We start from the raw sequence: 99,661 nt of genomic DNA, 5'->3' as shown, positions 1-99,661 counted from the left end.
ATTCAATTATAAACTAAATCTCGTTTTCCAGTGTCCACTTTTAAGACTAACCTCAATATTTATGAAATAAAAGGAAATTTTCCGTCTATTTATTAGTCTGGATTCTAAAACATAAAAAAGCAAGCGAATTATATGCTAATTCGCTTGCTTCTGTTTATTTTTCTATTTCTAAAACGGTAAGTTCCGTCTAATCTGATGCAATCATCTATTTAGTATTTGGGTTTTTGAATCGATCAGGTAAGTCCTCCATGTCCCGTTGATATTGTGGGTTTATTCCATTTTCATCTTCACCATTTGCATCCTCTATATCATTTACTTTTTTACCTTGAGGAGATTTTAACATCCTTTGAATGGTTGAAGTAATGATTTGATCAACATTTCGATTGGTCGTTTTAAGTGGCGCAAACCGCTCAATCTCCTTTATCATCGCTGGATCATCTGAGACATATACATGGTAAAATCTTGGGACAACGGACATCGCAGATAATTTTACCTGTTCCGCAGTTTGGAACCGATCTTCTGAATCAGTCTGATACGCAATAAGTACTTCCTCATCAGTTACTAAAGTTGCCGCATCATGAACATTAGGCATTTGGGTACTTATTTTGCTAATTAGATCAGCAACCTTTTCTCTATCAAGTGTGGGCATTGTATCATATACTTTCGTATCACCAGCAATTGGACTTTTCTGATGGCGTACATAACCAAAATCAGCATTTTGGTTTTTATGATTTTTTCCATCATTGTAGAGGTCAGTCCGATCTGCAATATTTATTGTATTTCCGCTTTTCTCATATATACTTGATTTTGATTTTTCTCCTGTATTTGCACAACCAGATAATGCTGTTAATACACAAAGACCTGTAATAATCATATATTTTTTCAAGTCTTACACCCCCTCAATCTTAGAGTGACCCATTCTTCTAAAATTTCCTCTAGTAATTGATGGAGGATTGACAATATTTTGTGGTACAGTATAACTAGTAGTTGATACGATTGTGAATATGAGGTGAAATAATGATTTGTATTAATAATTGCTGCTATGAAGTTGTAGAAGAAGGAAAGAGCGGCTTTAATGAAGAAGCCTTTAAATCAAGATATAGTGATATTTTAACAAAATATGATTACATAGTGGGTGATTGGGGTTATGAGCAGTTAAGGCTCAAAGGTTTCTTTGATGATCATAATCCAAAGGCAGCATTCGATACAAAAATTAGCACTCTTTCAGAATATTTATTTGAATACTGTAATTTTGGCTGTGCATATTTCGTGGTAAAAAAGGTAAACAAAAAAGGTGCAGGCATTTAATAATGCCCTCACCTTTTTCTGCATCTAGCTCTAGCGCTAAACCCTTCGAAGTCAAATTACGTGTGGCAAGAAAAGTCAAAGAGTAACTTTTTTTCGTCAGAACATTTGCTTGTTGGAGCTATCAAGGAGCTAGCGCAATTGTTTCTTAATATTGTGGTTCAGTATCTACATCTGGATCATCATGGGTTGGATGTGCATCAGGATATTGGCGTGGTATATTTTCATGAAGTGATTTATTCTCATAGTTGAACGCACTATAATATCGCTGTCCTTCTTCCCATGGTGAGCTTTTATTTTCGACTGGCTCATTTTTTCCTCTAGGTGCCCCATAAGGTCCTTCGGGTAATTCCTCGCCAGTTAAATATTCATGCATGATCTCGACGTTTGAAAAGTCAGAATACTGTTTTTCCCTTTTCTTATTGTTAGCCATTTCGAAAACACCTCTACTTATTTCTAGCTATAAAGATAGTGTTTCCGAGTATTAAAGTGAATATGTTACATAATTTCATACAAAAATGAGCGTAACTCTTCTGCATCCTCTTCAGATAATTGATAAGCATGCTCAATGTAGCCAGGTTCATCTAAATCATCTTTTCCAATGATTGCATATCGATTTCCTAATAAATTTATGACAATTAGTTTTCCATAATACCGATCAGAGCGAATGATTGCCAAATCAAATCGCTGGTGCTCACCCATAAAACTAATGAATCGTGTGCTAGTATCAATCGTATCATCATATAAAAAGAAACGTTCACTCATGTTAAAAATCCCCTTTTGAATAATAAATAATATTCTATGCTACACCTATCATAGCATAATAAGAAAATGTCATTTGTATTTATGATAAAATAAATAGGGTACAATTAACAATATAAACGAAAAGGTGATACCGTGTATTTTGTCGATCGGGAAAAAATAGAAAGAACACTAAAATTTATAGAAGAGCATCTTTTATTATTTAACAACCATTCGGTATGGACAAGCATCATTGAAAAAAAAGCACTAGAACGTATTTCACAGCTTTTAATTGATGCAGTTTTAGATGTTGGAAATTCGATGATTGATGGTTTTATCATGCGTGACCCAGGAAGCTATGATGACATTATAGATATTTTAGAAGATGAAAAAGTTATCACCTCCGCTCATGCGAATCAATTTAAAGATATTATCCGACTACGGAAAATACTAGTTCAGGATTATTTAGAGGTAAACCATGATGAACTGATCCTAACGATAAGAGAGAATCTTACATGTGTTCAGTCATTTCCGCAAGCAATAAGAACGTATCTTGAAAATGAACTTGGCCCAGTTTCGGCTTTTTCAAATTAACGAAGTGGTGATAAAAAATGAAAACATATAAAGGTTATTTAATTGATTTAGATGGCACGATGTATCGTGGTAAAGAAAGAATTGAGGAAGCAAGTGATTTTGTAAAGGCTCTGAATGAAAGAGGGGTTCCCTATTTATTTGTAACAAATAATTCATCAAGGATGCCTGAGCAGGTTGCCGAGAAGTTAAGAAAGTTTGATATTCCAGCAACAACAGAACAGGTATTTACAACGAGTCAAGCTACAGCTAATTATATCTATGAAAAAAAACAAGAAGCAACAGTTTATGTAATTGGTGAGGAAGGAATACGTAATGCCGTATTGGATAAGGGATTTACGATCCAAACTGAAAATCCTGATTTCGTTGTTGTAGGTATCGACAGAGCCATTACATATGAAAAATTAGCTTATGCATGTTTGGCTGTAAGAAATGGGGCAACATTTATCTCAACAAATGGGGATATTGCAATTCCAACTGAACGAGGTCTTTTACCAGGAAATGGGTCATTAACCTCTGTCATTACGGTCTCGACTACCGTTCAACCAATCTTTATTGGAAAACCAGAGAAAATAATTATGGAGCAAGCTCAACAGAAGCTAGGTATTCCCTTAGAAGATACACTCATGATTGGAGATAACTATGCTACCGATATCATGGCAGGGATGAATGCTGGAGTGGATACGTTACTTGTTCATACTGGCGTTACCACAAAGGAAATATTAAAAGGCTATGATAAGCAACCAACATATGCAATTAACAGTCTAGATGAATGGATAGAAAGAATATAGGAAAAGGGGACAGAAAATTAATTCTGCCCCTTCTTTTTCGTATTAATTTGTATGCTCTGCTCGGTGTGCTAAGCGACTTGATGCGGAAGCGGCAATTGCCCCTACAATATCGTCTAAAAATGTATGACATTCTCCAGTAGACTTATCATTAAGTCGTTCTAAGATTCCAGGCTTTAGCTTGTCAATGTATCCGTAATTTGTAAATCCAATTGATCCATATACGTTTACAATTGAAAATGCAAGAATTTCATCAACTCCATATAGTCCTTCATCTGCTTTAATTGTAGAAAGTAGGGGTTCCTCTAATAATCCTTTCTCAGCAAGAATATCTAATTGAATCCCCGTTAATATAGCATTTTGAATCTCACGTTTTGTTAATACGCGATCAACATTATGAAGGCATTCCTCCATCTTAAGATTTGGATGATATTTTTTTTGTAGAAAAAAAACTAGTTCGGCAATATCTTGAAGGGTTACCCCTCTTTCTTCCAACGATAATCGTGCTTTACGTTCAATTTCACTCATTTTTTGTTCTTCAGCCATGGTCATCACCTAATTTCTTATTATTATAGTTAAAATATTAATTATTCTGTTTTTTCTAGTTTATCACAAGTAAATGGATTATGTGTCATATAGATGTTTTAAACATATGTTTACATATTATGTGCAGGGAGGGACTGAATATGAAAGAAGCCCTATATGAAAATTATAACCTAAGGATTGATAAGACAATTAATTTCTTTGGTTTTGAAGGGTTCTTCTACCGTAATATACTATATTGTATTGTGCCGAACTCAAATTTGGAACTGGAAGAAATTTTTGAACTAAAACAAATGAGTGATTATTTGATTCAAAATGGGGATATCCGTGTTGCATCGATTCTTCCAACAACTAGTGGACAATTAATTAGTACGATTAATGAACAAAATAGTATAGTTGTCAGATGTCCGGTACACGATAGAAGAACCAGTGAGTCAATTGGGAAGGAATTAGCGAGATTTCATAAGAAAGGAAGGAGCTTTCCATACAGGGTAACAAGATTAAGTCGAATTGGACAGTGGAAATATCTTTGGGAAAAGAGACTTGATCAAATGGAAATGTTTTGGAAGGAGAAAGTGAGACAGCATCCTGAAAATTCGTTTGAAAGATTATTTGTTGAAGCATTCCCATATTATATTGGATTAACAGAGAATGCCATACAATATCTTGTTGATACTGAGCTTGATGAGTACCCTGCTCCAATTGATTCCGCCACAATTTGTCACCATCGTTTTACTGAAATGACATGGGATAAAAATTATTTTTTTAAATTGCCGACAGATTGGGTGTATGACCATTATACGAGGGATATTGCTGAATATATTCGTGATCAACATTCTATCGGAGAAACGAAAATAAATAATCAAATTTATCATTTTATGAATGATTACGAGCGGGTTAGCCCATTATCACCATTTTCTTGGAGATTACTCTATGCTAGATTACTTTTCCCTTTACACTTTTTTGAATGTATTGAAGGATATTATCTTGTTTCATCAGAGGAAAAGATGAAGCGTGAAGAACAAAGACTTACAACCATCATAAATGACTCAAGTGACCATGAACGATTTTTATCGAACTTTTTCAATCAAGTAGGTGTTCAAAAAAGGAAGCTAAATCTTCCTGATGTAAGTTGGCTTGCTCGATAAGATTCCACCGATTAAAATATGCTAAAATATAAATATCTACTATTATATTTTGCTTAGAGGTGCTAACTTATGACAAAACCATACGTATTTATTACAAGGAAACTTTCGGATGACGTAATTGTCGCGTTGCAAGATGTTGCAGAAGTTAAAATGTGGCCTAAAGAGGAAATTGCTGTTCCTCGAGAGGTTTTATTAGAAGAGGCAAAAAAGGCAGCTGCAATTATAACGATGCTTTCTGATAAAATTGATGCAGAACTCATCGATGCAGCACCAAATTTAAAGGTAATTGCTAATCTTGCAGTTGGCTTCGATAATATTGATGTTTCATATGCAAATAGTAAAGGAATTATTGTTTGTAATACCCCAGAGGTATTAACAGATACAACAGCTGATTTAACATTTGCTTTGTTAATGGCAACTTCTAGACGAGTTGTTGAAGCTGCACAGTTTGTTAAAGATGGAAAATGGAAGAGCTGGAGCCCACTCTTACTAGCGGGTCATGATATACATCATAAGACAATTGGAATTGTAGGAATGGGGAAAATTGGTGAAGCTGTTGCCAAGCGTGCTACAGGCTTTGATATGGACATTTTATATCATAATCGTTCAAGAAATCTTGCAGCAGAGAAAAGTCTTGGTGCAAAGTATGTATCCTTTGATGAGCTGATTGAAACAGCAGATTTTATCGTTTGTCTTACTCCACTAACGAATGAAACAAGAAACCTCTTTAATGAAAATAGCTTCAAAAAGATGAAAAAATCAGCTATTTTTATTAATGTTTCTCGAGGTCCTGTCGCTGATGAGGATGCTCTGTATCAGGCATTAGTAAGTGGTGAAATTGCTGCAGCAGGGTTAGATGTATTTGATAAGGAACCAATTGATGCAACCCATCCTTTATTAACACTTACTAATGTTATTGCATTACCGCATATCGGTAGTTCGAGTACGGAAACAAGAGAAATCATGATGGCCTTATGCTGTGATAATGTCATTGCTGTTCTACAAAATGGGAAACCGAAGACACCCGTACGTATTTAATAATAAATGCTAAAATGAGCTCTTTTAATAGGGCTCTTTTTTTAAAGAAAAATAATTTTATAAATGAATAATTGTACATACAGCAGATGATTAAGCGTTTTCAGTCGAGAATATACAGAAAATATGCTCTTGTAAAACAATTGAATTATTATTATAATGTCCTTTATATAAATACAAATGTATTTCTGGGATACACACACTAGAGAGGTGGCTGGAGAAATGGAAAGTATTTCGGTTGGATTATTGGGATTAGGAACTGTGGGGAGTGGTGTTGTTACAATTCTACACAATCATCAGGATAAATTAATGCATCAGGTAGGATGCCCAATTAAGGTAAAACGAGTATTAGTACAAGATTTGCATAAGGATCGGAATGTACATGTGGACCCGACACTTTTAACAACTGATGTAAATGAAGTTATTAATGATCCTGAAATAGATGTGGTAATTGAGGTTATGGGTGGCGTGGAGGAAACGAGACAGCACGTATTGTCATCCCTGCGTAATAAGAAACATGTGGTAACAGCCAACAAGGATCTTATGGCATTATATGGTCCAGAACTCTTAGGTGTTGCTAGTGAAAACGGCTGTGATTTATTTTATGAAGCAAGCGTTGCAGGAGGAATTCCAATTCTAAGAGGTCTTGTAGATGGGTTAGCTTCAGATCGAATTACGAAATTAATGGGAATCGTGAACGGAACAACAAATTTTATTTTAACAAAAATGAGTAAAAATGGTAGTCCATATGAGGACGTTTTAAAAGAAGCCCAAGAATTAGGATATGCTGAATCAGATCCTACTGCAGATGTTGAGGGATTAGATGCTGCTCGGAAAATGGCAATTCTAGCAACACTAGGGTTTTCAATGAATATTGATTTACAGGATGTTCGTGTTCAAGGTATTTCTGCAGTTACTGATGATGATATTGATTACAGCAAAAGGCTAGGCTATACATTAAAGTTAATTGGCATGGCCCATCGAGAAGGAGAAAAGGTGGAAGTGAGTGTCGAACCAACACTATTACCTGATACACATCCACTAGCAACCGTAAATAATGAATATAATGCAGTATACGTTTACGGGGAAGCAGTAGGTGAGACGATGTTTTATGGACCTGGAGCCGGTAGTCTTCCAACGGCAACAGCTATCGTATCTGACCTAGTCGGTGTTATGAAAAATTTAAGACTAGGTGTTAATGGTAGAAGTGCAGTTTCCCCACAGTATGATAAAAAGCTAAAATCTGATTCTGAAATGTTCTCAAAGTACTTCTTGAGAATTCATGTTGAGGACCAGGTAGGTGCATTTGCTAAAATTACTGCAATCTTTTCAGAACGAGGTGTAAGCTTCGAGAAAATCTTGCAACTTCCTTTAAATGATAAAGAAGTGGCTGAGATTGTACTTGTCACGCATAAAACGTCACGTAAGGATTATGAGGAAATTTTACAGCAACTTCGAGATCTCCATATTGTAAAAGAAATAAAGAGTTCATATCGGGTTGAAGGGGATGGATTACAATGAGATGGCAAGGATTAATCCAGCAATATAGAGAGTATCTACCAGTTACAAATGAAACACCTAGATTATCGCTTAATGAAGGAAATACACCACTCCTTCCATTGCACACCCTTTCAGAACAACTTGGAATTGAAATGTATGTGAAGATTGAGGGCGCTAATCCAACTGGATCATTTAAGGATCGTGGAATGGTAATGGCAGTTGCAAAAGCGGTAGAAGAAGGAAGCAAAACTGTCATATGTGCTTCAACTGGAAATACATCAGCAGCGGCTGCAGCATATGCAGCTCGTGCTGGCATTAGATGTATCATCGTTATTCCAGAAGGTAAAATCGCAATGGGTAAGCTGGCACAAGCAGTTATGTATGGTGCTGAAATAATTTCGATTGAAGGAAATTTTGATCAAGCCTTAAAAATTGTTAGAGCGTTGAGTGAATCGTCCCCTATTACTCTCGTTAATTCTGTTAATCCATATCGGATTGAAGGTCAAAAGACAGCTGCTTTTGAAATTTGTGTTCAATTAGGGGGAACTGCCCCTGATGTATTAGCAATACCTGTAGGAAACGCAGGGAATATTACTGCATATTGGAAGGGATTCAAGGAATACAACGAGCGACACAAGACAGGATTACCAGAAATGCATGGATTTGAAGCAGAAGGCTCAGCAGCAATTGTTCGAAATCAAATTATTGAGAATCCAGAGACGGTTGCAACAGCAATTAGAATTGGAAATCCGGCAAGCTGGATTAGTGCGGTAAAGGCAGCGGAAGAATCGAATGGAAAAATAGACGAAGTATCTGATTCTGAAATCCTTGAAGCATACAAATTATTAGCAAGAAATGAAGGTGTTTTTGCTGAACCAGGCTCTTGTGCATCGATTGCTGGTATTATCAAACAGGTCAAATCTGGTGAAATCAAAAAAGGTAGCAAAGTAGTTGCTGTTTTAACTGGAAATGGCTTGAAGGATCCAAATATTGCAATAGAAGCATCATCGATTAAACCAGTCTTACTTCCTTGTGATGAGAAGGTTATCTATGAACATATTAGAGGGGCCGTTCTTCATGAAGTCTAAAAGATCACTGCAAATTACTGTACCTGGAAGTACAGCAAATCTAGGTCCTGGCTTTGATTCTTTGGGATTAGCTGTTAGTCGTTATTTAACATTACATGTAGAGCCCAGTGACAAATGGGAGTTCATACCGATATCTCCTATATTAAATGATATCCCTACAGGTCAAGAGAACTTGGTGTATGTAGTTGCTTCACAGATTGCAAGAGCTTTTAGTAAAGATCTACCACCGATGCGAGTTAATGTATCAAGTGATATTCCGTTAGCAAGAGGCTTAGGGAGTAGTGCAGCAGCGATTGTTGCGGCAATTGAGCTAACAAATGAAATCTGTGATTTACAATTAACAGATGATGAGAAGCTTCAACTAGCATGTCAATATGAGGGGCATCCAGATAATGTAGGTGCATCATTATTTGGTGGCTTAGTAATTGGTTCCCATCGTGGAAGCGAGAATACAGATCTCATTCGAGTGAACACGAATAGCTTCGAGATGGTTGTTCTTATTCCATCGTATGAATTGAAGACAACCGATGCCCGAAAAGTATTACCAGAACAGCTTTCTCATCAGGATGCAGTTAAAGCGAGTGCAATTAGCAATGTGTTGGTGGCAGCACTTTTAACGAATAATATTAAAATGATTGGGAAAATGATGGACCTTGACTTACTTCATCAACCTTATCGTACCTCGTTAATACGGGAGTTCGAAAAAATACGTGAAGCGGCAAAGCGACAAGGAGCATTCGGGGTTGCGATAAGTGGTGCAGGACCTACGGTTATATGCTTTGTTGAGAATGGCAAAGGAAAGGAAGTAAAAGCATCACTTATGAGTGAATTTGAGGATTTTTTAGTTGAGGAAATATCAATTGAAACAAAGGGTAGTACGATTTCTCGATTTGATTTACAGGATTAAAAAAGCGAAACCAAATTGGTTTCGCTTTTACTTGCTTTCATTCAAATGCGCCTTGGCGTATTTGTGCCCAGATTTTTTCGAGCTTGCTCGAAAAGCTTCCTTTAAAAATCTGAGGCATCCGCCGGAGGCTTTAAATTTATTCAGTCGGGGTTAGCCCCCACTGAATTGGAAACTGAGTTACATCCATCTCACCACTTATAGAAGTGGGAGACTTCTACTGAATAAATTTAAAATACTTGTTCAACCTCAACAACACCTGGAACTTCTTCTAATAAAGCACGCTCAATACCTGCTTTTAGAGTGATTGTCGAACTTGGGCAGCTGCCACAAGCACCTAGTAAACGTAATTTTACGATTCCGTCATCCACGTCAACTAATTCACAGTCTCCTCCATCACGCAATAAAAATGGACGAAGTTTATCTAATACTTCCTGAACTTGTTCTTTCATCTCATCAACCATTTTAATTCACTCCTTTCCTTATACCTATTATAATCAGTTTGAATCGAAAAATCTATTATTCAAATTGTGGCATTATATCTATGATGATTATAGTATTTATTTTATCATATTTTCTGTACAATGAAGATAAGAAAGACGTTTGAAAAGGGGAATCCTACATGATTAATAAACAAGTAGAAATTTGTGTTTATGGTGCGGAAGTGCTTTGTCCAAGCTGTGTGAATCTACCATCATCAAAAGAAACTTATGAGTGGCTTGAAGCAGCACTTAGTCGAAAGTTTCCGAATCAGCCATTCTCAATATCCCATGTTGATATTTATAACCCACCCACTGATGAAGCAAAAAAGGAATTCGCGAAAAGGGTAATTGAAGAGGATATGTTCTATCCAGTCGTAGTTCTTGAAGGTGAAGTTGTTGGAGAAGGAAATCCTAAGTTAAAAATTATTTATGCAGAAATGGAGAAATACGGATATAAGGAAAGTGAATAATGTGGATATGCCATTAGATGATTGATCTAATGGTCTTTTTTATGAAGGATTTTCTTAAGCGTTTAAAAAGATTAATCTAGTTGAATATTACCGAATATGAGAGGTGATGTGAATGGGTTGGAATCACCTCATAGAGAGTAAAAAACAGGAAACTGGTGATGTGCAAAGGTCGGAATCACCTCATGGAGAGTACACTGGCCGAACTATAAGAGTAAAAGTTGATTAAAACGGAAAAAAGCAGTGGGATTTTAATTAGATCCACTGCATTTTTCATATTACCCGTTGTGATACTTATACATCCATAATACCCCTGATTTTAATAAACGTGGAACTCGACCTGTTATTGCACGATCTGCAACTAGTCCAAAGCCATGTTTTTTGCCAAGCGAGCCAAGAATACCTTTTAATTTTATTGGTGGGAATTCTGATGGTGGCTCTTCGTTATTCCAACGTTTAACAAGAACTTGTACGATTTGTTCGGCCTGACCTTCAGCAAGCTGAGCGCTTGGCGCATGGGGAAGGCTTGCACAATCTCCAACAACATAAACATGTTCATCATTAGGTAAATTATGTTGTTTTGTAAGTACTACACGGCCACCAGCGTCTTTTTCAACGTCCAATTGTTGAACAATCTTACTAGGTTGGATACCAGCTGTCCAGACAATGACATCACATTCAACAGGTTCATCATTATTAAATAGCACTTTTTCTTCAACACTCGTGATGTTTGCATTGTTGATAATTTCAACTCCGCGAAAATCAAACCAATTTTCTACATATTCACTTAATCTTTCTGGGAATGCGGATAGAATATGGTTACCTCGATCTAATAATTTTATACGTAAGTCTGGTCTACTCTCGTGTAATTCGCTTGCAAGTTCAACCCCACTAAGTCCTGCTCCGACAATTGCAACAGTAGAACCGGGTGCTAGATTATTAACCTTTTGGTATGTCAAGCGGGAGCTATCGATTGTTTGAATACTACAAGAATGTTCTTTTGCTCCTGGAACATTATGAAATTTGTCTTCACAGCCCAAACCGATAACTAAGTCATCATATGATAATGGCTCTTGGTTATCAAAATGGATCAGCTTTGCATCTAAATCGATATTGGTAATTTCTCCGTATTTAATTTGCAAACGTGGGTGTTCAGGAAAGGCTACCCTTACATGTTGATCAGAAATAGCACCTGCAGCTAGTGCATAGTATTCAGTCTTCAGACAATGATATGGAACCCTGTCAACTAATGTAATCTGAAAGCCCTCAGGAAGTTGATTAGGCAATAGGCGTTGTAAAATTCGCATTCCACCGTATCCGCCACCAAGTATAACAAGATTTTTCATGCTGATGTCCCCTTCTTGTTCCTCTCATTAACATATGATTTCAGCTTTTAAAAACATATAAAAGTATGTTATTTAGGAAGATATTGTATAGATGTATATTAAAATTAGAAAACCTTTTCAAAATGACACTAAAAGTATAGCGAAAATGTGACGAAATAACAATATCATTTCTAAAATTAAAAGATTTCCAAGAGTTTCAGCTTTGACGAAATGGAGAAAAAGGGGTACGATAAATAGTTAGTAGTGAGGTGAAACCAGTGAAACCTATAATTGAATTTTGTATAAGTAATTTAGCTAGTGGATCACAAAAAGCGAGAGAAATTCTTGAAAAGGATCCTAATTTAGATATTATAGAATACGGTTGTTTAGGGTATTGTGGTAAATGTTATGAGTCATTATATGCACTCGTCAACGGGGATATCGTAACTGGTGAAACCCCAGAAGAATTAGTCACCAACATTTATGAATACCTTGAAGAGAATCCAATGTTTTGATTGATCATTTCGAGGTAGTTAATAGAATAAAAGCAGTGGGTTCAATCGAAATCCCACTGCTTTTTATTTTTACATTATCATGACTATCCAATTTTATTTTTTTCTTCACGAATCTCTTGCCATCGTTCCTTTGCCATTTCTACGATATTCTTTTCTTGAGTATTATCTTTTTGTTTCTCAATCACTTTTGAAAAATATTTGGTCGCTTGATCAGTATTTCCTGTTCGCCAGCTAACCTCGCCAATTAAATAAAAAAGACGTGTTACAGACATTTGTGTATTGAGAAAATCTGAATTTAAATAAGATTGAATATACTCTTCTAACGCAAGACTCATGAATCTATTTTCTTGTTCATCATTATGAATCGTTCTGTAAATCCAGGATAATCGCATATACAATCCAGCAATTGTTATATGTTTTTCTTCTTTTAGTGTTGCAGAATAGATAGCGAGCTTGTATGTGCTAATTGCTTTCTGAATCGATCGTTCTTCGCAATAATTTGAACCTGACCATTTTGCACAAATATTATTTTTGATTGCTTCAATTGTATTTGGTGGAAAGGATGTAGTGAATTCTTCCGATACGGAAAATCCACAATGAGGACAAACACTCACATAGTAGAGTAAAGGATTTAATGCTTCATTTTCATAATAGGAGCAAAAATCACTGTCATGTTTTATAGCTTTTACAAAGCCTGAACGTAATCTCTTAGTTTTATATCCCTTATTACAGATGCTGCATGTCTTTGATTTATCATAAAGCGGTTCTAATTCCATTGTTTTCCCTCTTTTGGCCAGTTGATATATAACCTATTATATAGATTCGATTGTTGAAATAAAAATATTTTGATTTTATGTGATATCGAGTAAATAAAAAAACTCCTCAAAAACTGAATGAGAAGTTTTACAATAAAAACGGGGGATACATTCAGTTTCGACAAAATGTAATGATTTATACAGAAAAAAGGAGAAATTGTATAGTTCGATTATTTGTAACTATTTCATTTTAACATTATACTTATAGTAATAACCCCGAAAAAATAAAGGAGGTTCTTTTAAATGAGTGAAAAGATTGTAACTGTTACAGAAGCGGCTGCTTTTCAAATAAAAGATATGATGAAGGAAAATGAAGAAGAGGGCTCTTTCTTACGAGTGGCTGTGAAAGGCGGAGGCTGTAGTGGACTTTCTTACGGAATGGGTTTTGAACAGGAAGTAAATGGTGATGACCTTCAAGATGAGCAGCACGGAATTGGCATATTAATTAAAAAAGAAGATGCTCCAATCTTAAATGGAGTAAAAATTGATTTCAAGCAATCCCTCATGGGTGGAGGCTTCACCATCGATAATCCGAATGCGATTGCTTCATGTGGGTGTGGAAGTAGCTTTAGAACTGCTACTGCAGTAGGTACACCAGAGGAATGCTAAGCAAAAAGAAGTTGGGCAAATGTCCAACTTCTTTTCTTTCCAATGTCTAGATCCAGCTTGTTTCAAAGGCGCTTGCGCTTTTCCTATTGTCTAGCTCCAGCGCCTAGGCCCTCGAGGTCAAATAACCTGATGCAAGAAAAGTCAAAGAGCGACTTTCTTGCATCAGAACATTTGCTTGTCGGGCCTAGCAAGGCGTTTGCGCTTTTCCTAATTAAAACATGCTTGAGCTGTGCAGTGGTTGTACTTTTGCTTTTGGATCGATGTAGGATTTTGCATTGTTAACTGCGGTAGGTGCTTCACCAAAACCACTCGCAATTAACTTTACTTTTCCAACATACGTACAAATGTCGCCAGCAGAATAAATTCCTGGAATATTCGTTTCCATTTTAGAATTTACAACGATTGAATTCTTCTCAATTGTTAAGCCCCATTCTTTAATTGGGCCTAATGATGAAACAAATCCGTAGTTAACAATTAGGGCATCGATATCGATTGCTTCTTTTTTATCACCTTTAACTTCCTCAAGAACCACTTGAGTAATCTTATCATCACCAATGATTTCAACTGGAACAAATGGTGTTTTAACCTCGACTTTTGAATTCATTAGGTTTTCAACGCTATGCTCATGAGCACGGAATTTATCACGACGGTGTACAAGCATTACCTTTTCAGCAATTGGCTCAAGCATAAGAGCCCAATCGACAGCAGAATCCCCACCGCCTAAAACCATTACCTTTTTGCCTGCAAAATGATTCAAATCATCGATAAAATAGTGTAGATTTTTTCCTTCGAATTGCTTTGCATTCTCAAGTTCAATCCTACGTGGTTGGAACGCACCATTTCCAGCAGTAATGATTACTGTTTTTGTATAATGAATTTCATTATTAGTTGTGAGCTTAAAATTGCCGTCTTCTTGTTTTTCAACTGTATCAACTGATTGCTCTAGGCAGACAGTAGGGCTAAATTTAGCCATTTGTTCCTTTAAATTATTAATCAATTCTTGTGCACGGATCTTTGGGAAACCAGCAACATCATATATGTATTTTTCAGGATAAAGGGCAGATAATTGTCCACCTAATTGTGGAAGACTTTCGATAATTTTTACACTAGCTTGTCTCATCCCTCCATAAAATGCAGTGAATAAACCTACTGGACCGCCACCAATAATTGTAATGTCATATACTTTTTGATCTTCCTTCATTTAAATCCCCCCAAGTATGTAAAGATAACAATGTAATGTTTTTATTGAAGTGTGACAACGCTTCAATACCCCTTCTTATAGTAACATAAATTGATAATAATATCTCAATCATATCGATGAAATCGTGGTAAATATGGCAATTTTAAGGACAATTATAGAATACGAATTGAAAGTTCTGTTACAAATCTCAAAACACTCTTGTTTTTTAAATATTCTTAAGTTTTAAATAGTGGCTTTTAGGCTTGAAAAACCAATATAAAAGGAATAATATGATATGTAGCGTTATAAAGTAATTTTCTATGTCTAAAAAAGTACATTTTTATGTACAGCTGTGATGTCTTAAGTGAAAGATATCACAAACTTTTGCGATAAACTTGTTAAACAGCAAAATATGAAAATTGACCCAATTGAGCCAATAATCAACAAAGAATTTAACAGGGCAATTGCAATAAAAATAGAGGCTGCGGTGGATGATAAATATAATATGGAAGGTCAAAGAAGAGAACTAAGATCTTTTTTGATTATCTTCACAGAGAGAATTGTCTTCCAACGTAAAAAAAACAGAAGGTGGATGTGATAGGGTTGAGAAAGCCGAAGATCGTAATTTTGGGGGCAGGATATGGTGGTCTTATGACCGCGACACGTTTACAAAAATCCTTGGGTGTGAATGAAGCTGATATTACACTCGTAAATAAAAATGATTACCATTATGAAACAACATGGTTACATGAGGCTTCTGCTGGAACATTACATCATGATAGAGTACGTTACCCAGTAGAAAATGTAATTGATCGCAGTAAGGTCAATTTTGTGAAAGGTACTGTTGCAAGTATTGATCGAGAAGGTAAAAAAGTAGTTCTTGAAGAAGGCGAATATCCATATGACTATTTAGTTGTTGCATTAGGTGGAGAATCTGAAACATTTGGAATTAAAGGTCTTAAAGAATATGCATACTCCATTACAAATGTGAATTCAGCTCGCCAAATTCGTGAACATATTGAATACCAATTTGCTACGTATAATACAGAAGAAGAAAAGCATGAAGACCGCTTAACAATTGTTGTAGGTGGCGCGGGCTTTACTGGAATTGAATTTTTAGGAGAGCTTGCTAATCGTATTCCTGAGCTTTGCAAAGAGTACGATATCGATCAAAACAAAGTACAAGTTCTTTGTGTCGAGGCAGCACCTTCAGCATTACCTGGATTCGATCCGGAACTTGTTGAATATGCAGTTAGCCTTCTTGAACGTAAAGGTGTAGAATTCAGAATTGGTACAGCTATTAAAGAATGTACCCCTGAAGGAATTATCGTTGGAAAAGATGATCAAGAAGAAGAAATTAAAGCAGGTACAGTTGTTTGGGCTGCTGGTGTACGTGGAAATAGTATTATTGAAGCTTCAGGCTTTGAAGCAATGCGTGGTAGAGTGAAGGTTGATCAGTTCTTACGAGCACCAGGACATGACGATGTCTTCATTATCGGAGACAGTTCTCTAGTAATTAACGAAGAAATCAATCGTCCATATCCTCCAACTGCACAAATTGCAATGCAACAAGGGGAAAATGTAGCGAAGAACATTTCGGTTCTTGTACGTGGCCAAGGTGAAATGCAAGATTTTTCTTTTGATAACAAAGGTTCTGTATGTTCACTTGGTGAAGACGATGCAATTGGTGTTGTTTTCGGTAAAAAAGTAGTGGGAACAAAAGCTTCATTCATGAAGAAAATGGTTGATAACCGTGCATTATTCATGATTGGTGGCCCATCATTAGTCATGAAAAAAGGTAAGTTTAAACTGTTATAATAAATCAAAATGGAGTAGTCATTGTGAAATCACATTTGACTACTCCTTTTTTCATTATTTTAAATATCGTTCCATAATAATTTATTTGTTGTTTCAATCTTACTAAAGATAAGGATACTATTTAATCAAAAGTACAAAATAAGAAGGTATAAGTAGAAAAATACATATGTATTCGCTTACACGATTATTTTTTAACTTATATAGTACTTTTCAATTCTCTAACAAAATGTTATATTATCTGAAAATTAGGATTTTTCAATCATGTAAAAAGGAGAGATTAATTCATGAAAAGTCAGCAAAGTGAAAGTAAAGAATGCGTGTATTGTTCAGGTAAAGGATATTTTCAATTAATTTTAGGTGGTTCAGAAACATGTACTTCCTGTGAAGGTAGTGGAAAAAAGTAAGATTTATGCAATGAATTTCGTTGACTGACCATTCACTCCTTTAGTACACTAAGTATGATTTGTACTGGAGGTGAAAGTCATGGAAATGAGTGTACCTGTCCTACTTATATCCATTGTATTATTTATTGTTTTATTTTTTGGAATTGGTTTTCTTTTAAATATGCTCTTACGTATGTCATGGATTATGGCTATAATCTATCCAATCGTTGCAATTGCAATTGTTCAGGATGTTAGTTTCTTCGATTATTTTAAAACACCAGGAACTGCCTTCAGCGCATTAATTGATAAATTCGGAGCACTTGCCGCAGCCGATATTATTATTTTATTAAGTGGTTTATTTGGAGCGGTATTATCTGGAATTGTGATTAAATCACTTCGTTCAAGAGGATATCAAATGTTTTAGAACCAACCTGACTAAAGCTAATCAAAACGTATGAAAGCATTAAAATTGCTTCATACGTTTTTTATATGCTTAAAGGCAAATTAGGATAATTTTCCACTCTTAATGAATATTTTTCTGACGATTAGGAAAGAAATAGATTCGTGAGAGGAGTGGAAAAATGAACAAACTAAATACAATAACGAGAAGAAGTGTATTGTCAGTTTTATTTGTTTTAGCGCTGTTTACAACATTTCAATCTTTTTCTGGTGTTGAAGCAAAGGATTTATCGGATTGGTTTGAGGATAACAGAGAGAGAGCTCAAGCTGTTGAAGAGAATTCAACAAGAAATATAGGGCTGTTTGCTAAGTTTCTGCAATTTGCTGGGGTTGAAAAGACATTAATTTCATCAAGTGAAGAGGTTGAAAGCTCATTAACACTTGAGGAAGCCATTGATTTTTCAAAATATCCATCAAGGACTGTTGTTGCAACTGGATATACGGCAGGGGTGGAATCGACTGGTAAAGATTCAAGCCATCCCCAATATGGAATCACATATTCTGGTGTAAAGGTAAAGCGTGATTTATATTCTACTATTGCAGCTGATTTGAATGTGTTTCCGCTAGGAACAGTTCTGTTCATTCCTGATTACGGATATGGAGTGGTGGCAGACAAAGGTGGGGCGATAAAAGGGAATAAAATTGACCTCTATTATGACACAGTTGCAGATGTGTATGAAAAATGGGGCAAGCGGACTGTAGAAGTATATGTTATTGAAATGGGTAATGGAAAATTAACGGAAGAAGTGCTTGCAATGAAGAATGAAGATGAATCCATGCAAGTATTCCGCCAACAATATATTGGAAAAAAGAGCTAAATGAACCGGCGAATCAAAGGAATTAGAAACTTTGATTCGCCGTTTTTACACTTGGTATAGATAGCAAAGTGGTAATGTGTTTGTTGTGCTACTTTAAGTAAGATAAAAAATAACAATCGTAAGTAGTATTCCAGATAATCCCCCAAAGAAAACTTCAATTGGTTGATGTCCTAGTAATTCCTTCAAATCACTTCGTTTCTTATCTTCATCAGATTTAGGCCACATTTTTGCTTCTTCTGCAAATCGCTGAAAGTCAGCTACAAGCTGATTTAATACTGTTGCTTGTTCCCCAGCATGGCGTCTTACACCTGAGGCATCGAACATTACAATGATCGCAAATACCGTAGCAACCGCGAATATTGGGGAATCGAGTCCCTGTTCGAGTGCGATTCCTGTCGTTAATGCTGTTACTGCAGCAGAATGAGAGCTCGGCATACCACCAGTACTAGTGACGAGCGACCAATCAATTTTTTTTGAAAGAAAAAAATGAATTGGCACTTTAATAAATTGTGCAAAGCCAATCGCTGCAAGTGCTGCCCAAAGGGGAAAGTTTTCAAATAGTTGCATCAAATACGCCCTTTCAAATAAAAATCATTATTTTCTGATAAGATGATATTTATAGTATAAAAGAAAACTGGGGGCGAGTGCAAAATGAATAATTACCCGATGGAATATTATGAGTTTTTTATTAAGTTTAATGAAGGGGATTATTATACTTGCCATGACTTACTTGAGGATATATGGATGACTGATAAGAATAATCTTTTTTTAAAAGGTTTGCTTCAGATGACAGTTGCCATCTATCACTATGAGTATGGAAATGTGAAGGGTGCTCGTCTTATGATGGATGCGGGATTTCGATATATTCAAAAGTATAGACCGTTTTATTGGGGGATTGACTTAGAAGAAGTGAATGAATTTATTGTAAAGTGTATTTCAATTTTACCCCTGGATATTGATCGAGTTCCTTTTGAAGAGGTTAATATGCTACCGAAACTTCCGTCATTAATATTATATTTGCAAGAAGACATTTAGATACTCGAAGTATCGTCCTTTTTCAATTATAATGAATATGACAGAAATTTGGAGGTGTGAGGATATGTTTACGGTTAAAAATGAAGTTGATGTAAAACAAGCACATGAGGCTTTGATTGTTGGGTTATTTTCAAAAACACAAAAGGTAACTGGTTTTACTAGTGAGCTGGACTCTTTACTTGATGGACAAGTTACTGAGCTATTAAAGGATGGAGATATATCTGCAAAGTATAAGTCCATTTCAAAAGTACATACATTAGGCAAATCAGCGACTAAACGCATTTTTTTCATTGGTCTTGGGAAAGAAGAGGAATTAACATTTGAATCCCTTCGAGAAGCACTTGGTAAAGCTGTAAAAACAGCATCAAATGGAAAGGTTGAAAGTTTGGCAATAACTCTTGATTCATTTATAACGGATGACCTTGATGCTGGAGATGTGGCACATGCTTTTGGTGAGGCATTTGCGTTAGCTACCTATAAATTTGCAGATTATAAGCAAAAGCCAAATACACCTGAAAAGAACATTGATGAAGTCATTGTCTATAGTGTGTCAGATTTAGATGAAGTTGAAGCAAGTGTAACCGTTGGATATGCCTATGGAAAAGGGACGAATTCAGCACGTTCGTTAGTGAATTTACCAGGAAATATGTTAACTGCTACTGATATGGCGAATTATGCAGTTGACTTAGCGAAAAAGTATGAGTTTGAGGTTGAAATTTTAGAAAAAGAGGACATGGAAAAGTTAGGCATGGGTGCATTATTAGCTGTTAATAAAGGCTCTGTCGAACCACCAAAAATGATTGTTCTCAAATACCAAGGAAAAGATGAATGGACCGATGTGATTGGCCTCATAGGAAAAGGTATTACCTTTGATACAGGTGGTTACTCAATTAAACCTAAGGATGGCATTGTTGGGATGAAATCTGATATGGGTGGAGCTGCTGCTGTATTAGGTGCGATGGAAGTAATTGGTGAATTACGGCCAGAGCAAAATGTCGTTGCGGTTATCCCTTCTACTGATAACATGATTAGTGGGGAAGCATTCAAACCAGATGATGTAGTTACTGCAATGAGTGGTAAAACGATTGAAATTTTGAATACTGATGCTGAAGGACGACTTGCTTTGGCAGATGGTGTTACATATGCGAAGCATCACGGTGCTACCTACTTAGTTGATGTGGCTACGCTAACCGGTGGTGTCATTGTTGCATTAGGAAATGATATTACTGGTGCAATGACCAATAATGAGGCGTTATTTGAAGAGGTACTTGTTGCTTCAGTAGAAGCGGGCGAACCAATATGGAGATTGCCAATTACAGAGAACCATAAAAAACGAGTTCGTAAAAGTAATGTAGCAGATCTTAATAATTCACCTGGACGTGATGGCCATGCAATCTTTGCGGGTACATTTATTGGTGAATTTGCGGAGGAAACGCCATGGGTTCACCTGGATATTGCTGGAACTGCAACTACAGGAAGTGCTCACGACTTAGGCCCAGCAGGAGCGACCGGTGTTATGGTACGTACGCTTGCAACTCTTGTACAACGCTTTGGTGAGGAATAATTATTTGAAATCCTATTTGGGTAATCCAGATAGGATTTTTTTGTATCGTGCAAATATTAGGTTAAACGAGCATATCTGGTGCTTATCGTGCAAATCTGGATCATACCGCGTATATTTTTAGGAATATCATACATATCTGGATCGTAACGCGTAAATCCAAAAAATCATACCGATATATTCCATTGACATAATTTTAAATATCAGGTATTTTTAATTTACTATTTTAGTTCTCTACCAATTTACCAAACTAAAGCACGCGGAGGAGTTTACATCATGAATGCAGTCGTATTAGCAGTTTTAGTCATGCTTATTTTAAGCTTATTACGAATAAATGTCGTTATCGCACTAGTAATCGGTGCTTTCATTGGAGGAGTATTTGGCGGTCTTGATATTGGAACGACCATACAAACATTTACTGATGGCTTGGGTGGAAATGCACCTGTGGCATTAAGCTATGCATTATTGGGGGGATTTGCTGTTGCACTTTCAAGAACGGGTCTTCCAGATGCAATCGTGAATATAGCCTTAAAAATGACTGGTAAACAGGGTGATTCAAAAAGAAAAGCACTATCAAAAGCTTTAATCCTATTAATCATTCTTGCAATCTCAATTTGTTCACAAAATGTAATTCCTGTTCATATCGCTTTTATTCCAATCTTAATTCCACCTTTGTTAAAAATATTTAATGAGCTACAAATTGACCGTAGACTAATCGCAACAGTGATCGCCTTTGGTTTAACAGCACCATATATTTTACTTCCGGTTGGATTTGGAAAGATCTTTCAAGGAATCCTTCAAACGAATATGGCAGAGAGTGGTTTAACAGTTAGTGTCAATGATATTCCATCTGCTCTTCTCATTCCGGTTATAGGAATGGTTGTTGGATTACTATTTGCGATTTTTGTTTCTTATCGAAAGCCAAGAACCTATCAGATAATTGATATGAATGAAAATCAAGAGCAAAAAATAACATACACAAAAAAGAGTATATCAATTGCTGTTTTAGCTGTCCTTGTTTCATTAGTCACTCAAATCTATCTATCAAAAATATTTGAAGTTGATGGTATGATTTTTGGAGCTCTTGCTGGAATCACAGTTATTTATGTGAGTGGAATAATGAAGATGAACCAGGCAGATGAAATTTTAACAGAGGGTATGAAAATGATGGCCTTTATTGGGTTTGTCATGATTACTGCTTCAGGATTTGCAAGTGTCATGCGCGAAACGGGTGACGTTGAAAGCCTTGTTGAAAAATCTGCTGCTATCATTAATGGCAATCAATCATTGGCGGCATTAATTATGCTATTTGTAGGATTATTAATAACGATGGGAATCGGCTCTTCCTTTTCAACAATACCTATCATAACAACAATTTTTGTTCCACTATGTTTGGAACTAGGATTTAGTCCAATGGCGACCATTGCAATTGTGGGAACCGCAGCTGCCCTTGGAGATGCAGGCTCACCAGCTTCTGATAGTACGCTTGGACCAACTTCAGGGCTAAATGTTGATGGACAGCATAATCACATTTGGGATACATGTGTGCCAACATTTTTACATTACAATATACCGCTCATCCTTTTTGGTTGGTTAGCTGCAATTATATTATAAAGCCATGGAGATTTTTCCATGGCTTCTCTTATTATGATACTTTTCTAGGTTCTGAACTTTGGCTTCTTTGATTCCGATTAATTGCATAATAAATCCTTGGAGTTACTAAGGCAGCAAAAATTGTGAAGGCGAGATCTTTGACGATAAACCATCCCATCACCTTCCAAGCGGTGACATACCCCATCCCAATTTCTAACCAATAATTTAATGCAAAATACATATAATTAGTTCCAATAAAATAATTTAAAAATAACCCTACAAATGAAGCAATTAAAAATGTTGATAGGCTAGGAACTGATTTTGAACTTTCAACGATTTTTCCTGCAAAATAGGCAACCGCTATAAATGATAGAACAAATCCACCAGTATTTCCAATAATGACACTAAATCCTGCCTCAAAGCCTGCAAATACTGGAGCCCCTGCAATACCGATTAGCATATAAACAAGCATCGATAATGCTCCAAGTCGACTTCCAATTAATAAGCCAGCTAAAATAGCAAAAAAAGTTTGCATCGATAATGGGACACCTGCAACCTGTAAAAAGGGTGCCCATGAGGTAATGTTTGCTCCAATTGCCATTAAGGCAGCAAACATACCGATAAGTGTTATGTCCAGAGCTCGAAATTTTGGTTTTGTAGTTGTCGTCATTTTAAATGTTAACCCCCTGTTTTATGTAGTTAACAAAAATAGTAATTGAAGGTAAATTAATTGTCAACCTAATTTTATTGTAGGTTTACATAAGAGAGAAGATTATTATTTTTAAAAAACAATTCATAATAAAATGTATCAAAAAGGATGTCCTCTAAATATAATGCCCATATCCGAGTACGGTTGGGAGTGTGTCGGAATGAGTTTAGGTATTTTGTTAATGGGCCTTTTTGTAGGTTTTTTGGTTGGTCTTACGGGTGTTGGTGGTGCGGCATTATTAACTCCGTTTCTAATATTAATTGGAATTAATCCACTATTAGCTGTAGGTACTGATTTTTTCTATAATTCTATTACAAAATTCTTTGGTTCAGTTCAGCATTTTAGGCAAAAGACGATAAATTTTACATTGGTTAAATATTTAGCAATAGGAAGTGTTCCAAGTGCAATTGTAGCTTTAATGATGCTGCAAATGATTGGTGATACAGAATATTTACAAGAGGTAATCATCAAACATGCATTAGGGTATGTATTAATTATTGTTGCAGTAGCAACGATTATTAAAACATTGTTTGGTTCAACATTTAAAACGAGTGAATACAGCTTGAAGCCCATTAAAAATAAAAGGACAGAAACAATCATTTTAGGAGCAGTCCTAGGATTTATTGTGGGGTTAACATCTGTTGGTTCTGGTTCTTTATTTGCACTTGCAATGATTCTTTTCTATCGATTAAAAACATCGGAATTAGTAGGAACGGATATAGCTCATGCCTTTATTTTAGTTACAGTGAGTAGCTTTTTCCATATTGGATTAGGGAATGTTGATTTCCTTTTAGTTGCTAATTTACTCTGTGGATCCATTCCTGGAGTTCTTATAGGCAGTACATTATCTGCTAAAGTTCCAGTTAAGCCATTGCAAACAATGATCGGTGTGATTATATTAGTAAGTGGTTTGAAGTTAATTAATTAAATTGATAACCTACCTTATGTTGTGTAAAATTACACTAGAAACCAATAAGGTTAGGTGTTGTTGAGTGGATAAGGATTATATTTCAAAATTGCTTTCTGAAAAGCTCAAACTAATTCGAATTGAAAAAGGATATACACAGGATCGGATGTCGGAGATTTTAGGACTTTCTAAAAAAACACTCGTTCAAATAGAGAAGGGAAGAAACCAAATAGGCTGGACGAGTGCAGTTGCTCTTTGCGCATTGTTTAGGGATAGTGAGATTTTACAATCCATCTTAGGCGGAGATCCAATTGATGTTATTGAAATTGTTGGCCGGAATGGGATTAATCGAGCAAAGGAAAGAACGATGGGTGGAAGGATTTGGTGGAAAGATATTGAAATAAAAGGTCATTTTCGTCTCCAGCAAAATATAATTAGTCAGCATTACCGTATTTTAGATGAAGAAGATTATCGGTGGTATAGTTCATTTGAACGAGAAGAAGCTGGGCAGCGCTTGAATGAATTATCAGGAACAGATTTAAATCATTAGAGGGAGGTATTAGCGCCTCCCTTTCACTCTCATCTTTTTCCATTATGACCTCCGCTCTAACTTCTAGTGATCATTGGTATATTCATCTATGCGTTCATTAAAAAATTTATTTTCGCCAGTGGCAAAATTAATATTACGAAGATCTAGCTCAGGATCTAACTGGCTAACATGCTGAACCTCTTTGCTTTTTGCATGATTCAAATCTTCTTTTTCTCTATTGTAATCCATCATATAAACCTCCTCGATAATTATCATTGCCTTATCTACAATCTTTTCATTCGTGGAAATAAAAAAACGTAGGTTAAAATTTACCTACGCTACCTCAATCAAAACTTACCTATACGTTCAACAATGGTGGCACCACTAAAGCCAGCGAAGGGCAATCGTTAATTGACAGCATTCAGTTTCGCCGATATTAGATGAGAGTTTTAAATTAATACCATCAGGATTAAATGATGTGTGTACTTTTGAGTGAATACCTGTTGATTTAATAAGTCGATCAACTTCTTTTAAATCTGAAATTTGTGCAGCAGACATTACTTTTTTTGCAAAAGGTTTGGAATCTGCTAAAGCTTTTAGGACAATACTTGCGTCTTTTAAAAGGGCTTGCATCGAAATTGCCGATTCGTTAAAAAGACTCGGATCAACCTCTGGGAGTTTTCGATGGATGTTGTCAAAATAAGATGTATAACAAGCTGGATATTCTGTTTCACGGTAATTCATAATAGGCTGATTTGTAATATTTGAATAATAACCGGGGTACATAACGGTAATCGGTTGTCCTAGGTTGTTAAAGACATATGGATGATGGTACAACAAAGTTACCTCCTTTTTTAAAAGTCCAATACAATATATGTGAACGAATCTATAAGGGTGCAATGAAGGAGTTTTCAGCATGAAACTAGTTGTTATCTTTTTATTTTAGTATAATAAAGCCGTATATCGTTCGTTCGTTTAAAATATGGTATAGTATGAAAGTATGTTTAACGACAAGCGTATTTGCAAATGCTACAGACATCAAGGAGGAAATATCATGAAACTAGGGTTAATAGGTCTAGGGAAGATGGGATACAATCTTGCCTTAAATATGAAGGATAAGGGACACGAAGTTGTTGCGAATGATGTGAATGAAGAAGCAGTCGCAAGAATTTCAAAAGAAGGGATAGCTACTGCATTATCTGTAAAAGATCTTGTCGAACAATTACCTTCTCCAAAGGTTATTTGGTTAATGGTACCAGCTGGTGAAATTACTGAGCAGGTTCTCGAAAATGTGTCAGGGTATTTAACCGAGGGTGATATCATAATTGATGGCGGAAATTCCAATTACAAGGACACACTTAGACGTGGGAAAATGTTAAAAGAAAAAGGAATTTATTATGTAGATTGTGGAACAAGTGGTGGTGTGGAAGGCGCACGTCACGGAGTATGTATAATGATTGGTGGAGAGAAGCAAGCTTTTGATCATGTTGAACAGCTATTTAAAGATATTTCTGTTGAAAATGGCTATCTATATACAGGAAATCCAGGGAGTGGTCATTTTCTGAAAATGGTACATAATGGAATAGAATACGGTATGATGCAAGCAATTGCTGAAGGCTATGAAATCTTAGACAAGAGTGAATTTGACTATGATTATAAGGAAGTATCTAGAGTATTCAATAATGGTTCAGTTGTTCGTTCTTGGCTTACTGAACTGCTGGAAAACGCATTTTCTAAGGATCCGAAGCTTGATGCTATTCGCGGGGTAATGAATTCATCTGGGGAAGGAAAATGGACAGTTGAAACTGCACTTGAATTACAAGCATCTGCACCAGTTATCGCGATGTCATTATTCATGCGTTTCCGTTCACAGGAAAATGATACTTTCCACGGAAAGGTAGTTGCAGCACTTCGAAATGAATTCGGTGGACATGCAGTAGTGAAAAGTGAATAGTGATTTGTGGGAGCTACTTGAATGGTAGCTCCTTTTTTTTGTTTACCAGGAAATTATAAGATTTAAACATGTGGATATCTATCTTATAATAAAGTTTATCTACGTTCAGCTCCAGCGCCTAGGCCCTCGAGGTCAAATAACCTGATGCAAGAAAAGTCAAAGAGCGACTTTTTTGCATCAGAACATTTGCTTGTCAGGCCTGGATACGGCGCTTGCGCTTTTGTTTCCGAAAACTTGGCTATAATGATAGACAAAGAAAGGAAGTGGTAAAATGTTAAAAATAATGAAGGGAATTGTAATCTTATTTTTTCTAGTGGGATGTACAGTATATAATGACAAGCAAGAGAACGATGACATACCAGTAGAAAATGTAAGTAAATCACTAATTGCTGACACAAAAGTAATTGCAACTAATCTAGATATCCCATGGAATATTACAAAAACTGGGCAGACCTTTTTTCTAACACAGCGAGTTGGAAAAATTGTTGAGATTGATGAAGCAACAGGAGAAAAAAAGCAACAAAACTTACAAGTTGAAGAATCAATTTTACATGAAGGTGAAGGTGGCTTATTAGGCTTTGTATTAGCCCAAGACTTTGAAACATCACGGGAAGCTTATGCCTACCATACATACAGCCAAGATGGGGAAATTCAAAACAGAATCATTAAAGTTAAACAGCATGATGAGGAATGGATAGAAGAAGCAGTTATCCTTGATGGGATTCCAGGCGGCGCAATCCATAATGGTGGCCGGATGCGAATTGGACCTGATGGAAAATTATATGTAACAACAGGTGATGCAGGGGAGCGTGATCTTTCACAAGATATCCAATCAGTAGCGGGAAAAATCCTTCGAATGAATTTGGACGGTTCCATCCCAAGTGATAACCCATTTGAAAATTCATTTGTATATTCCTATGGTCATCGAAATCCACAGGGGTTAGCATGGGATGAGCGGGGTCAATTATTCAGTACAGAGCATGGACAAAGTGCACATGATGAAATAAACATAATCAAACCAGGTAAAAATTACGGTTGGCCAATTATTCAAGGGGATGAACAGGCAGCTGATATGGAGACACCAATCTATCATACTGGTGAATATACATGGGCACCTTCTGGAATTGAATATCATAATGGGAAGCTTTATATTGCAACACTGCGTGATTCAAAAATAAGAAGCTTTGAAATTAATACAGATAAAGTAGATGTTATTTTAGACATAGAAAGTCGGATGCGTGATGTCTTAATCGATAATGGAAACCTCTATACAATTACAAATAATCGAGATGGAAGAGGAACACCACAACAAGGTGATGACAAGTTAATTCAACTAGTCTTTGAAAAAAATTAGAAAATTCCTAAATTCTCCTGTACAATAAAGAAAAAGGCTTGGGGGAGAAGTGGATGGATCTAAAACAAACGATGATTGATACTCTCGGTATAAAGATTGAAGAATTAACAGAAGAACGAGTTGTCGCAACAATGCCAGTTGATGAGCGAACTAGACAGCCATTTGGGCTTCTACATGGTGGTGCTTCAGTTGCCCTAGCAGAAACGGTAGCAAGTATTGGTACATATAATTTGGTAGACCAGGAAACAGAAGGATGTGCAGGCTTAGAAATTAATGCAAATCATATCCGTTCAAAAAAGGATGGGATCGTTACAGCGATTGCCACTCCACTTCATAAAGGGAAAACGACAATGGTATGGGATATCAAAATCGTAGATGAAGAAGATAGACTAATTTGCGTTTCTAGATGCACAATGGCAGTCCTTAAGCTTAGATAGAAAAAAGCGAGATGATTCACTCATCTCGCTTTCGCTTTCTCATCCTGATTCTTCATTTTCAAATCATCTTGGACACTTTTATCCCAAAGTGGAACCTTTGAATTGTACGCTGCTCTACTAATCAAATGACCAGCAACAGGCGAGGTCAAAAAGACGAACACTATCCCAAGTAGCAAGCGAGCATTCATATACCCTTCCTCAACCCAAAAGTATAAAAAGGCACCAAGTAAGATTGAAAGAACACCGAGTGTTGCGCTTTTAGATGCAGCATGGTTCCTCGTATATACATCTGGTAGTCGTAGAACCCCAATCGCACTTAGGACACTCAGGAGCGCACCGAAAAGAATAATGACTCCAAAGACAATCTCAAGAATCTCGTTCACGTTCAATCACGACTCCCTTCTCAAGAAACTTCGAAAAGGCAACGGTTCCGATAAATGCAAGAATCCCTAATAATAAAATAATCTCAAGAAACGAATTTGAACGAAGAATAATTGAAATAATAGCCGTAATTCCAATTAGATTTATCCCAATTGCATCTAAGGCAATCACTCTATCAGGAGTAGAAGGTCCTTTTACAACACGGTAAATGTATGCAAGTGTTGATAGAGATAATAATAGTAGCGAAATATTAAGTAAGAGATCAAACATTATCGGCTCACCTCCATAATTGCCTTTTCGAACGAATTTTTAATTGAATCGATTGCTTCGTCCACATCACTTATATCCATCGCGTGAATATAAAGTATTTTCCGATCATCCGAAATATCCACAACTAATGTTCCAGGAGTAAGTGTGATTAGATTCGCTAATACAGTAATTTCCCAGTCCTTTTTTAACTCAGTGGGTAATGCAAAAATTCCTGGTTTAATATCAAGCTTCGGTTTGATAATTACTTTGAAAATCGCATAATTTGATAAAACTAACTCCCGTATAAAAATTAGCATTAACTTGATTACAGCCCACACATTGAGGATATAAAATCTAGTAGAAAAATACCGTCTTAATGTGAAAATTAACAGGAGTCCAATCAGATACCCACCAAAGAACGAACCAAAGTCGTATGAATTTCCAAGGAACATCCATGTAAATGCAATAAAGACATTAAGTAGTAATTGCAATGCCATCTTATCTACTCCTTTAAAACTGCTTGGATATAGATAGTAGGATCCGCTAATCCTTTAGCAGCTTGATCAATATACGGATAAAACCATTCAGCACCAATACCAAGTGTGACCGAAATGGCTACTAGAAGAGTAATCGGAAATAATAAACCATTTGTCGTTCCTTTTTCTTCTTCCTTCTTAAGCTTTGCTTCACCCCAAAAGCCATTAATAAAAATTCTCATGACTGAGTATAGAACGAGTAGACTAGAGAGTAAAATTGCACCAACAAGGACGTAATGTTCGGCTTGTAGTCCACCTTGAACAATTAATAGCTTGCCAATAAAACCACTAAATGGAGGAATACCTGCTAGTGAAATCGCAGCAATAAAGAACATCCACCCAAGATAAGGATGGTGAGTAATTAAACCACCCATTTTCCTTAAATTACTCGTCCCAGTAATGACAACCATTGCGCCAACTAATAAAAACAATGCTGCCTTGATCATCATATCGTGTACCAAATAATAAATTGATCCTGCAAGAGATGTTGGCGTAAGGGTAGCAACCCCTATTAAAATGACACCCACTGCGGTGAGAATATTATAGATAATAATTTTTTTAACATCCCAATGTGCAACTGCACCAATAACACCTACTAAAATAGTGAATCCAGCAAGAATCCCTATTAATGTATGGGTAAACCCTGTATCATGGTAGAAAATGATTGTAAAGGTCCGAATAATTGCATACACACCAACCTTTGTTAATAATGCACCGAACAGGGCAGTTATCGGTATTGGTGGTGCATGATAGGAGCCCGGCAACCAGAAAAATAATGGGAAGATTGCTCCTTTTAAGCCAAATACAATTAAAAATAAAATCGAAATGACCGTTGTAATACCCGGCTGGCCTATTTCACTAATCTTAGCTGAAAGGTCAGCGATATTTACCGTTCCAGTCACTGCATACAGATATGCCACTGCAATAACGAAAAGAGCAGAAGAAATGACGTTTACTAAAATATATTTAATTGATTCACGTAATTGAATCTTCGTCCCGCCGATAACAATTAACACATAGGAAGACATTAACATGACCTCAAAGAATACAAAGAGGTTAAAAATATCACCTGTTAAAAATGCACCAAGAACCCCGACAGTTAAAAATTGTACTGCTGCATAGTAATAGTAAGATTCACGTGCCTTACCAATATTTCTGAAGGAATATATGAGACAAGTAAAAACAATGATGCTTGCTGTAAGAACAAGTATCGCTGCAAGCATATCTGCAACTAGAACGATACCAAATGGTGCCTTCCAGCTACCAAGCTGCAATGTTTGAATCCCGTCAGTGAATACAGTTTGTACGAGATAACCAGCTACTAGTACAGTTATCAATGTTGAACAAAAGCTAATCCATCTTTGAACCTTAATATATTTATTGAAAAAGATAAGGATAATCCCAGTTAGTAATGGGATTAGGATCGGAAGGATAACAACATTATTCATCATTATCACTTCCTTTCAATAAATCCATATTATCTGTTCCAAGCTCCTGATATGCTCGATAAGCAAGAACTAGAAAAAAGGCAGTAACCCCAAAGCTTATCACGATTGCAGTTAAAATAAGTGCTTGAGGAAGTGGATCAACATACTGCTCTGTCCCTTTCACAAGTACAGGTGCACTACCTTGCTTTAATCCGCCCATTGTTAAAATCAATAAATGAGCACCATGGCTCAGTAAGCCTGTACCAATAATAATTCGAATCAAACTTTTTGATAGCATTAAATAAGTTGCTGCTGCAAAAAGGATTCCGATTACAATTGAAATTAAAACTTCCATTAATCATCATCCTCTCCGATTGTTTGAATAATGGTCATCGTTACACCGACAACGACTAAGTACACACCCGTATCAAATAATACAGCAGTCGCTAGCTCGGTTTCACCGAAGATGGGGAGATCGAAATGACCAAAGGAATGTGTTAAAAATGGTACTCCGAATAGAAAGGAGCCAATTCCAGTTCCAGCTGCAAATAATAGACCAAGAGCAGCGACCTTCTTAAAATCAAATGGCAGAATTGTCGTGATTGTTTTTAAATCAAATGCTAATAGCAGCAAGACGATTCCTGCTGATGTAATCAATCCACCTACAAATCCTCCGCCAGGTGAATTATGGCCTGCAAAAAAGAGAGTAAGGGAGTAAGCAAAAATAATGAAAACAGTAATTTTTGTTACGGTTTGTAGAATCAGATCATTCGTTTTCATTGTCCTTTCCCCCTTGATAAGCGTAGTCGAATCATTCCAAAAATCCCAAGTGCTGCAATTCCTAACACCGTAATTTCGAATAAAGTATCGAAGCCACGGAAATCAACTAAAATGACATTGACGATATTTTTACCGCCAGCTTCCTTGTAGCTATTTTCAATAAAATAGCTTGAAATGGATTCAAATAATCGATTGCTATTTGCTGATAAGGCAATCAGTGTAACAATCGTTCCCACACCTAATGATATGACCAGGTTTGTAACTTTGAAACGTAGCTTCTTTTCCTTCTTCTTAAGTTCTGGAAGGTAATAAAAACATAGCAAAAATAAAGCAACAGATACAGTTTCGATCACAAGTTGTGTTAATGCTAGGTCTGGAGCTCGGAATAGAATAAAGAATAACGAGACGCTGTACCCAACAGCACCAAGCGCAATAATTGCTGTTAATCTTGATTTGGCAAAAAGAATAGTAACGACTCCAGCAACTAAAACAAGTGAAAGAACAGCCTCATATAGCCTAATTGGTGCAACATGTGTTAAATCGATTGCGAATGCATCCTTAATAACTAATGAACTTCCCAATGCCAAAATGAAAAATGAGAAAATGACAACTAAATAATCGCGGATTACCCCAGTCATATAAAAGCGATTTAGAGTTGAAGCTGTTTTTTCGATTGATAGTAACACATAGTCATATAAATTGTTGAGTGTTAAGCGCTTTGAAAAGACATTATATAGTTTTGACCACTTCGCCAAAGTTAGGAATAATAAGGCTCCAAGTGCAAAGACACCTAACGTCATTTTTAGTTCAGTATTCCAGCCGTGCCAATATTCAATTTCAATTGCTGCCATTTTACCTTCAACAACCCTTGGCATGATAGAGGCAACAGCAGGTTTAATAATGCTTGGCACTAGAAGATTTGCAAAAAATCCAAAGATGATGACTAAAGAAGCTAAAATAATTGGTGGGATCAAAATTCCAATCGGCGCTTCATGTGGCTTCTTCGGCAATTTTTCAGCTTGAAGCTTGCCTGTAAATGTCTTAAAGACAAGAATCATACTATAAACAAATGTGAACACACTTCCAACCCAAGCGATAATAGGGAAGAGAACACCCCATGTTTCCATATTGAAGATATCAAGAGTTGTCACATTCACCATCGCTGTAAAGAACATTTCCTTACTTAAAAAGCCATTAAATGGTGGGATCCCAGCCATTGAGAATGTACCAATCACAGCTAATGTGAAGGTAATTGGCATTATTGACATCAGTCCGCCAAGCTTACGAATATCCCTTGTCCCTGTTTCATGATCGACGATACCAGCAACCATGAACAAGCTTCCTTTAAAGGTTGCATGATTGATTAAGTGGAACACAGCAGCAACGATTGCAGCCATGTATAGATTGTCAGGTACATCAATAAAATGAATTGCTGCTGAACCAATTCCAAGTAATGACATAATCATCCCTAGTTGGCTGATGGTTGAATATGCCAATATCGCTTTTAGATCTGTTTGTTTAACTGCATTGAAAGACCCCCAGAAGAGTGTGAAAAGACCAAATGATGAAATGATCCAAAACCACTCACTCGAACCGGCAAATATCGGGCTCAGTCTTGCTACTAAATATATCCCTGCTTTAACCATTGTTGCTGAATGTAAATACGCACTAACTGGAGTAGGTGCTTCCATCGCATCAGGCAACCAAATATGGAATGGAAATTGTGCTGATTTTGTAAAAGCACCAAGTAATACAAGTAGCATTGCTGGAATAAACAGTGGATGATCAGGTAAGGTACTAACTTGTGGAATCATTTCACGAATACTAAATGTATCTGTCATGATTGAAAGTAATATAAATCCTGCAAGCATTGACAGTCCGCCGAATACGGTTATAAGCATTGATTTTTGTGCTCCATAGCGAGACTTTTCACGAGTATACCAGTATCCAATTAATAAAAATGACGATAGACTTGTAAGCTCCCAAAAGGTATACAGTACAATGATATTGTCAGAAAGGACTACTCCAAGCATAGCTCCCATGAAGCAAAGCAAATACACGTAAAACGTATGTAAGGATTCCTTGACCTTAGATAAATAGTAAATAGAATAGAGGACAACTAATGCACCGATCCCAGTGATTAAAAGAGCAAATAATAGTCCTAACCCATCTATATAGGCAGTAAAATTAACCCCAATTGATGGAATCCAGTTTGCCGTTTTAATAACCGTTTTTCCATTCATTGTCTCGTTCAAAAATTGAAGAAAATATGTGAATAAAAAAATCGGTAATAGTAGTACAAACCAACCAGTATGTATCTTATGTATGTATTTACGGAAAAAAGGTACAAAAACAGCCATTAAAAATGGAGACAAAATGGCCCAATGTATGAGTGACAAAACACTACCCCCTCTGTATGTATTAATCATTATAGTGTGTGTTCAAAAAGGAGGACAAAAAGAGCCGAGAAGGTCAAGGCGGCGAAGCTACGAGCAGCGGAATGTATGCTTTTAATACATGAGCAGCGCAGAAGTGAGCCAACGAAGAGATTCGACAGCTATTTTTCCCGGACTTTTTGAACAACCTCTTATAGTTCAAATTATATACTAAAGGATTTGAACTTGCATGCTTGCCACCTTCTATTATCAGGCATTTCGACCAAAGTTATTAAATAAGTAGAAACACGTATTAAAATGCAAAAAAAATTTTTTATTTCGTATAAAAATACACTCATAATTAAATGCTAGTAGCAAGAGGTGATTCTTTGTGAACGCAAGAAAAATGATCGTGGCAGTATCAATTTTTTGTATACTATTCATTGGAGCAGTCATATTGAATGTGCAAACAAAAAGTAGGAATGTAGTGGAGATGGGGGACAGAAATACTAAGTCTTTCCAAATTCAAACAATAACCAATGAAAATAAAGCTGATACGTTAAAATTAAGACCAAGGGAATATATCAGGATTTATTCAGAATAGAAAAAATGGATGAGAACATTGTCTCATCCTTGTACACTATTCCTTCTTACAATTGGCAATGGTATTGATTTATTATGAAACATCATAATTAGTAGGGAAGATAATAGTGTAACTAATAATAACAGGAAAGCAGCAAGTAAGTTTGAGCCAGTTTGTAGACCTGCTGTTAAATCTTTAGAATGGTCTGTAATGAAGCTTTTAATTTCATCATCAGTTGGAAAATTGGAGAGTAGTAAAAATTCCTTATTATCAACATCGTAATAATAGAAATCTCGTTTCTTTATATAGAATATTCCATCACGTTGTAATTTATATTCCACAAGTGCAACGACGACATTCGATGTAATTGACTCAATTTTTTCTTCATTTTCTTCTGTGTTAGGGTCATCCTTTGATACAACAGTTGTTACTTCTGCTTGTTTCGAAACTGATTCAATTATTTGTGCAGAACCATTGTGATAATAACTTGCTTCTTTTAGCTTTTCATTTACTGCATTGGTAAAATCAGAGTTCGCAGCATCATTCCCATTTGCATAGATAGCGCTAGGCTGCAGCATTAAAACGAATCCTATTAGACAAGCAAACATAATCTTTCCCATCATACCCCCACTTTCTTTTCATTTTCATAGCTTCTATACTATGTTTATTTCATAAAAAAAGATTTACGACTAAAATTAAAATAGTTTATTAGTGATTCGAAAAGTGTGATAAAATATTTTGATGTTATGTATTTTGTTCGAGAATGTATGTGAGGATTTAAATCATGAAAAATACGTATTTTACAGGTTATTTTCCACTTATATCAATCATGCTTTTTAGTATTTCACTCGCAATTTATACTGAAATCAATGCATTGGTACTATTAAAGCAAGTTGGTATTTATCGTGGAATGCAAGAGTTCTTTTCGGTAGCTGGAATTAATTTAGCGATTTTCTTTTTATTCTTTTTGTTCTATTTCATGTTATTTGCAGCATTAAAATTAATAGCGGATACATTATTGGAATTATCTTTGTTGTTTTTTTCTAAGGATCGTAAAGGGGATAGTTTGCAGCGAATACGAATGGGTTCAACTTTTTATCTCGTAGGTGCTGTAGCATCTTTATTTTCAATTAACTCCTTGTATGGGATTATCGGAATCTTTTTCCTTGTTACTGTTATTTATTTTATTTATTTTGTGTATAAAATTCATGCCACCCTATCATTTACAGGATTAATCGGGATTGTTTTTTTTCATATCTTGATTTGGTGTACTTTTTTTACGACAGTCATTTATTTGTGTATAAAGCTGTACAATAGTATGATTGCGAGTTTACCGATTTAACTTTATTCAGCAGAAGTCTCCCACATCTATAAGTGGTGAGATGAATGCAAACGGGTTTCAATTGAGTTGGAGTTCAAACACAGACTGAATAAAGTTAAAGCCTCCGGCGGATGCCTCAGATTTTTAAAGGAAGCTTTTCGAGCAAGCTCGAAAAAATCTGGGCGCAAATACGCCAAGGCGCATTTGATATGAGAAAAAGCGAGTTGATTATTCACTCGCTTTTTTCATTATATCTCTCCAAATTTGAATTTGTGGTTTAATACGTTCAACCTTACGGATACTTTTGGATTCATCATTACCAATCCAGACACCGGCTGTGTAATTACTTGTCATCCCGATAAACCAAAGATCCTTCACGTTATTAGTAGTCCCTGTTTTACCTCCAATATAGCTAGTTTGAAAGTTTGCTTTTTTCCCTGTCCCAGTCGTAACGACTTCATGTAAGATGGAACGCATCTTTTGATTTGCAGCCTGACTCCATGCCTGAATTGGCTCATCATGCCATTCATAAAGAGTGTTTCCATTCAAATCGGTTACCCTTTTAATTCCATGAGCACGAATAAACTTTCCATCATTAGAAAATGTCGTAAATGCATTTGTCATTTCCAAAGGGGACATACCGTATGAAAAGCCTCCAAGTGCTGCCGGAAGACTTTGGTCAGCTGGAACCACTTTTGAAAACTGTAGCTTTTGCAAATATGAAAATGCAGTTTGTACACCTAAATCGTCTAATAGTCTAACAGCAGGCGTGTTGTATGAATTTTTTAAAGCTGTCTTTAAGCTTACATAACCATATTGCCCTCCACCATAATTCTTCGGGCAATATCCATTTTTGCAAAAATTATTAGCATTGATCATTTTTGATACAGATGCACCAGTTTTATCAAAATAGGGTGCATAGACTAATAATGGCTTAATCGATGATCCAGGTTGTCTAAATGCTTGATAGCCTCGATGAAATGAATATTTCTGATAATCTTTACCCCCGACAATGGCAACTAATTGATTTGATGTATGATCAATAACTGCAGCAGCACCTTGAATATCATGATAGGGTAGGCGAGTTTTAACAGATTGGACAGCAGCATTTTGAATAGTCGGGTCAAGTGCAGTTTCAATAATAACACCAGATGTAAGAACAGATTTTACCTTTTCATCAAACTTTTTCTGAAGTTTTTTACGTTCATTTGTATCTTTTTCTTGTTCTAAAATTTGATAGTAGCCTTCCTGGGTCCAAATCAATTCTTCAAATTCATTCATAATGTAAGTTGAATAATCAGGATAGAGGTCCGGGCCAGTAGAGATTTTGAGTTTAATAGGTTCTTTGAATGCGATATCATATTGGTCCTTAGTGATTACTTTTTCATTTAAAAGATTTGTTAGGATTCTTTCCTGTCTTTTTTTTGTATTTTCAAAATGAGTGATAGGATTATAGACAGTTGGGTTATTAGGAATAGCACTAAGAAATGCTATTTTTGCCAATGATGCATTTTTAATCGATTGATTAAAATAGTAACGGGAAGCTGCTTCAATTCCATATACCCCATTTTGATAATAAATCGCATTGATATATAAGGCTAGTATTTGATCTTTCGATAACCTTCGTTCAAGTTGATATGAATAAAGAAGTTCACTTAACTTTCGATTATATGTTTTTTCTGTAGTTAAAAATAAATTCCTGGAAAGCTGCTGGGTGATTGTGCTTCCTCCTTGTTCGATGGACTCACTTTGAAGATTAATAAGAGCAGCACGACCAATCCCTGTAATATCAAAACCAATATGCTCATAAAAATGTTGATCCTCAATTGAAATAAATAACTCTTTGACAATTTGCGGAATTTCATCGAATGGCAATACAATTCGATTCTCGCTTTGGTGGATGTCTGATATTACTTTTCCCATTGAATCTTTAATAAAACTTGTTTGGTTTAAGCTTACCGTTTCAATTGGAATTTTATCATCAAGCACCTCTGGTAAACTATTCGCTGATTTTAATTCTGTATTTGCGTGAAATAATATAAATATAAAAAATATAAATGTAATGAAGATAATTGAAAATCCAGTTAATGCTCTCATAAAAACACTCATCTCTAGCAGACTTTATTATTCTATTATAAAAAAACAGATGGCATCTGACCATCTGTTTTTTACGATAATATTCTATGCTGCATGATGTTGCGATTTTTCTGATTGTCGAACGACACTCATCCAGAGGATGACAGCACCAAGTAAAAACAATCCGCTTGTAACGAAGAAAACAGATGAGATTCCGAAAAATCCACTAATGATTCCCCCAGTAATTGGACCAATCACATTTCCGAGGAATTTAAAGCTTTGATTATAGCCCAACACTTCACCTTGCATTGAAAGTGGTGCCACTTGGCGAATATAGGCGGTCATACATGGAATGATGCCACCTACTGCCATTCCGAATATAAACCGACAAAGGACAAGCTGCCATAAATCGGTAACGAGTGCTTGCGGTATGAACAAAATCGCAGCAGCAATCATTAAAATCATTAAAATACGCTCATGCCCATTTTGATCGCCTAATTTACCCCACTGTCTTGTAAATAATAAATTTCCAAAACCAGTTGCTGAAAATGCTAAGCCTGCTAAAAAGGCGATATTACTTGAACTGCTCAATTCAGTAACATATAGAGCAAGTAATGGCTGGATGCTAAAATTACCAACTTGAATTAAGAAGGAAATAAAGATAATGGTTAGTAAGACGGGATTATGAAAGATATGGACTATTACTTCTTTTCTTGTATATTTCTTCAGCTTCAAGCTTTCTTCAGTTGGACGTACCTCTTTCACACCAACTGCAACTAATAATGTTGCTAGTAGAATGACAGTAGATGTTAAAACAAATGTGTATTGAAAGCCGACGGCATCCGCAAGCATACCGCCAAGTAAAGGGCCAAATAGACTACCGGATACATTCCCCATTTGTAATGTACCAAGGGTTCGGCCAGCAATTTCTTTTGGAGTTTGCGCAGAAATGAGCGCAAGAGATGTAGGAATAAATCCAGTAACTGCACCCATAAATAGGCGTAGAAAAAACAATTGACCAACAGATGTCACATAGCCCATTAAAAATATGCTAATTGCAATTCCAGTTCCAGTAATAAGTAAGATTTTCTTATAGCCATTTTTATCCCCAAAGCGTCCCCATAGTGGTGAAATAAAAAAAGCTGTTACGAATGTAGCAGCAAATACGAAGCCTGCCCAACGTTGTACATAGCTCTCAGAAAAATTGCCAAAGGTTTCAATATATAACGAGAGAAAAGGCATAATCATTGTGGCACTAGCAGCAATAAAAAAGTTCGCAAACCACATGATCATTAGATTTCTTTTTGCTGTTTGGATAGTAAACACCTTCTTGATTCGAATATTTCGGTTTCCTAAATATTATAGAATATTATTTCGAATTTTTAAAGTGTTACGATTATATATATATTTTTAAATATATTCTGAATAATTGTGGAAAACATGATATAATTGGTTTAATTACTTCATGCTCGTTAAACTTTATTCAGCAGAAGTCTCCCACATCTATAAGTGGTGAGATGAATGCAAATTATTTTCCAATTCAGTGGGGGTTCCCGACTGAATAAAGTTATAGCCTCCGGCGGATGCCTCAGATTTTTAAAGGAAGCTTTTCGAGCGAGCTCGAAAAAATCTGGGCACAAATACGCCAAGGCGCATTTGATTAAATAAAGGAAAGGGTAGCGAAGGAGGAAAGAGAATGGATGATAAACACCAGTATTTGTTTATTGACTTCGAATTTACAATGCCGGAGGGAAAATATAACCCGCATGGTTTTTATCCGGAAATTATTGAGGTTGGACTAGTTTCTGTCATCAATCAAAAAGTGATAGATCAATTTTCTTCATACGTTAAGCCTGTTAAATTCCAGACATTAACTGAAAGATGTAAATCATTTTTGCATATTACGCAAGAACAAGTGAATAATGGACTATCATTTGTTGACTTGGTTGATAAATTTGCTCAGTGTGAGGGTACATCTCCAAGTACAATTATTACGTGGGGAAATATGGATATGAAGGTACTTCGTCATAATTGTCAAAAGGCAGGAGTTCAGTTTCCTTTTAAAGGAAAGCAGCGTGATTTATCAATGGAATATAAACGATTTTTTGGTGATCAAAATCAAACTGGATTGTGGAAAGCTGTACAGGAGTATGGGAAAGAAGGGACAGGCAAGCATCACTGTGCATTAGATGATGCATTAACAACCTTGAATATATTTAAATTAGTTGAAAATGATAAACGGTATTTAGCTAAGCCAGAGCCAACAACAATTGGAGACCGTGTAGATCTTTCTAAGCTATTAAATAAATTTGCTTTATAAAAACCAATTTACTTATATGAGTAAATTGGTTTTTTATTGTTTTCCAGGAAATTATAAAATTTAAACATGTGGATATCTTTTAATAAAGTTTATCTACGTTCAGCTCCAGCGCCTAGGCCCTCGAGGTCAAATAACCTGATGCAAGAAAAGTCAAAGTGCGACTTTTTTGCATCAGAACATTTGCTTGTCGGGCCTGGACAAGGCGCTTGCGCTTTTGTTCTTTGCAGCCTCTTCGTATGCAAGAATTGACAATCTGTTTTTAAAATGATTCAGATTCCAATAGGTTATCCTAACACCAAGGAGGGATGCGGTTTGTTTATTGGACATAAATTTGAAGGGGACCATACGATTATTTTACATATGGATCCCAGTCTTCATGAATTTTCAAGTGAATTTGGTGTGCAAAACGATGGAAAGAAGACACATTTAAGTGAAAATATAAAAACATATCTTGCTGAAAAGGTACCGAATTTCACCCCGAATCTGGTAAAGGTTGTCTTAGGTACAATTGTTGTCGCTTCAATTCCGTTTGTAGGAGGACACTCATCAAAGGTTAAAGCAGCAAGTAATGATACTCCAACGGTTCAAACCCTTTCCACACATACTGTCACAAGTGGAGATACATTATATGGAATTGCAAATAGATATCATCTTTCTGTTAATCAACTTATGCAATTAAATAACCTAACTAATCATACGATATATCCAGGTCAAACTCTGAAAATTAATGCCATTTCCAATACAAATTCGTATACAGTCAAAACTGGGGATACTTTATATTCTTTAGCAAAAAGTAAACATATAAGTGTTGACCAATTAAAGCAATTAAATCAATTAACATCAAATACGATCTATCCTGGACAAACATTAATTTTATCTGGGTCGGCAGTAGCAGGTAGCACTTATACTGTACGCGCAGGGGATAGTTTGTATGGAATTGCAAGAAATCATAATATAAGTGTGGAACAACTGAAAAGAATCAATAACTTATCAAGTAATACTATTTTTATTGGACAAACTCTCAATATTTCAGGTACTACTCAAGAAGCTCCATCACAGGATAACATGATTCAAGTTAAGCGGGAGCTAGTCCAGGATGCTTATCATTATATTGGAGTACCATATAAATGGGGTGGAACAACACCAGCTGGATTTGACTGCTCAGGCTTTGTTTCCTTTATGTTTGACCAGCATGGGATTGATATTCCACGTGTTACATCTGGAGATTATTATCAAATGGGGACAGCTGTTTCAAAAGGTAATCTCGAGCCGGGGGATCTTGTATTTTTTGCGGTGAATGAACCCGGTAAGATATCACATGTAGGATTTTATGTAGGTAACAATGAATTTATTTCAGCGACTTCATCGAAGGGAATCGCTGTTGTTTCATTGGATAATGTGTATTGGTCAAAATACTATGTAGGTGCAAAGCGGGTCGTGTAAGTTCGGGAATACATCTCGTGCATATCCCGATTCCTTTCGTCATAAACAATAAAACTGGGCCCAAATAAGGCCCAGTTTTACCTGGAAATTTGTAATATGTATAGTTAAATCACGCACATCATAGAGTTTTACTTAAAATAATCCTTCTCCAATGATGATACACAATCTAAACTTCGTTTTGCCCACTCAGTACCCTCTTCTTCTAAACCAAGTTTCATTTTATTGATTGCATCTCGCAATGATTCCTTATATTCTGGAATTGACTCTGTATATAAACGAACCATCTTTTTAGGGACATTTGTTTGTTCATTAAATGCTAATGCTCGACGTTCTTGGAAAAATGGAACATTAACATCTTTGGGTGAATGAATATCACCTTGCATCGGATGCCTCAATACCGCCTTCACCTTAACGAGATAGTGTTCGGGACGGATATTTGTAATTTCTCCAATATATTTTCCTGTTTTATAGATTCCGGTAACGACATCACCTATTTTAAATTCCTCGTGATTCATGTAACCACTCCTTTTCCATACATTATACTTAATCTTGTGATACACTTCTAGGAAAGAAACCTTATATGCTATAATTAGAGGGGTTCATAATAAGTGGTTGAAAGGTAGTGTGGAAATGCTGCTATATAATATTTTATATTTGTTTTTATATTTTCCAGAAGATAAATCAGAATATATTCCTGCTGCGATAACGAGTATTATCTTTATTATTTTTACAATATTAGCGACACGATTTTTTATTAAGCATTCGAAAAAAGAGGCTGAAAAAACAAGAGAATTAGAAGAAAAAATCATGAATAATGAAAACGAGAATCTTTAAACTTACCGGGTGATTATATGGAAATTAGAAACACAAATATTGAATTAATGATATTGCTCCAGGAGTGGGACCCATTCGGACATGGGGAGGGTTCCTATGAAACAGAAGCGGTAGATGTCATTCAGGCTGTTCATCAATTGGATGATCCAAAGAAACTAGCTAGAAAAATCCAAGCAATTTATGAATTTTCGTTCGAAGAAATCATTCCACTCAATGAATGTGAAGTGATTGCAACAAGGTTACTTCTGATTAAAAATAATGCATCATGCGAACTTTAAATAAAGTGGTCGGCACACAACGCCAACCACTTTATTTTATTCTAGATTCATTCTTTGATTACAGAGAAAATTCAAAATGTGGGTATAGACTTCTTCAGGTCGTTCTTCCGGTACGAGATGTCCTGTATTTTCGAGTGCAATAAATATTGAGTTCGGCAAGTCTTGGTGAAGTCTTTTTCCAATTGAAACTGGTACTACCTTATCCTTCTCCCCCCATATGAGAAGCGCAGGAGTCTTTATTTTATGTAAATCTTCCGGGGGTAAATCTCCTTCACGTTGACGAATCATTCGAGTTAAAGCCATGAAGATTCGATGATCTAAAAAGGGTTCAGAATAACCATTAATCATTTCTTGATCAATAAGAGAATGATTGTAGACGACATTAAGCAAGTTATGCTCGACACCTTGTTGCTCCAGCCGACGCTTCACTATTAAATGGAAAAAAGGGATGTAAGAAGAATAGATCAATGGCTTAGCCATTCGTTTTAAATAGCCTGAACTACTTAATAACACAAGTCCATTCACTAATTCTGGTTTTTGCAATGCTGCATACATACAGATTTGACCACCCATTGAATGACCTACAAAAATTGCCTTTGAAATATGAAGCTGTTCTAATAGTTGAATCATAATAATGGACATATTATGATATGAATGCTTGAAACGGGTCGACTTTTCACTTTTACCAAAAGGAGGTAGATCGATCGCAAGCACTGTAAAATCCTTTTCCAATAAAGGGATAAGTCTCCGAAAGCTAAATGTTGATGACAAAAACCCGTGTACAAGTACAATTACTGGTTTATTGGATTTATCTCCAAAAAGTTCATAATATATATTAATCCCGTTAACCTTTTGCGTAAATAAATGATTTTCCATCACTTTCCACCTGCCTGACCTTCTTAGTTTTTCCTTGTTCAATAGAATAACTCTAACAAAAAAATATCATTACCTCAAAAAAAGTACTATTTTAAAATAAAAAATTTGATATAATTATGAAAAAATTCTAACTCATTAGGAGTGAACGACATGGTTTTACATGAAACTGAAATTGAAATTTTAGGCATTATTGAAAACAATGGAAGATTACCGATTGAAACAATAGCAAAGATGGTTGGCAAAAGTATTGAACAAGTTGAAGAGATCATTCAAAAACTAGAAAGCTTAAAAATCATTGTTGAATACAACACAATTGTGGATTGGCGCAAGGTTGAGGGACATGAAGGGGTAACTGCGATGATTGATGTCAAGGTAACACCTAAAAGAGGGGTTGGCTTTGATGATATCGCTGCAAAAATCTACCGATTCAAAGAAGTTAAATCTGTCTACTTAATGTCTGGAGCCTATGATTTATCAGTTGTGATTGAAGGACGAACAATGTCAGAGGTTGCACATTTTGTTTCTGAAAAACTGTCTACACTAGATTCAGTTCTATCGACAACAACTCATTTTATACTGAAGAAGTACAAGCATGATGGAACTATTTTTGATCAAGGTGATGAAGATAAAAGGATTGTGGTGTCACCATGAAATCAGATAAATCTCGCTACTTATCAAACATTGTAAAGGAACTAAAACCATCAGGAATCAGACGTTTCTTTGATCTTGCAGCAAATATGGAAGGGGTAGTCTCACTTGGTGTTGGAGAACCTGATTTTGTAACACCATGGTCCATTCGAGAGGCAAGTATTGCATCACTTGAACAAGGCATCACGTCCTATACAGGAAATGCAGGTTTGATTGAACTAAGAAGAGAAATTTCCTATTACTTAAAGAGATCCTTTCAGATCGAATATTCGCCTGAAACTGAAATTATTGTCACGGTTGGGGGCAGTCAGGCTCTAGATCTTGCACTGCGGGCGATTGTAAATCCTGGTGATGAGGTAATTATCGTAGAGCCTACTTTCGTATCATATGCTCCTCTTGTTTCATTGGCGGGTGGTGTTCCTGTACCAATTCATACGAAACGTGAAAACGAATTTAAATTACAACCAGAAGAAATTGAAAAAGTGATTACGAATCGAACAAAGGCAATATTAATTTGTTCTCCGAATAATCCAACCGGAACAATGTTAAATAGACACGAACTTGAAGCAATTGCGAAGATTGTTGAAAAGCATGATTTATTAGTGATATCTGATGAAATTTATGCAGAACTATCATATGAAGATCAGTATACGAGTTTCCCAAGTATTAAGGGAATGTATGATAGGACAATTTTAGTTTCAGGATTTTCTAAAGGCTTTGCGATGACCGGTTGGCGTCTAGGTTATGCCGTAGCACCGAAGGAAATCTCGCAAGCAATGCTTAAAATTCATCAATATACAATGATGTGTGCTTCTACGATGGCTCAATATGGTGCGATTGAAGCACTCAAGAATGGAATGCAGGATGTTGAGCATATGAGAAAAAGCTATCGCCAACGCCGAAACTATTTTGTTGCTTCTTTACAAGAGCTTGGCCTTTCTTGTCACATGCCTGGTGGTGCATTTTATGCATTTCCTTCGATTCAAAGCACTGGCTTAACGTCAGAGGAATTTGCTGAACGATTACTAATGGAGGAAAAAGTAGCGGTCGTACCAGGGAATGTATTTGGTGAAAGTGGTGAGGGCTTCATTCGCTGCTCCTACGCTTCCTCACTGGAACAATTGCAAGAAGCCATTAAACGAATGGGACAATTTTTAAATAGATTGTAATTAACAAAAAAATGGACAAAACCTTTATAAGGGTTTTGTCCAAACAACAAAAGGGGGAATACTAGAAAGCCTTTTGTTAGTAGGTTAGCCGCAAATAAGAAATATATACATATACTTACCTCATTTACCTCTTTTTTTGCAATTTTTATCCCCATTCTTAAAATTCTATGAAACATTTCGTTATATTCCAACGTTACATGATTGAGAAAAGGGGGTCTTTCATATGGATGAAGAAGATCTAATACGACTTGCAAGAAAAGGTAATATGTCTGCCTTTCAACAATTACTTGAACAATACTATCCTGTCGTTGAGCGTTTTGCTTATCAATTGGGTAATCATAAAAACGATATTCCTGATATTACACAGGAAGTTTTTATCCGAGTCTATCGCTTTTTAGATCAATTCTCACAAGCAAAGTTTTCTACATGGTTATATAAAATCACATTGAATGTAACAAGAGATATGGCAAGGAAAAGAAGCCAACATCTTAAAAAGGTTTTAAAAATAAAGCAAGAACATATTGAACAGGTTCCTGAAGTGGAATCCTATATTTTGCAAAGTGAAGAAGATCGGAATTTGCATAAATGTCTACAAACACTTGATGAAAAATATCGTATACCAATTATCCTGTACTATTTTCATGATAAAAAATACGAAGAGATTTCCGAAATCATGTCCTCCACGCTTTCGACTGTAAAAACGAGAATCCTACGAGGAAAAGCGCTGCTTAAAAAGGCTCTTGAGGAATTAGAGGAGAGGGAGGGTGAAATCCATGGATGAGAAAATGTTTGAAGAACGGTTGACTCAATTAAAATCTGCATATAATGAAATGCCCTCAGTAACAAAAACAGATGAAGTGATAATGAAAATAAAAGAAACTGAAAAGCCTGTTTGGAAACGAAAATTTCATCTACCTTATGTAGCAAGCTTTATCGGAGTACTCATTCTTGGTGGGATTTTATCAACTCAATTCATCTCCGAATATAAGGAAAAATCAAATAGTGAAATAATCCAGCCAGTAAAGGAAGAACAGGTCACAAAGAGTTTAATAGAAGAACATGCGGATGAACTTGAAACATTTTATCAAAAGAGATTGAAAGAACTACAAACTGAATTAAATTTGGACAAAGTTGAGCGTTTTTCATTTGTCATTGAAGCAGAGGAGAAGGTTAGAAATTTTCGGGAGTCTTCACCACTTATTTATGCAAGTGAAAAGAACTTATCAATTCGATATGAAGAAGTAAAGAATGAAATTGATCGGAAATTAATGACACCTAGTCAGGAAATATTGTTACTTACAAAAAGTGAAGAAAATATTCCAGATGAGGAAATAGATGAACTTCTTAATAAGCAGAATGAATTACTTTCGGTATTTCAAAGCAACTGGACAGAATTGTATTGGGAATATTATAAAGGTATACCAAACCATGATGACCTTTTAAATGTCCTAATGAATGATAAGGAATTTCAAGGCACTGATATTGGTAAACTTGCTCTGGATTTAGTTGAAAATGGTTATGATGTGATTAGTTTGGAGGGAATGCCAGAAGTTGCCGTAAATTACAAAAGTGGGGTTAGCAGCCTTCCAAAAATAAGTGAATCGATGAAAAAGTATTTAGAGATTAAGTCATTAAGGGTTGCTGCTGATGGTGGACTTACAATTTCATGGAATGAATTATCAGATCTTATTATTGAGATTGAGAAACTTATTTTAGCTAATAATCAAAGCTTTATCCGCAACGAAGATTTAATTACATTATATTCTCAGTACTTTAACTTTTATATGTATGATCGTCTACCTAATTCATCCATATATGAAAATGATTTATTAAAAGATGAAGTAAAGAAAAGCTATGAGCGGTTTATTTTGTTATATAAAGTTAATCAAGATACAAATTCAGGGAGGGCAATCGAAGCCTTTTATAAATTATTAGAAGAGAATGATTTCAAGCGGGTAACTGAACAAGTTCCTCGCATTCCTCAATTAGTAATAAAATAAAATCATTTGATAAAAATTACCTCTTCATAATTTAATCTGATATGGAAAACCTAAAAGTATGAAATATTCTTTGATTATATGCATAAAATATGATAAAATTTAAAATTGCGTATAAAATAGTGAATAAATTAACGGTTTAGGAGTGTTACCATGTCAGAAAAGTTTGAAGTAGGAAGTGTTGTCAAAGGTAAAGTTACGGGGATTCAAGCGTACGGAGCTTTTGTTGCGTTAGATGAAAATACTCAAGGATTAGTTCATATTTCAGAAGTAACTCATGGCTTTGTAAAAGATGTAAATGAGCATCTAAAAGTTGGCGATGAGGTAAATGTGAAAGTTTTATCAGTTGATGAATCTAAAGGTAAAATCGGTTTATCAATTCGTGCAACAGAAGAAGCACCAGAAAAGCCAGTTGCACAAAAATCAGCAAAGCCAAAGAAGCGCCCAGCACAAGTTCAATATGAAGCTCCTGAAACACCACAAGGCTTCAATACATTAAAAGATAAATTAGAAGAGTGGATTGAACAATCCAATCGTGAAGATTTAATTAAGAAATAACTAATCAATGATAAAAGAGGTAGCGAGTAAGTAGCTACTTCTTTTATTTTACTTTCTTATCTTTTTTCGCGATAATCTTAAATTAAGGAGGCGATTTTCATGAACAATTTTACATATTATAACCCAACAAAGCTTATTTTTGGAAAAGGGCAAGTTGAACAATTAAAGGTAGAAGTGCCGCAATATGGGAAAAAGGTGTTGCTTGTATATGGTGGGGGTAGTATAAAAAGAAACGGATTATATGATCAGGTGTTGGCGCAGCTTCATGAAGTAGGCACAGTGGTTTTTGAATTAGCCGGTGTAGAGCCGAACCCGCGTCTATCAACTGTAAGAAAAGGTATTGAAATTTGTAAAAAAGAGGGTATTGAATTTATATTAGCAGTGGGTGGCGGTAGTGTAATTGACTGCACGAAAGCAATCGCAGCAGGTTCAAAGTACGATGGAGATGTATGGGATTTTATGACACGGAAGGCAGCAGCCAAGGATGCCTTGCCTTTTGGTACTGTTTTAACCCTTGCAGCTACTGGTTCTGAGATGAATTCAGGTTCTGTTATTACAAATTGGGAGACTAATGAAAAATATGGATGGGGCAGTCCACATGTTTTTCCTAAATTTTCGATATTAGATCCGGTGAACACATTCACAGTTCCAAAGGATCAAACTATCTATGGAATTGTTGATATGATGTCACATGTATTAGAACATTATTTCCACCATGTTCCAGGTACGATCACTCAGGATCAATGGTGTGAGTCGGTTTTACGAACAGTGATTGAAACAGCTCCAAAGTTGCTTGATGACTTAGAGAATTATGATCATCGTGCAACAATCCTTTTAAACGGAACCTTGGCATTAAACGGAATGCTTAATATGGGTTATGCAGGGGATTGGGCAACACATAATATTGAACATGCAGTTTCGGCTGTATATGATATTCCTCATGGAGGGGGACTTGCGATTCTATTCCCACATTGGATGATGCACGTACTTGACGAAAATGTGAATCGTTTTAAACAATTGGCTGTTCGAGTATTTGATGTTGATCCAGAAGGCAAAACAGATCGTGAGGTTGCACTTGAGGGCATCAGCAGGCTAAGAGATTTTTGGAATCGCATTGGGGCACCCTCAAGATTAGCCGATTATGACATTGGTGAAGAGAATCTTGAATTAATGTCAGAAAAAACAGTTGTCTATGGTGAATTTGGCCGATTTAAAAAATTGAACAAAGAAGATTCCTTAGAAATATTGCGCGCATCACTGTAGTTTAAGTAAGGAAAAGGCTCATACTAGTTGTTTGGGTCTTTTTCTTAGTTGTATTATGACGAATGTGACCGTGCTCGCGTGCCCGCTACGTTGGGAAATTAAGTGAAATGGTAACGGAAGATGATTTCACGTGCCCGCCACGTTGGGAAATCGAGTGAAATGGTAACACAAGAAGATCTCGCGTGACCGCCATGTTGGGGAATCGAGTGAAATGGTAACGCAAGAAGATCTCGCGTGCCCGCTAGGTTGGGAAATTAAGTGAAATGGTAACGCAGAAGATCTCACGTGCCCGCCACGGCGAAAAAACAAGTGAAATGGTAACACAAGGAGAGCGCGCACACCGGCAATGGTGGGAGTCGAGACGAGTTGAAAAGGAATAACAGTGTATCTGATGAACTTTTTTAAAATATTCACAATTGGTTTCGCTTTCATAACGTACATGCTCTTGATTTACTCAAATGCATTCGTTAAAGTGAAAGAAGCATTAAAAAAAGGAGGAATTGAATATGACACATGTTCGTTTTGATTATTCAAAGGCTTTAACATTTTTCAGTGAGCATGAACTTACATACTTACGTGATGCAGTTAAGGTAGCACACCATTCCATTCATGAGAAAACAGGAGCAGGCAGTGATTTTTTAGGATGGGTTGACCTTCCTTCAGAATATGATAAAGAAGAATTTGCACGTATTCAAAAAAGTGCAGAGAAAATTAAGGCTGATTCAGATATTTTATTAGTGATTGGAATTGGTGGTTCTTATTTAGGTGCTAGAGCAGCGATTGAATGGCTTAACCATTCCTTCTACAATGCACTAACAAAGGAACAACGCAAAACACCACAAGTGATTTTCGTAGGAAATAGTATTAGCTCTACATATATGAAAGATTTAATGGATCTTCTTGAAGATAAGGACTTTTCAATTAATGTCATTTCAAAATCTGGAACAACAACAGAGCCGGCGATTGCTTTCCGTATTTTCCGAAAAGCTCTAGAAGAGAAATATGGCGTGGAAGAAGCACGTAAACGTATTTACGCGACAACTGATAAAGAACGCGGTGCACTAAAAACATTAGCAAATGAAGAAGGCTATGAGTCGTTTGTAATTGCAGATGATATTGGCGGCCGTTATTCTGTATTAACAGCTGTTGGCTTATTACCAATTGCTGTAACAGGTGCGAATATTGAAGCGATGATGAAGGGTGCAAAGCAAGCAAGTGAAGATTTTGCAAAATCAGAGCTTGAAGAAAACCCTGCATACCAATATGCTGCAGTACGAAATGCATTGTACAATAAAGGTAAAACAATTGAAATGCTGATTAACTATGAACCAGGGCTACAATATTTCTCTGAATGGTGGAAGCAGCTCTTTGGCGAAAGTGAAGGAAAAGATCAAAAAGGTATTTTCCCTTCTTCAGCTAACTTTTCAACGGATCTACACTCACTTGGACAATATGTTCAGGAAGGTAGACGTGACTTATTTGAAACAGTGCTACACGTTGAAAAATCCCGTCATGAATTATTGATTGAGGAAGAAGATAGCGATCTCGATGGATTAAATTATTTGGCTGGAAAATCAGTTGATTTTGTTAATAAAAAGGCATTTGAAGGTACGATGCTTGCACATACAGATGGTGGTGTCCCTAACCTTATTGTTCATGTTCCAGAATTGGACGAGTACACATTTGGCTATCTTGTCTATTTCTTTGAAAAAGCATGTGCGATGAGTGGCTATTTATTAGGCGTTAATCCATTTGACCAACCAGGGGTTGAGGCATATAAAGTGAATATGTTCGCACTACTTGGAAAACCAGGATTTGAAGAGAAGAAGGCAGAATTAGAAAAGCGTCTGAAATAATGATAAAAAAAGGAGCGTAACTGTTTACGCTCTTTTTTTCCTAAGTAATTTAACTTTTAATTAACAATAGATAATCACTCTTTCGTATTTCAAGAGAGAGTGGTGGATTAATAATTACATCATCTACTCGTTTTATTCCGATTAAGATTTTACCTTCGTTAAGTAGCTTCTCACTACAGGTCTTGAATGACATCCCAAACAAATCAAAGGTAGCCTCTATAAAATGGAGCTTGCAGCCGTTAACACCAATGAGTAATGATAGCAAAGCTTCTGAAATACCATGTGAAGTGATGCTGTTGACCATTACAAAGCTAGCAAGTCTATTCGTTTGTAGAATTTCATCAGCCCCACCACGCCTCGCATTATTAATCTGCTGTGTCGTTAAAATTTCAACAATGCAATAGATTTCAGGATTCAATCCTTTTATGGCAAGCAACGTAAGGATGGTGATCATATCGGCTTGTACTTCATCTTTACTTTGGTCAGCTGTAATTAGCACCATTTCGGCTTGCTTTACATTTGCTTTTTCTAGTACCGCATCATGAGTAGGGTTTCCTTTTATAAAATGCACATGATTGGTAGGGAGTGGATTTTTTTTCAAACTCTCATCGACTAAAATAATTTCAATATTTATGTTAGATGCTGCAATCTTTGAAATTGTCTCTTTTACACGTTCGTTCCATCCAATGATTAAAACATGCTTATCTCCTTTATATGACACCTTTCCTTCATTATACGAATTTTGGTTGATAAGTGCAGAAGTTGAAATGGTAACAAAATAAGTTGAAACTAAGCCAACCCCAATAAAGATAAGAAGCATTCCAATCATTCTTCCAGTTATTGTTACTGGAGCGAAATCACCGTAGCCAACAGTTGCAGCAGTAACGATAGCCCACCAGACACCTTCAAATATAGTAGGGAATGTTTCAGGTTCAATCATATGTATAATCGTACCAAACAAAGTAATCACAATGATGACAATTGTAAGCATTTTAGAAAAGATTGACCATCTTAAAAATGAAGCTAAAGGACTAGTCGTTCGCATTTTGATCATCCTCTTTCGGAAGAAATGCTAGAACTTCTTTAATTATTGTATTAATTCTTCTTGTGATTTCTTCGTCACCAAAGGTACCCTTTGCCTTTTCAATCGCCTCAATTACTTCTGACTCAAATTCAAAAATTGGTTTGTCTACTTCCGAATCATTGTAAAGCTGGATTACGGCATCTAGCCCTTCATTAAGCTTATCGATTGAATCACTTAAAGTTTTCTTATCTGTTTCATTAAGTTTCATGCCGACTACACCCCTATTTTTACTCTTCATATATTTAGTTTGTGCAAAAGCCTCAACATCTTACATAAAATACAAATCGTATTGACATGACCTCCTTGATGTCGAAATTTTTTTTCATTGAATTCAACTTTCAAGCATACATATAGGACAAGCAGAATTAGGGGGGAATGTTAAAATGGCATATCCAGGTTCAAAGGGATGGTATGTGAAACAATTGAAGGAAAATGGGATTTTACAGCATCCAATTGATCGGAAAAAATTAGAGTTATACAAGACATCTGAGTTAAGGCGACTTTATTTTGATAAAGTAGCCAAAAAAGAACAGCCCTGACAAGGGGAAAAAACAGAGTAACGAAATTGTTACTCTGTTTTTTTAGGATTGAAGTAAAAAATATGAAAAATGAGCGTGAATGGTTGCTGTTATTTTTAATTCTCCGGGTTGGATGGGTGTTGCAGCTTCACTTTTAGCGAACATAGTAGCTTGAAATGGCATTGGTGGAGGCATTTGACTAACTTCTTGTACAAGAATAGGAATAATATTCACTTTTACACCCATCTCATTCGCAAGTGCGGTTGCTTTAGCTTGTGCATTATTTAGGGCTAATGCTAGAGCTTGGCTGTAGTAATTTTGGGGATTTTTTACAGAAAAGTCTATGCTTGTTACAGAATTAGCACCATTTTTTATAGCAGTATCAACAATCATTCCTGTACGAGCTAGATCATTATTTGTTATTTGTAACATGTGAATGACTCGATATCCACGTAAAGTCTGTTTAGAATTTTCATAGTCATAAACCATTTCAACCCGATAATCGACTGTTTTTATATTCTCCTTTTGGATACCAAGTGCGGAGAGTGAGTGGATAACAGATGCAACTTTTTGATTATTTTCCTGTTGTGCAGTTGTTAAATTTTCATTTTCAGTTATGACCCCTAAAGTGATTGTTGACATATCAGGGTTGGCAGAAACAGAGCCTTCACCAGTTAGTTTTAAGAGATTATTGTCATTACGTATGTGAGGGTTACGATATGAAGTAGTGGGTAACCAAGGTAATTGGTTATACATTTTTCTACCCCTTTCCATATAAAGATGATGATCTATACAGTTTATTAACGGAAATTTTGGATGTGTACAAAATTTAAAAATCATTCGTACACAGAAAAAAGATATTTAAGCTAATATTGCATTAAATATCTCATCACTAATTTCCTATCGTATTAATTACTTACCATATTAGACTTATTCCATGACTCACAAATAAAACGAGCATCAGCTGTTAGAAGCTTTTTAGCTTCAGCACGTTCAAATAGGCTTGGATGTTCAGAATAAATTCGTTTTGCAACCGAAAGCTGTAGGTCACGTATATTTTGATTGACAATATATAAAATTTTTAATTCCGTAGTAGTTAATGAATCGAAAGCACCAGATTCTTTTTCCTCTTTAATGATCTTTACCAACTGTTTTGCATTGTCATTTAATAAATGATAATTCCTCACTTCAATTAATCGCTTCCATTCCTGAAGGATTAAAGCTCTTGCTCTACTATAATTTTTCTCAATAACCATTTTATTAATAAGTCGAGTTGCACTTTCAATTTTCAATCCATCCACCCAATCGTTAGTAATATTTACCTATATATTATCTGAATATTTAGACCCAGTCAATAATACTTCGCTAATATCATGGTATAAAGTTCTAATAAAAAAAACACACAAAAAAACAGACTCTATAAAGAGTCTGTTTGGTTTACGTTAATTAAGCTTTAACAACGTTAGCAGCTTGGTCGCCACGGTTACCTTGAGTGATTTCAAAAGTAACTTTTTGACCTTCTTCTAAAGATTTGAAGCCTTCGCCTTGGATAGCTGAGAAATGTACGAATACATCGTCTCCACCTTCGCGCTCGATAAATCCGAAACCTTTTTCTGCGTTAAACCATTTTACTGTACCTTCAAACATGTTTGTTGCCTCCTTGCGTGTAACCACACATAATTAATATCATTCTTGCTTATTTATTATCCAGGCGAAAAGACTTTCCCTACATACCGAACAAACAAAAATAATTCTATTTCATCATAACAGAATAAAAGAAATTAAGCAAATGGTAAAAGTAATTGATTTAACAACTGTTAAGAGTATGAAATAATTAATTGAATTTATAATCCAAATTTTCTGATAACTAATTTTAAAAAGTGATATAATAAATAGTAGCAATTCAAAAAAAGAGAGGTCTTTGTTCATGTTAACAAAAATTCCTAAAGATATTTCACTGCCAGCCCTATTGTTGGATGTTCAAGCATTAGATAGTAACTGTCAAAAGATTGCGAGTCAAGCAAAAGGGAAGAGCATCCGTATTGCTACGAAATCTGTTCGCTCCATTCCTGTATTAAAAAGATTGTTAGCTTCGAATCCTATATTTCAAGGACTAATGTGTTATAGCCCACATGAAGCTATTTTTCTAATAAAACAAGGGTTTGATAATCTTTTATTAGGATATCCATGCTGGGATAGAGATGCGCTTAATCAAATTTCGATCCTTAATCAAAGCGGCAAGAGGATCATTTGTATGATCGATGCGATTGAGCATGTTGACTATTTAGATAAAATCGCTAACGAAACGAATGGGCTATTTTATCTATGTATAGATATTGATATGAGTACTTCATTTCCTGGAATTCATTTTGGCGTTAGACGGTCACCAATTAAGGATGCTGAGGGAGCCGTTAAGATTGCTAGAAAAATAAAGAAATCTTCAAAACTACGACTCCTTGGAATTATGGGATATGAAGCACAAATTGCTGGAGTTGGGGACAAGGTTCCTGCTCAATTTTTTAAAAATAGAATCGTAAACTATCTGAAGAAGAAATCAATTATTGAAGTGAAAGAACGAAGAAAGAATATCGTGCAAGAGCTAAATAATGAAGGTTTTTCGCTTGAGTTGGTGAATGGTGGTGGAACTGGAAGCATGCATACGACTACCGAGGAAGATGTGGTGACAGAGGTAACGGTTGGTTCTGGTTTTTATTCTCCATTGCTTTTTGATTATTATCATGACTTCCAATATAATCCTGCATTGTATTTTGCGCTGCCTGTTGTAAGAAAGCCAGCACCCAATATGTACACATGCCTTGGTGGGGGATATGTATCATCAGGGCCGTCTGGTAAGGATAAGACGCCAAAGCCTGTTTTTCCACTTGGTGGTGAACTTCTCCCTTTGGAAGGTGCTGGTGAGGTTCAAACTCCTGTTTATTATGAAAATGAAAAATTAGAAATCGGTGATCCAATTATTTTTCGTGCTGCGAAAGCAGGTGAGATTTGTGAGCGTTTTAACGAAATAATCTGCATTGAGCATGAAAGAGCTGTAGACCAATATAAAACATATCGTGGAGAAGGAGTAAGCTTTTTATGAAAAAGATGAAACAAGGACAAACTTGGAAAAATTGGGCTCATACGAGTGAAAGCACTCCAGAAAGAATTTTCTATCCTGCTACAATCGAAGAAGTTTGTGAGATTGTTAAGGATGCTGGTAAACAGAAAAAATCAATTCGAGTAGTTGGAGCAGGTCATTCGTTTACAAAGTTAGTTCAAACGGATGTTTGGCTTATGTCACTTGACTTACTGAGTGGTATAGATTCGATTGATGAGGAGAACGGGACAGTAACTGTACTAGGTGGAACTCGCTTATTTCAGATAGGGGAGGAACTTGGTAAACGTGGGTATGCACAGGAAAATCTAGGGGATATTAATGTTCAAAGTATTGCTGGGGCAATTTCAACTGGTACTCATGGAACCGGAATCGAATTTGGTAACGTATCAACTCAAGCCATTGAAATCGTACTAGTAACTGCATCAGGTACTATTTTGACTATTTCAGAAAAGGAGAATTCAGAGTATTATAAGGCTGCCCTTGTATCCCTAGGGAGTCTTGGAATTATTGTAAAAGTAACCTTGAAGATCATTTCATGTCCAATATATGAGTATACAAGCCAGAAGGTGCACTTCTCACAATTAGAAAAACAGCTTAAGCAATTTGTAAAATCAAATCGTCATTTTGAGTGCTATCTTTTTCCCTATTCAGATATTGTCCAAGTAAAGACAATGAACATCAGTGAGCGTAAACCTCAAAGTCTAAAACTTCATCACTTTCAAAATCTCTTACTAGAAAACTATTTATTCTTCTTAATTTCAGAAATGTGTAGGCTGTTCCCAAAAAGTAGTCGTTTTTTTAGTAGGCTATCAGCAAAGGCAGTGGGTAGTTCATCAATTGTAGCGCATAGCTATCAATTATTTGCCACTCCTCGAATTGTTCGATTTAGGGAAATCGAATATTGTATCCCACTAGAGCATATGGGCGCTGCTCTTATTGAGGTTAGGAATCGTATTGAAGAAAAAAAGCATAAGGTTCATTTTCCGATTGAATGTAGAACAGTGAAGGCAGATGATATTTGGCTCAGTCCTTCGTATGAGCGAGAATCTGCATATATTGCCTTTCACATGTATAAAGGGATGCCATATGAGTCATATTTTCGTGATATGGAAGAAATTATGAAGAAGTATGAAGGTAGACCTCACTGGGGGAAGATGCATAATCGGAAATTCGCAGAACTATCAGATACATATCCGAAATTACCTGAGTTTCTGGAGATCCGACAAGAGCTAGACCCCAATGGCGTCTTTTTGAACGAATATGTAAAAAAATTATTATCAATATCATAGAAAAACACGAATGTAGCAAGACTACATTCGTGTTAATTTTGTTAGTTGCTAGCAGAATGCAATGCTTGTTCAATATCTACTATCAAATCATCAACGTGCTCTAAGCCTACTGATAATCGTAATAATCCATCGGTGATGCCTCTTTTTTCTCTTTCTTCCTTTGGCATTGCCGCATGCGACATTTGGGCTGGATATGAAAGAATGGATTCAACAGCACCAAGGCTGACGGCGAATTTGGGTAGTCGAAGATGCTCAACAAATATCTTCGTAGTTTCTTTATCTGGTAGTTTAAAAGAAAGTACGGCTCCAGCACCTGATGATTGTTTTACATGAATATCATGCCCTGGATGAGAAGGAAGACCAGGATAATACACGTCTTCAATTAATGGATGTTCACTTAAATAATTTGCTATTTTTGTAGCAGAATCAGTCGATTGTCGCAAACGAGTACCTAATGTTTTTATTCCTTGGATTAAAAGATATGAATCATATGTACCTAAAATGGCCCCAAATGAATTTTGAATAAATGCTAATCTATTTCCAAGCTCTTCATCTTTAGTCACGGCAAGACCAGCGATAATGTCACTATGCCCTGATAAAAACTTAGTAGCACTATGCAGTACGACATCAACACCAAGATCGATAGGATTTTGGTAAAGTGGTGTCATAAAGGTGTTATCAAGAAAAGTTAAGCAATTGTTTGCTTTTGCGATTTTAACAACGCTTTCGATATCTGTAATTTCTAAGCAAGGATTTGAAGGTGTTTCAATGTAGATGACCTTTGTGTTCGGTTGAATAGCCTTCTCAATTTCGGCGAGCTCTGTCATATTGACGAATGTATGGTCAATATTGAACTTACTTAGCACTTTTGTTACAAAACGGAATGTTCCCCCATACACATCTTCAGAAACGATTACATGATCGCTTGCAGACAGAAGCATGAAAGCGGAAGAAATAGCTGCCATTCCGGAAGCGAATGCTAACCCTCTTGTCCCGCCTTCTAATTCGGCTATCGTTTGTTCCAAAGCTTGCCTCGTTGGGTTTCCAGAACGACTATAATCAAATGGTCCATAATGATCAAAGCTTGCTTGGTGAAAGGTCGATGATAAATAAATAGGAACATTAACCGCACCTGTTCTTTGCTCAATGTCTTCACTTGATGAAGCGTGAATGAGTTTTGTTTCTAATTGATCCTTGAACGTGCTCATTTTGCGATTACCTCCTGTTCTAATGTCGAAAATACTTGATCTAAATCCGCAATAAGATCATCTGCGTCCTCCACCCCAACAGAAAAACGCAATAATCGATCACATACTCCACGGCGGATTCGCTCTTCCCTAGGAATATCAGCATGTGTTTGTGTAGCTGGGTAAGTTATAAAACTTTCAACACCACCAAGGCTTTCAGCAAAAGTAATTAGTTGTAGATTTTCTAAAAAGGGAGCGATCCATTCACTGTCACTAAGACGGAATGATAACATACCACCTTTTCCAGGATAGAGAACATCGGTCACTTTCGGTTCATTCTGTAAAAATTCAGCAATCTTTTTTGCATTTTCCTCATGCTGTTTCATTCGCAATGCAAGTGTTTTTAATCCTCTAACTAATAACCATGAATCAAATGGAGATAGAACTGCACCGCTAGCATTGTGAAGTGTTGTTAGCTTTTCACATAATGCCTCCCCCTTAGCAACTACTAATCCAGCTAGAACATCATTATGCCCACCGATGTACTTGGTCGCACTGTGGATCACGATATCTGCACCATCCTCGATCGGCCGTTGAAGATAAGGAGTTAAAAAAGTGTTATCAACAATTAGTAATAAATTGTAATCTTGTGCAAGTTTTGAGTATCTTTTTATATCAATTTCTTGCATTAATGGATTTGTTGGCGTTTCAATGAAGATCGCCTTTGTTTTATCTGTAATTAATTTCTCAACTACCTCGACATCGGTAAAGTCAGAATATGTTGTATGGATTCCATATGCTTCCGAATAATATTTAAGTAATCGGTATGTTCCACCATAAATATCCTCAGGTACAACTAATTCATCACCAGTACGAAAGAGGGAAAGTACTAATTGGATCGCAGCCATTCCAGAACTACAGGCATAGCCACAATCCCCTGATTCTAAGTTTGCAATCCCCTCTTCTAGAATTGTTCTAGTTGGATTCTTGGTGCGTGTATAATCATAACCGGTTGACTTCCCTAGTCCTTCATGCTGATAAGCAGTAGATAAATAAATCGGTGGGTTTACAGCACCAGTAGTGTTGTCACTATGATTTCCTAATTGCACTAATCTTGTTTTTAAGCTTCTTTTCGTCATGTTACTCATCCTTTTTAGTAAAATGGGTAAAAAAAGTAGGGACCTCCTAAAAGAAGAAGGTCCCTACAATGGAAAAGAAACTTCTTATCTTCTAGGTTTGGTTACCTATTGGAATTAGCACCGGACCTTGTTTAGAGGCTGGTTGCTGAGACATCATAGGGCCAAATCCCTCCGTCTCTCTTGATAAGAAAAGTATGTAATTTTTCGGAAAATTAATTTCCTTAACTTTATTACATTTTAAAGAATAAAACAAGAGAAAAATTAAAAAGAATTATTGTTTTAACATGAAAGAAAAAGTTGTATGATATAATAATAAACATATAAGATTAGTCGGATTAAGTGTTAAGCATAGGACTAAATAAGAGTTTAATGCAAAGGAGACAGTGAATTTATGAGATTTCAAGATTTTAAAAGTTTGGAAGAAAGACTTGAATTAATGACCGAGCTTTCGGGGCGTTTTTTAACTAGAGCTGCAAAGGTGGATGAGGAAGGAAGCTTTCCGTTCGAAAATATTGCCGATTTGAAAGAAACCGGTTATACATCATTAACGCTTCCAAAAAAGGTTGGAGGTGAAGGGATATCCCTTTATGAGCTAGTACGCCTACAAGAATGCATCGCAACAGGGGATGGACCGACAGCATTATCAATTGGCTGGCATATGGGAATAATTCAAGATCTTGGTGAAAAAAATTCTTGGAAAGAGTCCATGTTCGAAATGATTTGCAACGAGGTCAAAGAGGGAGCTCTTATTAACAATTGTGCATCAGAGCCACAAACAGGAAGTCCAACTAGGGGAGGAAAGCCAACAACGTCAGCTGTGAAGGAAGGCGACTATTGGATCGTTAATGGTCGAAAAACATTTACGACAATGTCTCCTGTATTAGATTATTTTAATGTAACGGCTACTATACAAGAAAGTGGAGAGGTAGGATATTTCTTAATTCCTCGCTCTACTCCCGGTGTAGAAATTCAAGAAACATGGGATAGTATTGCCATGAAAGGAACAGGCAGTCATGATTTAGTTTTAACTAATGTGAAGATTTCTGAGGAGTACTTAGTTGAATGGTTTGAGCCAGGAAATAAAGGGTCATCAGGATGGTTGCTCCATATTCCTGCTTGCTATTTAGGTATTGCACAGGCAGCACAATCTTATGCAATTAATTTTGCGAAAGATTATTCCCCTAACAGTATTAAGGGATCGATTATCGATATTCCGACTGTACAACAAAAAATTGGTGAAATGGAACTAGAATTAATGAAGGCGAGACATTTCTTATATTCAGTTACGAAACAATGGGACCAATCAAATGAAGTAGAACGTAATCAAATGAAACCAGAATTAGGTGCTGTCAAGCTTGCAGTAACAAATGCAGCAATCAAGATTGTCGATCTTGCGATGAGAGTAGTGGGGGCACGAAGCTTATCACTTAAAAATCCACTTCAACGCTATTATCGTGACGTACGAGCGGGTCTTCATAATCCACCGATGGATGACATGACGATTATGTTACTCGCGAAAAATGCGATAGGGAATAGGTAAAGGAAAGCCACCATTACAATTGATGGTGGCTTTATATATTATAAATAAACTCTTCAGGCTTAACCCTTTTTAAAAATTGTCTTGTTCTTTCTTCCTTTGGCCGTACAAAAATCTCCTGAGGGGTTCCTTCTTCAACTACGACTCCACCATCCATGAATATAACTTTATTTGCGACATCCTGGGCAAAGGACATTTCATGGGTCACTACTAGCATTGTGGTTCCTTCCTTTGCAATATTTTTCATGACGGTTAACACTTCACCGACTAGTTCTGGATCAAGTGCGGAAGTTGGTTCATCAAAAAGGATGATATCTGGATTCAGCGCAACTGCTCGGGCGATTCCGACTCTTTGCTGCTGACCACCTGATAATTCACTTGGGTATGAATTATATTTTTCCGATAGTCCAACTTTGTCTAAAGCCTTTTTACCAATTTCAATTGCTTCAGCCTTAGGAACCTTTCTACCGATAATAAGTCCTTCGGTTACATTCTCCAATGCAGTTTTATTATTGAATAGATTATAATTTTGAAAGACAAAGGCGACTTTTTGTCTAATTTTATGAATTTGTTTTTTTGATGCCGTTTTTAAGTTGACCTCAATTTCTCCGGAAATTGCCTGCCCTTTATCAGCTTTTTCAAGGAAGTTAATACATCTGAGTAATGTTGTCTTCCCTGAGCCACTTGGACCAAGAATAACGACAACATCACCCTTGTCTATTTTTAAATCTAAGTCTTTAATAATTACATTATTTCCGAAGGACTTGCTGATATTTTTTATTTCTAACATAATAATCATCTCCTTAGATACTCGCCGTTTTATACCTGCTTAATCGCTTTTCATACAGTTTAAATGCGTACTCTACTAAACTACAAATTAGTAAGTAGACGAGAAAGATATCAATATAGGCCTCAACATAATTGTAGCCAACATTTGCAGCAACCTTAGCTTTTAACGTTATTTCCTGGAGTGAAAGTGCATAGCCCAAAGACGTTGCTTTGATTAGATTGACGGTCGCTGTACAAATATTCGGTAATGCTATGACCAATGTTTGAGGGATGATAATTCTTCGAAATGCTTGGAAGTTTGTTAGACCGATAGAATGAGCTGCTTCCAACTGTCCTTTACTTACAGTGCTAATCGAGGATCGGAACACTTCAATCAGAATCGCTGTCGTATTTAATGAAAAGACGATAAATGCATACCAAATAGGATTGACATCATAAACATTCATATCGATTTTAAATTTAGTAAAAAAGGAATCGAGTAATAATGGGACACTATTATAGATGATAAAAATTTGGACAATAACTGGTGTTCCTCGTACAAATGATACATACACTTGTGCAAATCGATGTAAGACGGGAATTCGATTGATTCTTGTTAATGCAAGTAGGAAACCTAATGGGAGCGCGATTAATAAGGATACGACCGTAATGAGTAAGGCAACCGGAACTCCTGATAATGCAACAAAAAAGGTATCTATTAAAAATTGAACATCAAGACCTTGCGACACTTTCTCACCACCTTAAGTTGTTTTAATGATTTGTTTGCCTTTGCTGAAAATCTTTTCTAATTTCAAGAAGGTTTGTTCAATTGCAATTGAGAGGATCCAATAAATAATTGATAAACCAATATATATTTCCAATGCATGTGCATTAATATTGCCAGCTATAATCAGATTGGCCTTCCCCATAATATCGATTAGACCAATCGTATAGGCTAATGATCCTTCTTTCATAAGCTCAAGTAAGCTATTGCCGAAATTCGGCAAGGCAACGACAAACGCCTGTGGTAAAATAATTCTCCAATATGCTTGAATAGGACTTAAGCCGACACTAACTGCTGCTTCAAATTGACCTTTATCAATTGCTTCATAGGATGAACGGATTACTTCAGACATTAAAGCTCCGAATTGAAGGGTGAAGGTAATGACAACAAAGACAATTGTCTCGACATTATTAAGGTCGACTTTGAAATTACTAGCAATTGCAGGGAGTCCGTAGTACACAAGAAAAAGCAGGACAATGGATGGAGTACAGCGTAAAATCGTTGTATAACCGTGAGCTATTTTCTGTGCAATTTTATTTTTACTAAGTTTCATGATCGCCAAAATGAAACCTAGAATCGTTCCGAATAATACGGATAGAACTGTTACTAAAAAAGTTACTTTTAAAAAAGGAAGTAACATTGGGATGGACTCCCAAATATAAGTTGCATTAAAATACTTTTCCACGTTTTCTCACCATCCTTATTAGTAGAAAAAACTTGTCTCCCTATAAACTTAGGTGTGATTTCACCCCAAGCAAGAGACAAGTTTGCAGCCACTATTTTCAAAAAGTCTTGTTATCTATCAACGGTGTCAAGCACCTCAAACAAATCCCTGCCATAAAATTCTACACTTTGTTCATTCGTTTTCTTTTCTTCTTTAAGCTGCTTGATTGCTTTATCATAAGCATCGGCAAAGTCTTGTTCTTTTTTGTTAAATAAAGGCCATGTTTTAATCACGTCAAACTCGTTGTAGATAACATCATTTACTAAGTTATGATAAGCGCCATCCTCAGCTTTCACTTGTTTTTCAAATGGTCCTTCAATCATCACACCACCGTCGACACGACCTTCATTCACCCATTGAACGACATCAACAGAGAATTCATCACCTGCTTTTAATTTCACTGGATTGTCAGGGTTCGCTTGGTTGTATTCATCGATAATCGTATATTGTGCATTATTCGCAGCTATTGGTGCTAATGTTAGTCCAGCAGATGCAAAATCAGTTAGGCTCTTTATATGTTCATTTTCCTTTTTTAACACAAGTCCTGCACTACTTAAGCCAAGAAATTCCTTTGGGTATATAAATTTTTCCGTTCTTTCCTGTGTCCAGAATGCATTTTTAATCCCAACTTGATATTTACCTTGTTCAACCCCAATTAAGAGATCATCACTTGTTGTTCCAACATATTCGAACTCATAATCTGGAAGTAATTCATCCACTAATTTCATGACCTCCACATCGTATCCAGTAGGATTGCCATTTTCATCTAACCAAGAGATGGGCTTTGATGCCTGATCATAGGCTACTTTTACCTTCCTAACTCCTGAATCATTACCAGAAGCTGAATCAGAACCGCTGGCGCATCCTGCTAGAAGGACAACTGTAGCTAAAGCTGCTGTAAAAAGACTTGCTATCTTTTTAGTTTTCATAATTCATAACCCCTTTTGATTAATTTAATTCCTAGTTATTTAATTGGATTAGTAAGATATTAGCATTCTATGAAAAAACCGTCAATGTGTTTTTAGAAAATTCTTTTGATTAAATTATTTGGATTTTGATGAGTATAATGAAATACGATCATTAGATTCAGTTCGGTGAAAATAAAAAAACGAATGAAGCACAATACAGCTTCATTCGTTTTTATTTTGCTATTTATTTTTGATGAAAAAAATCTTTAAATGCTTGAGTGATTTCAATTCCTTGGTAGATGAATAAACCTGTTGCAGTAAGTGAAAAGAAGCCAATCATTAAAAATCTGAACCACATATCGTTTCCTCCTTGATTTTTTAATTTGAAAAATCAAAGAGCCTTGCCCACATAGTTCGACTGATAAAAAATGGGTGGAAATAATATATCTTTTCGCACGAGCATCCCGGCATAGCTTCTGGCAGAGAAGAGTTTTAGAAAAATAATGATAAAAATAGGGTCGATAATTATGCTCAGCAATTTTTGCTTCCCATCATCCAAAAGTGGTAAGCTATCAGCTGAAAAGCCACTAATGATTGTACTGCTTTCTTGAATATCAGCAGATTTCATCGTGTGGAAATGGTTATGAGTAGTAGCGAATGACAATACTGCAAGCAGTGAAACAAATACAATCACCCATTGTTTCCTCATTGAAATTCACTCCTTTAGAATGTAACAATCATACATCATCTTAAAAAGTTATGCTACAAAAAAATGCTGACAAAAAGATCCTCATTTCGAGGATCTTTTTCGACGTTTAGAAATAATGTACTGCAGTAAAACAACTATGATTAAGATGACCCACCAAGAAGAATGATTATTTTTTCATCATCTTTATCCACTTCTATCTTGTCTTCCATATTCACTTTTGTATGTGTAACTTCTTCCTTTTTTGAACTAGTAATTCATCAAAATCACAATCATGGGTTTGCTTTAATACTATAAGTCTAGTATAATAGGAATTTGTATTTTTGAAGGAAAAAACGTAACTATTTTCTAATAATGTTAGATATATGTAAATATGGAAATAGGGGTGTTTTTAAGATTAAAAGTATGAAATGAAAGGTGTTAATCATGTATTTTGAAAGTTTGCTAGAAGAAGAGAATCTTACTAAAAGCCGCTCTGAGGTTCAGAAGGATTTAGAGGAACTTCAATTTCAGATGTTTCGAATGCAGGAGAATATAAAAGAAATATCAAAGAGACATCAAATTATTGGGATTGACCAAACAAAGGAAGAAAAATGGGTCATCGTATCTGCGCTTGATGATGGGCGTCGTTGTCAAATTATGTTGAATGATTGTGTATCCGCTTACCGTGGGAAATGGGAATTTTCACTGCATGCCAAATATATAGATGATAATGTGATTCACATTGGTGATATTAGAGGTCCTGCAAATCAAGGTTATGGTTCCATCTGTATTAATTATCTTAAGGATATAGCAATTGAACAAAATATGCCTACAATAACTGGAGATATTGCACAGAGAGATTGGGACCATCTAGATCGCCTTGTCTACTTTTATACAAAGCATGATTTTGATGTAGAAATAGACCATGAAACGAAATCAGGAGAAATTATTTGGAGCAACTAAATCAATATAATTATTAGAGGTGATCGTGATCACCAAAGCACGGAAATCACCCCTTGAAAACAGAAGGATTAAGGGGTGATTAAAACGTGTGAACCCCCCCCCATGTCCAATCAATTTGAATCTCTACCCGTACAATAGTGAGAGAATGTATTTAACTACGTACGGAGGGATTCCTATGATTTATAAAAAAATTACCTATCGCATTAATCCCCAGAATGTAAGTGAAATCATTCATTACCTAAATGAGATTATCATACCGAGCAATATTAAGAATGGAGCCAAGCTTGTTGGCCAATGGGTTACTGACTCACATAATGATGTAATTTCCATATGGGAATACCCAAACCAAAGTGAGTTCCTCAAAATAGAGGAGCGTGTAAAAAATGATGACCTATACTTAAAAGCCCCATTAGATGAACCACCTTTAATAGAATACCTAGAAGAATTTATGTACACGACAAGCAAATACGACTTTCCGATGCATTCGGTAACAGTAAGTGGATATATTACAAATGAAAAAGATGAAACCCTTTTGGTAAAAACTTTTTGGCGTTCAGACACATGGGAACTACCTGGTGGGGGTGTTGATGAAGGGGAGACCCTTGATCGCGCATTGTACAGGGAGATTTTAGAAGAGACTGGTATTCATGTGAAATTAGATGGAGTTACAGGAGTTTATTCGAACGGAAGTACGATTGCAATTGTTTTTAAAGGAAAATATAAAAGTGGAAATGTCAAGACCTCGTCAGAGACGAAGGATGTCCAATTTGTAAAAATTGATCAAGCAAATTTCACAAACTATATTACACGTGGAAAATTTAAACCTAGAGTGCTAGATGCAATGAATGGTCGGTGTGTGCCATATGAAGCTTTTAAAGTTCGACCCTATCGGCTATTAAACCGATTCGATAATGATATATGATAGTGCCTCAACAGAAAGATAGTAAACTGTTGAGGCGTTATTTATGTTAATATTGGTGTAATAATTGAAAATGTTAAAAACTTATAGAAAAGAATGATAAAGGTTGGAATTAGTGCAATGACTGGTGATGCATTATTCGGTCAATCTAACTATTTTAAAAAAGAGAAGGAACAAAATGTTTAACGACTATTTTATAACTGGGGAGTTCTATACATGCAAAGAAAAATTGAGGGAAAACAAAGGCTTTTAAATAGCAATGGTGAGCTAAATGATAAGGGCTATGCGACAGAACTCATTCTTGACTATCATCGTGATGACATTAAGGCTCGTTCATATCGAATTAAAGAATGGGATTATTATTTGATCGCAAATGATGATTTTGCGGTTGCACTAACGGTCGCGGATAATTCGTATATGGGATTAATAAGTGTATCATTATTGGATTTTCAAAAGCCTTGGTATAAAACTACAAGTATTATTAAGCCTTTTACCTTTGGTAAGCTAAAGCTTCCTTCCACATCGAAGGAAGGTGATATAGAATATCATGACAAAAGAATACAAATTTCGATCACTCATGAGGATGGGAATCGAAGACTCAAGTGTAATATGAAAAAATTTACTGATATTCAAGATTTTCAATGTGACATTGTCCTTAAAAATGAACCGAAAGACTCGATGGTAATTGCGACTCCATTTGCTGAGGATAAAAAAGCCTTTTATTATAATCAGAAGATTAATTGCATGACAGCAGAAGGCATTGCCTTATATGATGGAAGGGAATATCGATTTGATCCAGCCACATCATTTGGAACATTAGATTGGGGTCGTGGTGTTTGGACTTATAAGAATACATGGTATTGGGGATCTGCATCTGGACTGGTCGACAGCATTAAGTTTGGCTTTAATATCGGATACGGCTTTGGTGATACGTCGGCAGCAAGTGAGAATATGCTTTTTTATGATGGAATTGCTCATAAGTTGGAGGAGATAACTTTTCACATTCCGATGATCGGTGAAAAATATGATTACATAAGTCCATGGACTTTTACATCGGGCGATGGACGCTTTGAAATGAATTTTACCCCTATTCTAGATCGTAGTGATTATACATCAATCGGTTTGATTGCTAGTGACCAGCATCAAGTTTTTGGCAAGTTTAATGGTAAAGCCATTTTAGATGATGGGAAAGTCCTTGAAGTTCAAGATTTACTAGGCTTTGCAGAGCGAGTATATAATAAATGGTAAGAATTATAGACGCGGGAACAGTTCTTGCGTCTTTTTTGCTGAATTTTTTGAGAAATCCTTAAAGAGATCCAGCACATACTATTGACAACTTCAAAAAGTATGTTAATCTATAATCGACAGACAGTCGGTCGGTCAAAAAGAAGGAGAAGATGTGAAAATGAGAGTTGTAAAAGAGGCGGAGGAGCGCAGGAACGAAATACTTGATGCAGCGGATGAGCTCTTCACCCAGAAAGGCTTTGATGGCACAAGTACAAAAGATATTCTCGAAAAGGTCGGGATTGCAAGGGGAACGCTTTATTATCACTTCAAGTCGAAGGAGGATATTATGGATGCGTTGATTGAAAGACATAGTGATAGTCTTTTGGAGGCTGCCCGGATAATCGCCACAGATAAGAGTATTCCTTTAAACGAGCGTATGATCCGTACTGTAATGGCTTTAAATATCAGTGGCAGCAGTAGTGGCAAGGAAATCAAGGAGCATATACATAAGCCTCAGAACGCGCTCATGCATCAGAAAATACAAAAGGTCATCATCAACTCCGTTCCTCGGATATTAACGAATATAATCCGTGAAGGTATTGAGCAGGGGCAGTTCAACACTCCGTACCCGTATGAATGTATGGAAATGGTGATTGCGTACACGAATACCATTTTTGATGATGATATTGTAGAAATGACAAATGAGGAGCGTGTTTCACGCATAAAAGCGCTTATTTTTAACCTAGAAAGGCTGCTTGGTACTGAAAGTGGAAGTTTATTGTATGTTATGCAGATGTTTGGTAGCGGGAATGAAGAATAATGCTTTGTGTTGAAAATATCGCTTAGTATCATAAGAATTCTTCTATCAAATTAAAGAGAGTCTAAAAAAGGGGTATGCAGTTGGGAGGGAAAATAATGTTTTTGAAAATGATAAAAAACGATTTCACCAGAAACAAAGTGATCACAATGACCGTATTTGTTTTTATTACGATGGCAGTTATTTTGGCAGCAAGTGCTATCAATAATATTGCTAATCTAATTCAGTCAATGTCGGAAATGAAGGAACGTTCAAACCCAGCTGACATAACCCAGATGCATTCCGGAGAATTCAATCAGGCAGATATCGATCAATTTACAGAAGAACAGCGAGAGAATGTAATGATGCAGGAGACGATGGTGCTTCTGACATTTGACGGAAGTCAGATTCATTATGGTGAAAATCAGACGATGGCTGGAACCATACAGGATATTTCCTTCGTTGTACAGAATCAACAATTTGATTTTATCTTGGACTTGAACAATGAAAAGCTTGTTGTTAAGGAAGGAGAAGTCGCAGTTCCAATCTATTTTATGGAACAATATGACTTGAAAATCGGCGGGACGATAACCGTCAAACAGGGAATGTATGAGAAAGAGTTTATCATTGCAGATTATGCAAGAGATTATGAGATGAATTCTTCACTTACATCATCAAAGCGGTTTGTTATGAATCCGGCAGATTTTGAGGAAATGCGTGAAACATATGAAGGGGAACTAGAGTATTTAATTGAATTCAAACTGCGCGAGAGTGGGGATGCTAATGCTTTGAAAACTGCTTATATTGAAGCAGGCCTACCAGCAAATGGACCTTTAGTTGATGGACAGATCTTTTTGATATTTAATGCTCTGTCAGATGCCGCTGTGGCTTTGGTCATTATCCTGATCAGTATGCTGTTGATATTAATTGCGTTTCTAAGTATTAGACTTACATTTTTAGCGACAATGGATGAGGATTTAAAAGAAATAGGTGTTATGAAAGCAATTGGTATTTCTAAAAAAGATATTAGGAATGTATACCTTAACAAATACAGACTACTGTCAGTAGCAGCTGGTATTTTAGGTTATCTGCTTTCTTTCCCAGTTGCCAATCTGTTTAATGAGCATATGAAACTGTATATATCCTCAGATTTATCAGGAAACTTAAAATTCATTCTAGCCCTTATAGCTCCACTTATGGTCTATTTTATGATCGTCATGTACTGTAAGAAAGTAATGAAAAGAATCGATAAGATTTCAGCGGTAGAAGCATTGCGTTCCAATATTATGGAGCAAGGGAGAAATAAGAAAAATCGTTTCCGATTGCTTAAAAATAAATGGTTCAGCACGAATATTTATATGGGGCTACGGGATGTATGGATACGATTTAAATTATATCGGTTACTGTTTTTTATATTTGCTGTTTGTTCGTTTATAGTTATTCTCCCATTAAATGTGTATAACACGATGAATTCACCGGAGTTTTCAACATATATGGGCATTGGAAAATCCGATATTAGAATCGATCTTAGAAAGTCAGATACAATAACAGATGATTTTAATAATCTACAGCAAGAACTACTAGCTGATTCAGATATTGAAAAGTACGCTGCTTTTATAACAAGTTCTTACCAAATCAAAAATGCGGATGGTTCCTGGGATTATATAAATATTGAAGTTGGAGATTTCACAGTATTTCCATTGCAATATTTAGAAGGGAGATCACCAGAAAACGAAGGTGAGATCTCACTTTCCTATGCAAATGCGACGAAGGAGGGATTAAACAAACAAGTAGGAGATGAAGTGGTAGTAAAGGCTGACGGGACAGAAAAGACGTTAAAAATAACAGGTATTTATCAAGATATTACAAATGGTGGGAATACAGCAAAAGCGGATACTAGTCTTGGTATAAATGCATCAGCAGTACTTTGGTATATTGTGAGCATGGATGTGACTGAAGGCGTTAATATAAGCGAGAAAATGAGCTACTACCAAGGTAATTATGATTCTGCACAGGTAAATGATATCCAAGAATATTCTAGCCAAACACTTGGAAATATGATAGACCAGATGAAGATCATTGTAACCGCTGGAATCATCATCGCAGTTATCGTTCTTATATTAATTACTGCTCTATTCCTTCGAATGCTATTATCAAAAGATATGTCTCAAATTGCAATAATGCGAAGTATAGGCTTAACTTCTCAAGAGATTAGTTATCAATATATGGCAGGGACTTTGTTGGTACTTGTATTAGGAATCATATTTGGAGTTATGGCTTCCAATTATTTAGGGGAGTTTCTGGTAAACATTGGTATGTCTTCAATGGGAGCAACAAAAATTGAATTAGTGACTGTCGTCTGGCAGACATGGCTTCTTTGCCCAGTTGTATTGATTTTAATAGTCGGAACTACCATATATTTATCCTGTAAGATAACCGTAAAGGAAGACCTATCTATTATTTTGAGAAGTTAGTAGACCTTTGGCAGGTGACAAATATATGAAAATGAAATAGTCTCCTGCCCTCTTATCTATTTTTACATTTGCATGGGAGGCATATGAATGAGCACAATATTAGAAGGAATAAGTATGAACAAAAATGTAGAACTAGGAGATAATCATGAGCTTCGTATTTTAAAAGATATAAACTTAGAGATTGAAGAAGGTGAATTCGTATCGATTATGGGGCCATCTGGAAGTGGTAAATCAACACTGCTTTATAATATGAGCGGTATGGATCGGGTTAGTTCAGGCAGTGTAAAGTTTAGAGGTAGTGATATTACCAGTCTTAGCGAGGAGAAAATGGCACAGCTTCGATTGAAACACATGGGTTTTATCTTCCAGGATATTAATCTGCTTAAGAATCTCTCACTGATTGACAATGTGATGTTTCCTGCTCTGATATCAAAAGATGTGGAAAAAAATAAGGTAAATCAAAAAGCAAAAAAGCTACTGAAAATGACAGGGATTGACAAGCTGGCAGATCATAATATTACGCAAGGATCTGGAGGACAGCTACAGAGAATCGCTATTTGTAGGGCGTTGATTAATAATCCAGATATCATATTTGGTGATGAGCCGACTGGTGCATTAGATTCAGAATCGACCGAGGATATTATGTCAATTCTTGCAGAAATAAATAGAAGAGGGACGACGATTCTACTTGTAACACATGATGCCAAGGTGGCAGCAAAAACTGAAAGAGTATTATATATGGTAGATGGAAGTATTGTTGCTCAAAAGATAATGGGTAAATACGATCCGCAGAAGCAAGATAGTAAGAAAAGAGAGGAAAGTATTTTAAATTGGATAGTTCACTAGAATTTGGAAATTTGCAATCATGTTACTAAGATAAAAAAAATCCTTGCAAGATAAAAAAAGATGTGATATATTACATTTTGTTAATAAAAAAATGACTAAATTCCTCATTTGGTCAAAAGGTCAAAAAGTGAGGTGTAAGAGGTGGCGGTTGATCGAAGGCAATTAATCATTGATGCTGCTACAAAATCCTTTTCTTTATTTGGGTATAAGGCAACAACGATGGACCAAGTTGCAAAACTAGCAAACGTTGGCAAAGGAACAATTTATACATTTTTTAAAAATAAGGATGAATTGTTTGGTGACATCGTAAATACCTTGATTAAAGATATGAAGGCTGTAGCGGAAAAAGCAATAAAAACTGATAGTTCTTTTCATGATAATGCTAATCGTGTGCTATTCGAATTGCTTGAATTTCGAAAATCACACCAATTAACGATTAAGCTTTTTCAAGAAGAAAGGGATATCGGTACACAAGCTGTAGTTGACGTTGTGCAGCGTGTGGAGCAAGCCATCATTAATTATATGAAGGGAATTATTCAAGAAGCAATTGACCGCGGCGAAATTAAAGAATGTGATCCAGAGATTACAGCTTTTGTTATGCTGAAGCTATATGTATCATTAATTTTTGATTGGGAAAGAAATCATCAACCACTGGTTAAAGAAGAAATTTCCCAGCTTTTTGAACTATATTTTTTCCATGGCTTGTCAAAATAAATAAGAACTATGATACAAAGGGTTCTCTTATTCAACCTGTAGAGCACCCTTACAATTACCACCAAAATGACCGAATGAACAAAATGGTCAATTATAATTAGGAGGCTGAAGTCGATGAAAGGTTCGTCTTTTTTAGCAGAATTAAAACACATCTTTTCGAACCGGAAAATCCTTATTCCGATTTTAGCCGTAGCATTCGTACCAGTTTTATATGCTGGCATGTTCTTATGGGCTTTTTTAGATCCATACGCACATATGACAGATTTGCCTGTAGCAGTCGTGAATCAGGATGCGGGTTCCGATTTTGAAGGAGAGCATCTTCAATTAGGAAAAGATTTAGTAGATAAGCTTGAAGATAGTGAAACATTCAAGTTTAATATGGTCTCAAAGGAAAAAGGATATAAGGGTCTAGAAAATCAGGACTATTATATACTAGTTGAGATTCCAGAGAATTTCTCCGCAAATGCAACAACATTGCTTGATGATCAACCAGAAAAATTAGAAATCAAATATGTTCCAAATGAAGGCTCAAACTTCCTCTCTGGTCAAATCGGTGAAACGGCAATGGAAAAAATCAAAGCTGAAATATCAAAGAAAATTACAGCTACCTATGCGGAAACGATGTTTGATAAAGTAACTGAAATGGCAGATGGATTGGATCAAGCAAGTGATGGTGCCGGTCAGATACATGATGGTGCAGTGAAGCTTGAGGATGGTTCAAAAGCATTAAAAGATAATCTTGAAGTATTAGCATCCAAATCAATTGAGTTCAAAGATGGAATTCAAAAAGCAGCAACTGGTGCAAATGACCTAGCTGCTGGAACTGACCAAGTGAAGACAGGTCTTGGAGAAATTGAGGCAAAACTCCCAGCATTAATCGGTGGAACCCAAAAAGCACAGGCTGGAGTCGAGCAAATGAAAGAACAACTTCCTGGGAAAATTGCTGAAGGAATTAATGAGCAATTACAGGGAAGTGTAGGAAAATTAAATACAGGTGTTGACGAATTTGAAACACAGCTTGGAAATGGCCTCTCTGCTGGATTAACTGAAAATATTGCTGAATCCCTATCTAAGCAATTGGCTGCTCAACAAATGGAGATGATTTCTAAGTTACCAGAACAGGTAGTTAATCAACTCTATCCTGTAAAACCTACAGCCGAATTGTTACAAAAGCAATTGAAGGCACAACTCCTTCAAAATTTAAAACCAGGAATTGAACAAGGGGTAAAAGGTGGATTAGACCAAGGATTTACTCAATTTAAATCAGAACTGAATCAACAATTGCTTGGTGCGACAAATGGTATTGAAGATCAATTAAAAGCACAAACAGCACCAGCATTTAGCGAATTAGCAACTGGTATCGGAGAAATCAATAAAGGTCAACTTGTCTTACAAAAGGGTATCAATCAATTATATGCTGGATCACAAGCCCTAAATAAAGGTGCCAGCGATCTAACGTCTGGTATGAATCAACTTTCTGATGGAGCAGGACAAATTCAAGAAGGCTCTGGTAAGCTTGCTGATGGTTCGAAGGAATTAAATGAAGGTACTGTAAAATTGGCAGATGGTTCTACCGAATTATCTGACAAATTAACAGATGGTGCTGAAAAGGCAAATTCTGTTCATGCCACAGATGATACGTATGACATGATGGGTGAACCCGTAACTGTTGAAAAACAAGAAATTAATAAAGTGCCTAACTATGGAACTGGTTTCGCACCATATTTCATCTCATTAGGATTATTTGTAGGTGCATTACTTATTTCAATTGTATTTGCACTTAAAGAACCAGTTGTTAGACCTAAAAATGCACTTGGATGGTTCTTCAGTAAATTTGGTGTTATTGCGATAATTGGTATTATTCAAGCTATATTAGTAGATTTTATTCTACTAGTAGGATTGAATATCGAAGTAAAAAATATTTTCTTATTCTTTGTAACGTCAGTCATTACTAGCTTTGTATTTATGACATTGGTTCAAATGCTTGTTACGATGATGGGAGACCCAGGAAGATTCATTGCAATTGTAATACTCATTCTGCAATTAACAACAAGTGCTGGAACATTCCCACTAGAATTAATTCCGGACGCATTGCAACCAATCAGTGCATTGCTTCCAATGACATATTCAGTTCAAGCATTTAAAGCTGTTGTTTCAAGTGGTGACTTTGCATTTATGTGGCATAACAATGGAATTTTATTAGCATATACGGTAGCGTTCATGCTAATCACATTAGGTTATTTTAAAATTAAAATGAAACGTCAAGTAAATATTCCTGCTGCTGAAAACGTAGCATAATCAAAAGGAAGTGTGTCTCATTGTGGGCATGCTTCTTTTTGTTTTTACACATTTTGTTTTCTGAATTATATAAAAATTAAATTGACAAATGAAAAAAACTAGTCATATAATAAACTCAATTGAAAGCGCTTAAAATGGGAGGGGTGTAAAAATTATAAATAAGAGGCCGAAGTACTTTTATCGCCAATTTTCATTGTTTGTTTTAGTTGGAACAGTTGCCATAATCCTATTTAATTGTATTGCTTTTTTTATTACAAAGAACTCCTTGGAAGAAAAAATCACGGTTGAAAAACAGGGGAATATCTACCAGATGATGAGTACAATCGAACAAAAACTGCAGAACTTGGACTATACTTTAAACTCTTATACGAGAGGCTCATCCTTTGAGAGAATTATCCAACATGAGCTAACAGCCAAGCAATTTGACGTTTATCAATCCATTAATAAACAATTAAACTATATTTCATCGTTTGGCCCTAATCAGACTACAGCAGAACTTGTAAGTCTTGAGGGAAACTGGGTTATTGATAAAAATGGGTTGAAGCAGTTGACTAGGTCACTGAGGGAAGAGATTAAGTCTGATTATCTTTCATTGCCAAATGCTTCGACATGGTTAAAAAAGGATTCAAAAGATAAGACGGTCAAGCTAGTAAAGCAATTGCCACTTTTTAAAACGAATAAATATGGCGTACTGATCGTTAACTTTCCAATTGAATCGCTGTCTAATCTCATTTATCAGCAAGCACAGTCAAGTCCAATCTCTATATATAATAAGGATGGTAACCTTATTTATCAGAGCAAAGAAGCTTCAGATAGTGGTGCTCGTAATGAAGTTGTAACTAATTTAATTAATATTGGAAACTTGCGAACTGGCGTCGAACAGGTTGAAGGGAAGAATGGGACCTATAAGGTTGCCTATTCAAAGTCCTCATACAATGGCTGGATTTATTTCACGGAAATTAATAAAACTGATTTAGCGGGTGCGATGAAACCGACAGTTCTGGGGATTGTTTTTATGAGCCTATTTATGTTAACGTTAACATTTATAACTGCTTATCTTTATTCGGATTATTTTTCTAAACCGATTCGCGACTTACTTCAATATATCCCGAAAAATAAGAGTAATTATAAGGATGAATTCGAGTTAATCGGTCAATCTGTTCGTGAGGTTATTGATAGAAATGAAGTGTTAAATGCGATTGTTACAAATCAGGCAGAAAATTTGAAGACTTTATTTATGCTGAACCTCTTTCACGGGCGTATTACTGACAATGAGGTAGAGGAAAAGATTCAAAGTTTTTGTTATCCGGCAACATGGGGCAGCTTATATGTGTGGGCAATCCAAATTGATGATCTAGATCATTCAAAATTTACAAGAAAAGATGAAGATGTACTCATGTTCGGAATCAACCGGATTGTTGATGAAGTTATACCAAAAGACAATCAATTCACTCCAACCGTACTTGATTCTAATCTACTTTGCACAATCTTCATTTGTGAGGAAGAAGACTGGGATCACCATTTGAAATTTATCAATCAGTACACTGAAAAAATTCAAAAACAGGTGATGGAAAAATTTAATTTATCCATTAGCGTCGGCATAAGTAGACCATTCAAGCAATTAACGGAAAGTGTATATGCTCTGGAGCAAGGAATAGATGCCTTGAAGTACCGCTTGAAGGTTGGGAAAGGGTCCATTATTTTTTATGATAGTATTGCTGCAATTTTCAATAATCAAATTCGCACATCATTTCCAAAGAAATTAGAGAATGAATTATTTGATCATATCAAAAAGGGGGAAAGTAAAGAAGCCATTGAAGTATTACACATCATTCTCATTGAGCTCTTTAAAAGTCAAAATCCACATGAACTTGAAATCAATATAATGAGATTTATTAATGATTTAATGGGATTTATGCAAATTTTAGGAATGGAAACAATGAAGCTCGGCAATCACAAATCGCTGTATGATGCAGTATCCAAGATGAGGACTGCGGAAGGTATCGAGATGTTTGTCAAAAATAAAATCATTTATCCAATCATCCAGACAATTAATGAACGAACAAATTCACAATACAAAACAATCTCAGAAGAAATTGTCCATATTATTCAAAAGGAATTCGATACGGATATTTCACTTGAGAAAATCGCCAACCGGCTTCATTATAACCCTAGTTATTTAAGCAGTATTTTTAAAAAGGAATTTAACCAGTCATTTAGTGAATATTTGACACTGTACCGCTATAATATGGCGAAAAAATGGTTAATCGAGACAAATACATCAGTAAGGGAAATAGCAGAGCGTTTGCAATATAATAATTCGCAAAATTTTATTCGCTCCTTCCGTAAAATCGAAGGAACAACACCTGGTAAGTATCGTGAACAGCATAGACATGATTTGGTAAACTTTTAAGTATGAAATAGGGTAAGGAAACCTACAAGCTAGAGGGTTTCCTTACCTTTTTTGTGCATTAATCAACTTATCCTTTTACAGATCCTAGGTTAGCACCTTTAACAAAGTATTTTTGAATGAAAGGATAGACGATGAGCATTGGAACAGTTGCGATTACGATTACAGCCATTTTAATTGTTTGTGCAGGTGGAATAACTTCAACCGATGTGTTGTCACCCTGAACGCCACTAGAAACAATAACGATTTGACGCAGTAACACTTGTAACGGCCATTTTGCCGAATCATTGAGGTATAGAATGGCTGTAACGTATGTATTCCAATACGAGACAGCATAAAACAATGATATTGTTGCAATCGATGGAAGTGATAATGGAAGAATGATTTTAAAGAAAATCTTGAGATCATTACAGCCATCAATCTTCGCTGATTCTTCTAAGCTATCAGGTATGGCTTGGAAGAAGTTTCTCATGATAATTAAATTGAAGGCGTTAATTGCTACTGGAAGAATTAACGACCAATAAGAATTAATTAAACCTAAGCTTTTTACAACAATGAACGTTGGAATCATTCCACCGCTGAAAAGCATTGTAAACACGATAATAAAGCTGATCGCACTTCGTCCAACTAAATACTTCCTTGATAAACCATACGCCATAAAAGCGGTTAATATCATACTGACAAGTGTCCCAACCCCTGTTACACCGATTGAAACAGCTAACCCTTTAAAAATGGTAGGAGTTGATAAAATAAATTTGTAGGCATCTAAGGAAAATGTAGTTGGAAATAGAATAAATCTTTTCTCAATAACCTCTTGTGTCGTTGCAAAGGAGCTGGCGATCACATTAATAAATGGCAGCAAGCAAATAAGTGCAATCAAAAGTAAAAGAGCATAGTTGATTGTATCAAAAAGAATGCTGCCTACTGATTTTTTTTTCATTGTAGTAGTCCCTCCTATATAAATAAGTGTTTTCTCTGTATGAATTCAATATAACAAGTTGTGAAATGGTGGGTCTATAATCATTACATCACAAATGTTATGAATTGCTCTTGATTGAAACACTTAATGAAGAAGGAAGGGAAAATGGCTTTTTTCGTAATGTAGATGTCCGAATATCCGACAATGATAATCATTTGAAAATAAATAATCATCTGATTAGTTATTGATTAGTAAGCGCTTTCTAATCTGTTGGAACCAGGGATTCTGACGGGATGATTGTAGACGTAATGGTTAGTATCGTATTACTTTTACAATACAGCGAGTCACACAAGCTAAATCAACAAACCTGGGCGCAAGTATAGAGGAGGCATAAAGAAGTGAAAGAAAATGTTAATGTCATTCAAAATCAAATGAAACCAGCAGTGTACATTCCAAGTAAAGCATCCCTAAGGAAAAGGAAACTCGCAAGCATTGTAAAAAATCGATATTTATACTTAATGATCATGCCAGGCTTCCTGTATTTTATTATTTTCAAATATATTCCGATGGGTGGAATCATCATTGCCTTTCAAGATTACCAACCATTCTTAGGAATTAGGGATAGTGAATGGGTCGGGTTAAAGCATTTTATACGGTTATTTACAGAACCAACCTTTTTCATGCTATTAAAAAACACACTAATCTTATTCGCGCTAAATTTGTTTGTTTTTTTCCCGATCCCAATTATTTTGGCATTGATGTTGAATGAGGTACGCGTAAAGTTATTTAAAGGGGCAGTCCAGACAATTATCTATATTCCGCATTTCATGTCATGGGTAATCATCGTGTCAATTTCATATGTATTCCTGACACTTGATGGCGGTGTATTGAATGAAATGCTTGCAAGCTTCGGTGGCGAAAAAATTGCCTTTTTAACGGATCCAGATTGGACACGTACGCTCTATATTTTGCAAGTAATATGGAAGGAAATGGGTTGGTCAACGATCATTTATTTGGCAGCGGTTACAGCTGTAGATCTTCAATTATATGAAGCGGCAAAAATGGATGGGGCAAATCGCTTCAGACAGATTTGGCATGTTACCCTCCCTGCAATCCGTCCGGTTATCATCATTTTATTAATTTTAAAAGTAGGCGATACACTTGAATTAGGCTTTGAACATGTGTATCTACTATTAAACTCACTTAATCGTGAGGTTGCAGAAATTTTTGATACGTATGTGTACACGGCAGGACTTAAAAATGGCCAGCTTAGCTATAGTACTGCAGTTGGTGTATTTAAAGGAATCGTAGGACTTATCCTTGTAATGATTTCTAATCGCATTGCGAAGAAGTTTGGGGAGGAAGGTCTGTATTAAATCATGTGATCTAGTAATGGGGTGATTAAGATGGAGAAAATGGCTGAACGGTGGAATTTCATTTGTATACGAATTTTGCAGCTTGCTTATTTAAATCTACTATGGTTCTCATTTACTTTATTGGGACTTGTTCTGTTTGGGATTGGTCCTGCAACATTTGCGATGTTTACCGTTATTAGAAAATGGATTAGGGGAAATGCAGATGTAGCGATTTTTCCAACCTATTGGAAAGCATATCGGGAAAATTTTAAGGAAACAGCTAGTATTGGTTTATTATATGCCGTTATAGGTCTCATCCTTTATACTGACTTGCTTTATGTCCAATCACTTTGGCTACGGATTATCTTATTGATGGTTAGCATTTGTTATCTTATCTCATCCCTTTATATTTTTCCGGTCATCGCTCATTATGATTGGAAAAGTGTAGTGTTGAAGATTAAATGTTCCTTTTTATTTGGAATTTCGTATTTCCAATATTCGTTAATGCTAATCGTGATTTTGGGTGTTATGTGTGTGATACAAATAATCGTCCCAGGGTTGCTATTATTCTTTGGAATTAGCGGTGGTGGATATGTCATCATGTGGTTTGCCAATCAGGTTTTTATGAGAATGGAAATACAGGCGGGTCTTATAGAAGAAGAGAATGCTAGAACAACATGAAGCAAACCAATTTAAAAATTAACAATTAGGAGGTGATGCAAAAAGTAGACTGTTAGAATGATAGTATGAATGGATCGAATATAACAAAGGGGAGGAAATGTCGAATGAAGAAAAGGTTTGTACCAGTAATAGCTAGTGTCCTACTTGCATCTCAATTCCTGCTTGCTGCATGCTCGAATGATAAAGAGAAAGTGGACGGTGAAGAAAAAGATAAAGAGAAGACTGCCGCTTATGATCCTAATTCTCATCTTGAAGTGAGTTGGATGGCAATGTTACATACTCCAACCGCTCCAACAGATGTTGTATTGGATAAAATTGAAGAGAAAACGAATGCAACAATCACCTTTAACTGGGTTCCAGATGCATCGAAAGAGGAGAGAGTTACATCTGCCCTTGCATCAGGGGAATTAGCGGATATCGTATCATTGACGATGTTGACAAATTCTTCTGTACGAACTTCCTTAAAATCGGGGATGTTCTGGGAGGTAGGAGAGTATTTGGATGATTATGAAAACCTAAAATTAATCTCTGAGGATGTACGTACAGCTGCATCCATTGAAGGAAAACTATACGGAGTACCATATCAAAAAAACCTAGCAAGATCTGGACTAGTCATTCGTCAGGATTGGTTGGATAAATTAGGTTTGCCGGTTCCAGAAACATTGGATGACTTATATGAGGTTGCTAGAGCCTTCACAGAGGACGATCCTGATGGGAATGGCAAGGATGATACAGTTGGATTCGGAGATCGAAGTGATTTGAGATACAGTAGCTTCAAGTTGCTTAGCTCTTACTTTGGTGCACCAAATGGATGGAAGGTAGAGGATGACGGTTCTTTTATTTCAGAAGTAGAAACACAGGAATATAAAGATGCAATGGATTTTTCAAGAGATATGTATAAAAACGGTTATCTAGCACAGGATTTTGCTGTTACAGCGAAGACAGATCAGCAAAATCAATTTGCTCAAGGGAAAACAGGCATATATACAGGTATAGTAGATATTAAAAATTTAAAGGATTTAGCAAAAGGACTTCAGGATGATATGGACTTAGTGCCTGTGAATAAAATAAAGAGTCCTGATGGTGATTACCACGTTTGGTCCGAAAACAGTGGTGTTGGTGGATTATTAGCATTCCCTAAATCAGAGGTGAAAACGGAGGCAGAATTAAAACGTGTTCTCCAATTTGTTAATGACCTAATTGATAAAGAAGTTTATATGCTAATGACGGGTGGAATTGAAGGAGTTCATTATGAGCTTGAAGCAAGTGGTGCTATTAAAATCCTAGATACTGATACTTGGAAAAATGATGTTCAACCATTCTCTAGTCAAAGGCCAAGTGAAGTCACCCATAGCTTAGTAGATGCTGATCCTAAGAAGCAATTAGCAAACGAGCAAATTAGTGAAAACTCAGATTTTGCTGTCCTTGATCCGACTGTTCCGTTAGATTCAGCAACAGCTAATGAAAGAGGTACAGAGTTACAAAAAATCCTTACAGATGCGACAATCAAATATATTATGGGCGATATTGATGAAAAAGACTTCGAAGCTGAAGTGAAGAAGTGGAGAGAAGCTGGCGGAGATCAAATGGCGAAGGAATATGCCGAGGCATATAAAAAGTCACAGAAATAATGTGTTTAATTGAGGGAAATTAGCGGGATTATAATTCTACTAATTTCTCTCCATTTGCTACTAAGAGTATGAAAGTTAGCACGATTGCACGTCATTAAAGGAGGATTGTTCATGGGAACTCAGACAATTATAAAAAATCCGATTTTACCCGGATTTAATCCCGATCCAAGTATAATCCGTGTGGATGATGATTATTACATTGCAACATCGACATTTGAATGGTATCCAGGTGTACCAGTATATCATTCAAAGGATTTGGTTCATTGGCGACATCTTACCAGTATTTTAACCAATCATTCAAATTTTGAAGGGAATCCTGATTCATGTAGTGTTTGGGCCCCTGCAATTAGCTATCATGATGGAATCTTTTATTTAGTTTATACCGATGTAAAACGAAGCAAGTATCCGTTCAAGGATGCACATAATTATTTAATTACAGCCACTAATATTATGGGCCCGTGGTCAGAACCAACGTTTTTAAATAGCGGTAACTTTGATCCTTCTTTATACCATGATGAAAACGGGAAAAAGTGGCTATTAAATGTGTATTGGGATTATCGCATTGACGGAAGAAATAAATCAGCAGGAATAATGATGCAGGAGTATTCTCCAGAAGAGCGAAAACTTATCGGACCGATTCATAAGGTGTTTGACGGAACAGAATTAAGAAAGACAGAAGCTCCACATATCTATAAACATAATGGCTATTATTATTTGTTTACAGCGGAAGGCGGTACAGGGAAAACACATGCTGTCACTGTAGCGAGGGCAAAAGAAATTACGGGTCCATATGAAGTGGATCCACAAAACCCAATGTTAACTTCAGCCCACAATGAACAGCTCTATTTGCAAAAAGCAGGGCACGCAAGCCTTGTACAAACACAAACGAATGAGTGGTATATCGCTCATCTATGCAGCCGTCCTATTCATGGAAAACATTCCATTTTAGGAAGAGAGACGGCGCTTCAACGGGTGAATTGGACAGAGGATGGCTGGCTTCGTCTTTCTTGCGGAGGAAATGAACCAGAAGTGGAAGTAAAGGCTCCAAATCTACCCCTTCATTCTTTCCCAGATGATAAAAATGAAATGGATGATTTTAATTCAGATACTTTACATAAAGTTTGGAATAGCCTCCGGTTTGCAGTAGATCCTTCATGGTGTTCACTGACAGAACGAAAAGGCTTCTTAAGAATTAGAGGTGGGGAATCAATTCATTCCCTTTTCAAACAGCATTTAATCGCGAGACGACAAACTGATTTTAGCTGTGAGATAGAAACGTCGCTCGAATTTGCTCCAGAGTCATTTTTACAAATGGCTGGACTTGTACTCTATTACAATACAGATAACTATCTATATTTCTATCTTTCCTTTGATGAAGAGAAAGGCAAATGCCTCGATGTGATGAAATGTGTGCGTGGTGAATTTGAATATATTGGTAAGCGTTTGCCTATTGAGGGAACAGGGTGCAGATTAAAGGCACTTATTCAATTGGATGAAGTAACTTTTTCGTATGCAAATGACGATGGGGACTGGTTGACGATAGAGGATACGTATAGCATTGCCCACCATTCTGATGAAGGAAATGGGTTTACTGGAAATTTTGTCGGAGTATGTGTTCAAGACATGCAAGGAACAAAAAAACATGCAGACTTTGATTACTTTTACTATAAAGAAAAGGAGTGATTAAAATGGTCCAAACAGAGACACTTCAATGGGCACAAAAAATGGCAGATTCCGTTATGGTTCGAACACCGTTTCTTTTCGAAAAGGCATATAACCAAAAGTGGTCTTATGATTATGGGGTTGTTCTTAAGGGTTTCGAATTAGTATGGAAATTGACAGGAGACCGAAAATATTTTGATTATATGAAAAAAAATATGGATTTCTTTATCAACGAGGACGGGAATATTCGAGGGTATGATCTTGACCATTTTAATATCGACCATATTAATAATGGGAAGGTGTTGCTGACAATTTACAAAGAAACAAAAGAGGAAAGATATAAAAAAGCGATTGATTTATTGAGGGAGCAATTGAGCTTACATCCACGTACTTCTGAAATGGTGTTTTGGCATAAGAAAATTTATCCATATCAAATATGGCTGGATGGACTGTATATGGGAGCTCCTTTCTATGCGGAGTATGTGAGGGAGTTTGGAGATGCTGTGGAGTTTTCCGATATAACAAAACAGTTTTTATTATGTGCAAAAAATACGGAAGATCCAAAGACTGGTCTTCTCTATCATGCGTTTGATGAAAAAAGAGTGCAGCCTTGGTGTGATCCTAAAACAGGCCTTTCGAAAAATTTCTGGGGCCGTTCGATGGGTTGGTTTGTGATGGGTCTTGTTGATACGCTTGATATAATTCCAAACACTCACCCCGATTATCCTGCATTATGCTCGCTCTTAGAAAAAGTCCTTATCGCGTTGAATAATGTTCAGGATAAAGATTCGGGTGTGTGGTATCAGGTACTGGATCAAGGTGGACGTAAGGGGAATTATTTAGAAGCTTCGGCATCAGCAATGATCCTGTATGGAATTGCAAAAGGAGTTCGCCTAAATATTCTCGGTGAAAAATGGCAAGACGAGGCGAAAAAAGTGTATGAGGGCGTTATCACAGAATTTATTACTGTTACACAGGAAGGCTTAGTCAATCTAAATAAGACTTGTCAAGTAGCGGGCCTAGGCGGAGCAGATCAGCGGGATGGCACGTTTGAATATTATATTAGTGAGCCAATCATTACAAATGATCAAAAAGGAGTAGGGGCTTTCATTTTAGCAGCTGCTGAGATGGAAGGGACAATTTTGTCCAGCATTTAACAGGAAGTAGGCTAGTAGGCTACCCGATGGTCAAAGAGTTATTAAATCATAAAAGGAGGATGACTCGAATATGTCAACCATGACAATCAGCTTGTATGATATTCAAGCATTTGGAGCAATCGGTGACGGGAAAACAGTGAATACTAAAGCAATTGCTAATGCGATTAATGCATGTGCCCAGGCTGGTGGCGGTACAGTGTATGTTCCAGCTGGCTGCTTTCTAACAGGTGCAGTCATTTTAAAAAGCAATGTGAATCTTTACTTGGAAGCAGGATCCACACTTCGGTTCAGTAATGATATCAATGAATATCAAGTTGTACATTCACGATGGGAGGGTGTCGCGAAGCAAGTATATGCTTCCTGTATTTACGGAGAAAATCTTGAAAATGTCTCGGTGACTGGACATGGACTGTTAGAAGGAAATGGCGCTTTTTGGTGGGATCTTTTTCGAAAAAAGAAAAATAAATATGCTAGACCAAAGCTAGTCAGCTTTGATCATTGCAAGCGTGTGCTAATATCCGGCGTGAAGATGATCAATTCCCCGAGTTGGACTGTTAATCCAATATGCTGTGAGGATGTCACGGTTCACAATGTGACGATTATTAATCCTGCCGATTCTCCTAATACAGATGGCATTAATCCAGAGTCATGCCGGAATGTACGTATTTCCGACTGCCATATTGATGTGGGAGATGACTGTATAGCGATTAAAGCAGGCACAGAGGATACCCACAATCGCATCCCATGTGAGAATATTACAATCACCAACTGTACAATGATTCATGGACATGGCGGCGTTGTATTAGGAAGTGAAATGAGTGGTGATATTCGTAATGTGACGATATCCAATTGCGTATTTGAAGGAACCGATCGAGGGATACGATTCAAATCAAGACGTGGCCGCGGTGGTGTTGTTGAAGATATCCGTGTCACGAATATTGTTATGAAGGGAGTTATTTGTCCTTTCATACTAAATTTATATTATTTTTGTGGTCCTCGGGGTAAGGAAAAATATGTTTGGGACAAAGAGCCATACCCTGTGACAGATGAGACACCTGCGTTTAGACGAATTCACTTTTCAAATATCACTGCACGTGAGGTCAGTGCAGCAGCAGGATTTATATATGGACTTGCGGAAAGGTATGTTGAAGATATTTCCTTTGACAATATTTCAGTCGCGATGGCTGATGATGCTAAACCAGGTATGCCTGCGATGATGTCTGAACTTGAACCAATGAAGCAGCATGGCTTCTTTTGCAGTAATGTGAATGGGATTAGCTTTCAACGCGTCCAAGTCAGCAACCATGAGGGACCTGCCTTTTATGTTGAAAATAGTATTGATGTTGAGTTTGTTGATTGTAAGTCAAAGTTTCCTCGCACAGAAGATCCACTGGTCGTGCAAAAAAACGTTTCTGTGTCGGAGTGACTAAAGGTGTTTAAGGAAAAAAATCGTCAAAAGCTGAAAGCATTGTTGGGGGATTGGCCAGTTCGGGGCGAGATTTCTGTGAAAAAGTGGAGTGAAGAAGAGAAAGACGGCTATATTTTGGAAGTTTTACAGATTAATATAGACGGCTATGACTCTTTGCCAGCTTATTTTGCAAAGCCTACGGAAATAAATAAGCCAATGCCAGTTGTCTTATTTCAACATTCACATGGTGGAAATTATGTGAAGGGAAAGGATGAAGTGCTACATTCGAGTGATTATTTGCAAAAAACTTCATTCGCGGAACAATTAACAGGCATGGGCTACGGAGTGTTCTGTATCGATATGATTGGCTTTGGTGAAAGAAGAGGAAAAAGTGAGAGTGAAATTTTCAAAGAAATGCTTTGGAAAGGGCAAGTGATGTGGGGCATGATGATCCATGATCAGATTCGAGTGCTTGATTATTTGCAAACGCGTGAAGATATTGATTCATCAAGAATCGCAACATTAGGTATGTCCATGGGAGGGCTGATGGCGTGGTGGCTTGCGGCATTAGATGAACGGATTCGAGTTTGTATTGATATTTCAGCACAGGTTGATGCAGCAACACTAGTAGCCAATCGAGGACTCGATCATCATGGTTTGTATTCCTATGTTCCTAGTTTGCTTAAGTATTTTCAGACATCTGACATTCAAGCTTTGATCGTTCCTCGTCCACATTTAAGTCTTGTTGGCAATCATGACAGACTCACTCCATCTGCTGGATTAATTGTGATTGATGAAGCATTAACAGAGGTGTATGAAAAAGCAGGGAAGCGAGAGAACTGGAAGATGATTCGCTATGATTGTGGACATATTGAGACTGCTGCAATGCGAGGAGAGCTATGTGCTTTTTTACAGGCAAATTTGTAGATTGATAGAATCAATGTAACTCGAATAGGAGGACATTCTATGATAGTGGCTAGTGATGGGAGTGGTCAATTCACATCCATTCAAGAGGCAATTGACAGTATTCCAGAAGATAATAAAAAATGGATTACGATTCAAGTAAAGGCAGGCATATATGAAGAAAAGCTTGTCATCAAGAAACCATTTATTGCCCTTGAGGGAACAAACCGAGATGAAGTGAAAGTGGTATATGGTGATTATGCCCAAAAAATCATGCCAAATGGTGAGAGCATGGGGACATTTTCCTCATATAGTTTTTTAGTCACTACTGATCATTTTGTAGCGAAACACATAACGTTCGTTAATAATGCTGGTCCAGGGTCAGAGGTCGGGCAAGCTGTCGCTGCTTATATAGATGGGGATCAACTAGAATTTCACCATTGCTCATTTGTTGGAAGTCAAGATACTTTATTTACGGGCCCATTGCCTCCGAAGCCAATTGAAGGTGTAAGGTTTGGCGGTCCAAAGGATAGCTGTGAAAGAAGAGTAGGTAGAAGTTATTTTTACGATTGTTATATTGAAGGAGACATCGATTTTATTTTTGGCTCTGCGACATCGGTTTTCAGCAAATGTGAGATTTATAGCATTGATCGAAAAAATGAAGTAAATGGTTATATTACAGCGGCCTCCACACCAGTTGATGAGGAATACGGATATATTTTCATTGATTGTCGTTTAATAAGTGATGCCGCACCGGAAACCGTTTACCTAGGAAGACCATGGCGAGACTATGCAAAAACGGCTTTTATCAATTGCTGGATGGGTGAGCATATTAAAGCGGAAGGCTGGCATAATTGGGATAAGGAACATGCTGAACAGACGACGTCTTATGTGGAATATAATAGCCATGGACCTGGTGGGAGTATGGATAACCGTGTAAAATGGGCGAAAACTTTGACTGCAAACGAAGCAGAAAAGTATCGAATTGATCAAGTCTTCCATGTTGATGAGAATTGGCGTGGCTGGAGGGAAGAAAAGAATGGAAAATGAAAAGGAGCAATACCGTATTTTTATCGCTGGTGATTCAACTGTGGAGGATGTTCCATCAGAAAAAGGCAATACACAGGGGTGGGGCCAACAGCTTCCGAGTTTTTTTTCGGAAAATGTCAAGATCATTAATGAAGCAAAGGGTGGACGTAGCTCGAAAAGCTTTATTGACGAAGGACGGCTGCAAAATATCCTAAGTGAAATTCAAAAAGATGATTTTCTTTTTATTCAATTCGGCCATAATGATCAAAAAATCGAAGATCCAGCACGTGGCACAGACCCGTATACTACGTATCAAGAATATTTAACACAGTATGTCGTGGGTGTACGTGAAAAGGAAGCAATACCGATTTTTATTACATCTGTAAATAGAAGGAAATTCGATGAAGAGGGGAGATTTGTGAATGGTTTGGGGGACTACCCAGATGCGATGCGTCAATTAGCCTTCACATTGAATGTACCTTTACTCGATCTATGTGAAAAATCAAAGGAACTATATGAACGACTTGGTGTTGAACAAACTAAGCAGCTATTTGCCTGGTATGAGTTAGAGAATCCAGACACCTCATCTGACAATACCCATTTTGGACGTTATGGAGCAAGAGAAATTGCAAAGCTAGTCATTGAGGGGATAAAGGAGCTGCAATTGCCTTTTGCCGAGTTTATAGTAGAAAACGAATAGTTAGACTGTTCGGAATACAGCGAAAGCTGGAAATTGATTTCTAAAAACTAAATAGGTAGAATAGTAATAAGTGAATGTTAACGTTAACAATTAATTGAATGGGAAGGTGTATGTGTGGAAAAGTTTATGGGTGAAAACTTTTTATTGAAAAATGATACGGCAGTCACTTTGTTTCATGATTATGCAAAAGAAATGCCAATTATCGATTATCATTGTCATTTAAGCCCACAGGAAATCTATGAGAATAAGAAATTCAAAAATATTACCGAAGCATGGTTGTATGGAGATCATTATAAATGGCGAGTGATGCGAGCAAATGGGATATCAGAAGAATTGATTACAGGTGATGCTAACGATTATGAAAAATTTCTTGCGTGGGCAAAAACGGTTCCGATGACTATTGGCAATCCATTATACAATTGGACTCACTTGGAATTGCAGCGTTTCTTTGAAATTGATGAAATTTTAAATGAGCAGAGTGCACCAGGAATATGGGAGAAGACTAATTCACTCTTAAATGGAGAAGGTTTTGGTGTAAGGGATTTAATCACAAAATCAAAAGTGAAGGTTGTTTGTACAACAGACGATCCGGTAGATAATCTCCAATATCATTTGCAACTAAGAGAGGAACAAGACTTTCCAGTAGTGGTCGTTCCAGGATTTAGGCCGGATAAAGGGTTGGAAATCAATCGAGATGGTTTCCTAGAATGGGTAGAAAAATTATCGGAAGCTGCGAATATTGAGATTGTAACATATGAGGATTTTCTAGCTGCACTTGATGAGCGCGCGCAATTTTTTCACTCAGCTGGAGGTGTCGTTTCCGATCATGCATTAGATTCAATTGTGTATGAGGAAGCTACATTAGAAGAGGTTACGAAAATTTTTGCTGAAAGATTAATAGGAAAGAAGATTAGCATAACATCTGAAAAGAAATTTAAGACATATACATTAGTATACTTAGGGAAGCTCTACTCAGAATTAGGATGGACCATGCAATTCCATATTAACGCACATCGTAATAATAATACGAAAATGTTCAAGAAGTTAGGGCCTGACACAGGTTATGATTCGGTGAATGACGACCCAATTGCAAAGCCTCTTGTCCATATACTTGATGCACTGGACAAAGAGAATCAATTACCAAAAACAATCCTCTACTCATTAAACCCGAATGATAATACGATCATTGCCAGTATTATAAATAGTTTTCAAGATGGTCAGACCCCAGGAAAGATTCAATTTGGAACAGCTTGGTGGTTTAATGACACGAAAGATGGCATGCTTGAGCAAATGAAAGCATTATCTAATGTAGGCTTATTGAGTAGATTTATCGGGATGCTGACCGATTCGAGAAGCTTTTTGTCTTATACAAGACATGAATACTTCCGCCGAATTGTTTGTAATATGATTGGTGAATGGGTGGAAAATGGTGAGGTACCAAACGATTTGGTGCTGCTTGGTGGAATTGTTCAAAGAATTGCTTATTATAATGCTAAGGAGTATTTTCAATTTCCGGAATTAGTTCATGTACATGAAATTTCAGAACCACTCCTATGAAAAAATTCTGATTTCTAAGGCTTTGGATTACGCAATGTATGTTAAAATAAAAATATATATGACAACGGTTTCATTATGGAATAAGGAAGGTTCACAGCATGGTCACAATAAAAGATATTGCCAAACTAGCCAATGTATCACATACAACTGTATCACGTGCACTTAATAATAGTCCGTTAATTAAAGAGCCGACAAAGCGAAAAATTCTCGAAATTGCCACTCAGCTTAACTATACACCAAATTACAACGCAAAAAGTCTTGTTATGCAGAAATCACACACTATCGGACTCTTTTTCACTAGCATAAGCAATGGTACCTCTGAGAGCTTTTTGGCAGATACCATTAAGGGTGTGAATAGTGTAATTAATGAAAACTATAATTTATTTGTCCGCGGAATTGATGATTATGAGGAATATTCTTCAATCAACTCACAAAGGTTTGACGGGATCATATTAATGAGTCAAAGCATCGAAGACAATTCCTTTATTTATCATGTTTACGAAAAAGGAATTCCACTTGTAATCTTAAACCGTCACGTCGATGATGAGCATACTGTCAATATATTATCAAATGATCAAGAAGGCTCACGTCACGCAGTTGAATATCTGATTCAAAATGGCCATACGCGTATTGCCATTATTGAAGGGAAAAAAGGTTTCAAATCAGCGCAGATAAGGAAGGAAGGCTATCGAAACGCTCTAATTGAGCATGGGATTGTGATAGAAAACGAATATTGTGTGGAAGGAAATTATGATATGGAAAGCGGATATCTTGCAATGGAGAAACTACTTTCCTTGAAAAATCCCCCTACGGCAGTCTTTTGTTCCAATGATAATATGGCAATCGGTGCGATGAATGCAGTATTTGCGAAAAATTTGAATGTCCCAAATGACCTATCAGTGATTGGCTTTGATGATATTGGTTTTGCTCAATACACAACACCAAGACTTACGACCGTTAAGCGTCCAGTTGAACAAATTAGTGTAAAGGGAGCGAGAAAGCTACTTTCATTGATTTCAAGTGAGGATCACGAGGGTGAAAAGTTATTCATCCATACGGAATTAATGGTTAGAGAATCTGTTAAAAAGCTTGAATAGGAACGCATGTATTTTTGGGTTTACAAAAATGTTCACGTGTGCATTAAGGAGGGGATAAAAATATGCAGAGGCTTTGTAAAAGCACCTATACAGATTTCACTATACGTCCTGAAAAGATTCTTCAGTTCGGGGAAGGGAATTTTTTAAGGGGATTTGTTGACTGGCAAATCCAAGTGTTAAATGAGCAAGCTGATTTCAATGGAAGTGTTGTTGTCGTTCAGCCACGAGGCTCGGAGAAAATTGCACGATTAAACAAGCAGAATGGGCTTTATTCTCTTTTCTTACAAGGGATTAAGGATGGTCAGGCAGTTAGTGAGCACATAGTCATTGATGCGATAAGTAGAGGGATTAATCTAGCTACGGATTATCAACAATACGTTGAACTTGCAGAAAAAGATGAGCTTAGGTTTATCGTTTCCAATACGACAGAAGCGGGAATTGTTTTTAACCATGGGGATCAATTGGAGGATATACCACAGAAAAGCTTTACTGGGAAACTAGCTGCCTTTCTATACCATCGCTTCAAAGCCTTTTCAGGGGATATGAACAAAGGTTGCGTCATTATTCCATGTGAGCTAATCGAAAATAATGGAGAGATACTGAAGGAGGTAATCCTTCAATATGCTTCATATTGGAAGCTTGAGCAGGAATTCATCGACTGGCTTGAGGATGCAAATACGTTTTGTTCTAGTTTGGTAGATCGTATCGTACCAGGCTTTCCAGCGGATTCATTTGAAGAAAAAACGAAAGTATTAGGATATCGGGACGACCTAATGGTAGTTGGAGAACATTATCATTTATGGGTTATTCAAGGGCCAGAATGGTTGAATGAACAATTACCTTTTCGAGAAACAACTCTCAATACAATCATTGTCGATGATTTAACCTCTTATCGGGAAAGAAAAGTACGAATTTTGAATGGTACCCATACGGCATTAACTCCTGTTGCATATTTATCTGGGATTGATACGGTTGAAGAAGCTGTGAATGATCAAGAAATTGGTACCTTTATTACTGAACTGATTAAAGAGGAGATCATTCCAACCCTAGATGGGTCACCTGAGGAGCTTTTAGCATTTGCAAATGAAGTGGTAGACCGATTCAAAAATCCATTTATAAAACACTATTTACTAAATATATCTTTAAACTCTATCTCAAAGTTCAGAACACGAAACCTACCCAGTCTACTAGATTATGTGAATCAGAACGTTGATTTACCGAAAAGAACAGTCTTCGCTCTTAGTACCCTGCTTTATTTTTATAATGGGAAGCGGAACGAAGATGAAATCTTATTACAGGATGAGAGTGAGATCCTACAGTTCTTTCAAACTGTTTGGCAAAAGTTTGATAAAGGAGAGTTGGAATTACAAGAGCTTGTTCAGATGGTGCTTGCGAGAGAACAACTTTGGGGAATGGATTTGACGATGGTCGTTGGATTAAAAGAGACGGTTGTTGAAAATCTTCATAGCATTATTCGTGCAGGGGTGAAGGAGACACTTGCCGATCTACAAATTCAGCTTATAGAAAGGAGGGAGCATGCATGAAGGACTTCTTGCATATCAATGAGACCGACAATGTCATTCTCGCTTTACGAGATTTCCAGCAAGATGAGATTTTAACGATTAATGGAAGCACCATTCGATTAATGGAAGTAATTAAAAAGGGGCATAAAATAGCGATTGATAACATTAGCATTGATGAGCACATTGTAAAATACGGCTTTCCAATTGGGCATGCCATGAAAGAAATTTCGATTGGGGAATGGGTTCATACGCATAATACGATGACAAATTTATCAGGTTCAGAAGACTACCAATATGTACCTAAGCAGGTCGAAAATCGCTTCAAAAATGAAAACCGGACATTTATGGGCTATCGTCGAGGAAACGGAAGTGTCGGAATTCGTAATGAACTTTGGATCGTTCCAACAGTAGGATGTGTAAACGGAATAGCTGAAAAAATCTTAAAACGCTTTGAGAAGGAAGTCGGCAGTCAGAGCCCATTTGAGCAGTTGCTCGTGTTGAAGCATAATTATGGCTGCTCCCAGCTTGGAGATGATCATGAGAACACGAAGAGAATATTAATGAATGCTGTCAAACATCCAAATGCTGGTGGTGTGCTAGTGCTTGGACTTGGGTGTGAAAATAATGAGTTACCTGAATTTAAGAGAGCACTCGGAGAGGTAGATGATGATCGCATCAAATTTCTTGTCTCTCAAGAAGTTACTGATGAAATCGAAGAAGGTTTCAAACTCGTGATGGAAATCTATGAAGCTGCTAAAAATGATCATCGTGTTGAAGTTCCATTGTCAGAGTTGAAAATCGGCTTAAAATGTGGTGGTTCTGATGGCTTTTCTGGAATAACTGCAAATCCTCTACTTGGCATGTTCTCAGACTATTTAATTGCTCAAGGAGGAACAACTGTCTTGACCGAGGTGCCTGAAATGTTTGGTGCTGAGCGGATTTTAATGGAACGCGCTGCTGATGAGGATGTTTTTCATAAGATAGTCGATCTTATCAATGATTTTAAGGAGTATTTTCTCAAACACGATCAACCAGTATACGAAAATCCATCACCCGGAAATAAGGCAGGCGGGATTACAACATTGGAGGATAAATCACTAGGATGCACACAAAAGGCCGGAACTTCAAGGGTTGTTGATGTACTGAATTATGGAGAAGTCTTAACAACAAATGGCTTAAACTTATTAAACTCACCTGGCAATGATCTCATTGCTTCAACTGCGCTTGCGGCTGCTGGCTGCCAGATGGTTCTGTTTACTACAGGTAGGGGAACACCATTTGGTACCTTTGTGCCAACCATGAAAATTTCGACAAACTCGCAAATTTTTGAGCTGAAACCCCATTGGATTGATTACAATGCAGGAGTATTGCTAGATGAGGGCGTTCTTGCAGATGAAGTACTGAATGATTTTGTGAAATATATCATTAAAGTTGCGAGCGGAGAGTTTGTAAACAATGAGAAAAATGATTTCCGCGAGATTGCTATTTTTAAAAGTGGCGTAACATTGTAAGAAGTAGGATAGATATCCCTTTTTGGAGGAAAAGCGAATGAACAAGCTGAAGGTATTAACAAAATTAACTGAGTGTGGAGTAGTGGCTGTTGTAAGAGCAAATACGATGGAGGAGGCACTTCTAATTTCCGAAGCTTGTGTGAAGGGTGGGATATATGGAATCGAAATTACCTTTACGATTAAAGAAGCGGAAGCAACGATTAAAGAGCTGTCTGCTCATTTTTCTGACAGATCAGAGGTTGTGATTGGAGCAGGCACAGTATTGGATGCAACAACTGCAAGAATTGCAGTTTTGGCTGGAGCACAATATATTGTAAGCCCTTGTTTTGACAAAGAAACAGCTAAGCTTTGTAATTTATATCAAATCCCTTATATGCCTGGCTGTATGACAATCACAGAAATGAAAACAGCACTCGAGTATGGGGTCGATATTATTAAGCTATTCCCTGGCAATGCATTTGGACCTGAATTTGTAAAAGCGGTGAAGGCTCCTCTTCCACAAGTGAATATTATGCCAACAGGTGGGGTCAGTCTTGAAAATATCGATCAATGGATGAAAAATGGCTCTGTTGCTGTAGGGGTAGGCGGTCATTTAGTTGCGCCAGCAAAGACTGGAGACTATGCAAAAATAACAGAGTATGCAAGTCAATACGTCCAGAAAGTAAGAGAAGTGAGAGAGGGAATATGACGAAGAAAATAGTCACATTTGGGGAAATGCTACTTCGTTTTTCAACTAGTCAAGGAGAAAGGCTATCGCAGGCTCATCATTTGACTGCCCATTATGGTGGAGCTGAAGCAAATGTTGCGGTATCGATGTCACATTTTGGCTATAAGTCGTTTTTAGTAAGCAAGGTTCCAAATAATCCAATTGGTACAGCTGCTTTAAAGCATCTACGGTCACATGGCGTGTACACAGATTATATCTTTGTAGGTGGAGAAAGATTGGGGACGTATTATTTGGAAGCGGGGGCTGGGGAAAGAAGTGCACATGTCACATATGATCGGAAGTATTCTAGCTTTTCACAGCTAGAAAAAGATGAGATAAATTTAGATGAAATTTTAAGTGGTGCAACGTTATTTCACGTGTCAGGAATAACGTTGGCTCTTTCACCAGAATTAAGAGAATTAACACTATTAGCTCTAAAGAAAGCAAAAGAACGTGGTGTGAGGACGAGTTTAGATTTCAATTACCGTGCAAAGCTATGGAGTCAGCAGGAAGCTTCTGAGGTGATTCAAGTATTACTCCCATACATTGATATTTGTTTTTTTGGAGAATTGGATGCGGTGCACTTATTAGGGTTGGATCATATGGATGACTCACTGCCAATGGAAGAAAGATTGTTACGCTATTATACAATCATTTCCAAATTATATCCTGATATGAAGTATATTAGCTCTACCTTCCGTACCGTTATTTCGGCATCAAGCAATCGACTACAAGGCAATCTATTTACAGATGGTACATTGTATCAATCTAAAATTCATCATATCGAACCAATCATTGATCGAGTAGGCGGTGGAGATGCATTTGCTGCAGGTATACTGTCTGGAATACTTGATGAGCTTCCACCGGAACAGATCGTATCATTTGCAACAGCTGCTTCAGCCTTAAAGCACACGATTCATGGAGATTGCAATGCTTTTTCAAAGGATGAGGTTATACAATTTGCAAATAGTGAATCTGGGAAAATTGTAAGATAGGAAACTACAAATATTTTTTAAAAAAGGAGAATGAAAAAATGGAAACACGTTATGCACATCATCCCGATGATATGAAAAAATACACGACAGATGAATTGAGAAGAGAATTTCTTGTGGAAACACTATTTGAAGCAGGGCAGGTTCACTTAACCTATACACACAATGATCGAATGATTTTTGGTGGAGTAACACCTGCAACTGAGGAATTAACAATAAAGCTAGATAAGCAATTAGGAGTGGACTATTTCCTAGAGAGGCGTGAGCTTGGCATTATTAATATTGGAGGTGCAGGATCTGTTGTAATCGATGGGAATGAGTATGATATGCAATTGCGTGATGGTTTATATGTCGGAAAAGGAACAAAGGAAGTGTTATTCCGTTCAAAGGATGCTACAAATCCAGCGAAGTTTTACATAAATTCTACCCCTGCACATCATACGTATCCAACAGTGAAAATTGATATAAATAAAATCGACCCACTACAAATGGGTGATCCAGGCACATTAAATGAGCGAAAAATTTATCAATACGTTCATCCAAATATTTGTGAAAGCTGTCAGTTACAAATGGGATTAACGATGTTAGCACCAGGAAGTGTTTGGAATACGATGCCATGCCATACACATGAACGCCGGATGGAGGTTTATCTATATTTTGATATGGAGACAGATACAAGAGTATTCCATTTTATGGGGAAACCAGAAGAAACAAGACACTTAGTGTTGAAAAATGAGCAGGCTGTCATTTCACCAAGCTGGTCTATTCATACTGGAACTGCAACGAGTAATTACACATTTATATGGGGAATGTGCGGAGAAAACATTACGTACGGTGATATGGACCATGTTAAGATGGAGGATTTAAGATAGCTTCATGAATTAATGAGATAATGGGAGGTTTATAGATTGATTAATCAATTACACTCATTTTCCCTTGAGTATTTTAGCTTAGTAGGGAAGGTTGCTATTGTGACAGGCGCCAATAAAGGACTCGGGCAAGGATATGCAGTGGCACTTGCGAAGGCCGGCGCTGATATATTTGCCGTTTCACGCAGCGGGGATTGGGAAGAAACAAAAACTTTAATTGAAGAAACGGGACAGAGGGTTACGTTTTTTCAAGCTGATTTGAGCGATAGGGAAGCGGTTAAGCAGGTGGCTTCCCAATGTGTGAAAACATATGGAAAAATTGATATCCTCGTCAATAATGCTGGAACAATCCGCCGCTCGCCGATTATCGAGTATAAGGAACAGGATTGGGATGATGTTATCGAAATTAACTTGAACTCTTTATACCTTTTAAGTCAGGAAGCAGCCAAGGTCATGGTGGGGCAGAAAAGCGGGAAAATTATCAATATTGCTTCGATGCTTTCTTTCCAAGGTGGAAAATTCGTACCGCCATACACAGCCAGTAAGCATGCAGTGGCAGGCTTGACAAAAGCATTCGCTAACGAGCTCGCTGAATATAATATTCAAATCAATGCGATTGCTCCAGGATATGTCGCTACAGATAATACGGCGCCAATCCGTGCAGATGAAAAACGGAATGCAGAAATTCTTTCAAGAATTCCTGCTGGTCGCTGGGCAGATCCCTCCGACCTGATGGGGGCAGTCGTGTTCCTATCTAGTAAAGCTTCGGATTATATGAACGGACATATTTTGGCCATTGATGGTGGATGGTTAGCTAGATAAAACCATCTTTGAGAAAGAAAGGTGAATAAAATGAATCTTGGGATAAGAGGACATGATATTGCAAGTAGTTCATTAGATGAACTTGTTAGGAGGATTGCCAGTAAAGGCTTCACATCTGTTCAGCTTGCATTAAGCAAATCTTTACCCCAAATCAATACGGAACTAGGCAGTCTTTCACCTGGCCTAGCCCATCATATAGGTGATAAGTTTCAAAAACAAGCAATACAAATCGCTGTCCTAGGTTGTTACATTAACATGATTCATCCTGATCTTGCCAAAAGAAGAAATTCATTGGAACGATTTAAAGAGCATATCCGATTTGCAAGGGATTTTGGTTGCAGCATCGTTGGAACAGAAACAGGGAATGTCCTCGGAAAGGGAGGATACACAGAAGAAAATTTTAAGGAGAAACCATTTCTCGATGTTGTTGAGAGTGTGAAGGAGCTTGTTGCAGAAGCAGAAAAGTTTGGAGTCATTGTAGGGATTGAAGCGGGAATGAACCATCCAATTTATTCTGTTCAAACGATGAAAAGACTATTAGACTGTGTAGATTCAAACAATCTTCAAGTCATTTTCGATCCAATGAACCTTCTTACTATCAAAAACTATGAAATACAGGAAGAGATATTTGCAGAAGCATTGGAAGTTTTAGGCGACCGAATCGTCATCATTCACGCCAAGGACTTTATTGTTGAAAATGGCTCATTCAAACAAGTTGAGGTAGGAAAAGGTCTTCTAAACTATGAAATGCTATTTCCGCTTATAAAGGCAAAGAAACCACACATTCACATCTTGATGGAAGGCACAAAGGAACCATATATCGATGAAGCAGCGGCGTATTTAAGGGCAAAGTATGAAGGAAGAAGATTAAGCTCCTGTTGAGAACAGGAGTTTTTTAATGGAAAGATCTTTCCTTTCTGCCTAAGGGCAGCGAACGTCTCCGTCTTCGACCATTATGAACCGACAATCGTATTGTTTTGATATTAAAAATAACTGAATTGAGGAAAACTTATCGGCATATTGTACTGTTTTAGATAGAAGAGGTACGGAAAGTTTGGAAATATGTTGAAATATGGTGCGGGTAAACCTCATACTTGATTTTACGGCTGTTATTTTTATAATACGGTCATTATTCTGCTATTGTACCTATATAGTAGACAGTTTTAGAGAAACAACCACTCTCAAATT

At 36.6% G+C, this 99,661-nt stretch carries 104 protein-coding genes and 1 riboswitch; of the genes, 67 read left to right on the top strand and 37 right to left on the bottom strand.

Annotated features, from left to right (window positions below; genetic code table 11):
• Positions 1-205 precede the first annotated feature (205 nt).
• Positions 206-886, bottom strand: coding sequence for a YhcN/YlaJ family sporulation lipoprotein (locus tag MJG50_RS09415; RefSeq protein WP_240255114.1), 681 nt, complete (start codon positions 884-886; stop codon positions 206-208).
• A 131-nt stretch (positions 887-1,017) separates the two neighbouring features.
• Here MJG50_RS09415 and MJG50_RS09410 point away from each other — a divergent pair, with 131 nt between their 5' ends.
• A complete protein-coding gene (locus MJG50_RS09410) occupies positions 1,018-1,308 on the top strand; it encodes a YutD family protein (RefSeq protein WP_240255113.1) in 291 nt (96 codons plus the stop codon).
• Positions 1,309-1,453: 145 nt separating this feature from the next.
• Here MJG50_RS09410 and MJG50_RS09405 read toward each other — a convergent pair whose 3' ends face one another.
• Positions 1,454-1,738 carry a cytosolic protein gene (locus MJG50_RS09405; protein WP_240255112.1) on the bottom strand — a complete coding sequence of 95 codons (285 nt, stop codon included), beginning with the start codon at positions 1,736-1,738 and terminating at the stop codon, positions 1,454-1,456.
• Positions 1,739-1,803: 65 nt separating this feature from the next.
• Positions 1,804-2,070: a DUF3055 domain-containing protein gene (locus tag MJG50_RS09400; RefSeq protein ID WP_240255111.1), complete on the bottom strand. Its 267-nt coding sequence runs from the start codon at positions 2,068-2,070 to the stop codon at positions 1,804-1,806.
• A gap of 132 nt (positions 2,071-2,202) precedes the next feature.
• On the opposite strand from MJG50_RS09400, the gene hepT reads away from it, so the two are divergent.
• Positions 2,203-2,640 carry a type VII toxin-antitoxin system HepT family RNase toxin gene (hepT, locus tag MJG50_RS09395; protein WP_240255109.1) on the top strand — a complete coding sequence of 146 codons (438 nt, stop codon included), beginning with the start codon at positions 2,203-2,205 and terminating at the stop codon, positions 2,638-2,640.
• 17 nt (positions 2,641-2,657) lie between these two features.
• Entirely contained in the window at positions 2,658-3,428 is a 771-nt protein-coding gene (locus MJG50_RS09390) for a TIGR01457 family HAD-type hydrolase (RefSeq protein ID WP_240255107.1), read from the top strand.
• 42 nt (positions 3,429-3,470) lie between these two features.
• On the opposite strand, the gene MJG50_RS09385 is transcribed toward MJG50_RS09390, so the two are convergent.
• A complete protein-coding gene (locus MJG50_RS09385) occupies positions 3,471-3,971 on the bottom strand; it encodes a phosphatidylglycerophosphatase A family protein (protein ID WP_240255105.1) in 501 nt (166 codons plus the stop codon).
• A 140-nt stretch (positions 3,972-4,111) separates the two neighbouring features.
• Between MJG50_RS09385 and yutH the strand changes: the two genes are divergently transcribed.
• From yutH to thrB, 5 genes are all read left to right on the top strand, one after another.
• On the top strand, positions 4,112-5,116 hold the full coding sequence (gene yutH / locus MJG50_RS09380) for a spore coat putative kinase YutH (protein WP_240255103.1): 1,005 nt from the start codon (positions 4,112-4,114) through the stop codon (positions 5,114-5,116).
• Positions 5,117-5,185: 69 nt separating this feature from the next.
• Positions 5,186-6,154, top strand: a complete 969-nt coding sequence (locus MJG50_RS09375; protein WP_240255101.1) for a 2-hydroxyacid dehydrogenase — start codon at positions 5,186-5,188, stop codon at positions 6,152-6,154.
• A gap of 219 nt (positions 6,155-6,373) precedes the next feature.
• On the top strand, positions 6,374-7,672 hold the full coding sequence (locus MJG50_RS09370; protein ID WP_240255099.1) for a homoserine dehydrogenase: 1,299 nt from the start codon (positions 6,374-6,376) through the stop codon (positions 7,670-7,672).
• Entirely contained in the window at positions 7,669-8,739 is a 1,071-nt protein-coding gene (thrC, locus tag MJG50_RS09365; protein WP_240255097.1) for a threonine synthase, read from the top strand. The genes MJG50_RS09370 and thrC overlap by 4 nt, the downstream gene beginning before the upstream one ends.
• Positions 8,729-9,646 (top strand): homoserine kinase, encoded by a 918-nt coding sequence (thrB, locus tag MJG50_RS09360; protein ID WP_240255095.1) that lies wholly within the window; start codon positions 8,729-8,731, stop codon positions 9,644-9,646. The genes thrC and thrB overlap by 11 nt, the downstream gene beginning before the upstream one ends.
• 227 nt (positions 9,647-9,873) lie before the next feature.
• On the opposite strand, the gene MJG50_RS09355 is transcribed toward thrB, so the two are convergent.
• Positions 9,874-10,107 (bottom strand): NifU family protein, encoded by a 234-nt coding sequence (locus MJG50_RS09355; RefSeq protein ID WP_240255093.1) that lies wholly within the window; start codon positions 10,105-10,107, stop codon positions 9,874-9,876.
• A gap of 158 nt (positions 10,108-10,265) precedes the next feature.
• On the opposite strand from MJG50_RS09355, the gene MJG50_RS09350 reads away from it, so the two are divergent.
• On the top strand, positions 10,266-10,595 hold the full coding sequence (locus MJG50_RS09350) for a YuzD family protein (protein WP_240255091.1): 330 nt from the start codon (positions 10,266-10,268) through the stop codon (positions 10,593-10,595).
• 275 nt (positions 10,596-10,870) lie between these two features.
• Here the strand turns inward: MJG50_RS09350 and MJG50_RS09345 are convergent, their stop codons facing one another.
• Positions 10,871-11,938 carry an NAD(P)/FAD-dependent oxidoreductase gene (locus MJG50_RS09345; RefSeq protein WP_240255089.1) on the bottom strand — a complete coding sequence of 356 codons (1,068 nt, stop codon included), beginning with the start codon at positions 11,936-11,938 and terminating at the stop codon, positions 10,871-10,873.
• Positions 11,939-12,195: 257 nt separating this feature from the next.
• On the opposite strand from MJG50_RS09345, the gene MJG50_RS09340 reads away from it, so the two are divergent.
• Positions 12,196-12,432 (top strand): YuzB family protein, encoded by a 237-nt coding sequence (locus MJG50_RS09340; RefSeq protein WP_240255087.1) that lies wholly within the window; start codon positions 12,196-12,198, stop codon positions 12,430-12,432.
• An 83-nt stretch (positions 12,433-12,515) separates the two neighbouring features.
• Here MJG50_RS09340 and MJG50_RS09335 read toward each other — a convergent pair whose 3' ends face one another.
• Positions 12,516-13,208, bottom strand: a complete 693-nt coding sequence (locus MJG50_RS09335) for a DUF2225 domain-containing protein (protein WP_240255085.1) — start codon at positions 13,206-13,208, stop codon at positions 12,516-12,518.
• A gap of 282 nt (positions 13,209-13,490) precedes the next feature.
• Here MJG50_RS09335 and MJG50_RS09330 point away from each other — a divergent pair, with 282 nt between their 5' ends.
• Positions 13,491-13,856 (top strand): HesB/IscA family protein, encoded by a 366-nt coding sequence (locus MJG50_RS09330; protein WP_240255083.1) that lies wholly within the window; start codon positions 13,491-13,493, stop codon positions 13,854-13,856.
• Positions 13,857-14,067: 211 nt separating this feature from the next.
• Here the strand turns inward: MJG50_RS09330 and yumC are convergent, their stop codons facing one another.
• Positions 14,068-15,057: a ferredoxin--NADP reductase 2 gene (yumC, locus tag MJG50_RS09325; protein ID WP_240255081.1), complete on the bottom strand. Its 990-nt coding sequence runs from the start codon at positions 15,055-15,057 to the stop codon at positions 14,068-14,070.
• A 343-nt stretch (positions 15,058-15,400) separates the two neighbouring features.
• On the opposite strand from yumC, the gene MJG50_RS09320 reads away from it, so the two are divergent.
• The 5 genes from MJG50_RS09320 to spsC all read left to right on the top strand — a co-directional run bounded on the left by MJG50_RS09320 (position 15,401) and on the right by spsC (position 18,514).
• Positions 15,401-15,634 (top strand): hypothetical protein, encoded by a 234-nt coding sequence (locus MJG50_RS09320; RefSeq protein ID WP_240255079.1) that lies wholly within the window; start codon positions 15,401-15,403, stop codon positions 15,632-15,634.
• Positions 15,631-16,854, top strand: coding sequence for an NAD(P)/FAD-dependent oxidoreductase (locus MJG50_RS09315; RefSeq protein WP_240255077.1), 1,224 nt, complete (start codon positions 15,631-15,633; stop codon positions 16,852-16,854). Before MJG50_RS09320 ends, MJG50_RS09315 begins: the two co-directional genes overlap by 4 nt.
• A gap of 284 nt (positions 16,855-17,138) precedes the next feature.
• The gene (locus MJG50_RS09310) at positions 17,139-17,258 is read left to right on the top strand and encodes a YuiA family protein (RefSeq protein WP_240255075.1); all 120 of its coding nucleotides are present in this window, start codon (positions 17,139-17,141) and stop codon (positions 17,256-17,258) included.
• Positions 17,259-17,337: 79 nt separating this feature from the next.
• Positions 17,338-17,661: a YuiB family protein gene (locus MJG50_RS09305; protein WP_240255072.1), complete on the top strand. Its 324-nt coding sequence runs from the start codon at positions 17,338-17,340 to the stop codon at positions 17,659-17,661.
• A gap of 157 nt (positions 17,662-17,818) precedes the next feature.
• Positions 17,819-18,514, top strand: a complete 696-nt coding sequence (spsC, locus tag MJG50_RS09300; RefSeq protein ID WP_240255070.1) for a stationary phase survival protein SpsC — start codon at positions 17,819-17,821, stop codon at positions 18,512-18,514.
• Positions 18,515-18,607: 93 nt separating this feature from the next.
• Here the strand turns inward: spsC and MJG50_RS09295 are convergent, their stop codons facing one another.
• Positions 18,608-19,081 (bottom strand): divergent PAP2 family protein, encoded by a 474-nt coding sequence (locus MJG50_RS09295; protein ID WP_240255068.1) that lies wholly within the window; start codon positions 19,079-19,081, stop codon positions 18,608-18,610.
• Between the two features lie 84 nt (positions 19,082-19,165).
• On the opposite strand from MJG50_RS09295, the gene MJG50_RS09290 reads away from it, so the two are divergent.
• The 3 genes from MJG50_RS09290 (at position 19,166) to MJG50_RS09280 (ending at position 22,724) form a co-directional block, all read left to right on the top strand.
• Complete coding sequence (locus tag MJG50_RS09290; protein ID WP_240255066.1) at positions 19,166-19,549, top strand: DUF309 domain-containing protein; 384 nt, start codon at positions 19,166-19,168, stop codon at positions 19,547-19,549.
• A gap of 64 nt (positions 19,550-19,613) precedes the next feature.
• Complete coding sequence (locus MJG50_RS09285; protein WP_240255064.1) at positions 19,614-21,113, top strand: leucyl aminopeptidase; 1,500 nt, start codon at positions 19,614-19,616, stop codon at positions 21,111-21,113.
• A 273-nt stretch (positions 21,114-21,386) separates the two neighbouring features.
• Complete coding sequence (locus MJG50_RS09280) at positions 21,387-22,724, top strand: Na+/H+ antiporter family protein (protein ID WP_240255062.1); 1,338 nt, start codon at positions 21,387-21,389, stop codon at positions 22,722-22,724.
• Between the two features lie 31 nt (positions 22,725-22,755).
• Here the strand turns inward: MJG50_RS09280 and MJG50_RS09275 are convergent, their stop codons facing one another.
• Positions 22,756-23,373: a biotin transporter BioY gene (locus MJG50_RS09275; protein ID WP_240255060.1), complete on the bottom strand. Its 618-nt coding sequence runs from the start codon at positions 23,371-23,373 to the stop codon at positions 22,756-22,758.
• A gap of 199 nt (positions 23,374-23,572) precedes the next feature.
• Between MJG50_RS09275 and MJG50_RS09270 the strand changes: the two genes are divergently transcribed.
• Together MJG50_RS09270 and MJG50_RS09265 are read left to right on the top strand one after the other, a co-directional pair.
• Positions 23,573-24,340 (top strand): sulfite exporter TauE/SafE family protein, encoded by a 768-nt coding sequence (locus tag MJG50_RS09270; protein WP_240255058.1) that lies wholly within the window; start codon positions 23,573-23,575, stop codon positions 24,338-24,340.
• Between the two features lie 64 nt (positions 24,341-24,404).
• The gene (locus MJG50_RS09265; RefSeq protein WP_240255056.1) at positions 24,405-24,869 is read left to right on the top strand and encodes a helix-turn-helix transcriptional regulator; all 465 of its coding nucleotides are present in this window, start codon (positions 24,405-24,407) and stop codon (positions 24,867-24,869) included.
• 63 nt (positions 24,870-24,932) lie between these two features.
• Here the strand turns inward: MJG50_RS09265 and MJG50_RS09260 are convergent, their stop codons facing one another.
• Both MJG50_RS09260 and MJG50_RS09255 read right to left on the bottom strand, forming a co-directional pair.
• Complete coding sequence (locus MJG50_RS09260) at positions 24,933-25,097, bottom strand: hypothetical protein (protein WP_240255054.1); 165 nt, start codon at positions 25,095-25,097, stop codon at positions 24,933-24,935.
• Between the two features lie 135 nt (positions 25,098-25,232).
• Positions 25,233-25,685 carry a DNA polymerase gene (locus MJG50_RS09255; RefSeq protein ID WP_240255052.1) on the bottom strand — a complete coding sequence of 151 codons (453 nt, stop codon included), beginning with the start codon at positions 25,683-25,685 and terminating at the stop codon, positions 25,233-25,235.
• 217 nt (positions 25,686-25,902) lie between these two features.
• On the opposite strand from MJG50_RS09255, the gene gnd reads away from it, so the two are divergent.
• From gnd to MJG50_RS09240, 3 genes are all read left to right on the top strand, one after another.
• Complete coding sequence (gnd, locus tag MJG50_RS09250; protein ID WP_240255050.1) at positions 25,903-26,802, top strand: phosphogluconate dehydrogenase (NAD(+)-dependent, decarboxylating); 900 nt, start codon at positions 25,903-25,905, stop codon at positions 26,800-26,802.
• 271 nt (positions 26,803-27,073) lie between these two features.
• Positions 27,074-28,156 carry a PQQ-dependent sugar dehydrogenase gene (locus tag MJG50_RS09245; protein ID WP_240255048.1) on the top strand — a complete coding sequence of 361 codons (1,083 nt, stop codon included), beginning with the start codon at positions 27,074-27,076 and terminating at the stop codon, positions 28,154-28,156.
• 53 nt (positions 28,157-28,209) lie between these two features.
• Positions 28,210-28,593 carry a hotdog fold thioesterase gene (locus MJG50_RS09240; protein WP_240255046.1) on the top strand — a complete coding sequence of 128 codons (384 nt, stop codon included), beginning with the start codon at positions 28,210-28,212 and terminating at the stop codon, positions 28,591-28,593.
• Positions 28,594-28,613: 20 nt separating this feature from the next.
• Here the strand turns inward: MJG50_RS09240 and mnhG are convergent, their stop codons facing one another.
• The 8 genes from mnhG to MJG50_RS09200 all read right to left on the bottom strand — a co-directional run bounded on the left by mnhG (position 28,614) and on the right by MJG50_RS09200 (position 35,544).
• A complete protein-coding gene (gene mnhG, locus MJG50_RS09235; protein ID WP_240255044.1) occupies positions 28,614-28,976 on the bottom strand; it encodes a monovalent cation/H(+) antiporter subunit G in 363 nt (120 codons plus the stop codon).
• Positions 28,960-29,244: a Na(+)/H(+) antiporter subunit F1 gene (locus MJG50_RS09230; protein ID WP_240255042.1), complete on the bottom strand. Its 285-nt coding sequence runs from the start codon at positions 29,242-29,244 to the stop codon at positions 28,960-28,962. The genes mnhG and MJG50_RS09230 overlap by 17 nt, the downstream gene beginning before the upstream one ends.
• Positions 29,244-29,720 (bottom strand): Na+/H+ antiporter subunit E, encoded by a 477-nt coding sequence (locus MJG50_RS09225; protein WP_240255040.1) that lies wholly within the window; start codon positions 29,718-29,720, stop codon positions 29,244-29,246. The genes MJG50_RS09230 and MJG50_RS09225 overlap by 1 nt, the downstream gene beginning before the upstream one ends.
• A 5-nt stretch (positions 29,721-29,725) precedes the next feature.
• Positions 29,726-31,207 (bottom strand): Na+/H+ antiporter subunit D, encoded by a 1,482-nt coding sequence (locus MJG50_RS09220; protein ID WP_240255038.1) that lies wholly within the window; start codon positions 31,205-31,207, stop codon positions 29,726-29,728.
• Complete coding sequence (locus MJG50_RS09215; RefSeq protein WP_240255035.1) at positions 31,200-31,541, bottom strand: Na(+)/H(+) antiporter subunit C; 342 nt, start codon at positions 31,539-31,541, stop codon at positions 31,200-31,202. The genes MJG50_RS09220 and MJG50_RS09215 overlap by 8 nt, the downstream gene beginning before the upstream one ends.
• A complete protein-coding gene (locus MJG50_RS09210) occupies positions 31,541-31,966 on the bottom strand; it encodes a Na(+)/H(+) antiporter subunit B (protein WP_240255033.1) in 426 nt (141 codons plus the stop codon). The genes MJG50_RS09215 and MJG50_RS09210 overlap by 1 nt, the downstream gene beginning before the upstream one ends.
• Entirely contained in the window at positions 31,963-34,365 is a 2,403-nt protein-coding gene (locus MJG50_RS09205) for a Na+/H+ antiporter subunit A (RefSeq protein ID WP_240255031.1), read from the bottom strand. Before MJG50_RS09205 ends, MJG50_RS09210 begins: the two co-directional genes overlap by 4 nt.
• Positions 34,366-34,968: 603 nt before the next feature.
• A complete protein-coding gene (locus MJG50_RS09200) occupies positions 34,969-35,544 on the bottom strand; it encodes a hypothetical protein (protein WP_240255029.1) in 576 nt (191 codons plus the stop codon).
• Between the two features lie 164 nt (positions 35,545-35,708).
• On the opposite strand from MJG50_RS09200, the gene MJG50_RS09195 reads away from it, so the two are divergent.
• Entirely contained in the window at positions 35,709-36,266 is a 558-nt protein-coding gene (locus MJG50_RS09195; protein ID WP_240255027.1) for a DUF5366 family protein, read from the top strand.
• A 207-nt stretch (positions 36,267-36,473) separates the two neighbouring features.
• On the opposite strand, the gene MJG50_RS09190 is transcribed toward MJG50_RS09195, so the two are convergent.
• Together MJG50_RS09190 and MJG50_RS09185 are read right to left on the bottom strand one after the other, a co-directional pair.
• On the bottom strand, positions 36,474-38,342 hold the full coding sequence (locus MJG50_RS09190; RefSeq protein ID WP_240255025.1) for a transglycosylase domain-containing protein: 1,869 nt from the start codon (positions 38,340-38,342) through the stop codon (positions 36,474-36,476).
• An 84-nt stretch (positions 38,343-38,426) separates the two neighbouring features.
• Positions 38,427-39,614, bottom strand: a complete 1,188-nt coding sequence (locus tag MJG50_RS09185) for an MFS transporter (protein WP_275695550.1) — start codon at positions 39,612-39,614, stop codon at positions 38,427-38,429.
• Between the two features lie 403 nt (positions 39,615-40,017).
• Here MJG50_RS09185 and kapD point away from each other — a divergent pair, with 403 nt between their 5' ends.
• Both kapD and MJG50_RS09175 read left to right on the top strand, forming a co-directional pair.
• Complete coding sequence (gene kapD / locus MJG50_RS09180) at positions 40,018-40,641, top strand: 3'-5' exonuclease KapD (protein ID WP_240255023.1); 624 nt, start codon at positions 40,018-40,020, stop codon at positions 40,639-40,641.
• A gap of 312 nt (positions 40,642-40,953) precedes the next feature.
• Positions 40,954-42,084, top strand: coding sequence for a C40 family peptidase (locus MJG50_RS09175; protein WP_240255021.1), 1,131 nt, complete (start codon positions 40,954-40,956; stop codon positions 42,082-42,084).
• 128 nt (positions 42,085-42,212) lie between these two features.
• Here the strand turns inward: MJG50_RS09175 and kapB are convergent, their stop codons facing one another.
• Entirely contained in the window at positions 42,213-42,599 is a 387-nt protein-coding gene (gene kapB, locus MJG50_RS09170) for a kinase-associated lipoprotein KapB (RefSeq protein WP_240255019.1), read from the bottom strand.
• 115 nt (positions 42,600-42,714) lie between these two features.
• On the opposite strand from kapB, the gene MJG50_RS09165 reads away from it, so the two are divergent.
• Positions 42,715-42,918 (top strand): hypothetical protein, encoded by a 204-nt coding sequence (locus tag MJG50_RS09165; RefSeq protein WP_240255017.1) that lies wholly within the window; start codon positions 42,715-42,717, stop codon positions 42,916-42,918.
• A 17-nt stretch (positions 42,919-42,935) separates the two neighbouring features.
• Entirely contained in the window at positions 42,936-43,196 is a 261-nt protein-coding gene (locus MJG50_RS09160) for a DUF1871 family protein (protein WP_240255015.1), read from the top strand.
• Between the two features lie 36 nt (positions 43,197-43,232).
• Here the strand turns inward: MJG50_RS09160 and MJG50_RS09155 are convergent, their stop codons facing one another.
• Complete coding sequence (locus tag MJG50_RS09155) at positions 43,233-44,072, bottom strand: alpha/beta fold hydrolase (protein WP_240255013.1); 840 nt, start codon at positions 44,070-44,072, stop codon at positions 43,233-43,235.
• A gap of 150 nt (positions 44,073-44,222) precedes the next feature.
• Between MJG50_RS09155 and MJG50_RS09150 the strand changes: the two genes are divergently transcribed.
• The 7 genes from MJG50_RS09150 to MJG50_RS09120 all read left to right on the top strand — a co-directional run bounded on the left by MJG50_RS09150 (position 44,223) and on the right by MJG50_RS09120 (position 51,563).
• Positions 44,223-44,723, top strand: a complete 501-nt coding sequence (locus MJG50_RS09150) for an Lrp/AsnC family transcriptional regulator (RefSeq protein WP_240255011.1) — start codon at positions 44,223-44,225, stop codon at positions 44,721-44,723.
• On the top strand, positions 44,720-45,889 hold the full coding sequence (locus MJG50_RS09145; protein WP_240255009.1) for an aminotransferase: 1,170 nt from the start codon (positions 44,720-44,722) through the stop codon (positions 45,887-45,889). The genes MJG50_RS09150 and MJG50_RS09145 overlap by 4 nt, the downstream gene beginning before the upstream one ends.
• Before the next feature lie 223 nt (positions 45,890-46,112).
• Positions 46,113-46,670 (top strand): RNA polymerase sigma factor, encoded by a 558-nt coding sequence (locus MJG50_RS09140; RefSeq protein WP_240255007.1) that lies wholly within the window; start codon positions 46,113-46,115, stop codon positions 46,668-46,670.
• Complete coding sequence (locus MJG50_RS09135; protein WP_240255005.1) at positions 46,663-47,889, top strand: hypothetical protein; 1,227 nt, start codon at positions 46,663-46,665, stop codon at positions 47,887-47,889. Before MJG50_RS09140 ends, MJG50_RS09135 begins: the two co-directional genes overlap by 8 nt.
• 150 nt (positions 47,890-48,039) lie before the next feature.
• Positions 48,040-48,444: a S1 domain-containing post-transcriptional regulator GSP13 gene (gene yugI / locus MJG50_RS09130; protein WP_240255003.1), complete on the top strand. Its 405-nt coding sequence runs from the start codon at positions 48,040-48,042 to the stop codon at positions 48,442-48,444.
• A gap of 99 nt (positions 48,445-48,543) precedes the next feature.
• Entirely contained in the window at positions 48,544-49,707 is a 1,164-nt protein-coding gene (locus MJG50_RS09125) for an iron-containing alcohol dehydrogenase (RefSeq protein ID WP_240255001.1), read from the top strand.
• Between the two features lie 506 nt (positions 49,708-50,213).
• Positions 50,214-51,563 (top strand): glucose-6-phosphate isomerase, encoded by a 1,350-nt coding sequence (locus MJG50_RS09120; protein WP_240254999.1) that lies wholly within the window; start codon positions 50,214-50,216, stop codon positions 51,561-51,563.
• 49 nt (positions 51,564-51,612) lie between these two features.
• Here MJG50_RS09120 and MJG50_RS09115 read toward each other — a convergent pair whose 3' ends face one another.
• Positions 51,613-52,608: a potassium channel family protein gene (locus tag MJG50_RS09115; RefSeq protein WP_240254997.1), complete on the bottom strand. Its 996-nt coding sequence runs from the start codon at positions 52,606-52,608 to the stop codon at positions 51,613-51,615.
• Positions 52,595-52,855 carry an atypical membrane-integrating protein (Mistic protein) gene (locus tag MJG50_RS09110; protein ID WP_240254995.1) on the bottom strand — a complete coding sequence of 87 codons (261 nt, stop codon included), beginning with the start codon at positions 52,853-52,855 and terminating at the stop codon, positions 52,595-52,597. Before MJG50_RS09110 ends, MJG50_RS09115 begins: the two co-directional genes overlap by 14 nt.
• 175 nt (positions 52,856-53,030) lie before the next feature.
• On the opposite strand from MJG50_RS09110, the gene MJG50_RS09105 reads away from it, so the two are divergent.
• On the top strand, positions 53,031-53,186 hold the full coding sequence (locus MJG50_RS09105; protein ID WP_240254993.1) for a YflJ family protein: 156 nt from the start codon (positions 53,031-53,033) through the stop codon (positions 53,184-53,186).
• A gap of 42 nt (positions 53,187-53,228) precedes the next feature.
• Here MJG50_RS09105 and MJG50_RS09100 read toward each other — a convergent pair whose 3' ends face one another.
• The 3 genes from MJG50_RS09100 to MJG50_RS09090 all read right to left on the bottom strand — a co-directional run bounded on the left by MJG50_RS09100 (position 53,229) and on the right by MJG50_RS09090 (position 54,812).
• Positions 53,229-53,921, bottom strand: coding sequence for an SIMPL domain-containing protein (locus tag MJG50_RS09100; RefSeq protein ID WP_240254991.1), 693 nt, complete (start codon positions 53,919-53,921; stop codon positions 53,229-53,231).
• A gap of 152 nt (positions 53,922-54,073) precedes the next feature.
• A complete protein-coding gene (locus MJG50_RS09095; protein ID WP_240254989.1) occupies positions 54,074-54,457 on the bottom strand; it encodes a hypothetical protein in 384 nt (127 codons plus the stop codon).
• A gap of 154 nt (positions 54,458-54,611) precedes the next feature.
• Complete coding sequence (locus tag MJG50_RS09090) at positions 54,612-54,812, bottom strand: cold-shock protein (RefSeq protein WP_240254987.1); 201 nt, start codon at positions 54,810-54,812, stop codon at positions 54,612-54,614.
• 280 nt (positions 54,813-55,092) lie between these two features.
• Between MJG50_RS09090 and MJG50_RS09085 the strand changes: the two genes are divergently transcribed.
• Positions 55,093-56,262 (top strand): amino acid deaminase/aldolase, encoded by a 1,170-nt coding sequence (locus MJG50_RS09085; RefSeq protein WP_240254985.1) that lies wholly within the window; start codon positions 55,093-55,095, stop codon positions 56,260-56,262.
• Positions 56,259-57,569, top strand: coding sequence for a D-arabinono-1,4-lactone oxidase (locus tag MJG50_RS09080; RefSeq protein ID WP_240254983.1), 1,311 nt, complete (start codon positions 56,259-56,261; stop codon positions 57,567-57,569). Before MJG50_RS09085 ends, MJG50_RS09080 begins: the two co-directional genes overlap by 4 nt.
• A gap of 41 nt (positions 57,570-57,610) precedes the next feature.
• Here MJG50_RS09080 and metC read toward each other — a convergent pair whose 3' ends face one another.
• Both metC and MJG50_RS09070 read right to left on the bottom strand, forming a co-directional pair.
• Positions 57,611-58,777, bottom strand: a complete 1,167-nt coding sequence (gene metC / locus MJG50_RS09075; protein WP_240254981.1) for a cystathionine beta-lyase — start codon at positions 58,775-58,777, stop codon at positions 57,611-57,613.
• Positions 58,774-59,895, bottom strand: a complete 1,122-nt coding sequence (locus tag MJG50_RS09070; protein WP_240254977.1) for a methionine biosynthesis PLP-dependent protein — start codon at positions 59,893-59,895, stop codon at positions 58,774-58,776. Before MJG50_RS09070 ends, metC begins: the two co-directional genes overlap by 4 nt.
• Before the next feature lie 81 nt (positions 59,896-59,976).
• Positions 59,977-60,085, bottom strand: a riboswitch (SAM riboswitch).
• Between the two features lie 201 nt (positions 60,086-60,286).
• Between MJG50_RS09070 and MJG50_RS09065 the strand changes: the two genes are divergently transcribed.
• Positions 60,287-61,435 carry an acyl-CoA dehydrogenase family protein gene (locus MJG50_RS09065; RefSeq protein WP_240254975.1) on the top strand — a complete coding sequence of 383 codons (1,149 nt, stop codon included), beginning with the start codon at positions 60,287-60,289 and terminating at the stop codon, positions 61,433-61,435.
• A 31-nt stretch (positions 61,436-61,466) separates the two neighbouring features.
• Here the strand turns inward: MJG50_RS09065 and MJG50_RS09060 are convergent, their stop codons facing one another.
• The 5 genes from MJG50_RS09060 to MJG50_RS09040 form a co-directional block, all read right to left on the bottom strand.
• Positions 61,467-62,222, bottom strand: coding sequence for an amino acid ABC transporter ATP-binding protein (locus MJG50_RS09060; protein WP_240254973.1), 756 nt, complete (start codon positions 62,220-62,222; stop codon positions 61,467-61,469).
• Between the two features lie 13 nt (positions 62,223-62,235).
• Positions 62,236-62,949: an amino acid ABC transporter permease gene (locus MJG50_RS09055; RefSeq protein WP_240254971.1), complete on the bottom strand. Its 714-nt coding sequence runs from the start codon at positions 62,947-62,949 to the stop codon at positions 62,236-62,238.
• 12 nt (positions 62,950-62,961) lie between these two features.
• Positions 62,962-63,669 carry an amino acid ABC transporter permease gene (locus MJG50_RS09050; RefSeq protein ID WP_240254969.1) on the bottom strand — a complete coding sequence of 236 codons (708 nt, stop codon included), beginning with the start codon at positions 63,667-63,669 and terminating at the stop codon, positions 62,962-62,964.
• A gap of 110 nt (positions 63,670-63,779) precedes the next feature.
• Positions 63,780-64,637 (bottom strand): transporter substrate-binding domain-containing protein, encoded by an 858-nt coding sequence (locus tag MJG50_RS09045; protein ID WP_240254967.1) that lies wholly within the window; start codon positions 64,635-64,637, stop codon positions 63,780-63,782.
• A gap of 370 nt (positions 64,638-65,007) precedes the next feature.
• The gene (locus MJG50_RS09040; protein WP_240254965.1) at positions 65,008-65,325 is read right to left on the bottom strand and encodes a hypothetical protein; all 318 of its coding nucleotides are present in this window, start codon (positions 65,323-65,325) and stop codon (positions 65,008-65,010) included.
• Positions 65,326-65,748: 423 nt separating this feature from the next.
• Between MJG50_RS09040 and MJG50_RS09035 the strand changes: the two genes are divergently transcribed.
• The 9 genes from MJG50_RS09035 to MJG50_RS08995 all read left to right on the top strand — a co-directional run bounded on the left by MJG50_RS09035 (position 65,749) and on the right by MJG50_RS08995 (position 77,954).
• Entirely contained in the window at positions 65,749-66,267 is a 519-nt protein-coding gene (locus MJG50_RS09035; protein WP_240254963.1) for a hypothetical protein, read from the top strand.
• A 175-nt stretch (positions 66,268-66,442) separates the two neighbouring features.
• Positions 66,443-67,189: an NUDIX hydrolase gene (locus tag MJG50_RS09030; RefSeq protein ID WP_240254961.1), complete on the top strand. Its 747-nt coding sequence runs from the start codon at positions 66,443-66,445 to the stop codon at positions 67,187-67,189.
• Between the two features lie 213 nt (positions 67,190-67,402).
• Entirely contained in the window at positions 67,403-68,434 is a 1,032-nt protein-coding gene (locus MJG50_RS09025) for a DUF2804 domain-containing protein (protein WP_240254959.1), read from the top strand.
• Positions 68,435-68,591: 157 nt separating this feature from the next.
• Entirely contained in the window at positions 68,592-69,233 is a 642-nt protein-coding gene (locus tag MJG50_RS09020) for a TetR/AcrR family transcriptional regulator (protein ID WP_240254957.1), read from the top strand.
• Between the two features lie 95 nt (positions 69,234-69,328).
• Positions 69,329-71,683, top strand: coding sequence for an FtsX-like permease family protein (locus tag MJG50_RS09015; protein ID WP_240254955.1), 2,355 nt, complete (start codon positions 69,329-69,331; stop codon positions 71,681-71,683).
• Positions 71,684-71,770: 87 nt separating this feature from the next.
• On the top strand, positions 71,771-72,529 hold the full coding sequence (locus MJG50_RS09010; RefSeq protein ID WP_240254953.1) for an ABC transporter ATP-binding protein: 759 nt from the start codon (positions 71,771-71,773) through the stop codon (positions 72,527-72,529).
• A gap of 141 nt (positions 72,530-72,670) precedes the next feature.
• On the top strand, positions 72,671-73,243 hold the full coding sequence (locus tag MJG50_RS09005) for a TetR/AcrR family transcriptional regulator (protein ID WP_240254951.1): 573 nt from the start codon (positions 72,671-72,673) through the stop codon (positions 73,241-73,243).
• Positions 73,244-73,357: 114 nt separating this feature from the next.
• Positions 73,358-75,541, top strand: a complete 2,184-nt coding sequence (locus MJG50_RS09000) for a YhgE/Pip domain-containing protein (RefSeq protein WP_240254949.1) — start codon at positions 73,358-73,360, stop codon at positions 75,539-75,541.
• 193 nt (positions 75,542-75,734) lie between these two features.
• On the top strand, positions 75,735-77,954 hold the full coding sequence (locus tag MJG50_RS08995) for an AraC family transcriptional regulator (RefSeq protein WP_240254947.1): 2,220 nt from the start codon (positions 75,735-75,737) through the stop codon (positions 77,952-77,954).
• 67 nt (positions 77,955-78,021) lie between these two features.
• On the opposite strand, the gene MJG50_RS08990 is transcribed toward MJG50_RS08995, so the two are convergent.
• On the bottom strand, positions 78,022-78,891 hold the full coding sequence (locus MJG50_RS08990) for a carbohydrate ABC transporter permease (RefSeq protein ID WP_240254945.1): 870 nt from the start codon (positions 78,889-78,891) through the stop codon (positions 78,022-78,024).
• 410 nt (positions 78,892-79,301) lie between these two features.
• Here MJG50_RS08990 and MJG50_RS08985 point away from each other — a divergent pair, with 410 nt between their 5' ends.
• The 18 genes from MJG50_RS08985 to MJG50_RS08900 all read left to right on the top strand — a co-directional run bounded on the left by MJG50_RS08985 (position 79,302) and on the right by MJG50_RS08900 (position 99,355).
• Complete coding sequence (locus MJG50_RS08985) at positions 79,302-80,246, top strand: ABC transporter permease (protein ID WP_240255120.1); 945 nt, start codon at positions 79,302-79,304, stop codon at positions 80,244-80,246.
• Positions 80,247-80,276: 30 nt separating this feature from the next.
• Complete coding sequence (locus MJG50_RS08980) at positions 80,277-80,906, top strand: YesL family protein (protein ID WP_240255118.1); 630 nt, start codon at positions 80,277-80,279, stop codon at positions 80,904-80,906.
• Between the two features lie 104 nt (positions 80,907-81,010).
• Entirely contained in the window at positions 81,011-82,537 is a 1,527-nt protein-coding gene (locus MJG50_RS08975) for an extracellular solute-binding protein (protein ID WP_240254943.1), read from the top strand.
• Positions 82,538-82,648: 111 nt separating this feature from the next.
• Positions 82,649-84,220, top strand: coding sequence for a glycoside hydrolase family 43 protein (locus tag MJG50_RS08970; RefSeq protein WP_240254941.1), 1,572 nt, complete (start codon positions 82,649-82,651; stop codon positions 84,218-84,220).
• 5 nt (positions 84,221-84,225) lie between these two features.
• Positions 84,226-85,356: a glycoside hydrolase family 88/105 protein gene (locus MJG50_RS08965; RefSeq protein ID WP_240254939.1), complete on the top strand. Its 1,131-nt coding sequence runs from the start codon at positions 84,226-84,228 to the stop codon at positions 85,354-85,356.
• Positions 85,357-85,441: 85 nt separating this feature from the next.
• The gene (locus tag MJG50_RS08960) at positions 85,442-86,782 is read left to right on the top strand and encodes a glycoside hydrolase family 28 protein (RefSeq protein WP_240255116.1); all 1,341 of its coding nucleotides are present in this window, start codon (positions 85,442-85,444) and stop codon (positions 86,780-86,782) included.
• A gap of 6 nt (positions 86,783-86,788) precedes the next feature.
• Positions 86,789-87,691: a dienelactone hydrolase family protein gene (locus tag MJG50_RS08955; protein ID WP_240254937.1), complete on the top strand. Its 903-nt coding sequence runs from the start codon at positions 86,789-86,791 to the stop codon at positions 87,689-87,691.
• A gap of 39 nt (positions 87,692-87,730) precedes the next feature.
• Positions 87,731-88,717, top strand: a complete 987-nt coding sequence (locus MJG50_RS08950; protein WP_240254935.1) for a pectinesterase family protein — start codon at positions 87,731-87,733, stop codon at positions 88,715-88,717.
• Complete coding sequence (locus MJG50_RS08945) at positions 88,707-89,396, top strand: rhamnogalacturonan acetylesterase (RefSeq protein WP_240254933.1); 690 nt, start codon at positions 88,707-88,709, stop codon at positions 89,394-89,396. Before MJG50_RS08950 ends, MJG50_RS08945 begins: the two co-directional genes overlap by 11 nt.
• Before the next feature lie 114 nt (positions 89,397-89,510).
• Positions 89,511-90,953 carry a glucuronate isomerase gene (gene uxaC / locus MJG50_RS08940; RefSeq protein WP_240254931.1) on the top strand — a complete coding sequence of 481 codons (1,443 nt, stop codon included), beginning with the start codon at positions 89,511-89,513 and terminating at the stop codon, positions 90,951-90,953.
• Between the two features lie 98 nt (positions 90,954-91,051).
• Positions 91,052-92,050: a LacI family DNA-binding transcriptional regulator gene (locus tag MJG50_RS08935; RefSeq protein WP_240254930.1), complete on the top strand. Its 999-nt coding sequence runs from the start codon at positions 91,052-91,054 to the stop codon at positions 92,048-92,050.
• 62 nt (positions 92,051-92,112) lie between these two features.
• A complete protein-coding gene (locus MJG50_RS08930) occupies positions 92,113-93,594 on the top strand; it encodes a tagaturonate reductase (RefSeq protein ID WP_240254928.1) in 1,482 nt (493 codons plus the stop codon).
• On the top strand, positions 93,591-95,084 hold the full coding sequence (locus tag MJG50_RS08925) for a UxaA family hydrolase (protein WP_240254926.1): 1,494 nt from the start codon (positions 93,591-93,593) through the stop codon (positions 95,082-95,084). The genes MJG50_RS08930 and MJG50_RS08925 overlap by 4 nt, the downstream gene beginning before the upstream one ends.
• Before the next feature lie 37 nt (positions 95,085-95,121).
• Entirely contained in the window at positions 95,122-95,772 is a 651-nt protein-coding gene (locus MJG50_RS08920; protein WP_240254924.1) for a bifunctional 4-hydroxy-2-oxoglutarate aldolase/2-dehydro-3-deoxy-phosphogluconate aldolase, read from the top strand.
• Positions 95,769-96,785, top strand: a complete 1,017-nt coding sequence (locus MJG50_RS08915; RefSeq protein WP_240254922.1) for a sugar kinase — start codon at positions 95,769-95,771, stop codon at positions 96,783-96,785. The genes MJG50_RS08920 and MJG50_RS08915 overlap by 4 nt, the downstream gene beginning before the upstream one ends.
• 38 nt (positions 96,786-96,823) lie before the next feature.
• Positions 96,824-97,654, top strand: a complete 831-nt coding sequence (kduI, locus tag MJG50_RS08910) for a 5-dehydro-4-deoxy-D-glucuronate isomerase (RefSeq protein ID WP_240254920.1) — start codon at positions 96,824-96,826, stop codon at positions 97,652-97,654.
• A gap of 36 nt (positions 97,655-97,690) precedes the next feature.
• On the top strand, positions 97,691-98,473 hold the full coding sequence (kduD, locus tag MJG50_RS08905) for a 2-dehydro-3-deoxy-D-gluconate 5-dehydrogenase KduD (protein WP_240254918.1): 783 nt from the start codon (positions 97,691-97,693) through the stop codon (positions 98,471-98,473).
• 30 nt (positions 98,474-98,503) lie between these two features.
• Positions 98,504-99,355, top strand: a complete 852-nt coding sequence (locus tag MJG50_RS08900) for a sugar phosphate isomerase/epimerase family protein (RefSeq protein WP_240254916.1) — start codon at positions 98,504-98,506, stop codon at positions 99,353-99,355.
• Positions 99,356-99,661: the final 306 nt, after the last annotated feature.

This window comes from Fredinandcohnia quinoae (genome assembly GCF_022427965.1).
Classification (GTDB): Bacteria; Bacillota; Bacilli; order Bacillales; family Bacillaceae_L; genus Ferdinandcohnia; species Ferdinandcohnia quinoae.
The sequence above is the reverse complement of the archived record's forward strand: the minus strand, read 5'-3'. Positions and strand labels throughout refer to the sequence as shown.

Bases quoted from the DNA above. Each gene is read 5' to 3' on its own strand.
- MJG50_RS09230 (WP_240255042.1), bottom strand. From the start codon at position 29,244: ATGTTTGATCTCTTACTTAATATTTCGCTACTATTATTATCTCTATCA.
- MJG50_RS09240 (WP_240255046.1), top strand. From the start codon at position 28,210: ATGGATCTAAAACAAACGATGATTGATACTCTCGGTATAAAGATTGAA.
- MJG50_RS09275 (WP_240255060.1), bottom strand. From the start codon at position 23,373: ATGACGACAACTACAAAACCAAAATTTCGAGCTCTGGACATAACACTT.
- thrB (WP_240255095.1), top strand. From the start codon at position 8,729: ATGAAGTCTAAAAGATCACTGCAAATTACTGTACCTGGAAGTACAGCA.
- MJG50_RS09280 (WP_240255062.1), top strand. From the start codon at position 21,387: ATGAATGCAGTCGTATTAGCAGTTTTAGTCATGCTTATTTTAAGCTTA.
- MJG50_RS09370 (WP_240255099.1), top strand. From the start codon at position 6,374: ATGGAAAGTATTTCGGTTGGATTATTGGGATTAGGAACTGTGGGGAGT.
- MJG50_RS09390 (WP_240255107.1), top strand. From the start codon at position 2,658: ATGAAAACATATAAAGGTTATTTAATTGATTTAGATGGCACGATGTAT.
- MJG50_RS09045 (WP_240254967.1), bottom strand. From the start codon at position 64,637: ATGAAAACTAAAAAGATAGCAAGTCTTTTTACAGCAGCTTTAGCTACA.
- MJG50_RS09270 (WP_240255058.1), top strand. From the start codon at position 23,573: ATGAGTTTAGGTATTTTGTTAATGGGCCTTTTTGTAGGTTTTTTGGTT.
- MJG50_RS08980 (WP_240255118.1), top strand. From the start codon at position 80,277: ATGGAGAAAATGGCTGAACGGTGGAATTTCATTTGTATACGAATTTTG.
- MJG50_RS09195 (WP_240255027.1), top strand. From the start codon at position 35,709: ATGAAAAATACGTATTTTACAGGTTATTTTCCACTTATATCAATCATG.
- MJG50_RS08935 (WP_240254930.1), top strand. From the start codon at position 91,052: ATGGTCACAATAAAAGATATTGCCAAACTAGCCAATGTATCACATACA.
- MJG50_RS09305 (WP_240255072.1), top strand. From the start codon at position 17,338: ATGGAAATGAGTGTACCTGTCCTACTTATATCCATTGTATTATTTATT.
- MJG50_RS09215 (WP_240255035.1), bottom strand. From the start codon at position 31,541: ATGGAAGTTTTAATTTCAATTGTAATCGGAATCCTTTTTGCAGCAGCA.
- MJG50_RS09220 (WP_240255038.1), bottom strand. From the start codon at position 31,207: ATGAATAATGTTGTTATCCTTCCGATCCTAATCCCATTACTAACTGGG.
- MJG50_RS09090 (WP_240254987.1), bottom strand. From the start codon at position 54,812: ATGTTTGAAGGTACAGTAAAATGGTTTAACGCAGAAAAAGGTTTCGGA.
- MJG50_RS09080 (WP_240254983.1), top strand. From the start codon at position 56,259: ATGAAAAAGATGAAACAAGGACAAACTTGGAAAAATTGGGCTCATACG.
- MJG50_RS09245 (WP_240255048.1), top strand. From the start codon at position 27,074: ATGTTAAAAATAATGAAGGGAATTGTAATCTTATTTTTTCTAGTGGGA.
- MJG50_RS08920 (WP_240254924.1), top strand. From the start codon at position 95,122: ATGAACAAGCTGAAGGTATTAACAAAATTAACTGAGTGTGGAGTAGTG.
- MJG50_RS09020 (WP_240254957.1), top strand. From the start codon at position 68,592: ATGAGAGTTGTAAAAGAGGCGGAGGAGCGCAGGAACGAAATACTTGAT.
- MJG50_RS09140 (WP_240255007.1), top strand. From the start codon at position 46,113: ATGGATGAAGAAGATCTAATACGACTTGCAAGAAAAGGTAATATGTCT.
- metC (WP_240254981.1), bottom strand. From the start codon at position 58,777: ATGAGCACGTTCAAGGATCAATTAGAAACAAAACTCATTCACGCTTCA.
- MJG50_RS09165 (WP_240255017.1), top strand. From the start codon at position 42,715: ATGCTGCTATATAATATTTTATATTTGTTTTTATATTTTCCAGAAGAT.
- kduI (WP_240254920.1), top strand. From the start codon at position 96,824: ATGGAAACACGTTATGCACATCATCCCGATGATATGAAAAAATACACG.
- MJG50_RS09105 (WP_240254993.1), top strand. From the start codon at position 53,031: ATGGCATATCCAGGTTCAAAGGGATGGTATGTGAAACAATTGAAGGAA.
- kapB (WP_240255019.1), bottom strand. From the start codon at position 42,599: ATGAATCACGAGGAATTTAAAATAGGTGATGTCGTTACCGGAATCTAT.
- MJG50_RS09040 (WP_240254965.1), bottom strand. From the start codon at position 65,325: ATGAGGAAACAATGGGTGATTGTATTTGTTTCACTGCTTGCAGTATTG.
- MJG50_RS09210 (WP_240255033.1), bottom strand. From the start codon at position 31,966: ATGAAAACGAATGATCTGATTCTACAAACCGTAACAAAAATTACTGTT.
- yumC (WP_240255081.1), bottom strand. From the start codon at position 15,057: ATGAAGGAAGATCAAAAAGTATATGACATTACAATTATTGGTGGCGGT.
- MJG50_RS09115 (WP_240254997.1), bottom strand. From the start codon at position 52,608: ATGCGAACGACTAGTCCTTTAGCTTCATTTTTAAGATGGTCAATCTTT.
- MJG50_RS09015 (WP_240254955.1), top strand. From the start codon at position 69,329: ATGTTTTTGAAAATGATAAAAAACGATTTCACCAGAAACAAAGTGATC.
- MJG50_RS09030 (WP_240254961.1), top strand. From the start codon at position 66,443: ATGATTTATAAAAAAATTACCTATCGCATTAATCCCCAGAATGTAAGT.
- MJG50_RS09190 (WP_240255025.1), bottom strand. From the start codon at position 38,342: ATGAGAGCATTAACTGGATTTTCAATTATCTTCATTACATTTATATTT.
- MJG50_RS09065 (WP_240254975.1), top strand. From the start codon at position 60,287: ATGAGATTTCAAGATTTTAAAAGTTTGGAAGAAAGACTTGAATTAATG.
- MJG50_RS09135 (WP_240255005.1), top strand. From the start codon at position 46,663: ATGGATGAGAAAATGTTTGAAGAACGGTTGACTCAATTAAAATCTGCA.
- MJG50_RS09385 (WP_240255105.1), bottom strand. From the start codon at position 3,971: ATGGCTGAAGAACAAAAAATGAGTGAAATTGAACGTAAAGCACGATTA.
- MJG50_RS08990 (WP_240254945.1), bottom strand. From the start codon at position 78,891: ATGAAAAAAAAATCAGTAGGCAGCATTCTTTTTGATACAATCAACTAT.
- MJG50_RS09350 (WP_240255091.1), top strand. From the start codon at position 10,266: ATGATTAATAAACAAGTAGAAATTTGTGTTTATGGTGCGGAAGTGCTT.
- MJG50_RS09225 (WP_240255040.1), bottom strand. From the start codon at position 29,720: ATGGCATTGCAATTACTACTTAATGTCTTTATTGCATTTACATGGATG.
- MJG50_RS09060 (WP_240254973.1), bottom strand. From the start codon at position 62,222: ATGTTAGAAATAAAAAATATCAGCAAGTCCTTCGGAAATAATGTAATT.
- spsC (WP_240255070.1), top strand. From the start codon at position 17,819: ATGAACAAACTAAATACAATAACGAGAAGAAGTGTATTGTCAGTTTTA.
- MJG50_RS08915 (WP_240254922.1), top strand. From the start codon at position 95,769: ATGACGAAGAAAATAGTCACATTTGGGGAAATGCTACTTCGTTTTTCA.
- MJG50_RS08970 (WP_240254941.1), top strand. From the start codon at position 82,649: ATGGGAACTCAGACAATTATAAAAAATCCGATTTTACCCGGATTTAAT.
- MJG50_RS09335 (WP_240255085.1), bottom strand. From the start codon at position 13,208: ATGGAATTAGAACCGCTTTATGATAAATCAAAGACATGCAGCATCTGT.
- MJG50_RS09410 (WP_240255113.1), top strand. From the start codon at position 1,018: ATGATTTGTATTAATAATTGCTGCTATGAAGTTGTAGAAGAAGGAAAG.
- MJG50_RS09285 (WP_240255064.1), top strand. From the start codon at position 19,614: ATGTTTACGGTTAAAAATGAAGTTGATGTAAAACAAGCACATGAGGCT.
- MJG50_RS09400 (WP_240255111.1), bottom strand. From the start codon at position 2,070: ATGAGTGAACGTTTCTTTTTATATGATGATACGATTGATACTAGCACA.
- MJG50_RS09155 (WP_240255013.1), bottom strand. From the start codon at position 44,072: ATGGAAAATCATTTATTTACGCAAAAGGTTAACGGGATTAATATATAT.
- MJG50_RS09085 (WP_240254985.1), top strand. From the start codon at position 55,093: ATGTTAACAAAAATTCCTAAAGATATTTCACTGCCAGCCCTATTGTTG.
- MJG50_RS09010 (WP_240254953.1), top strand. From the start codon at position 71,771: ATGAGCACAATATTAGAAGGAATAAGTATGAACAAAAATGTAGAACTA.
- MJG50_RS09290 (WP_240255066.1), top strand. From the start codon at position 19,166: ATGAATAATTACCCGATGGAATATTATGAGTTTTTTATTAAGTTTAAT.
- MJG50_RS08945 (WP_240254933.1), top strand. From the start codon at position 88,707: ATGGAAAATGAAAAGGAGCAATACCGTATTTTTATCGCTGGTGATTCA.
- MJG50_RS09025 (WP_240254959.1), top strand. From the start codon at position 67,403: ATGCAAAGAAAAATTGAGGGAAAACAAAGGCTTTTAAATAGCAATGGT.
- MJG50_RS09185 (WP_275695550.1), bottom strand. From the start codon at position 39,614: ATGATCATGTGGTTTGCGAACTTTTTTATTGCTGCTAGTGCCACAATG.
- yugI (WP_240255003.1), top strand. From the start codon at position 48,040: ATGTCAGAAAAGTTTGAAGTAGGAAGTGTTGTCAAAGGTAAAGTTACG.
- MJG50_RS09355 (WP_240255093.1), bottom strand. From the start codon at position 10,107: ATGGTTGATGAGATGAAAGAACAAGTTCAGGAAGTATTAGATAAACTT.
- MJG50_RS08985 (WP_240255120.1), top strand. From the start codon at position 79,302: ATGAAACCAGCAGTGTACATTCCAAGTAAAGCATCCCTAAGGAAAAGG.
- gnd (WP_240255050.1), top strand. From the start codon at position 25,903: ATGAAACTAGGGTTAATAGGTCTAGGGAAGATGGGATACAATCTTGCC.
- MJG50_RS09260 (WP_240255054.1), bottom strand. From the start codon at position 25,097: ATGGATTACAATAGAGAAAAAGAAGATTTGAATCATGCAAAAAGCAAA.
- thrC (WP_240255097.1), top strand. From the start codon at position 7,669: ATGAGATGGCAAGGATTAATCCAGCAATATAGAGAGTATCTACCAGTT.
- MJG50_RS09160 (WP_240255015.1), top strand. From the start codon at position 42,936: ATGGAAATTAGAAACACAAATATTGAATTAATGATATTGCTCCAGGAG.
- MJG50_RS08930 (WP_240254928.1), top strand. From the start codon at position 92,113: ATGCAGAGGCTTTGTAAAAGCACCTATACAGATTTCACTATACGTCCT.
- MJG50_RS08925 (WP_240254926.1), top strand. From the start codon at position 93,591: ATGAAGGACTTCTTGCATATCAATGAGACCGACAATGTCATTCTCGCT.
- MJG50_RS09405 (WP_240255112.1), bottom strand. From the start codon at position 1,738: ATGGCTAACAATAAGAAAAGGGAAAAACAGTATTCTGACTTTTCAAAC.
- MJG50_RS09295 (WP_240255068.1), bottom strand. From the start codon at position 19,081: ATGCAACTATTTGAAAACTTTCCCCTTTGGGCAGCACTTGCAGCGATT.
- MJG50_RS09100 (WP_240254991.1), bottom strand. From the start codon at position 53,921: ATGTATAACCAATTACCTTGGTTACCCACTACTTCATATCGTAACCCT.
- MJG50_RS08950 (WP_240254935.1), top strand. From the start codon at position 87,731: ATGATAGTGGCTAGTGATGGGAGTGGTCAATTCACATCCATTCAAGAG.
- MJG50_RS09120 (WP_240254999.1), top strand. From the start codon at position 50,214: ATGACACATGTTCGTTTTGATTATTCAAAGGCTTTAACATTTTTCAGT.
- yutH (WP_240255103.1), top strand. From the start codon at position 4,112: ATGAAAGAAGCCCTATATGAAAATTATAACCTAAGGATTGATAAGACA.
- MJG50_RS09310 (WP_240255075.1), top strand. From the start codon at position 17,139: ATGAAAAGTCAGCAAAGTGAAAGTAAAGAATGCGTGTATTGTTCAGGT.
- MJG50_RS09035 (WP_240254963.1), top strand. From the start codon at position 65,749: ATGTATTTTGAAAGTTTGCTAGAAGAAGAGAATCTTACTAAAAGCCGC.
- kapD (WP_240255023.1), top strand. From the start codon at position 40,018: ATGGATGATAAACACCAGTATTTGTTTATTGACTTCGAATTTACAATG.
- MJG50_RS09145 (WP_240255009.1), top strand. From the start codon at position 44,720: ATGAAATCAGATAAATCTCGCTACTTATCAAACATTGTAAAGGAACTA.
- MJG50_RS09110 (WP_240254995.1), bottom strand. From the start codon at position 52,855: ATGAAACTTAATGAAACAGATAAGAAAACTTTAAGTGATTCAATCGAT.
- MJG50_RS09000 (WP_240254949.1), top strand. From the start codon at position 73,358: ATGAAAGGTTCGTCTTTTTTAGCAGAATTAAAACACATCTTTTCGAAC.
- MJG50_RS09345 (WP_240255089.1), bottom strand. From the start codon at position 11,938: ATGAAAAATCTTGTTATACTTGGTGGCGGATACGGTGGAATGCGAATT.
- MJG50_RS08900 (WP_240254916.1), top strand. From the start codon at position 98,504: ATGAATCTTGGGATAAGAGGACATGATATTGCAAGTAGTTCATTAGAT.
- MJG50_RS08965 (WP_240254939.1), top strand. From the start codon at position 84,226: ATGGTCCAAACAGAGACACTTCAATGGGCACAAAAAATGGCAGATTCC.
- MJG50_RS09125 (WP_240255001.1), top strand. From the start codon at position 48,544: ATGAACAATTTTACATATTATAACCCAACAAAGCTTATTTTTGGAAAA.
- MJG50_RS09375 (WP_240255101.1), top strand. From the start codon at position 5,186: ATGACAAAACCATACGTATTTATTACAAGGAAACTTTCGGATGACGTA.
- MJG50_RS09200 (WP_240255029.1), bottom strand. From the start codon at position 35,544: ATGGGAAAGATTATGTTTGCTTGTCTAATAGGATTCGTTTTAATGCTG.
- MJG50_RS09330 (WP_240255083.1), top strand. From the start codon at position 13,491: ATGAGTGAAAAGATTGTAACTGTTACAGAAGCGGCTGCTTTTCAAATA.
- MJG50_RS08975 (WP_240254943.1), top strand. From the start codon at position 81,011: ATGAAGAAAAGGTTTGTACCAGTAATAGCTAGTGTCCTACTTGCATCT.
- MJG50_RS09150 (WP_240255011.1), top strand. From the start codon at position 44,223: ATGGTTTTACATGAAACTGAAATTGAAATTTTAGGCATTATTGAAAAC.
- MJG50_RS09070 (WP_240254977.1), bottom strand. From the start codon at position 59,895: ATGACGAAAAGAAGCTTAAAAACAAGATTAGTGCAATTAGGAAATCAT.